This window comes from Arthrobacter sp. Alg241-R88, from assembly GCF_900537115.1.
In the GTDB taxonomy this organism is placed as follows: domain Bacteria; phylum Actinomycetota; class Actinomycetes; order Actinomycetales; family Micrococcaceae; genus Arthrobacter.
This window is the reverse complement of record NZ_UNRG01000004.1, coordinates 224,269-337,818: the sequence shown is the minus strand read 5'-3', so window position 1 is coordinate 337,818 and position 113,550 is coordinate 224,269. Positions and strand designations below refer to the sequence as shown.

Annotated in this window: 107 protein-coding genes and 1 pseudogene (2 of these 108 cut by a window edge); 41 read left to right on the top strand and 67 right to left on the bottom strand. The window is 65.3% G+C overall.

Annotation, left to right across the window (positions count from 1 at the left end; all coding sequences use genetic code 11):
• The 3 genes in view from G6R19_RS12260 to G6R19_RS12250 are tightly spaced (at most 6 nt apart) and all read right to left on the bottom strand, a layout consistent with a single transcriptional unit that may run on beyond the window.
• Positions 1-2,077, bottom strand: partial view of an efflux RND transporter permease subunit gene (locus G6R19_RS12260; RefSeq protein ID WP_163165269.1) — the 5' portion only. Its footprint begins 1,064 nt before the window's first position; 2,077 of the gene's 3,141 nt are visible here — the first part of the coding sequence; it begins with the start codon at positions 2,075-2,077; its stop codon lies beyond the left edge, outside the window.
• Between the two features lie 6 nt (positions 2,078-2,083).
• Positions 2,084-2,542: a hypothetical protein gene (locus G6R19_RS12255; RefSeq protein ID WP_163165267.1), complete on the bottom strand. Its 459-nt coding sequence runs from the start codon at positions 2,540-2,542 to the stop codon at positions 2,084-2,086.
• Complete coding sequence (locus G6R19_RS12250; protein WP_163165265.1) at positions 2,539-5,817, bottom strand: efflux RND transporter permease subunit; 3,279 nt, start codon at positions 5,815-5,817, stop codon at positions 2,539-2,541. The genes G6R19_RS12255 and G6R19_RS12250 overlap by 4 nt, the downstream gene beginning before the upstream one ends.
• A 243-nt stretch (positions 5,818-6,060) precedes the next feature.
• Here G6R19_RS12250 and G6R19_RS12245 point away from each other — a divergent pair, with 243 nt between their 5' ends.
• Complete coding sequence (locus G6R19_RS12245; RefSeq protein WP_163165263.1) at positions 6,061-6,732, top strand: response regulator transcription factor; 672 nt, start codon at positions 6,061-6,063, stop codon at positions 6,730-6,732.
• 75 nt (positions 6,733-6,807) lie between these two features.
• Positions 6,808-7,266 carry an Lrp/AsnC family transcriptional regulator gene (locus G6R19_RS12240; protein ID WP_163165261.1) on the top strand — a complete coding sequence of 153 codons (459 nt, stop codon included), beginning with the start codon at positions 6,808-6,810 and terminating at the stop codon, positions 7,264-7,266.
• A gap of 3 nt (positions 7,267-7,269) precedes the next feature.
• Here G6R19_RS12240 and G6R19_RS12235 read toward each other — a convergent pair whose 3' ends face one another.
• Positions 7,270-7,725 (bottom strand): Lrp/AsnC family transcriptional regulator, encoded by a 456-nt coding sequence (locus G6R19_RS12235; protein ID WP_163165259.1) that lies wholly within the window; start codon positions 7,723-7,725, stop codon positions 7,270-7,272.
• Between the two features lie 105 nt (positions 7,726-7,830).
• Between G6R19_RS12235 and G6R19_RS12230 the strand changes: the two genes are divergently transcribed.
• Complete coding sequence (locus G6R19_RS12230) at positions 7,831-8,484, top strand: LysE family translocator (RefSeq protein ID WP_163165257.1); 654 nt, start codon at positions 7,831-7,833, stop codon at positions 8,482-8,484.
• An 11-nt stretch (positions 8,485-8,495) separates the two neighbouring features.
• Here G6R19_RS12230 and G6R19_RS12225 read toward each other — a convergent pair whose 3' ends face one another.
• Positions 8,496-9,473, bottom strand: coding sequence for a hypothetical protein (locus G6R19_RS12225; protein ID WP_163165255.1), 978 nt, complete (start codon positions 9,471-9,473; stop codon positions 8,496-8,498).
• A 153-nt stretch (positions 9,474-9,626) separates the two neighbouring features.
• Here G6R19_RS12225 and G6R19_RS12220 point away from each other — a divergent pair, with 153 nt between their 5' ends.
• A complete protein-coding gene (locus tag G6R19_RS12220) occupies positions 9,627-9,833 on the top strand; it encodes a hypothetical protein (RefSeq protein ID WP_163165253.1) in 207 nt (68 codons plus the stop codon).
• A gap of 1 nt (position 9,834) precedes the next feature.
• Here G6R19_RS12220 and G6R19_RS12215 read toward each other — a convergent pair whose 3' ends face one another.
• From G6R19_RS12215 to G6R19_RS12190, 6 genes and pseudogenes are all read right to left on the bottom strand, one after another.
• Positions 9,835-10,209, bottom strand: coding sequence for a nuclear transport factor 2 family protein (locus G6R19_RS12215; RefSeq protein ID WP_163165251.1), 375 nt, complete (start codon positions 10,207-10,209; stop codon positions 9,835-9,837).
• A 41-nt stretch (positions 10,210-10,250) separates the two neighbouring features.
• Positions 10,251-10,751, bottom strand: coding sequence for a DUF456 domain-containing protein (locus G6R19_RS12210; protein WP_163165249.1), 501 nt, complete (start codon positions 10,749-10,751; stop codon positions 10,251-10,253).
• Between the two features lie 97 nt (positions 10,752-10,848).
• Positions 10,849-11,873 (bottom strand): annotated as a pseudogene (locus G6R19_RS12205) (IS30 family transposase).
• 489 nt (positions 11,874-12,362) lie between these two features.
• Positions 12,363-13,562: an NADP-dependent malic enzyme gene (locus G6R19_RS12200; protein ID WP_163165247.1), complete on the bottom strand. Its 1,200-nt coding sequence runs from the start codon at positions 13,560-13,562 to the stop codon at positions 12,363-12,365.
• 280 nt (positions 13,563-13,842) lie between these two features.
• Positions 13,843-14,451: a TetR/AcrR family transcriptional regulator gene (locus G6R19_RS12195; protein WP_163165245.1), complete on the bottom strand. Its 609-nt coding sequence runs from the start codon at positions 14,449-14,451 to the stop codon at positions 13,843-13,845.
• Between the two features lie 139 nt (positions 14,452-14,590).
• Positions 14,591-15,877: an MFS transporter gene (locus G6R19_RS12190; protein ID WP_163165243.1), complete on the bottom strand. Its 1,287-nt coding sequence runs from the start codon at positions 15,875-15,877 to the stop codon at positions 14,591-14,593.
• A 123-nt stretch (positions 15,878-16,000) separates the two neighbouring features.
• Here G6R19_RS12190 and rraA point away from each other — a divergent pair, with 123 nt between their 5' ends.
• The 3 genes from rraA (at position 16,001) to G6R19_RS12175 (ending at position 19,900) form a co-directional block, all read left to right on the top strand.
• Entirely contained in the window at positions 16,001-16,498 is a 498-nt protein-coding gene (gene rraA / locus G6R19_RS12185) for a ribonuclease E activity regulator RraA (RefSeq protein ID WP_163165241.1), read from the top strand.
• A gap of 97 nt (positions 16,499-16,595) precedes the next feature.
• Positions 16,596-18,248 carry an MDR family MFS transporter gene (locus G6R19_RS12180; protein WP_163165238.1) on the top strand — a complete coding sequence of 551 codons (1,653 nt, stop codon included), beginning with the start codon at positions 16,596-16,598 and terminating at the stop codon, positions 18,246-18,248.
• 212 nt (positions 18,249-18,460) lie between these two features.
• Positions 18,461-19,900, top strand: a complete 1,440-nt coding sequence (locus G6R19_RS12175) for a sugar porter family MFS transporter (protein WP_163165236.1) — start codon at positions 18,461-18,463, stop codon at positions 19,898-19,900.
• Between the two features lie 201 nt (positions 19,901-20,101).
• Here G6R19_RS12175 and G6R19_RS12170 read toward each other — a convergent pair whose 3' ends face one another.
• The 7 genes from G6R19_RS12170 to G6R19_RS12140 all read right to left on the bottom strand — a co-directional run bounded on the left by G6R19_RS12170 (position 20,102) and on the right by G6R19_RS12140 (position 28,179).
• Positions 20,102-20,860, bottom strand: coding sequence for an ATP-binding cassette domain-containing protein (locus G6R19_RS12170; protein WP_163165234.1), 759 nt, complete (start codon positions 20,858-20,860; stop codon positions 20,102-20,104).
• Positions 20,861-20,900: 40 nt separating this feature from the next.
• The gene (locus tag G6R19_RS12165) at positions 20,901-21,950 is read right to left on the bottom strand and encodes an iron chelate uptake ABC transporter family permease subunit (RefSeq protein ID WP_240341852.1); all 1,050 of its coding nucleotides are present in this window, start codon (positions 21,948-21,950) and stop codon (positions 20,901-20,903) included.
• A complete protein-coding gene (locus tag G6R19_RS12160) occupies positions 21,943-22,950 on the bottom strand; it encodes an ABC transporter permease (RefSeq protein ID WP_163165232.1) in 1,008 nt (335 codons plus the stop codon). Before G6R19_RS12160 ends, G6R19_RS12165 begins: the two co-directional genes overlap by 8 nt.
• Before the next feature lie 26 nt (positions 22,951-22,976).
• Positions 22,977-23,924: a siderophore ABC transporter substrate-binding protein gene (locus tag G6R19_RS12155; protein WP_163165230.1), complete on the bottom strand. Its 948-nt coding sequence runs from the start codon at positions 23,922-23,924 to the stop codon at positions 22,977-22,979.
• A 206-nt stretch (positions 23,925-24,130) separates the two neighbouring features.
• Complete coding sequence (locus G6R19_RS12150) at positions 24,131-25,294, bottom strand: mannitol-1-phosphate 5-dehydrogenase (RefSeq protein WP_163165228.1); 1,164 nt, start codon at positions 25,292-25,294, stop codon at positions 24,131-24,133.
• Complete coding sequence (locus G6R19_RS12145) at positions 25,294-27,366, bottom strand: PTS mannitol transporter subunit IICBA (RefSeq protein ID WP_163165226.1); 2,073 nt, start codon at positions 27,364-27,366, stop codon at positions 25,294-25,296. The genes G6R19_RS12150 and G6R19_RS12145 overlap by 1 nt, the downstream gene beginning before the upstream one ends.
• An 84-nt stretch (positions 27,367-27,450) precedes the next feature.
• Positions 27,451-28,179, bottom strand: a complete 729-nt coding sequence (locus G6R19_RS12140) for a TetR/AcrR family transcriptional regulator (RefSeq protein ID WP_163165224.1) — start codon at positions 28,177-28,179, stop codon at positions 27,451-27,453.
• Positions 28,180-28,340: 161 nt separating this feature from the next.
• Here G6R19_RS12140 and ptsP point away from each other — a divergent pair, with 161 nt between their 5' ends.
• Positions 28,341-30,026, top strand: a complete 1,686-nt coding sequence (gene ptsP, locus G6R19_RS12135; RefSeq protein ID WP_163165222.1) for a phosphoenolpyruvate--protein phosphotransferase — start codon at positions 28,341-28,343, stop codon at positions 30,024-30,026.
• A 34-nt stretch (positions 30,027-30,060) separates the two neighbouring features.
• Here the strand turns inward: ptsP and G6R19_RS12130 are convergent, their stop codons facing one another.
• On the bottom strand, positions 30,061-30,843 hold the full coding sequence (locus tag G6R19_RS12130; protein WP_163165220.1) for an alpha/beta hydrolase: 783 nt from the start codon (positions 30,841-30,843) through the stop codon (positions 30,061-30,063).
• 101 nt (positions 30,844-30,944) lie between these two features.
• On the opposite strand from G6R19_RS12130, the gene G6R19_RS12125 reads away from it, so the two are divergent.
• Positions 30,945-31,388, top strand: a complete 444-nt coding sequence (locus tag G6R19_RS12125) for a helix-turn-helix domain-containing protein (RefSeq protein WP_163165218.1) — start codon at positions 30,945-30,947, stop codon at positions 31,386-31,388.
• On the opposite strand, the gene G6R19_RS12120 is transcribed toward G6R19_RS12125, so the two are convergent.
• Positions 31,351-32,568: a PucR family transcriptional regulator gene (locus tag G6R19_RS12120; protein WP_163165216.1), complete on the bottom strand. Its 1,218-nt coding sequence runs from the start codon at positions 32,566-32,568 to the stop codon at positions 31,351-31,353. The two genes, G6R19_RS12125 and G6R19_RS12120, sit on opposite strands and share 38 nt — an antisense overlap.
• 231 nt (positions 32,569-32,799) lie before the next feature.
• Here G6R19_RS12120 and ald point away from each other — a divergent pair, with 231 nt between their 5' ends.
• Positions 32,800-33,918 (top strand): alanine dehydrogenase, encoded by a 1,119-nt coding sequence (ald, locus tag G6R19_RS12115; RefSeq protein ID WP_163165214.1) that lies wholly within the window; start codon positions 32,800-32,802, stop codon positions 33,916-33,918.
• 102 nt (positions 33,919-34,020) lie between these two features.
• Here ald and G6R19_RS12110 read toward each other — a convergent pair whose 3' ends face one another.
• The 8 genes from G6R19_RS12110 to G6R19_RS12080 all read right to left on the bottom strand — a co-directional run bounded on the left by G6R19_RS12110 (position 34,021) and on the right by G6R19_RS12080 (position 43,609).
• The gene (locus G6R19_RS12110; protein ID WP_163165212.1) at positions 34,021-35,091 is read right to left on the bottom strand and encodes a Gfo/Idh/MocA family oxidoreductase; all 1,071 of its coding nucleotides are present in this window, start codon (positions 35,089-35,091) and stop codon (positions 34,021-34,023) included.
• A 104-nt stretch (positions 35,092-35,195) separates the two neighbouring features.
• A complete protein-coding gene (locus G6R19_RS12105) occupies positions 35,196-35,996 on the bottom strand; it encodes an IS3 family transposase (RefSeq protein WP_240341851.1) in 801 nt (266 codons plus the stop codon).
• A gap of 50 nt (positions 35,997-36,046) precedes the next feature.
• Positions 36,047-36,370, bottom strand: coding sequence for a helix-turn-helix domain-containing protein (locus G6R19_RS20420; protein ID WP_163166662.1), 324 nt, complete (start codon positions 36,368-36,370; stop codon positions 36,047-36,049).
• A 293-nt stretch (positions 36,371-36,663) separates the two neighbouring features.
• Positions 36,664-38,385 carry an ABC transporter family substrate-binding protein gene (locus G6R19_RS12100; protein ID WP_163165210.1) on the bottom strand — a complete coding sequence of 574 codons (1,722 nt, stop codon included), beginning with the start codon at positions 38,383-38,385 and terminating at the stop codon, positions 36,664-36,666.
• 52 nt (positions 38,386-38,437) lie between these two features.
• Positions 38,438-40,675 (bottom strand): ABC transporter ATP-binding protein, encoded by a 2,238-nt coding sequence (locus G6R19_RS12095; protein WP_163165208.1) that lies wholly within the window; start codon positions 40,673-40,675, stop codon positions 38,438-38,440.
• Complete coding sequence (locus tag G6R19_RS12090) at positions 40,672-41,661, bottom strand: ABC transporter permease (RefSeq protein ID WP_163165206.1); 990 nt, start codon at positions 41,659-41,661, stop codon at positions 40,672-40,674. Before G6R19_RS12090 ends, G6R19_RS12095 begins: the two co-directional genes overlap by 4 nt.
• A 2-nt stretch (positions 41,662-41,663) precedes the next feature.
• Positions 41,664-42,647: an ABC transporter permease gene (locus G6R19_RS12085; RefSeq protein ID WP_163165204.1), complete on the bottom strand. Its 984-nt coding sequence runs from the start codon at positions 42,645-42,647 to the stop codon at positions 41,664-41,666.
• A gap of 353 nt (positions 42,648-43,000) precedes the next feature.
• Positions 43,001-43,609, bottom strand: coding sequence for a TetR/AcrR family transcriptional regulator (locus tag G6R19_RS12080; protein WP_163165202.1), 609 nt, complete (start codon positions 43,607-43,609; stop codon positions 43,001-43,003).
• 127 nt (positions 43,610-43,736) lie between these two features.
• Here G6R19_RS12080 and G6R19_RS12075 point away from each other — a divergent pair, with 127 nt between their 5' ends.
• The 6 genes from G6R19_RS12075 to G6R19_RS12050 all read left to right on the top strand — a co-directional run bounded on the left by G6R19_RS12075 (position 43,737) and on the right by G6R19_RS12050 (position 48,952).
• Positions 43,737-44,294, top strand: a complete 558-nt coding sequence (locus G6R19_RS12075) for an NADPH-dependent FMN reductase (RefSeq protein WP_163165200.1) — start codon at positions 43,737-43,739, stop codon at positions 44,292-44,294.
• Positions 44,295-44,437: 143 nt separating this feature from the next.
• Positions 44,438-45,682 carry a non-homologous end-joining DNA ligase gene (gene ligD, locus G6R19_RS12070; protein ID WP_163165198.1) on the top strand — a complete coding sequence of 415 codons (1,245 nt, stop codon included), beginning with the start codon at positions 44,438-44,440 and terminating at the stop codon, positions 45,680-45,682.
• A gap of 174 nt (positions 45,683-45,856) precedes the next feature.
• Entirely contained in the window at positions 45,857-46,609 is a 753-nt protein-coding gene (locus tag G6R19_RS20415; RefSeq protein WP_240341850.1) for a hypothetical protein, read from the top strand.
• Positions 46,610-46,688: 79 nt separating this feature from the next.
• A complete protein-coding gene (locus tag G6R19_RS12060; RefSeq protein ID WP_163165196.1) occupies positions 46,689-47,981 on the top strand; it encodes a PLP-dependent aminotransferase family protein in 1,293 nt (430 codons plus the stop codon).
• Between the two features lie 49 nt (positions 47,982-48,030).
• Positions 48,031-48,459: a universal stress protein gene (locus G6R19_RS12055; protein ID WP_163165194.1), complete on the top strand. Its 429-nt coding sequence runs from the start codon at positions 48,031-48,033 to the stop codon at positions 48,457-48,459.
• Positions 48,460-48,616: 157 nt separating this feature from the next.
• Complete coding sequence (locus G6R19_RS12050; protein ID WP_163165192.1) at positions 48,617-48,952, top strand: hypothetical protein; 336 nt, start codon at positions 48,617-48,619, stop codon at positions 48,950-48,952.
• Positions 48,953-48,960: 8 nt separating this feature from the next.
• Here the strand turns inward: G6R19_RS12050 and G6R19_RS12045 are convergent, their stop codons facing one another.
• From G6R19_RS12045 to G6R19_RS12015, 7 genes are all read right to left on the bottom strand, one after another.
• On the bottom strand, positions 48,961-49,578 hold the full coding sequence (locus G6R19_RS12045) for a phosphatase PAP2 family protein (protein WP_163165190.1): 618 nt from the start codon (positions 49,576-49,578) through the stop codon (positions 48,961-48,963).
• A gap of 12 nt (positions 49,579-49,590) precedes the next feature.
• Positions 49,591-51,102 (bottom strand): dihydrolipoamide acetyltransferase family protein, encoded by a 1,512-nt coding sequence (locus G6R19_RS12040; protein WP_163165187.1) that lies wholly within the window; start codon positions 51,100-51,102, stop codon positions 49,591-49,593.
• A gap of 67 nt (positions 51,103-51,169) precedes the next feature.
• Positions 51,170-52,150 carry an alpha-ketoacid dehydrogenase subunit beta gene (locus G6R19_RS12035; RefSeq protein ID WP_163165185.1) on the bottom strand — a complete coding sequence of 327 codons (981 nt, stop codon included), beginning with the start codon at positions 52,148-52,150 and terminating at the stop codon, positions 51,170-51,172.
• Positions 52,150-53,427, bottom strand: coding sequence for a pyruvate dehydrogenase (acetyl-transferring) E1 component subunit alpha (gene pdhA / locus G6R19_RS12030; protein WP_163165184.1), 1,278 nt, complete (start codon positions 53,425-53,427; stop codon positions 52,150-52,152). The genes G6R19_RS12035 and pdhA overlap by 1 nt, the downstream gene beginning before the upstream one ends.
• A gap of 148 nt (positions 53,428-53,575) precedes the next feature.
• Complete coding sequence (locus G6R19_RS12025; RefSeq protein WP_163165181.1) at positions 53,576-54,694, bottom strand: histidinol-phosphate transaminase; 1,119 nt, start codon at positions 54,692-54,694, stop codon at positions 53,576-53,578.
• Positions 54,695-54,844: 150 nt separating this feature from the next.
• On the bottom strand, positions 54,845-56,722 hold the full coding sequence (locus G6R19_RS12020; protein ID WP_163165179.1) for a pectinesterase family protein: 1,878 nt from the start codon (positions 56,720-56,722) through the stop codon (positions 54,845-54,847).
• Positions 56,722-58,092 (bottom strand): pectate lyase, encoded by a 1,371-nt coding sequence (locus G6R19_RS12015; RefSeq protein ID WP_163165177.1) that lies wholly within the window; start codon positions 58,090-58,092, stop codon positions 56,722-56,724. The genes G6R19_RS12020 and G6R19_RS12015 overlap by 1 nt, the downstream gene beginning before the upstream one ends.
• A 254-nt stretch (positions 58,093-58,346) precedes the next feature.
• Between G6R19_RS12015 and G6R19_RS12010 the strand changes: the two genes are divergently transcribed.
• The gene (locus G6R19_RS12010) at positions 58,347-58,769 is read left to right on the top strand and encodes a phage holin family protein (RefSeq protein ID WP_163165175.1); all 423 of its coding nucleotides are present in this window, start codon (positions 58,347-58,349) and stop codon (positions 58,767-58,769) included.
• Positions 58,770-58,828: 59 nt separating this feature from the next.
• Here G6R19_RS12010 and G6R19_RS12005 read toward each other — a convergent pair whose 3' ends face one another.
• Positions 58,829-60,175 carry a hypothetical protein gene (locus G6R19_RS12005; protein WP_240341849.1) on the bottom strand — a complete coding sequence of 449 codons (1,347 nt, stop codon included), beginning with the start codon at positions 60,173-60,175 and terminating at the stop codon, positions 58,829-58,831.
• Positions 60,172-60,474, bottom strand: a complete 303-nt coding sequence (locus G6R19_RS12000; RefSeq protein ID WP_163165173.1) for a hypothetical protein — start codon at positions 60,472-60,474, stop codon at positions 60,172-60,174. Before G6R19_RS12000 ends, G6R19_RS12005 begins: the two co-directional genes overlap by 4 nt.
• A 173-nt stretch (positions 60,475-60,647) precedes the next feature.
• On the opposite strand from G6R19_RS12000, the gene purB reads away from it, so the two are divergent.
• Together purB and G6R19_RS11990 are read left to right on the top strand one after the other, a co-directional pair.
• Entirely contained in the window at positions 60,648-62,090 is a 1,443-nt protein-coding gene (purB, locus tag G6R19_RS11995; protein WP_163165171.1) for an adenylosuccinate lyase, read from the top strand.
• A 104-nt stretch (positions 62,091-62,194) separates the two neighbouring features.
• The gene (locus tag G6R19_RS11990; protein WP_163165169.1) at positions 62,195-62,869 is read left to right on the top strand and encodes a histidine phosphatase family protein; all 675 of its coding nucleotides are present in this window, start codon (positions 62,195-62,197) and stop codon (positions 62,867-62,869) included.
• Here G6R19_RS11990 and G6R19_RS11985 read toward each other — a convergent pair.
• The 3 genes from G6R19_RS11985 to G6R19_RS11975 all read right to left on the bottom strand — a co-directional run bounded on the left by G6R19_RS11985 (position 62,866) and on the right by G6R19_RS11975 (position 64,704).
• A complete protein-coding gene (locus G6R19_RS11985) occupies positions 62,866-63,795 on the bottom strand; it encodes a serine/threonine-protein kinase (protein ID WP_163165167.1) in 930 nt (309 codons plus the stop codon). The two genes, G6R19_RS11990 and G6R19_RS11985, sit on opposite strands and share 4 nt — an antisense overlap.
• Positions 63,792-64,118, bottom strand: a complete 327-nt coding sequence (locus tag G6R19_RS11980; RefSeq protein ID WP_240341848.1) for a hypothetical protein — start codon at positions 64,116-64,118, stop codon at positions 63,792-63,794. The genes G6R19_RS11985 and G6R19_RS11980 overlap by 4 nt, the downstream gene beginning before the upstream one ends.
• Before the next feature lie 73 nt (positions 64,119-64,191).
• Positions 64,192-64,704, bottom strand: coding sequence for a MarR family transcriptional regulator (locus tag G6R19_RS11975; RefSeq protein WP_163165165.1), 513 nt, complete (start codon positions 64,702-64,704; stop codon positions 64,192-64,194).
• 144 nt (positions 64,705-64,848) lie between these two features.
• On the opposite strand from G6R19_RS11975, the gene G6R19_RS11970 reads away from it, so the two are divergent.
• The 5 genes from G6R19_RS11970 (at position 64,849) to G6R19_RS11950 (ending at position 70,118) form a co-directional block, all read left to right on the top strand.
• Positions 64,849-65,352, top strand: coding sequence for a GNAT family N-acetyltransferase (locus G6R19_RS11970; RefSeq protein ID WP_163165162.1), 504 nt, complete (start codon positions 64,849-64,851; stop codon positions 65,350-65,352).
• A 71-nt stretch (positions 65,353-65,423) separates the two neighbouring features.
• Entirely contained in the window at positions 65,424-65,858 is a 435-nt protein-coding gene (locus tag G6R19_RS11965) for a hotdog domain-containing protein (protein WP_163165160.1), read from the top strand.
• A gap of 250 nt (positions 65,859-66,108) precedes the next feature.
• A complete protein-coding gene (locus tag G6R19_RS11960) occupies positions 66,109-67,185 on the top strand; it encodes an extracellular solute-binding protein (RefSeq protein WP_163165158.1) in 1,077 nt (358 codons plus the stop codon).
• Between the two features lie 48 nt (positions 67,186-67,233).
• Positions 67,234-68,298 carry an ABC transporter ATP-binding protein gene (locus G6R19_RS11955; protein WP_163165156.1) on the top strand — a complete coding sequence of 355 codons (1,065 nt, stop codon included), beginning with the start codon at positions 67,234-67,236 and terminating at the stop codon, positions 68,296-68,298.
• The gene (locus tag G6R19_RS11950; RefSeq protein WP_163165155.1) at positions 68,298-70,118 is read left to right on the top strand and encodes an iron ABC transporter permease; all 1,821 of its coding nucleotides are present in this window, start codon (positions 68,298-68,300) and stop codon (positions 70,116-70,118) included. The genes G6R19_RS11955 and G6R19_RS11950 overlap by 1 nt, the downstream gene beginning before the upstream one ends.
• Here G6R19_RS11950 and G6R19_RS11945 read toward each other — a convergent pair whose 3' ends face one another.
• A complete protein-coding gene (locus tag G6R19_RS11945; RefSeq protein WP_163165153.1) occupies positions 70,119-71,174 on the bottom strand; it encodes an FAD-dependent monooxygenase in 1,056 nt (351 codons plus the stop codon).
• A gap of 53 nt (positions 71,175-71,227) precedes the next feature.
• Between G6R19_RS11945 and G6R19_RS11940 the strand changes: the two genes are divergently transcribed.
• On the top strand, positions 71,228-71,767 hold the full coding sequence (locus tag G6R19_RS11940; RefSeq protein WP_163165151.1) for a TetR family transcriptional regulator: 540 nt from the start codon (positions 71,228-71,230) through the stop codon (positions 71,765-71,767).
• A gap of 97 nt (positions 71,768-71,864) precedes the next feature.
• Here G6R19_RS11940 and G6R19_RS11935 read toward each other — a convergent pair whose 3' ends face one another.
• From G6R19_RS11935 to G6R19_RS11925, 3 genes are all read right to left on the bottom strand, one after another.
• Entirely contained in the window at positions 71,865-73,055 is a 1,191-nt protein-coding gene (locus G6R19_RS11935; RefSeq protein ID WP_163165321.1) for a 4-hydroxybenzoate 3-monooxygenase, read from the bottom strand.
• 120 nt (positions 73,056-73,175) lie between these two features.
• Positions 73,176-73,919 carry an IclR family transcriptional regulator gene (locus G6R19_RS11930; RefSeq protein WP_163165319.1) on the bottom strand — a complete coding sequence of 248 codons (744 nt, stop codon included), beginning with the start codon at positions 73,917-73,919 and terminating at the stop codon, positions 73,176-73,178.
• A gap of 72 nt (positions 73,920-73,991) precedes the next feature.
• Positions 73,992-75,059: an FUSC family protein gene (locus G6R19_RS11925; RefSeq protein WP_163165149.1), complete on the bottom strand. Its 1,068-nt coding sequence runs from the start codon at positions 75,057-75,059 to the stop codon at positions 73,992-73,994.
• Between the two features lie 157 nt (positions 75,060-75,216).
• On the opposite strand from G6R19_RS11925, the gene G6R19_RS11920 reads away from it, so the two are divergent.
• The gene (locus tag G6R19_RS11920) at positions 75,217-76,056 is read left to right on the top strand and encodes an ACT domain-containing protein (protein ID WP_163165147.1); all 840 of its coding nucleotides are present in this window, start codon (positions 75,217-75,219) and stop codon (positions 76,054-76,056) included.
• On the opposite strand, the gene G6R19_RS11915 is transcribed toward G6R19_RS11920, so the two are convergent.
• From G6R19_RS11915 to G6R19_RS11835, 17 genes are all read right to left on the bottom strand, one after another.
• The gene (locus G6R19_RS11915; RefSeq protein ID WP_163165145.1) at positions 76,057-76,974 is read right to left on the bottom strand and encodes a diacylglycerol kinase family protein; all 918 of its coding nucleotides are present in this window, start codon (positions 76,972-76,974) and stop codon (positions 76,057-76,059) included. It abuts the gene before it with no gap.
• An 82-nt stretch (positions 76,975-77,056) separates the two neighbouring features.
• Entirely contained in the window at positions 77,057-78,430 is a 1,374-nt protein-coding gene (locus G6R19_RS11910; RefSeq protein WP_163165143.1) for an NAD(P)(+) transhydrogenase (Re/Si-specific) subunit beta, read from the bottom strand.
• Positions 78,427-78,747 carry an NAD(P) transhydrogenase subunit alpha gene (locus G6R19_RS11905; RefSeq protein WP_163165141.1) on the bottom strand — a complete coding sequence of 107 codons (321 nt, stop codon included), beginning with the start codon at positions 78,745-78,747 and terminating at the stop codon, positions 78,427-78,429. The genes G6R19_RS11910 and G6R19_RS11905 overlap by 4 nt, the downstream gene beginning before the upstream one ends.
• On the bottom strand, positions 78,747-79,916 hold the full coding sequence (locus tag G6R19_RS11900) for a Re/Si-specific NAD(P)(+) transhydrogenase subunit alpha (RefSeq protein ID WP_163165139.1): 1,170 nt from the start codon (positions 79,914-79,916) through the stop codon (positions 78,747-78,749). The genes G6R19_RS11905 and G6R19_RS11900 overlap by 1 nt, the downstream gene beginning before the upstream one ends.
• A 167-nt stretch (positions 79,917-80,083) precedes the next feature.
• The gene (locus G6R19_RS11895; RefSeq protein ID WP_163165137.1) at positions 80,084-80,410 is read right to left on the bottom strand and encodes an MmcQ/YjbR family DNA-binding protein; all 327 of its coding nucleotides are present in this window, start codon (positions 80,408-80,410) and stop codon (positions 80,084-80,086) included.
• A 128-nt stretch (positions 80,411-80,538) separates the two neighbouring features.
• Positions 80,539-81,342 carry an IclR family transcriptional regulator C-terminal domain-containing protein gene (locus tag G6R19_RS11890; RefSeq protein WP_163165135.1) on the bottom strand — a complete coding sequence of 268 codons (804 nt, stop codon included), beginning with the start codon at positions 81,340-81,342 and terminating at the stop codon, positions 80,539-80,541.
• Positions 81,343-81,365: 23 nt separating this feature from the next.
• A complete protein-coding gene (locus tag G6R19_RS11885; RefSeq protein WP_163165133.1) occupies positions 81,366-82,040 on the bottom strand; it encodes a 3-oxoacid CoA-transferase subunit B in 675 nt (224 codons plus the stop codon).
• Between the two features lies 1 nt (position 82,041).
• Complete coding sequence (locus tag G6R19_RS11880) at positions 82,042-82,725, bottom strand: 3-oxoacid CoA-transferase subunit A (protein WP_163165131.1); 684 nt, start codon at positions 82,723-82,725, stop codon at positions 82,042-82,044.
• A gap of 3 nt (positions 82,726-82,728) precedes the next feature.
• Positions 82,729-83,958 (bottom strand): thiolase family protein, encoded by a 1,230-nt coding sequence (locus tag G6R19_RS11875; RefSeq protein WP_163165317.1) that lies wholly within the window; start codon positions 83,956-83,958, stop codon positions 82,729-82,731.
• 101 nt (positions 83,959-84,059) lie between these two features.
• Positions 84,060-84,563: a 4-carboxymuconolactone decarboxylase gene (pcaC, locus tag G6R19_RS11870; protein ID WP_163165129.1), complete on the bottom strand. Its 504-nt coding sequence runs from the start codon at positions 84,561-84,563 to the stop codon at positions 84,060-84,062.
• A complete protein-coding gene (locus G6R19_RS11865; protein ID WP_163165127.1) occupies positions 84,560-85,378 on the bottom strand; it encodes an alpha/beta fold hydrolase in 819 nt (272 codons plus the stop codon). The genes pcaC and G6R19_RS11865 overlap by 4 nt, the downstream gene beginning before the upstream one ends.
• Positions 85,371-86,852, bottom strand: a complete 1,482-nt coding sequence (locus G6R19_RS11860) for a lyase family protein (protein WP_163165124.1) — start codon at positions 86,850-86,852, stop codon at positions 85,371-85,373. Before G6R19_RS11860 ends, G6R19_RS11865 begins: the two co-directional genes overlap by 8 nt.
• Positions 86,849-87,421: a protocatechuate 3,4-dioxygenase subunit alpha gene (gene pcaG, locus G6R19_RS11855; RefSeq protein WP_163165122.1), complete on the bottom strand. Its 573-nt coding sequence runs from the start codon at positions 87,419-87,421 to the stop codon at positions 86,849-86,851. The genes G6R19_RS11860 and pcaG overlap by 4 nt, the downstream gene beginning before the upstream one ends.
• 3 nt (positions 87,422-87,424) lie before the next feature.
• Positions 87,425-88,297 carry a protocatechuate 3,4-dioxygenase subunit beta gene (gene pcaH / locus G6R19_RS11850; RefSeq protein ID WP_163165120.1) on the bottom strand — a complete coding sequence of 291 codons (873 nt, stop codon included), beginning with the start codon at positions 88,295-88,297 and terminating at the stop codon, positions 87,425-87,427.
• 41 nt (positions 88,298-88,338) lie between these two features.
• Complete coding sequence (locus G6R19_RS11845) at positions 88,339-90,234, bottom strand: sugar phosphate isomerase/epimerase and 4-hydroxyphenylpyruvate domain-containing protein (protein WP_163165119.1); 1,896 nt, start codon at positions 90,232-90,234, stop codon at positions 88,339-88,341.
• Positions 90,234-91,115 (bottom strand): shikimate dehydrogenase, encoded by an 882-nt coding sequence (locus tag G6R19_RS11840; RefSeq protein WP_163165117.1) that lies wholly within the window; start codon positions 91,113-91,115, stop codon positions 90,234-90,236. The genes G6R19_RS11845 and G6R19_RS11840 overlap by 1 nt, the downstream gene beginning before the upstream one ends.
• A 150-nt stretch (positions 91,116-91,265) precedes the next feature.
• The gene (locus G6R19_RS11835; RefSeq protein ID WP_163165115.1) at positions 91,266-92,090 is read right to left on the bottom strand and encodes an IclR family transcriptional regulator; all 825 of its coding nucleotides are present in this window, start codon (positions 92,088-92,090) and stop codon (positions 91,266-91,268) included.
• A gap of 231 nt (positions 92,091-92,321) precedes the next feature.
• Here G6R19_RS11835 and G6R19_RS11830 point away from each other — a divergent pair, with 231 nt between their 5' ends.
• The 6 genes from G6R19_RS11830 (at position 92,322) to G6R19_RS11805 (ending at position 100,464) form a co-directional block, all read left to right on the top strand.
• Entirely contained in the window at positions 92,322-93,641 is a 1,320-nt protein-coding gene (locus G6R19_RS11830) for an MFS transporter (RefSeq protein WP_163165113.1), read from the top strand.
• Positions 93,642-94,494: 853 nt separating this feature from the next.
• Positions 94,495-95,295 carry a hypothetical protein gene (locus tag G6R19_RS11825; protein WP_163165111.1) on the top strand — a complete coding sequence of 267 codons (801 nt, stop codon included), beginning with the start codon at positions 94,495-94,497 and terminating at the stop codon, positions 95,293-95,295.
• Positions 95,296-95,504: 209 nt separating this feature from the next.
• Entirely contained in the window at positions 95,505-97,061 is a 1,557-nt protein-coding gene (locus G6R19_RS11820) for an ABC transporter substrate-binding protein (RefSeq protein ID WP_163165109.1), read from the top strand.
• 22 nt (positions 97,062-97,083) lie between these two features.
• The gene (locus G6R19_RS11815; RefSeq protein WP_163165108.1) at positions 97,084-98,025 is read left to right on the top strand and encodes an ABC transporter permease; all 942 of its coding nucleotides are present in this window, start codon (positions 97,084-97,086) and stop codon (positions 98,023-98,025) included.
• Positions 98,018-98,848, top strand: coding sequence for an ABC transporter permease (locus G6R19_RS11810; RefSeq protein WP_163165106.1), 831 nt, complete (start codon positions 98,018-98,020; stop codon positions 98,846-98,848). The genes G6R19_RS11815 and G6R19_RS11810 overlap by 8 nt, the downstream gene beginning before the upstream one ends.
• Positions 98,849-98,853: 5 nt before the next feature.
• Complete coding sequence (locus G6R19_RS11805; RefSeq protein WP_240341847.1) at positions 98,854-100,464, top strand: ABC transporter ATP-binding protein; 1,611 nt, start codon at positions 98,854-98,856, stop codon at positions 100,462-100,464.
• A 5-nt stretch (positions 100,465-100,469) separates the two neighbouring features.
• On the opposite strand, the gene G6R19_RS11800 is transcribed toward G6R19_RS11805, so the two are convergent.
• Both G6R19_RS11800 and G6R19_RS11795 read right to left on the bottom strand, forming a co-directional pair.
• A complete protein-coding gene (locus tag G6R19_RS11800) occupies positions 100,470-101,546 on the bottom strand; it encodes an ATP-dependent DNA ligase (RefSeq protein WP_163165101.1) in 1,077 nt (358 codons plus the stop codon).
• A 65-nt stretch (positions 101,547-101,611) separates the two neighbouring features.
• A complete protein-coding gene (locus tag G6R19_RS11795; protein ID WP_163165099.1) occupies positions 101,612-102,535 on the bottom strand; it encodes an AEC family transporter in 924 nt (307 codons plus the stop codon).
• Positions 102,536-102,707: 172 nt separating this feature from the next.
• Between G6R19_RS11795 and G6R19_RS11790 the strand changes: the two genes are divergently transcribed.
• The gene (locus tag G6R19_RS11790; protein ID WP_163165097.1) at positions 102,708-103,748 is read left to right on the top strand and encodes a TIGR03885 family FMN-dependent LLM class oxidoreductase; all 1,041 of its coding nucleotides are present in this window, start codon (positions 102,708-102,710) and stop codon (positions 103,746-103,748) included.
• Positions 103,745-105,439, top strand: a complete 1,695-nt coding sequence (locus G6R19_RS11785) for an alpha-amylase family protein (protein WP_163165095.1) — start codon at positions 103,745-103,747, stop codon at positions 105,437-105,439. The genes G6R19_RS11790 and G6R19_RS11785 overlap by 4 nt, the downstream gene beginning before the upstream one ends.
• 66 nt (positions 105,440-105,505) lie before the next feature.
• On the opposite strand, the gene G6R19_RS11780 is transcribed toward G6R19_RS11785, so the two are convergent.
• The gene (locus tag G6R19_RS11780) at positions 105,506-105,901 is read right to left on the bottom strand and encodes a hypothetical protein (RefSeq protein WP_163165093.1); all 396 of its coding nucleotides are present in this window, start codon (positions 105,899-105,901) and stop codon (positions 105,506-105,508) included.
• 165 nt (positions 105,902-106,066) lie between these two features.
• Here G6R19_RS11780 and G6R19_RS11775 point away from each other — a divergent pair, with 165 nt between their 5' ends.
• Positions 106,067-106,303 carry a hypothetical protein gene (locus G6R19_RS11775; RefSeq protein WP_163165091.1) on the top strand — a complete coding sequence of 79 codons (237 nt, stop codon included), beginning with the start codon at positions 106,067-106,069 and terminating at the stop codon, positions 106,301-106,303.
• 108 nt (positions 106,304-106,411) lie between these two features.
• On the opposite strand, the gene G6R19_RS11770 is transcribed toward G6R19_RS11775, so the two are convergent.
• From G6R19_RS11770 to G6R19_RS11760, 3 genes are all read right to left on the bottom strand, one after another.
• On the bottom strand, positions 106,412-106,732 hold the full coding sequence (locus G6R19_RS11770) for a MoaD/ThiS family protein (protein ID WP_163165315.1): 321 nt from the start codon (positions 106,730-106,732) through the stop codon (positions 106,412-106,414).
• Between the two features lie 37 nt (positions 106,733-106,769).
• Positions 106,770-107,876, bottom strand: coding sequence for an exo-alpha-sialidase (locus G6R19_RS11765; protein ID WP_163165090.1), 1,107 nt, complete (start codon positions 107,874-107,876; stop codon positions 106,770-106,772).
• A gap of 62 nt (positions 107,877-107,938) precedes the next feature.
• Positions 107,939-108,139, bottom strand: a complete 201-nt coding sequence (locus G6R19_RS11760) for a hypothetical protein (RefSeq protein ID WP_163165088.1) — start codon at positions 108,137-108,139, stop codon at positions 107,939-107,941.
• A 285-nt stretch (positions 108,140-108,424) separates the two neighbouring features.
• Between G6R19_RS11760 and G6R19_RS11755 the strand changes: the two genes are divergently transcribed.
• The 6 genes from G6R19_RS11755 to G6R19_RS11730 all read left to right on the top strand — a co-directional run.
• On the top strand, positions 108,425-109,108 hold the full coding sequence (locus G6R19_RS11755) for a hypothetical protein (protein ID WP_240341846.1): 684 nt from the start codon (positions 108,425-108,427) through the stop codon (positions 109,106-109,108).
• 104 nt (positions 109,109-109,212) lie between these two features.
• The gene (locus G6R19_RS11750) at positions 109,213-109,956 is read left to right on the top strand and encodes a class F sortase (protein ID WP_163165086.1); all 744 of its coding nucleotides are present in this window, start codon (positions 109,213-109,215) and stop codon (positions 109,954-109,956) included.
• A gap of 56 nt (positions 109,957-110,012) precedes the next feature.
• A complete protein-coding gene (locus G6R19_RS11745) occupies positions 110,013-110,528 on the top strand; it encodes a universal stress protein (protein ID WP_163165084.1) in 516 nt (171 codons plus the stop codon).
• 283 nt (positions 110,529-110,811) lie between these two features.
• Positions 110,812-111,174 carry a metal-sensitive transcriptional regulator gene (locus tag G6R19_RS11740; protein WP_163165082.1) on the top strand — a complete coding sequence of 121 codons (363 nt, stop codon included), beginning with the start codon at positions 110,812-110,814 and terminating at the stop codon, positions 111,172-111,174.
• A gap of 67 nt (positions 111,175-111,241) precedes the next feature.
• Positions 111,242-111,481: a cation transporter gene (locus G6R19_RS11735; RefSeq protein WP_163165080.1), complete on the top strand. Its 240-nt coding sequence runs from the start codon at positions 111,242-111,244 to the stop codon at positions 111,479-111,481.
• Between the two features lie 22 nt (positions 111,482-111,503).
• Positions 111,504-113,550: the 5' portion of a heavy metal translocating P-type ATPase gene (locus G6R19_RS11730; RefSeq protein ID WP_163165078.1), read on the top strand. The gene runs 266 nt beyond the window's last position; only the first 2,047 of its 2,313 coding nucleotides appear in the window; its start codon is at positions 111,504-111,506; its stop codon lies off the right edge, out of view.

Genomic DNA, 113,550 nt, shown 5'->3' with positions numbered 1-113,550 from the left:
GCTCGCGCAAAGTTTCCAGGTCATCGCCGTATACCCGGACTACAACCGCGTCGCCTTCGCCGGTGAGGACCTCACGGATCCGCTCCTTCAAGTAAGTCTGCACGTCGCGGTGGATCCCTGGATATCCGTCCACTACTTCCTGCACGGCGGCCAGGGTTTTGTCGTAATCGGCCGAGGGATCCACGCTGATCCAGTTCTCACCGAAGTTCACCCCCACCACCTCATCTGCCGCCAGCGCCTGCCCTATGTGGGCGCCGCAATTCAGGACTCCCTCTACCGCCAGCAACTCCCTGCAGGCCCGTTCGCTGATGCGGACCTCCTCGGCCAGGGACGTGCCCGGTTGGGTCACCCAGTGCATGAGGAAGTCGCGCTCCTTGAACGAAGGCAACAGTGCCTGGCCCAGCAACGGGGCCACCAGGACGCCGGAGAGCGTCAGGGCGGTAAAAGCGAGGTAGCCGGGCCCCGGGCGCCGGATAACCCGGGACATGAGCTTGTGGTAGCCGCGCTTGAGGACCCGGACCAATGGCGGGTCCCGCGGATCCAGCGGAGCCTTGCGCAGGAAGATGAGCGCAAGGGCTGGAGTGACCGTGAGCGCCACCAGCATGGATGCGAACACCGCCAGCGTATAGGCGCTTGCCAGCGGACGGAAGAAAGCCCCGGTGAGTCCTTCAAGGAAGAAGATGGGTACCGCGGCCACCACAATGATGAGGGTGGCGTACACGATTGGCCCACGGACCTCCATGGAAGCCTCCAGCACAACGGATGCGGTGGACCGGCCGCTTCCGCTTTCCCGATGCTGCCTCAACCGTCGAATGATGTTTTCGATATCGATGATGGCGTCATCCACCACAACGCCCACGGCGATGACCAGGCCGGCCAGCACCATGGTGTTCACCGTGCTGCCGGTCAACATGATGACCACGCCTGCTGTGATGAGGGACAAGGGGATGGCAATCAGGCTGATGAGGGCCGTCCGCCACTGGAAAAGGAAGGCTCCCAGCACCATCATGACCAGCACGATGCCCAGCAGCAGAGCCAGGCTCAGGTTTTCCAGCGACTGCTCTATGAAGGTGGCCGGCCTGAAAATGGCGGTGTCGACGTCGATTCCCGACAGTGCCGGAGCCATCTGCTCCAGCGCCTCCTCCACTCCCCTTGTCACTTCGAGGGTGTTGCCCCACGGCAGCTTCTCCACGATGAGCATCAGGCCTTCACCGTCGTTGATGACGGCGTCACCGATCAGGGGGTTATGGTCCATCACGACGTCGGCCACGTCGCCCAGGCGCAGGGGGTTCCCGTCGCGTTCCTGGATAGTGATCTTGGCCAGATCCTCAGGGGTTTTGATTGGCAGGACGTGCGAAATGCCAACGCGCTGGTTGGGCGTTTCAACAACGCCGCCGGTGCCTACCATGTTGCCGGAGGAGTGCTTGAGCAGTCCGGCGTGCATGGCGTCATTGGTGGTTGACATCACCTGTTCCAGGGAAACCTTTTCGGCCAGCAGCCGGTCAGGCTTAACGCGCACCTGAAGGGTTTCCTTCCGTTCACCCCAGATGGCAACGTTGGCCACCCCCGGAACGGAGAGCAGGTGTGCCCGCAGCTTGTAGTGGGTCAACATGGACATTTCGATCAGGCTCAGCTCGTCCGAGGACAAGCCGATTTTCATGACCCGGCTCGTGGAGGACAAGGGCTGCAGCATCACCGGTGGCGTGGCCCAGCTGGGCAGCGTCGGCGTGACCGTTGCGACTCTTTCCGAAACCAGCTGCCGCGCCTTCAGCAGATCAGTACCGGGATCGAAAATCATCAGAACTGAGGACAGCTGGGAAACCGACTTTGACCTCAGCTCGTCCAGCCCCTCCAAGCCGTTGAGCGCGTCCTCAAGCGGAACCGTGACCAGCTCCTCCACTTCCGCGGCGGTCAGGCCCAGGGCGGCGGTCTGGATTTCCACCCGGGGCGGTGCGAACTCGGGAAACACGTCCACCGAAGCTGAACTGATCTGGACGGCACCAACCATCATGATGCCGACGGCGAGCGCTACCACCACCGAGCGGAACTTGAGACTGAAAGCAATAAGCTTGCGCATAGCTGGTCAGTGCGCCGTATCCAGTTCAGCACCCAGGAGTTCGGCTGCCCCTACCGTTACGATCCTGGTGCCAGGCTGGGGCCCGCTGGTCAACTTCACGGCGGGAGCCTCGATCCGTTCAACCGCCACGGGCGCCCGGACAAACACCAGCGGCTCAGGGTTGGTGTAGACCCAGGTGCCGCCAGTGGCGTCATAGATCAGGGCCGAGTAGGGAACCTGGAGTTTACCCTCGACGGTCTCCACCGCGCCTGTAGCCACCCCCAGCCGTTCTGCAGCTTTCTCCGTCAAGGTGATGCGGCTGACTTCCTGCCCGTCAACCTCCTCCAAGGTGGCCGCTTCCAGCCCGGTTGCGGCCGGCGCCGCCTCAGGCACTTCCCCGCATGCGGCCACGGGGCCACAGACCAGGCAAGCCATAACCATGGCACCAAGCAGGTGGCGCTTCCAAGGCACGTTTGCAGTCGTCATGATATTTCCGTTCTTACAGGGGGCCCCGCGGCGTCGGTGGGGCCTTGTGACTTCAGGGGATCCTCCGGGGCGCCAGTGCCAAACAGGATCAGGAGGGTTGGAAGGACAAACAGAACAAGCAGGGCATGTGTCACCAAGCCACCCCATACCACGACGGCCAAGGGCAGGATGGTTTCCCTGCCAACCACTCCCCCCAGTACCACCAAGGGGATCAGGAATGCAGCGCTGATAACCGCAGCAATCACAAGCGGGACCACGCGTTCCTGGGCCGCCTGCAAAATGGAGGAGCGCGAACCACCCTGTACGGGGGCTTCCTCCCGCGCCTCAACAGTTGCCGCGGTGTCGGCAGCGCCCGGCGATTGGGCGCGCCGGACCAGCAGGATGGAGTCACGCACAGCCATGGCCAACAGCGCCGCGAAGGCAAGGAGAGTCACCTGGGATCCGATCCCGCCTGTGATGAATGCGCCCAAGACACCGCCTGCCAGGGCGAGGGGCAGCGCAAGGAATACAACCAGTGCCACGCGCCAGCTTCCCAGCGCGGTCTGGAGGAGGACCAGGACACCGATCAGGGCTGCCCCGGCGACGGCCAGGACCAGTTGGATAGTGTCCTGCCGCTCGGAGTATTGGGACGGCACCTGTGCGTGATACTCCATGGGGAAATCAAGGTTGGCCAGCTTGGCGTTGACATCTGACGTGATGTCCCCGGTGGACCTGCCGTCCACTTGGGCTACCACGTCGATGTGGCGGGAGGTATCGATGTGGGTGATCACCGATTCGTTGGGCGCAATGCGGACATCCGCCAGCTCCCCGAGCCGAACATGGCCACCGCCAGGCTTGTCAATGAGCAACTCCTGAACGCTGGTGAGGCTCGAGTTGGTCGCCGGAGTTCCCTTCACCACCACTTGGAAGACCTTCTGCTGCTCGAAAAGGAAGCCGACGTCCACACCCTGCAGCAAGGTGGCTGCTGCACGCCGCACATCACCTGGTTTGATGCCGGCTTCCTGTGCCTTGTCCAGGTTAACCTCGATCTCGGCGATGGGCTGGAGCTGGGGAAGGGACAACTGCGGGTCAACCAGGCCTGGCGTGGTGGACATCATCTCCCTGACGTCTTCCGCCGTTTCCCGCAGGACCTGGGGATCTACCCCGAAGACCCTGACCGAGAACTCATGTTCTGACCGGCTGCGTTCGGCATCGAGCCGGTTCTGACCATATGTGACGACGCTGCCGCTGATCCCTGGGTAGCCTGCCGCAACTTCTTGCACAGCCTCGGCCACATTCAAGTAGTCGGCGTCCGCCTCCATGGTTACCCAAAGTTCCCCTGAATTTGCCCCGACTACCCGGTCGGAGGTGATGGCACGGCCCACGTGCCCGCCCACGCTGGCGACTCCGGGTACGTTCTTCAATTCCTTGCTGGCAAGTGCGGATATCCGGCTCATTTCGGTGTTCGACGTCCCTGCCATCCCGTCCCACTGCACCAGCAGGATCCGGTCCTGAAGTGCAGTTACCGAGGGTTGCCCGGCAGCCAGGAGCGGAACGCCCGCTACCGCAGCTACCGCGAGCAGAGCACCTGCCGCCAACACCCACCGGGATTTCGCGGCGCTCCGTTCGAATGCTGTCCGGATGCCTGTCCTGATTTTGCCCGGGAGCTGTAGAGAGCGCTCCTCGCCCCCCATGAAGGTGAGGGCCAACGCCGGGGTCAGGAGCCATGCAACCACCAGGGCGACCGCGAGCGCCAGCAGGAAGGACAGGACCAAGGGAACAAAAAGGGCCTGGTTCAACCCTGTCAGGAACAGCACGGGCAGCAGGACGAGCGCCATGGTAAGTCCGGCGAAGATGATTGCATTGCGCGTCTGCTGGAGGGCGGCAGTAATGAGTGCCATCCGTGGCTCCGCCTTCACCTCTGGCTCCGCCGGGCCGCCGTCCATGCTCCCGCCATCCGCGGCGTCAGTGGAAGTTGCAGCCGCAGCCCGCCGGCCGGTACCCGGGGCGGAAAGCTCCCGCCGCCGGCGTAGCCCGTTCAGGTCAGTCACGAGGTCGGTCACAACCACGACTAGAGCCAGAATCAGCCCGGCGAAGACCATGACGTTCAGCCCGATTCCGAGCACGAACAGCATGAGCAAAGCTGCCGCCGCGGATACTGTCAGGACAATCAGACCCACAAGGGCCATCCGCCAGGACTTGAAGAAGAGTCCCAGGAGGAGGGCCGCCAGCAACAGGCCGACGATGAAGCCCGTACTCAGGTTCTGCACCGCGGACTCAAGGAAAGTTGCAGGCCGGTAGACGCTTGTGTCCACGTTGATTCCCGAAAGGCCAGGCTTCAAGTCCTCCAAAGCCGCTTCGAGCGCTGCTGTGATTTCGGCCGTGTTGGCCTCAGGAAACTTCTCTATGACCAGCATGAGGGCGGGGTCCTCATCCACCACAGCGTCACCGATGAGCGGCTGGTGGTTTTCCCTGACTGTTGCCACATCACCCAGTACCAGCGGAGCGCCTGTCACGTTTTCGACGCTGACCTGCGCCAGGTCGCTTGGGGTGGTGATCGGCAGGACATGCTGGATCCCAATGCGCTGGTTATCCGTTTCCAGGAAGCCGCCCGTTCCCGGTGTTGAGGCCTCGAGGAACGTCAGTGGCGATACCCACACTGCATTGCCTGTTGTCCGAATGATCTGGTTGAGTGTTACCCCCCGCGCCTGAAGCGCTTGAGGGTCCACTTCCACCTGCATCTGCTGCTCACGCTGGCCCCAGATTGAAAGGTTGGCAACCCCGGGAACACCCATCAGGCGTGGCCTGATATTCCATCTGGCAAGGACGGACATGTCGATGAGCGGAACGTCTGACGACGATAGCCGGACCATCATGACCCTGCTGGTGGAGGACTTCGGCTGCATCAGAACGGGGGGTGAGGAAACCCGCGGCAGCGAGTGGGCCTGAACCAGGCGCTCGGCAACAAGTTGGCGCGCCCGTGGCAGGTCCGTCCCCGGCTCGAAGAGCAACTGGATGGAGGAAAGGCCCGGAACCGACTGCGACCGGATCTCATCCAGATACGCGACTCCATTAAGGAGGTCCACTTCCATCGGTGAAGTAATCAGTTGTTCGACTTCGAGGGCGGACAGTCCCAAGGCCTCGGTCTGGATCTCAACTTGGGCAGGCTCAAATTCGGGCAACGCGTCTACTGAGGACCTGGGAAAATACCAGAATCCCATCGCTATTATTCCCGCAGCCAATGCCAGGATCAGCAGCCGAAATTGGAAACTCCATCGTGCAAATAAACCGGTCATCGCTCATCCAAGCTGCAGGGTGGTGGCCTCATTGCCAGTGCTCTAAGCTTCCCCCTGCGCAGGATCGGCAGACAGTCCCCAGATTAGTTAGGCGGACCCCCAAAATAGGGGGTTTCCGCCCTCAGGAAGGGGGTCATTCACCTATACCCCGAGGCTGGAAACGGCGCATACTTTGGCATAACGGGAACCGGGTACTTAGTGCGCAACGGGGCGCGTATAAACCGGTGATTGGGGAAAATGGCAATGACGGCAGAAGCTCTTGACAGCGGCGTATCCCAAACGACTGTCCTCGTAATTGATGACCACACCTCATTTGCGGAATTGCTGACGTTGGCAGTTGACCGTGAACCGGACCTTCAGGGCCTGGGTTACGCCAGGAACGCATCGCTCGGCCTCCATATGTGCCGAACTCTTCAGCCGGACGTCGTGGTCATGGGTTGCGGCCAGCTGGACCACCGGGGCACCGCAATTGCTGCAGAAATCGTCGCTGCACTGCCGGGAATACGGGTGGTGATGCTGGCCAGCGAGCCCACCAGACAGGGCTTGGCGCAGGCGGCCGCTGCCGGTGCCTCCGCGTTCCTGGCCAGGGACACGCCCCTTACCAAGCTCCTTGCCACCGTCAGGCATTCCCATGCCGGGATAATCGAAGTCGATCCGCAGATCCTGGCTTCTTTCGGAGAACAGGCGCAGCCACCAGCCCCTGTGTCAGCCGTGCCTTTGTTGACTAGGCGGCAGATGGAAGTGCTGCGGCTGATGGCGGAGGGGAAGGACGTGCGATCGAACGCCAAGACCCTTGGTATATCCCAAAACACCTGCCGTGGTTATGTAAAGGCCATCCACTCCCGGCTGGGAGTCCATTCGCAGCTCGAAGCCGTAGTGATTGCCCGCCAGCTGGGCCTGGTGGCCTCCGGCTAATACAGTTGGGCCAGCTGACTTTGTCCGCTCCTGAACCGGGGTTACGGTGCTGAATCCTGAAGGGAAGGACGGGCTGTGCAGGAACTGGACGCCACCGACAAGCGCATCTTGCAGGGCCTGGACGAAGATCCGCGCGTCCCCATCATGGTCCTGGCACAGCGGCTTGGCCTGGCCCGCGGAACGGTGCAAAGCAGGCTCGAACGAATGACGGCATCGGGAGCCCTGCGCCCCAACAGCAGCAGGGTGCTTCCCGCCGCGCTGGGACGCGGAGTGGCCGCTGCCGTAAGCGCCGAACTGGACCAGAGCCACCTCAACGAGGCCATTGCCGCGCTGCGCGAAATTCCCGAGGTGCTCGAATGCCACGCGCCGGCCGGGGACACGGACCTGCTGATCCGCGTGGTCGCGACAAGCCCGGATGACCTCTACCGTGTCTCGGAGGAAATCAGGCTTTGCCCGGGCATTGTGCGAACCTCCACCAGCATGTTCCTCCGCGAAGTCATCCCCTACCGCACTACGGGCCTGCTCAACAACTGACGGCTAGACCGGCGGACCCGCGTTGGACTTCAGGTTCTTCGTGACCAGGGTGGAGGTGAGCCGTTCCACGCCCGGCAGGGACGTGAGTTCGGCGTCGTAAAAGCGCTGGTAGGCGGGCAGGTCCTCGGCGATAACCTTCAACAGGTAATCGGGCGAACCGAAAAGCCGCTGGGCCTCCACAATGTTCGGGTTGTCTGCGACTCGGTTTTCGAAGACCTCCATCGTGGAGCGGTCCACCTGCCGCAAGGTCACGAACACGATCGCCTCAAACCCCAGGCCCACGGCCGATGGATCGATGTCCGCCCGATAGCCCCGGATGACGCCCGACTGCTCCAGATCGCGCAGCCGCCGGTGGCAAGGGGCAACAGTTAGACCGACCTTGCCGGCAAGTGCGGTGGCTGTGATGCGGCCGTCCTCTTTGAGGTGGCGCAAAATATTACGGTCGATATGGTCGATCACGCAAAAATCTTACCGCTTTCGCCGCCTTACGCGCGAAAAGGGAAAGCACTTCCGCGGCAAAAGTATCTAAGGTTTCTCCTGACAGACCACCTGGCAGGAGAAACAATGAACGCGGAGCTGTTTATAGCCTTTGTGCTGGTGGCCGCGGCCCTGGCCTGTACGCCCGGCGTGGACTGGGCATATTCCATCGCTGCGGGCCTGAGGCAGCGCAGCTTTGTGCCCGCGATAGCAGGGCTGTGCAGCGGATACGTCCTGCACACAGCCTTACTGGTGGCGGGACTTGCTGCCCTGCTCACGGGAATGCCTGGCGTCCTTGCCTGGATCACGCTGGCCGGCGCGGGTTACCTGATGTGGCTGGGGGCGAGCACGCTTCGTTCCTGGCGCGCAGCCAGCTTTTCGGCAGGGGCCGGCAATGACGGCAGCACCCGGCTCCGCACGTTCCTGCAGGGCATGGGAACCAGCGGCATCAACCCTAAGGGCCTGCTCTTCTATGTGGCGCTCGTTCCCCAGTTCGTGAGCGCGGAGGCGTCCCTGCCTGTCCCGGTGCAGTCGGGCCTGCTGGGCCTGACGTTCGTGCTGCTCGCAGGGCTCGTGTACACCGCCGTCGCCCTGCTGTCCCGTACCCTGCTGCAGAGCAGGCCGGAAGCCGCCCGGATGGTAACGCTGGCCAGCGGGGTGATCATGGTGGCGCTTGGCGCCGTACTGCTCGGCGAACAGCTCCTGCCGATGTTTTCCGGAGCCCGGTTCGCAGGAAGCTAGCAAGAGCGAACCTACTCGTCGCTGAGCTTCTTCCAATCCTGTTCCCAGATCCGGCGCATCTCCTCGTCCTTGCGGATGGGAACCGGCGCTGCGATTTCCCGCTGCGGCACCGGATCCTCGTGCCGCCGTCCCCAGTCGCGCGGATTGAGTGACCTGCGGCTGGAATCAAGAAGCAGCAGTGCCCGGTCCGTGAGGGCGTCGTTCCGCAGGGTGAGGTGGGTCTTCCGCCGTCGGAGGACCTCTGCAAGGGCCTGGTTCGCCGCATCCAGCCGGCCCTCGCGCCGCAGGGCCCGGGCACGCACCAGCAACAGCGCGGCAGAGAGGTCATCCGCGTTGAGCAGCCCGTCGGTCCAGTCGATCACCGTCCGGCTCCGGCCCAGGGTCAGGGCGAGCGAGCAGCGCGCCAAGGCCATGGGGAGCGACGGCGGCAGCCCGGTCAGGGCGTCCAGCGCCGCCTCAGTGCGCCCCGTCTCCCGCAGGGCGTGCGCCAGTGCCAGGAACACCGACTCCTCGCTGAACAGGACAGGGATCTCCACGCGCTCGGCCAGCTCGATGCGGGTGACGATCCTGGTGAGGTAGGTGGAGGAATAGCGGTTGGCTTCGTCTTCATTCCTGGTGGTCAGCCCGCGCTGAAGGAGCTCGGAAGCGCGCAGGTAGCCGCCCTGCTTGTAGACCAGCAGCCCGGACATGAGGTAGCAAAGGCCGGCCCACCCGGGGTAGGCGCGCGCCAGCGTGATCAGCTGTTCGGGCTGGCGGCTCGTGAAGACTGCCTCGTGCACCGCCCTGGCCGGCTTGGGCAGCATCCGCTTCAGCCGCGGAACCTCCCCGTCCACAGAGAGCAGCGCCGGGTTGCGGCCGCCCAGCACGCCGGTGAGCAGGCCACCCACTCCCCCGGCAAGGTCATGGACGGGCGTGCGCAGCTGGGGCTGGCCGAAGGGCGTGAGGTCGCGCCTGTCCCAATAGATCGGTGCAGTATCCCCGGCGGTCATCTTTCCATGCTAACCGGGACTTCTGACAGCCGGGCGGCCCCTGGAGACGGCCGCGCCGGGACGGGACGACCCGCCGGCCCTTGCCCGGTCCCGATATTTCCGTAAGGGTGGAAACCACCCTTAGCAGTTTCCTCATCAGAAAAGGAGAATGCCGTGCAAATCGACAAGTCCCAGATCCTCGAGCTCCTCAGGAACCAGGGAGACAATGACAAGGCAGCCCAGGCCGAGTCCGAGCTGCCGGACCAGGTGGACACCGACCAGCACGCCGGACTCCTGTCCAAGCTGGGCATCAATCCCGCCGATCTGCTGGGGAAGCTTCCCGGCGGCCTCGGGGACAAACTGGGAGGACTGGGCCTCTAGCTCAGGGCCTTTCCATGAACCACTCAGTGAAGGCGGAAGCCCGGCCGGACTGGTCGAGGCGCAGGACCCAGAGGTTGTCATAGGTGGGGCGTTCGCCCGAATAGGTGGTGACCCCCTGGATAAAGGCAGTGTCGCCGTCCGTACCCAGCAGCTCCCAGCTGAAAGTCCAGTCGCCGGGTTCATCGCGGGCGGCGAGCCAGCCGTCCACGATTCCATCCTGCCCGTGCCACGCCTGGGGGTCATGGGGCCGCGTCTCATACCGTGCATCCTCGGTGAAGAGTGCACGGATGTCCTCGGTTTTATTGCTGGCCCATGCGGCCTGGTACTTTTCCATCCACGCGGACACCTGCTCGCGTGCTGAACTTCGCTCAGTCATGGTGCCGTTGTACGCCCTGGCGCATCCGGCCCGCAAGCGCTTTAGCTGTTGGCGGCGATCCACACGCCGACCACCCAGGTGCTCGCGGCCAGGCACGCCAGTCCGAACTCGACGAGCATGCCCAGCCCGGTTGCTTTAAGGGCGGCCCAGCTGGAGGTCGCCGCCGTACTGATGTTCCGGGTGCGGAGGAACTCGCTGAGCAGGAGGCCGGCAGCGAAACCGACGAAGAGTCCCACCACGGGAATGATGAACATTCCCACCACACCCGTAACCAGTGCGGCGGCGATGCTCCTGCTGGGTATGGCGTGTTCCTTGAGCTTCCTGCCCGTGAGGACGGCGCCCGCCGCCATACCGGCAACCACGAATACCATGGCGATGGCGAAGACCACCCAGCCCGCCGTGCCCGCTCCGCCCCAGATGGCCCATGCCAGCAGGCTTGCTCCGATCAGGATGCTGCCCGGAAGCACCGGGATAACCGTGCCTGCCACGCCTACAAGAATTGCCAGGCCGCACAGGACGGTCACCACGCTCTCGGAGTTCATGGACCCAGTCTATGGTTGGGCCCGCTGAGAGAACGACGGCGGTGCCTCCCCTGCGCGGGAGGGCGAATTCAGGGGGTCGTTGCAACACCGTTGGCGGTTAGTTCGTCAAGAGTAAATCACGCAGACGCTCGGCTGGGGTATCCCAGTCGAGCGTTTTACGTGGTCGGCCGTTGAGTTCTTGGGCGACGTGCTCGAGGTCTTCGGGGCCGTAGACGGACAGGTCGGTTCCTTTGGGAAAGTATTGGCGCAACAGTCCGTTGGTGTTTTCGTTTGAACCGCGTTGCCAAGGGCTGGCGGGGTCGCAGAAGTACACGTCCATGTCGGTGGCTATGGTGAAGGATTTGTGGGCGGCCATTTCTGAGCCCTGGTCCCAGGTCAGGGAGCCGCGCAGATGCTCTGGCAACGTGTTCATCGTGGTGATCAGCCCGTCACGGACAGTTTCTGCAGTGTGGTTCCCTTCAAGGTGCACGAGCATCACGTACCGGGTCTGGCGTTCGACGAGAGTCGCGATCGCTGACTGGTTGTAGGCTCCGGTGATGAGATCGCCTTCCCAATGCCCGGGCACGGCCCGGTCTTCCACTTCTGGCGGTCGCTCCGAGATGTTGACCATCGGATCTGAGAACCGGGATCGGCGCTGCTCACCGCTGTTGCGCGCCTTCCGGCGGGTCCGGCCAGTGCGCAGAGCGGTCTGGACCTCGCGTTTCAGCCCTCCACGGGCTTGGACGTAAAGGGCCTGATAGACCGTCTCGTGACTCACTCGCATCTCTCCGGATCATCGGGAAATTCCTTGATCAGGGTGTGGCTGATCTGTTCCGGAGACCAGCGTATGTCCAGTTTCCCTTTCACATACCTGCACAGCCGGCCCTCGGCTGCGAGCTTGCTGTCCTTTGGCCGTGGCCGGCGGGAGGCAGCTGCCCGATGCGCCGCGTACGGGTGGTACCCGCCATCGGGAATGCTGTTACGGGCGATCTCGCGGCTTACTGTCGAGGCCGGGCGGCCCAGGGCCTCGGCGATCTTCCGCCGGGACTTCCCGGCCTGGAGCAGGTCACGGATCGTTTCGCGTTCCTTGATCGAGAGGAAGCGTTCATCAATAGCCTGCTCCAACGCAGGCAACGGAACCATGCCCGTTCTGGTGGCTGGGGTTGTGGTGGTCACCCCATTGTTGTAATCCACCGCCCTGCCGTCGGGGTAAATTCTGCCGTTCTGAGTCCTACGGATACCCGTGTCCCATTCATCGGCAGTCGTACGGTGAATTCCCAAGGTACTGGCAGCATCCCGGCGGGAAACGCCGGACTGGCGAAGCCGGAAGAAGTCCTCCCGAGTAGGTCTCTCCGAACGCTTCCTAGCCAGGCCGGCTTTCCTAATCCACTGGTAGCAGGTGTTCCGGTTCAAACCCAGTTCTGCCGCGGCCTCTGTCGCGTTCCCCAATCGATCAAAAACACGGAAGAACTCTTCCTTCTGCTGAACAGTCGATCTTGCATACTTCCGAGGTATTGATGAAACAGCGCTTAAACGCGGCACGGCCGTTGCAACTCCCAAATCATTGGGTGTTGCAACGACCGCTAGAACTCAAGGAGGCACCGCCGTCGTAATTTGCGCAAGGAAAGGAGGCTACTCCGCTTCCACGGCGGCTGCGACAGCGGCTGTGACGGCCGGGGCCACCCGGGGGTCCAGCGGGCTGGGCACGATGTAGTCGGCCGCGAGGTCCTCCGCCGCGAGCTCCGCGATGGCATACGCAGCCGCAAGCTTCATGGCCGGGGTGATGCGGCGCGCCCCGGCGTCCAGGGCACCGCGGAAGATACCCGGAAAGGCCAGGACGTTGTTGATCTGGTTCGGGAAGTCACTCCGGCCGGTGGCAACCACAGCGGCGTACTTCACGGCGACCTCGGGCAGCACCTCGGGGTCCGGGTTGGAGAGGGCGAAAACGATGGCGTCCTGGTTCATCAGCGCCAGGTGTTCCTCGTCCAGCTTCGAGGAGGAGACACCAATAAAGACGTCCGCCCCGGCCAGGGCCTCGGCAGGGCCGCCTTTGAGGCCGCGGGGGTTGCTGCGGCCGGCGATGTCAGCCTTCTTGCTGGCCTGGTCCGCGGCCAGATCCGTCCGGGTGCTGTTGATGATGCCGCGGGAGTCCAGCAGGACCACGTCGGTGATGCCGGCTGCCAGCAGGATTTCGGCGACGGCGATGCCTGCCGCTCCTGCGCCGGAGACCACCACGCGCAGGGTTTCCAGCCCGCGGCCGGTCACCTTGGCGGCGTTGGTCAGCGCGGCGAGGGCAACGACGGCGGTGCCGTGCTGGTCATCGTGCATCACGGGGCAGTCCAGCGCCTCGATAAGCTTTTCCTCAAGCTCGAAGCAGCGGGGGGCGGAGATGTCCTCGAGGTTGACAGCGCCGAAGCTGGGGCGCAGGCGGACAAGGGTTTCCACGATTTCGTCCACATCCGTGGTGTTGAGCACCAGCGGGATCGAGTCCAGGTCGCCGAAGGTCTTGAAGAGTGCGGACTTGCCCTCCATCACGGGCAGGGAGGCACTGGCGCCGATGTTGCCCAGGCCAAGGACCGCAGTGCCGTCGCTCACGACGACCACCAGGCGCTCGGCCCACGTGAGGGTGCGGGCGAGTTCGGGCTTGGCGTGGATGGCGCGGCTGACCTCGGCCACACCGGGGGTGTAGGCGATGGACAGGTCACGCTTGTTGGACAGCGGCACGGTGCTGGCGATGGAGAGCTTGCCGCCCTGGTGGGCTTCGAAGATCTCGGCTTCGCTCAGCGCGGTGGCTGCGGAATTGTCAGTGGCTGCAATTGCGTCAATGGACACGTCGTTGTCTCCTGGTGCTCGCCGTGGGCACACGGCACGTGGGGCCCAGGCCCAAATAGGCCTAAGGCGGAGTGGTGCGGCGGAAAACCCAAGGGTGGCGGGTCTGGAAGGAGCGTCGGGGATGCGCCCTGCTGCTCCGTTTCGACCATGGTAGGCAGCGGCGGAAGGGGCTTGTGCGCGATTTGACTGCCGGAACTCGTGCCAAAACGGTTCTGCAACTACTCTTGTGACCCACGTCACGGCAATAAGGCCGATTTAACGGCTGATTGGTCTAGACCGATTACGCACTTTGATGGAGTGTGTAGGTGCCTTCGGCGGCCGGGGCAAGCCGTGCGGAGGCCTTCTTTAGGTCCTCCTCGGCCTCGAAAAGCGAAAGGCGGCGGTTCCGGACGGACTGGACCAGACCAGTGACCGTCAGCAGGAGCACCCTGGCCGCCGTGGCGTCGCCGCAGGCATTGGCCACGGCCTTTTCACTCAGCGCGTCGATTTCGCGCAGGAGGGCTGTGGTGTCCCTGTCCGGAAGGTAGACGCCTCGGCTCAAGCATTGCTCAACGGCGGGCTGCATAACGCGCATGTGGAAGATCTCCATCACCAGTCCACCCAGCGCCCGGCCCCGGAACCGCGCCGCAGTGGTCCGCCCGGCAACCTGCAGCTCCCCGAGCTGGTGGCGGTAGAGCGCGAGCATCAGGTGGGTGCTGGTGGGGAAGTACCGGTACAGCGTGCCCAGGGGTACATCGGCCTTCGCCGCCACCTCAGGCAGTTCCACGGCGTCCAGGCCCTTGCGGGCAAAGCCGCCGGCAGCCTCGAGGATGCGCGAATAGCGCAGGCGCTGGCGTGGAGCTGAGGGCATGGCAGCCATGGGCGGATGGTCTGGAAAGGTCTCAGGCATCAGTATTCCGGGGTTGTGTTTGACGGTGCAGCAGCCAGGAGCGTCCCCATCCCGGACCGCCTGCAATCCGGTTCAACTATACGGCACGGTACTGTGCCGTAATTAGTCAGCCTGCCTTAGCTTCCGGGGTTTCAGCCGGTTAGCGGACGCCCTTGATCTTGACGACAAACACCGCACCCAGGAGGCCCATGACAGCCGCAGTGATGAACAGCGTGAAGTACCCCCCAAAGTACGTCACCGCGAGGAACGCGAGGCCGGTCGCGAACACCTGCGGCAGCGAGGCGGCCACGTTAATGACCCCCATATCCTTGCCACGGTCGGCGGCCTGCGGCAGCACCTGCGTCAGCAGCGCAAAGTCAACGGCCTGGTAGGCGCCGAACCCCACGCCGAGGATGGCGGCGCCAACCAGTGCGCCGGTCCATACTGGGAAAAACGCCATAGTGAGGCCCGCGAGGGCAATGAGGACTGAGGATCCGATCACAAACGGCTTCCGCCGGCCCAGCCGGTCGCTCCACGGCCCTGCGATCACCGCAGTAACCATCACCAGCGCCGCATAAATGCCGGTCAGGATCAGGACTCCCAGCGCGGGGTTCTCAAGCTTGAGGACGTCCCCGAGGAAAAAGATCAGGTACACAATGGTCAGCTGGTTGCAGACGTTCACCAGGAAGCGGGTGAGCCAGGCCCAGGCGAAGTCCGGGTGGCGGGCCGGGCTGATCCAGAAGCCGCGGAGGAAGCTGCGCCACGAGAAAGGCGGGCGGAGCGCCCTCGGCAGCGGCGGGTCATTCCGGTGGAACAGGTACGGCAGCACGGAGAACATCAGGGCGGCAGCACACAGGGCGTACCCCACCATGTAGTTTCCCGACACCACCGCCCCGAAGACTGAGCCCAGGAGGATGCCCGCTGTTTGGCCCAGGGCCGCAAGTCCCCCCACTCCGCCGCGCTGCAGCACCGGCACCCGGTCCGGGATGGCGGCGGTGATGGCCGCATAGGCCGCGTTGGCGCCCAGCTGGACCAGGCACCAGAACAGGACCATCAGGGCAACAGCCGTGGCCCCGGACAACGCCAGCAATGCTGCCGTGGCCAGGACGGCACCGCCCAGTACCCAGGGGGCACGCCGGCCGAAACCCGAGACCGTCCGGTCAGAGAGCGCACCGAACAGTGGATTGGCCACCAGGGATACGGCGGCACCGCACCCAAGTACGAGGGAGGCGATGGCTTCCTTGTTTGTTTCGTCGATGCCAATGGCCTGCTCGGCGATAAAGATGTTGATGGGCCCGAAGAACGCGGCGTTGATGCCAACGTTGACCAGTACCAGCCCCGTGACCCACCGCGCGGTGACCTTCACCGTCGGCTCGGCGAGCGCCGCCGTCGTACCCTGCGCCCCGGCTCCCTGATCCAGCGGTGCGGGAGTATCTGACAGGCTCATGACGTGCTCCCCGGGGACGGCTGATAGGCGACGGGATCAGACTATCGTGGGCGGTACCACTCCGCCGTGTCCGATGGCGGAATACCATTCTGCAACGTCAGCCCAAGCATCAAGGAGAACCACATGAGCGCAGCGTCCACTCCGGCGGAAAGCACCGCCGTCGACACCGCGGACCTCTACGACGAGCGCGGCGAGGAACTGGCCTCGATATCACTGCAGTTCCAGTCACTGGGCGGCCGTTCACACTTCAGCGGACAGGCGCGCACCATCCGCTGCTTCCAGGACAACGCGCTGGTGAAGTCCACCCTGGCCACCCCGGGCAACGGCAACGTGCTGGTGGTGGACGGCGGCGGTTCGCTGGGCACAGCTCTGATGGGGGACATGATTGCCGAAAGCGCCGTGGCAAACGGCTGGGCCGGCGTCGTCATCAACGGAGCAATCCGTGACCGTGAAGCGATCGCCAGGCTGGACCTCGGTGTGAAGGCCCTGGGCAGCAACCCACGGAAGAGTGCCAAGGCCGGTGCCGGCGAGGTGGACGTGGACCTGGTGATCGACGGCGTGACCATCCGGACCGGGACCAAGATCTGGTGCGACCCGGACGGCATCCTCGTGGAACGCTAGCCCCGTCAGCAGAAAGTTCTGGCCCCGGGGAATAGACCTGCGCGTAACATAGTTACTGAAAGCAACTATCCGCCTGATTCCTTCCCCTGGAGCACCCATGCCCAAACCCGCTGCCGCGCGCGCCGCAGGAGACACCCTGACCCCGCGCCAAATCGTCACCGTGATGGTGGGCCTGATGCTGGGCATGTTCCTGGCATCACTGGACCAGACGATTGTGTCCACCTCCATTTACACCATCGCGAATGACCTGGACGGGCTCTCGCTCCAGGCCTGGGCCACCACCGCCTACCTCATTACGTCCACGGTGAGCACCCCGCTGTACGGCAAGCTCAGCGACATCTTCGGCCGCCGCCCGCTGTACCTGACCGCGATTGTGATCTTCCTGGCGGGGTCCCTGTACGCAGGCTCGGTCCATTCCATGACCGAACTGGCCCTTGCCCGCGGCGTTCAGGGCCTGGGGGCGGGCGGCTTGCTGGCCCTCGCCCTGACCATCATCGGCGACATCGTCTCATTGAAGGACCGCGCCAAGTACCAGGGCTACTTCATGTCCGTGTTCGGCGTCTCCTCGGTGCTTGGCCCCGTAGTGGGCGGCGCCTTCGCCGGTTCCGCCAACATCCTGGGGTTCGAGGGCTGGCGCTGGGTGTTCTTTATCAACCTGCCCATCGGCCTCGCCGCACTGGCAGTGGTGTTCCTGTTCCTGCACCTGCCGGCCAAGCACGTGAAGCAGAAGATCGACTACTGGGGCGCAGCGGCTATCACCCTGGCGATCGTGCCGCTGTTGCTGGTGGCGGAGCAGGGGCGCAGCTGGGGCTGGGCGTCCCTGAACTCCTTCCTCTGCTACGGCCTGGGCGTGGTGGGCGTTGTCTGGTTCCTGCTCGCCGAGAAGCGTGCCGGCGACTACGCACTGATCCCGCTGCGGCTCTTCCGGAACGCGACCTTTGGCCTGTCATCGCTGCTGAACTTCATCATCGGCATCGGCATGTTCGGGGCCATCGCCATGCTCCCGATGTACCTGCAGTTGGTCAAGGGCCTCACCCCCACCGAGGCCGGCCTGATGATGATCACCTTCACCGTTGGCATCCTCACCGGCTCCATCACGGCCGGCCGCACCATCTCGGCGTCCGGCACCTACAGGATCTTCCCCATCATGGGCACGGCCATCCTCACGGTCGCCGCCCTGGTGATGGGATTGTCCCTGGGCGTGGACACCGGCCTGTGGGTCCCTGGGGTGATCGCGGTCTTCTTCGGCATGGGCCTGGGTTTCTGCATGCAGCCGCTCACCCTTGCCATGCAGGTGTCCGTGCCGCGCCGCGACATGGGCGTGGGCACCTCCTCCGCCGCGTTCTTCCGCTCCATGGGCGGCGCAGTGGGCACCGCCGTCTTCATCTCCATGCTGTTCAGCCTGGCCGCTACCCGGATCGCGGACACCATGAAGTCCGCGATGGGAAGTGCGGAGTACCAGGCAGTCCTTCAGGATCCTGCGGTGGCCGGAGACCCCGCCAACGCCAAGCTGTACGAGTTCTTCCGGGACGGCGCCTCCAACGAATCCCTCAACGACACCAGCTGGCTTCACACCGCCAACAGCACGCTGACCCGCCCCATCACCGAGGGCTTCGCCTATGCCATCGACGCCGTGATGCTCACGGCAGCCGTGCTCACCGGCATCGCATTCCTGATCAGCTTCGCGCTGCCCAACAAGAAACTCACGGACCCCAAGGCGGTTCCGCAGGAGCCCGCCGCGGTTCACTAACCTGCCCTCCCCCACCATGTGACGACGACGGCGGGCGCCTCCCGCCGTCGTCGTCCTCTGTTTCGGGGCAAGCAGGCTCCTGGCACCCCTCGACTGGAACAGTCCGCGGTGGCGTGGAACACTGTTTAGCGCGTGTGCGCCGGCCAGGTGGCCGGTTCCGCAGCCGACGACGTCCGCACCGCATCCACCCGAACCCGAACCAAGGGAGAACCATGCCCACTGCCCAGGAGCAGACAACAGCCAAGATACCGCGGCGGGTGATCTGGCTGGCGCTCGCAGGTGCGGTGGGCGGATTCCTGTTCGGCTTCGACTCGTCCGTGGTAAATGGCGCGGTGGATGCCATGAAGGACGAGTTTGCCCTGTCCGAGGCTGTCACAGGCTTCGCCGTGGCCATCGCCCTGCTGGGCTGTGCTGCCGGCGCGTACCTGGCCGGAAAAGTCGCCGACCGGTACGGACGCATCCCCGCTATGAAACTGGGCGCACTGCTCTTCCTGGTCAGCGCCCTCGGCACCGGCTTCGCCTTCAGTGTCTGGGACCTGATTTTCTGGCGCCTGGTGGGCGGGCTGGGCATCGGCCTTGCCTCGGTCATCGCCCCTGCGTACATTTCCGAGATTTCGCCGCGCAAGGTCCGCGGCCGCCTGGCGTCGTTGCAGCAGCTCGCCATCACCACAGGCATCTTCGCGGCGCTGCTCTCGGACGCGCTCTTCGCCACCAGCGCCGGCGGCGCCGACCAGGCCTTCTGGCTGGGGATCGAGGCCTGGCGCTGGATGTTCCTGGCCGCCGCCCTGCCGGCAGTGGTCTACGGCTGGGTGGCCTACACCCTCCCGGAGTCGCCGCGGTTCCTGGTGTTCCTGGGCAAGGAAGACGAAGCACGCGAAGTCTTTGACTCGATCGCACCGGCCGAGGACACCGACCGGCACATCCGCGAAATTCGTGAAGCGATCGAAGAGGACAAGCTGGCGGGCCAGAAAGGCTCGCTCCGCGGCAAGACCTTCGGCCTGCAGGCGGTTGTCTGGGTGGGCATCATCCTGTCCGTCCTGCAGCAGTTCGTGGGCATCAACGTGATCTTCTACTACTCCACCACGCTGTGGAAGGCGGTGGGCTTCCAGGAAAAAGATTCACTCATGATCTCCGTAGCCACCTCCGTCACCAACATCCTGGTAACCCTCGTGGCCATCGCACTGGTGGACCGCATCGGCCGCCGGCCCATCCTGCTGGCGGGCTCGGTGGGTATGGCCGTGTCCCTGGCTGCCATGGCCCTGGCGTTCGCCTCCGCGGTTGGATCCGGCACCGAGATTTCTTTGCCCGGAGCCTGGGGTGCGGTGGCCCTCGTGGCGGCCAACGTGTTTGTGGTCAGCTTCGGCGCGTCCTGGGGCCCGCTGGTGTGGGTGCTCTTGGGCGAGATCTTCCCGTCCCGGATCCGTGCCCGCGCCCTTGGCCTTGCCGCCGCTGCGCAGTGGGTGGCGAACTTTGCCATCACGCTCAGCTTCCCGGTCATGGCCGCCGGTTCGCTCCCGCTGACGTACGCCATGTACGCACTGTTCGCTGCGGCGTCGTTCTTCTTTGTGATGTTCAAGGTGCCGGAGACCAACGGGATGTCCCTGGAGCAGGCGGAGACGCTGTTTGTGGCGAAGGGCTCCGCCAAGGGCTAGACGCTCTCTCACCTAACGGGCGTTTTTACGGAACGCTCCTTCACCTTTGGCAGCCCAACGGCCGACCCTCCCCCACATTCCCATGTGCGGGAGGGTCTTGGCTTTTCGTGCAGAACATGAACGAGCGTCGCCGGAAAACCCACATCAAGTGAAGGAGCGTCGCCGGAAAGGACGCATCAAGTGGGAGAGCGTTGGGAAACGTCAGGCGAAGTACACGCCGATCCGGTTGCCGTCGATGTCCTCGATGCGGATGTCGATGTCGTACACGTCGCGGAGCATGGCTTGCTGCATGATCTGGCGGGGGCTGCCCTGATGGACCAACCGCCCGTCCTTCATGGCCAGGATGGTGTCTGAGTAGCAGGACGCGAAGTTGATGTCATGGACCACCAGGACGATTGTTTTCCCGAACTCGTCAGCCAGCCTGCGCAGGAGCCGCATCATCTCCACCGAGTGCTTCATGTCCAGGTTGTTCAACGGCTCATCGAGGAGCAGGTACCGGGTGTCCTGCGCAAGCACCATGGCGATGAACGCGCGCTGGCGCTGGCCGCCCGAGAGCTCGTCCACGAACTTGTCCGCCATCGGCGTCAGGTCCAGGTGCACAATGGCTTCCTCCACCTTGGCGAGGTCCTCCACAGTGGGCCGGCCGCCGGAGTGGGGGAAGCGGCCAAAAGCCACAAGGTCCCGGACGGTGAGCCGCATGGTCAGGTGGTTTTCCTGCCGCAGGATGGCCATGGTCCGCGCCAGCTCCCGGCTGTCCGTGGCGGCGATATCCAGGCCGGCAACGGACACGGCGCCTGCCTCGAGCGGCTGCAGCCGGCTGATCAGCGAGAGCAGGGTGGACTTTCCCGCCCCGTTAGGGCCGATGATCGAGGTGATGCCACCCTCGGGGATCACGCAGCTGACGTCGTCGAGGACCGCCTGCCCGCCGTAGCTCTTGGAGACGTTCCGGACCTCGATCATGGCAGCGTACCTGCGGTTGTGGCACCAGGACGGGGGCAGGTCATTTCAGCGAGCCTTTCAGGAGGAGGTAGAGGAACAGGATGCCGCCGGCGAATTCGATGACCACGCTCAGGGCGGTGCCGAAGCCGAACACCTTTTCCAGGAGCAACTGCCCGCCCACCAGGGCCACGGCGCCGATCAGCACCACAATGGGCAGCAGCCAGGCGTGGCTGAAGCCGCGGCACAGCTGATAACCCAGGCTCACCACCAGCAGCCCGAAGAACGTCACGGGCCCCACCAACGCTGTGGACACCGCCACCAGCAGCGAGCACCCCAGCAGGACGCGCATCACCATTTTCCGGTGGTCGACACCCACGTTGATGGCCACGTCGCGCCCCAGCGCCAGCACGTCCAGCGTGTGGCGCGCCCGCCAGACAACCGCACAGACAACCGCAACGATGACCGCGGAGACACCCAGCAGCGCGGGCTCCACGTTGTTGAAACTGGCGAAGAACAGGTCCTGGAGGATGATGAATTCGCTCGGCTCCATCAGCCGCTGCAGCAGGGAGGACAGGCCGCGGAACAAACTGCCCAGGATGACGCCCACCAGCAGGAGCAGATGGAGGGAGCGGGTGGCGCCGGTGAACATCCAGCGGTACAGCAGCGCACTGAACGCCACCATCAGCAGCACTTCGACGCCGAACTGCAGCGTGGGCGGGGCGGCCACCACCGCGGCGGCCCCGAGCGTAAACGCCATCGCCGTCTGCACCAGGATGTACAGCGAATCGAAGCCCATAATTGACGGCGTCAGGATCCGGTTGGCCGTGACGGTCTGGAACAGGAGGGTGGACACCCCTACGGCAACGGCCACCAGCAGCATCGCGGCCACTTTGATGGCCCGGCGCGGCAGGATGTATCCGATGTTGCCTTTGAGTTCGAAGAACAGGAAAAGGCAGACGACGGCGGCCGCGGCCGCGAGCAGGACCCCCAGCACCAGGCGGGGAGAGGCATTACGGATGGCGGCTTTGAGTTTGGGCGCTGCCCCCGCGGCCCGCCCCTTCACAATGCCAGGCTTTTGGGCGGGTGGCAGCAGCGTTGTGCTCTCACGCATTGCGCTTCCTCAGGATCAGGGCGAGGAAGAGAATGGCGCCCAGCACGGACATCACCATTCCCACGGGGACCTCGTAGGGGTAGCGGATGGTCCGGCCGATGATGTCGCACACCAGCACGAAGGCGGCGCCGAACAGGGCGGTCCACGGCACGGCCCGGCGCAGGTTGTCGCCGAAGACGAGGGACACGATGTTGGGCACCACGAGCCCCAGGAAGGGGACAGCGCCCACGGTGGTGACCACCACCGCCGAGATCAGCGAGACGATGACCAGTCCCAACCGCATGGTCCGGCCGTAGTTCAGCCCCAGGTTGGTGGTGAAGTCCTGGCCCATTCCCGCCACGGTGAAACGGTCGGCGGCGAGGAGGCCCAGCAGCATCAGGACAGCGACGATCCAGAGCAGCTCGTACCGGCCACGGAGGACCCCCGAGAAGTCGCCGATCATCCAGTTGCTGAGGGTCTGCAGCAGGTCGTAGCGGTAGGCGAAGAACGTGGTGACGGCAGCAATCACCCCGCCCAGCATGATTCCCACCAGCGGGATGAGCAGGGTATTGCGGGCCGGGAGCCGCCGCAGGATGGCCAAAAAGAGCGCGGTTCCCAGCATGGCGAAGGCGCTGGCCACCAGCATCTTGGCCAGTACCGGGGCCTGCGGGGCAAAGACGGTAACCACCAGGATCCCGAGCGTGGCGGATTCAACCGTTCCCACCGTTGAGGGCTCCACGAAGCGGTTCCTGGCCATGAGCTGCATGATCAGGCCGGCGACAGCCACCGCCATGCCGGCGAGCACCACGGCCAGGGTCCGTGGCACACGCGAAATCCAGAAGACCTCCACCGTGGCCGGTTCGCCCGACAGGAGGGCCGGAAGTGCGACGTCGCTGACGCCCACAAACATGCTGGCGGCCGCGAGGGCAAGGACGGCAACTGCGGCCGCAGCCAGGCCTGCACTGCGGCGGGCCTGGCTGCGGGTTGCCGGCGCAAGCGGGCGCACGGCGGTGGCGGTCATGGAGCTCGGTTCTCAGTTGGGTGGCGTTAGGCCACGGACTCGGCGACGGCGTCCACCATTGCCTTGATGTTGTTCAGGCCGTAACCCACGACGTACCAGCCGGCGGGGTCCAGGTTGACGACCTTGTTGTTCTTGGCGGCGTTTGTGGACTGGACGAGTTCGTTGTCCAGGATGGGGTTGGCGGCGGAAGCTTCGTTGCCTACCGCCGTGTCGCGGTTGATGACGTAGAGGATGTCCGGGTTGGCCTGCTTGATGTATTCGAAGGAGATTGCCTCGCCGTGGCTGCCGTCAACCTTGACGTCTGCTGCCGTGGGGACGCCCAGGACGTCATGGATGATGCCGAAGCGCGAGCCGGCGCCGTAGGCGGTCAACTCTCCGCCGGAGGTCAGGACGATCAGGCCCTTGCCGGCGTCGGCGGCCTTGGCCTTCGTGTCGGAGATGGTGGCGTCCACTGCGGCGAGCTTTTCTTCCACGTCCGCCGCCTTGTCGAAGATGGTTCCCAGCTTTTCGGTCTGCGCCTTGAAGCTTTCCATCGGCTGGGCAGCATCGATGGACAGGTCGATCGTGGGAGCGATCTTGCTCAGTTCCTCATAAGCTCCCGCAGTGCGGCCGGAGATGATGATGAGGTCGGGTTCGCCGGCGCTGACGGCCTCGAAGTCCGGTTCCTTCAGGGACCCGATCTTGCTGTACTTCGCGTCGGCGTACTTGCTGAGTGTCTCCGGGTAGGCGGCTTCCGGCACGCCCGCGGGCTCGACGCCGAGGGCATCCAGCGTGTCCAGGACGCCGAGGTCGAACGTGAAAACCTTCTCCGGATTCACGGGGACGTTGGCGGTGCTGCCTTGTGCGTGCTCCACGGTGATGGTGGTTGCTTCGTCAGCGGGAGTCGCCGTCGCGCTTCCTCCGCAAGCGGTGACGGTCAGAAGCGCCGCTCCCGCCGCAAGTGCCCCCAGGTAGCTTGACAGCCTCTTCTTCACGTTTTTCTCCGCTCGGGTAATACGTCACAACTTCGTTGCCTAATGATCCAGAGCCTATAAGTAAGGGAAGGCTAACTTCAAAGCGGGAACGGCAGTTTGAGTCATAAGTGGGAGAGATCACACAGAACGACGCCGGCACTCAGGTGAGTGCCGGCGTCGTGATTGCAGGAGGGTTGCCGAAAAACCCGCAGGATGTGAGAGAGCGTCTAGGCGGGGGTTTGGGCGAGCTCCGCCTGGCGTTCCTCCACCAGGGTGGAGACTGCATTGAACAACGGATGGGCGGGCTCCAGGCCTGTGATCCTCGCTGTGGCATCAGCCGGGCTGGCCGAGGAAAGAATCCCGGCAAGCTCTGTTGCCTCCGTATCGGCGGGATCGTTGAAGCGGAGGGCAGCGGCGATGGCGCCAAGGAGCGCCTCCGGCACCACACCCCGTTCGGCCAGTTCCGCTGCCGGTCCGATAAACCGCTCGTGCCGGCTCAGCTTTCGCAGCGGGGCACGCCCCACCCGGTGCACTGTGTCAGGCAGGTACGGGTTGGAGAACCGGACCAGGATCTTCTGGACGTAGGCTTCCTGCTCATCGTTGCTGAAACCGTGCTTGGAAACCAGGAGCTGCTTGGTCTCCTCCAGCACCGCCCGGACATCCTCGGCAACGTCCTGGTCTGCCATGGCGTCGGAAATTTTCTCCAGGCCCGCCTCGAACCCGAAGTAGGCGGCCGACGCGTGGCCGGTGTTCACCGTAAACAGCTTCCGCTCGATGTAAGGCGAGAGATCGTCCACAAAGGTGGCGCCCGGAATCGCGGGGGCGGCACCGGCAAAAGCGGTACGGTCGATGACCCATTCGTAGAACGTCTCCACCGTGACATCCAGTCCCTGGCCGGCTTCCTGGTTAGGGACGATGCGGTCGACTGCGGTGTTCGCGAACACCGCTTTGCCGTCGAGCGCCCCGGCGGCGGCCCCCGGCTGTGAGGCCACTTCCTTGGCCAGGATGTCCGTGGCGTTGATGGCATTCTCACAGGCCATGACCTGCAGCGGAGCCAGTTCTGCCCCCCGTACAACGATGCCCCTGGCAATTACCGGCGCCACGAACTTCAGGATGTGCGGGCCCACCGCGGTGGTGACGATGTCCGCCGTCGCAATTTCTGCAACGAGCTCGGCCTCCTGCGTGGTGGAATTCAACGCCCGGAAGTTGCTCACCGTCCGCACCGCAGGGTTCTCCCCCACTTCATGCACGGCATAGCTCTCGGCCTTGGCGAGTTCGGCGATGAGGTCCTCCGCTACGTCGGCGAACACCACCTCATAGCCTGCGTTGTGCAGGAGCAGGCCCACAAAGCCGCGCCCGATGTTTCCGGCCCCGAAATGTACCGCCTTCACTATGCGTTGACCTTTCCGAAAAGCTCCAGGACCTCGTCCTCTGACGTGGCGGCCTCCAGCCGGGCCACCTGTTCCTTGTTGGTGAAGACCTTCGCGATGGAGGACAGGATGTGCAGGTGTTCGTTGTTGATGCCGGCAACGCCCACCACGAACTTGACCTGCTTGCCGTTCCAGTCGATGCCCTCCGGGTAACGGATGACGGACACCGCGGACTTCCGGATGTGGTCCTTGGCCGCGTTGGTGCCGTGCGGGATGGCCAGGAAGCTGCCCATATAGGTGGACACCGACTGCTCCCGCTCGTGCATGGCCCTGACGTAGTCCTCATCCACCGCGCCGCGGGCCAGCAGGAGCCGGCCGGCTTCGTCGATGGCGGCATCACGGGTGGTGGCTGTTCCGCGGAGCACTACGCTCTCGCGGGCCAGGATTTCGGACGTTCCGGTCCCTGCGGGTTCGGCTTCGGACGTTCCGACGGCTCCCCCAGCTGCAGTTCCAGCCGCTATTCCGGTCGCTGGTCCGGATGCGGACGCTCCGCCCGGTGTTCCCGCGCCGGCGTCCGGGCCTTCCGTTGCAGCGGAACCGTCGGTGTTGCTCTCCCTGACCAGCTCCACGATTTCGTCGTAGCGCGGGCTGCTCATGAAGTTGTCAACGGAATAGTGCACGGCGCTGGAGGTGGCCGGCTTGGCGCGTTCGGTCAGGTCCTGGTGGGTGACCACAACGTCGTAGTCGTCGTTGAGGTTGGCGATGGAGGCGTTGGTGACCTTCACGTCCGGGAACCCGGCCGCCTTGATCTTGTTCCGCAGCACCGAGGCGCCCATGGCACTGGAGCCCATGCCGGCGTCGCACGCGAACACGATGTTCCGGACAGGTCCGGCCAGAACAGCAACCCCGCCGCCACCGGCAGCGGAACCTGCGCCGGTCAGGGTGGAGGACACGGAGCTCTTCTTGCCTTTCATCTGCTCCATGCGGGACGTGGCCGCGCTGAGGTCGCCCTCATCACTGTGCTTGGTGGTCTTCATGATGACCGAGGCCACCAGGAAGGACGCCGCGGTGGCCAGGAGGACCGCCAGGATGACGCCCACGTAGCTGTCGCGGGAGGTCTGGGCGAGAACGGCGATGATGGAACCCGGGGCGGCCGGAGCCACCAGGCCTGCACCGGTGATGGCCAAGGTGGCGATGCCCGTCATGCCGCCGGCAATGGCAGCCAGGATCAGCAGCGGACGCATCAGCACGTACGGGAAGTAGATCTCGTGGATGCCACCCAGGAAGTGGATGATGGCGGCACCGGGAGCGGAGGCCTTGGCGGCACCGCGGCCGAAGAACATGTAGGCCAACAGGATGCCGAAGCCGGGGCCGGGGTTGGCTTCAAGCAGGAACAGGATGGACTTGCCCTGCTCCAGCGATTGCTGAACGCCCAGCGGGGTGAGCACGCCGTGGTTGATGGCGTTGTTGAGGAAGAGCACCTTGGCCGGTTCGATGAAGATGCTGGTCAGGGGCAGCAGGCCGTTGTTGACCAGGAACTGCACCACGTTGCCCGCGCCGGTGCTGAACGCCGAAACCAGCGGCGAGATGCCATAGAAGCCCAGCATGGCCAGCAGTCCGCCCCAGATTCCGGCGGAGAAGTTGTTGACCAGCATCTCGAAGCCGGGGCGGATCTTACCGTCCCAGATCGAGTCGATTTTCTTCATGGTCCAGCCGCCCAGCGGGCCCATGATCATTGCACCGATGAACATGGGGATGCCGGCACCCACAATCACACCCATGGTGCCGATGGCGCCCACCACGCCGCCGCGGACGTCGTAGACCATCTTGCCGCCGGTGTAGCCGATCAGCAGCGGCAGCAGGTAGGTGATCATTGGTCCCACCAGGCCGGTGTTCGGCACCCCGTTTGTCTCGCCGAAGCCGCCCAGCTGGGGAACAGGCAGCCAGCCCTTCTCAATGAAGAGGGCTGTGATGATGCCCCAGGCGATGAAGGCGCCAATGTTGGGCATGATCATCCCGGACAGGAACGTCCCGAATTTCTGGACGCCAACCCGCATGCTGGTGCGGGGTTTTGCAACTGTCTCTGTTGCCATGTGCTTTCCTAACCGTCATTCCCGCTGCTCCGCAGGATGGTCCGATACTTACGACGACGTACTGATGGAACTGTTTGGCGCTTTTCAGCCGGCCGGGCTGGTGGAGATGCGGTGAAGCCATTCGAGGAAGAGTTTGAGTTCCGAGCTGGAGAGCTGGTCTGAGTGCGAGGCCTGAAGTGCGGCGTTCAGGGCGATCGCTGCCACCACCACCGATGATTTCCCGGTGTCACCCGGGGCCGCGCCGCTGGCCGGCTCGGCGGACACCGCGAAAATCATGGCGTCCCGGGTCATGGTGGACAATTCGAGGTTCCGGTCGGAGGCGGGCTCCGCAATCAGCATCAACGTCACACCCACGTTCGCGGCCAGGATGGACCTGGCCGCCTCCCGGGGCTGGACGTTCAGCTGGCCTGCCACCGCTGCCTTGTTCAGCATCTCCTCCATCAGCGCCTCGGCATCGGCAACGATGGCGGGGCGGCTTTCCGGGCGGATGTTGCCGAACATCACCAGGTACAGCTCCGGCTGGTTGAGCCCGAACTGCACGTGGTTGTCCCACATTCTCCGGATATCCTCAAGCGGCTGTCCGGAGGGGGCGAAATCCCTTTCGCCCGCAACATACTCTTCAAACCCTGCGGCGACGACGGCGTCGAACAGCCCTTCCTTGTCACCGAAGTGGTGGTACAGCGTGGGAGCCGTCACCCCTGCCCGCTGGGTGATCTGGCGGGTGGAAACCGGTGCTCCCGCAGAGTTTGCCAGCAGCTCGGCGGCTGCGCGCAGCAGCCGCATCTTGGGGGGAAGCTGGCCATCCAAACTCATAACCGCTACCCTAGCACCTATAGCAATGCTATATGAACTGAATCACATACAATTTTTTCAGGCACGTTTCCCGCCTCCGGACGTAGCAGTCCTCCGGCGGACCGGCATGGCGCCGGACAATACCGGCGAGCCTGGCAACCGGCAGAGAATGAGGACCTTCAGTGCAGAACTTCCCAGGAGTAGGCGTCAGCCCAGGCCGCGTTATCGGCACCGTCCGGCAGATGCCCAAACCCATCAGCGAGCCTCCGGCCGGCGAGCAGCTGGCAGCAGGCACCACCGCCGAGGAAGCCACAGCAGCGCTGAAGGCGGCCTCGCAGGCCGTGCACGATGAGCTCAAAGCGCGCGCCGCCCATGCCACCGGGGACGGCAAGGCAGTCCTGGAAGCCACGGCACTGATGGCCAAGGACACCATGTTGATCAAGGGCGCCGCCAAGCTCGTTGCCCGCGGAACATCGGCCGAACGCGCCATCTGGGAGTCCGGCTCCTCCGTTTCCGAAATGCTGCACAACCTGGGCGGCTACATGGCCGAGCGCGCCACCGACGTCCTCGACGTGCGCGCGCGGATCGTCGCCGAGCTGCGGGGCGTGCCCGCGCCCGGAATCCCGGGTTCAAACACCCCGTTCGTCCTGGTGGCCGAGGACCTGGCCCCGGCGGACACCGCCACATTGGACCCGAACAAGGTCCTGGCCCTGGTGACCTCAGGCGGCGGGCCCCAGTCCCACACTGCGATCATCGCCCGTTCCCTCGGCCTGCCCGCCGTCGTCGCGGCAGTAGGGGTGGACGAACTCCCGGACGGCACGGAAGTGTACTTGGACGGCGCCGCCGGCGCTGTCACCTCCGAGCCGGACGAAGCCTTGCGCTCAGCCGCAGAGGCGTGGGCGGCCACGGCTTCCCTGCTGGCCGAGTTCAGCGGCACGGGCGCGACGGCGGACGGCCACTTGGTCCCGCTGCTCGCCAACGTGGGCGGCGGCAAGGACGCGGAGGCGGCAGCCAAGCTCGGCGCCCAAGGCGTGGGGCTGTTCCGCACCGAGTTCTGCTTCCTGGAACGCGACACCGAACCCAGCGTTGAAGAGCAGGCCCTTGCCTACAAGAAGGTCTTTGATGCCTTCCCGGGCAAGAAAGTGGTCCTGCGGACGCTCGATGCCGGCGCCGACAAGCCGCTCCCCTTCCTCACCGACTCCACCGAACCCAACCCCGCCCTCGGCGTCCGCGGCTACCGCACCGACTTCACCACCCCCGGCGTCCTGGACCGCCAACTGGAAGCCATCGCGCTGGCGGAAAAGCAGTCCGAAGCGGACGTGTGGGTCATGGCCCCGATGATCTCGACGGCGGAAGAGGCTGCCCGTTTTGCCTCCATGTGCGCTGATGCCGGCATCAAGACCCCCGGCGTCATGGTGGAGGTTCCTTCCGCTGCCCTTACGGCGGAAGCCATCCTCCGCGAAGTGGGCTTCGCGAGCCTTGGCACCAACGACCTCACCCAGTACGCCATGGCCGCGGACCGCCAGCTCGGCCCGCTCGCCAACCTCAATACCCCTTGGCAGCCGGCCGTCCTGCGCCTGGTGGGGCTGACGGTGGAGGGATCACGCGCCGAGGGCAACAACAAACCCGTGGGCGTCTGCGGCGAGGCAGCCGCGGACCCGGCGCTCGCCGTCGTCCTTACCGGCCTCGGCGTGAGCACGCTGTCCATGACGGCCCGCTCCCTCGCCGCTGTCGCAGCCGTGCTGAAGACGGTGACCTTCGAGGAAGCGCAGCAGCTCGCCAAGCTTGCCCTGTCCGCCCCCAGCGCGACTGAGGCGCGGGCGTGGGTGCGCGAAAAGCTGCCCGTCCTGGAGGAACTGGGGCTCTGACCCGGCTGGCCCCCGCCCTGCCGGCGGGGGCCTGCTAGGCCGTAACGCCGAACCCGTTCACGGCCCGGACCCAGCCACTGATGGCCTGGGCCGCTATCTCGGGGGCAGTGTGCTGAAAGACGTGGCCTTGGCCCAGAATCTCGGCCATTGTTCCCTGCTGGGCCACCTCGGCGAGGTGCACACACCAGGGCCGGCGGGCAATTGGGTCGCGGGTGCCGCGGAGCACCAGCACGGGCTGGCTGACAGCGGCCAGCCGTTCCTCCAACGGGTATTCCATCATTACTGGCAGTTCTGTCAGGTACCAGCGCGGGCCGGCCCGGAGGTAGTCGCTGAACACGATGGCGTTGGAGGTCAGGGACTCGCTGAACATGGCGTCGCGCGTGAGTGCCACCGCCTGCCTGGCCGTCGACTTCCTGCTGGTTTCCACCACCGGACCCATCAGCACGGCACCGGCCACCCGTTCGGGTTCCTGCAGGGCCAGTTCGACTGCGAACTGGGTGCCCATCGAGTGGCCCACCGGCACGTAATTGTGGACCCCGGACTCCGTCAGGACGTCCCCTACGAAGGCAGCGAACTCTTCAACCTGCAGTTGGCGCCCGGGGTTTGACGACTTCCCAAAGCCGGGCAGGTCGAAGGAGTAGACGTCCGCTGCTTTTGCCAGTTCCTCGTGAAGCCGGGCCAGATAGCGGTGGGAGACACCGATGCCGTGCAGCAGCACATACGTGGGCCGCGCTCCCAACTCTGCCGGCTGGACGGAGGCATAGAGCCTTCCCTGTAAACCGCCGGATTCAACGTCCCGGCCACCAGTTAATGCCATCAGCCGAGCATACCGCCGGAGCCCGAAAGGCACCGGCAGGCCGGGTCGCACGGTGGACCGGTCACATCGGCAGGCCGGTGATCCACCGGTAGGCTGGGGCCATGGCACTGATTGCTCCCAGGATGGCCGGCGCCCTTCCGCCCGAAGACGCCGTAAAGCTGCAGCAGGCCCTGGCCGGCAGCGACGACATCACCGTTTTCGTGGACGGCACTGTCCACCGCCTGCCGCCCCTGGCGAGGGACGCCGTCGTTGACCTCCTGCAGCGGTTCAGCCGCGGCGAGGCTGTGACCGTCAGCAGCGTGGAGGAAATGCTGACCACGTCAAAGGCTGCAGAACTGGCGGGAATCTCGCACACCTACCTGCGCAACATGACGGACCGCGGCGAGATTCCTGTGGAATACCGGGGCAGCCACCGGCGGATTCCCCTTGCGGCGATCATGGCGTGGCTGGAGGGGCAGAAGAAGGACCGGCAGAAAAAGGCGGCCGCGGACCAGGCTGACGGGGACGTCAGATCCGGGGGCGAAGGGCCCAGCGCCGCATCTTGAGGGCAGCGTGGAGTTCCAGGCGGGGCATACCTTTCAGCGGGTCCACCCCCAGCAGTTGCCGGATCCGGCCCAGCCTGTTGTAGATGCTGCTGCGGTGCAGGTGGAGTTTGGCGGCAACGTCCTGGACGGAACCGTCGTTGTCGTACAGCAGTTCCAGGACCGGGATCAGTTCGCCGTTGCGGTCGTGGTCCTCAAGCATGCGGAAGTAGACGGACCCGGAGTCAGCCCATGCCCCCGCACCGCCCCCGGCAGAGGCCAGCAGCTGATAGACGCCGGTGGACCGGCAGTCCACGAGTTCCCCGAGCTGGGCGTCCACTGCGGCGGCCTGTGCGGCGAGCTTGGATTGCCGGTAGGCCTCGGCGAGCTCCCGCGGCCGGGCAAACCCTTCGCTGATCCCTAAGATGATGCGGTGAACCGGCCGTCCGGAGCGCTTTGCCAGCTCCAGCTGGTAGTGGACCAGGACCTGGGCGTGGTTTGCGCGGCCCGATGACTCGCGGAACAGCACCACGGAGTGGGTCTCCGTCCCGGCGCTGAAAAGGGCGGCATCAACACCCACCGTTGCCTGGAGCGCTGCCGAACGGTGGATCAGGGTTGAGGCGATGGGATCCGGCCCACCCGCCCACCCGTCGGCGTCGAGCACTGTAACCATCTGCCACGGCCCGCGGCCCTGAACCTCTTTCCAGCCGGCCACCGCCGCCACCGCATTTGCTTCCCCCGCACAAGCTGAAAGGAATTCCCGCTCCCGCCCGCGCCGGAATTCGGACTCGGCGGTGTTCGAATCGAGCAGCAGACCGGAGAGCATCTCGAGCTCATTGGTGACCGTCGGCAGTTGCGTGAGGATCGACGTCGGATTCTCCTCCACGGAGTCCTGCTGCACCCAGAGGTAACCCACCCGGAAGCCGCGGACCATCAGCGGGACACAGACGCGGCCGAGCATCCCAAGGTGCGGGTTTGCGGGAACCGCGACGGGGCGGACGGCCGTGGCAATACCATGGGACAGCTGCCATGCGCTGACATCGGCCGGTACCTTCTTGCTGAGCAGGAAGTTCACGCGGACCCGGTCGGCGTGGGACTGGTTGGAGCTGTAAGCCAGCAGCACGCCGTCCAGGTCTTCCAGGGACAAGCCACGGCCCAGTTTCTGCGCCACCTGCTCAACCAGTTGCTCCACGCCCTGCTGCATGGCCCAACACTACTGCCTTTGCGCTGGCCGGGACGAACGGACACGAGGCGACACCTGACGCCCTAGGGCTGGACAAATGTCGATCCGCTTGCGCTTGGATCCCCGGAATGACGCGGTTTTTACTTCACCACCCGTCGCTTCCCATGTCAGCTGGCTCACAATCGGATTTATCGTGGAAACACACAATCTTCCGCACTTTCCGGCTTACCAGCCGAGAACCTGGAGCCCACGATGATCATCGGTGTCCCCAAAGAAATCAAGAACAACGAATTCCGGGTGGCCATCACCGCCGCCGGTGTCCACGAGTTCCGCACCCACGGCCACACCGTGCTGGTGGAACGCGGCGCAGGCTTGGGCTCGGGCATCACGGACGAGGAATACGCCATCGCCGGCGCCGAGATCGTCAACGACGCCGACGACGTCTGGGCACGTGCCGACATGGTGATGAAGGTCAAGGAACCCATCAAGGCCGAGTACCACCGCTTCCGCAAGGGCCTGATCCTCTTCACCTACCTCCACCTCGCCGCCGAGCCGGAACTTACCCGCGAGCTCATCAACTCCGGCGTCACCGCCATCGCCTACGAGACCGTCCAGGAAGGCCGCACCCTCCCGCTGCTGGCCCCCATGTCCGAGGTAGCAGGCCGGCTCTCCGTCCAGGTGGGCGCCGCTTCGCTGATGGCCCCCGCCGGCGGCAAGGGCGTTCTGCTGGGCGGCGTGCCCGGCGTCCGGCCCGCAAAGGTAGTTGTCCTGGGCGCCGGCGTGGCCGGAACCAACGCGGCAGCCATGGCACTGGGCCTGGGCGCCGACGTCACCATCATGGACATCAACATCAACCGCCTGCGCGAGCTGGACGCCCAGTACCAGGGCCGGCTGAAAACGGTGGCATCGAACTCCTACGAGATCGAAAAGTCCGTCGTGGACGCCGACCTGGTAATCGGCTCCGTCCTCATCCCCGGTGCCAAGGCCCCCAAGCTGGTAACCAACGAACTGGTTGCCCGCATGAAGCCCGGTTCAGTCTTGGTGGATATCGCCGTGGACCAGGGCGGCTGCTTCGAGGACACCCGTCCCACCACGCATCAGGAACCCACGTACAAGGTTCACAACACCATCTTCTACTGCGTGGCCAACATGCCCGGCGCCGTGCCCAACACCTCCACCTACGCCTTGACCAACGTGACACTGCGGTACGCCGTGTCCCTGGCCAACCTCGGCGTCAAGGCCGCCTTCGACCGCGACCCCGCCCTCGCCGCAGGCCTCAACATCGCGGCTGGCCACGTTGCACACCACTCCGTATCCGAAGCGCACCACCTGCCCCTCGTAGCGGACTGGCACGAACTGGTTTCTGCGTAGGTCTAACTCGTCCCGCTGCGCTGAACGACACACATCCTCGGCGTGCTGCTCCTTCGTCGCTCTGACGCACGCTGCCGGATGTCTGTCGTTCAGCGCTCGTAGTTAACTTCTCGCCGAAGCCAGTTCGCGTGCCTTTTCTATTAATTTGAGGACCTCGACGGCGTCTGCCGGGTCTACTGGGAGCGGCAGCTTTGAGGCCGTTCCGCCGTCGAGGATTTTGTCCGCCAGGAGCCGGTAGAACTCGGGGTAGGCGCCCCGCTCGGTGGGGAGGGCATCCAGGTGGCCGTCGCGGCCCAGGAGCCCTGCCCACTCCGGTGCCTCCTCGCCGTACTCCGCGTCCAGGGGGCTGCCGCCGGCAACGATGTACGGCTCCTGCGGATCCACGCCGTTCTTGGTGAAGCCGCCAACGGAACCCAACACCCGGAACCGCGGGCCCTGCTGCGCGCAGAGCATGTTCATTGTGAGGTGGCTCAGCACTCCGGAGGTGTGCCGCAGCACCAGGAAGACGTCGTCGTCCGCCCGCTCGTCCACGCGCCGCGCCCTCAGCTCGGCGTGGACCACCATCGCGGGACCAAACAGCAGGAGCGCCTGGTCGATCAGGTGGCTGCCGAGGTCGAACAGGACGCCGCCCCCGTCCGAGGCGGTGGCATGCGCCTTCCACGCCTTGGCGATGGCGGGAGACCACCGTTCGAACCGCGACTCAAACCTAGTCACCTTCCCCACGGCGTCCGCCGCCAGGAGTTTCCGGAGCGTCAGGAAGTCCCCGTCCCACCGCCTGTTCTGGAACACCGTCAACACCCGGCCCCGTTGTTGGGCGAGGGCAACAAGCTCCTGTCCTTCATCGCTGGTCACCGCAAATGGCTTATCCACCACCACATCCAGGCCGGCTTCCAGCGCTGCCTTGGCGAGCGGGTAATGCGTGGCCGGCGGGGTGCCCAGGACCACGAGGTCAAGGTCAGCAGCGCGCGCCAGGACAGCATCGCCGTCGTGCACTGTCCTCACGCCGGGGTAGCGGGCAGTGGCCGCCTTCTGCCGCTCCACGTTGGACGTGGCGATGACGTCCAGCGAGTAGCGCGCGTCCGTCCCGATCAAGGGCGCGTGGAAGACGCTGCCGGACAGGCCGTAGCCGACGACGGCCGTGCGGATAGTGCGTGGAGCGGCGGAGTCAGTCATAGGGCTACGGTACTCCGGCACGCTCTCTCACTTAATGCCCCTTAAAGGCCAACGCTCTCTCACTTTGAACTGGTCCCCGATAGTTGGACTGGCTAAATGGGATTCTAGGCTGCAAGGGTCTGGGCCCGGTATTGCGCCGGGCTCAGGCCCTTGAGCTTTGTGGAGATTCTTTTGTTGTTGTACCAGTGGATGTATTCCTCTATTGCAGGTGCCAGTGCGTCGGTGTTGAGGAAGCGGACGTGGTGGAAAAGTTCTTCCTTCAGGTGGCCGAAGAAGTTCTCCATCACGGCGTTGTCGTAGCAATTGCCCTTGCGGGACATGGATTGGACCGCGCCGGCGTTCTCGATGAGGGTGCGCCAAGAGGCGTGACGGTATTGGAAACCTTGGTCCGAGTGCACCAGCGGCTGCTGACCCGGCTTCAGAGAAGTCAGGGCCTCACGCAGTGAATCGTTGGTGAGCGCGAGGTTCGGGGACAAGCCCAGCGAGTAAGAAATGATCTGCCGGTCAAAGAGGTCCATGACCGGTGAGAGGTAAAGCTTCCGGTCACCGACGTGAAACTCCGTCACATCGGTTACCCACTTCTGGTTCGGTGCATCAGCCTCGAATTCCCGATTCAGCACGTTGGGCGCTACCGCGCCCTGGTCGCCCTGGTAGGAGTTGTAGCGCTTCCTGCGCCGGACCTTGCAGGCCAACCCGAGTGCCTGCATCAGCTGCAACACGGTCTTCTTCGCGACCGTCCACCCTTGCTTGAGTAGCTCCGTATGGACCCGCCGATGCCCGTACCGGCCATGGTTCATTTCGAAGATCTCCGTGACCGCCGCTTTGAGCTTCTCTTTCGGATCGGGCCTATAGAGCCGGAGCTGGTGATAGAAGAACGTGGATCTCGCCAGCCCGGCGACGTCCAACAGGACGCCAAGCGGATAGTCAGCCTTGAGGGCAACGACGGCCTGAACCTTTACCGTCGTCCCTGTTCCCTCAAGGCCCGCAGTTTTCCCAGGTACGCCACCTGGGCGCGCAGCCGCTCGTTCTCCCGCCGCAACCGCTCAAGCTCGGGCAGCTCCGCAGGTGGCAGGGCATCAGGTTTCCGGGGTCTGCCTTTGGGCTTTGGCCGCAACCCGTCCTCACCCTCCAGACGATACGCCCTGACCCACTTTTGCAGCAGCTCACGGGAGGCCAAACCGGCCTCCACCGCCAGCTCCGGGCCGGGCTCGCCCGCGAGGAATCGCTGCACCAAGGCCAGCTTGAACTCGAACGAGTACGACTTCGCCGGCCTGCTCACCAGCACTCCTTGCCCATGAATCCTCCACCGCCCATACAGTGCCCTGACCGGCACCCAAGGCGCATCCAGCAAACGAGCCGCCGCCCGATACCCGATACCCCTCTCAAACAACGCTACAGCCGCCTCACGCTGCGCCTCAGATAATGAACTACTTGCACGCATAAAACTGCTCCCCGGAAGTCGGAACTGAATTTCTCAGTCCAACTTCCGGGGAGCAGTTCACTTCCTCAAAGAAAGTGAGAGAGCGTTGCCGGAAAATCCGCATTAAGTGAGAGAGCGTCCCGGGGGTGGGGCTACTTCTTTTCCCAGCCGAGGGTGGTCCAGTCCGGAACCTGGGACAGGCTCTGGAACAGGGACGGGCCGTAGTTGGCCAGGCCGGTGCGGACGAAGGAGATCTGCGGGCCGTTGAAGACTACGCCCATGGAGTAGTACTTGGCCATGTGCTCCTTTTCAACTTCCATCGCCGCCTTGTTGCGCTCGGCGTTGTCCTCGATGGACGCGAGATCGGCGATCTTCTTGTCCAGTTCGGCATCGCCCAGCTGGTTTTCGTTGGTCTTGGAGTCGTAGTACTGCTTGACGGCGGACGTGGCGTCCGGACCGACCGTGTAGCCGGAGATGCTCAGGTCGAATTCACGCGAGCCCAGGACCTTGCCGAAGTCGGCCGAGGCCCGCTGGTCGATACCAACATCCATGCCGCCGGCCTGGAGCTGCTTCTGCAGGGTCTGCGCGACGGCCAGCGTCGTTGGGTCGTCACCGAAGTTGCTGATCTTGAACGCGGCGGGCTTGCCGTCCTTCTCCATGATGCCGTTGGCGTTGGCAGTGTAGCCGGCATCGGTGAGCACCTTCTTGGCGGCGTCCGGACCGGTTTCCTTCACGGGATAGTTGTCCTGGTAGTACTCGGAGAATGGCAGCAGCATCATGGAGCCGGAGCTGGGCTCTTCCCAGTTCAGTCCGTTGAACCGCACCTTGCGGAGGGCCTCACGGTCCACTGCCGCGAAGATCGCCTTGCGGACAGCAACATCGGTGATGCGCTGGGCGTTGAGATTCAAGCCGCCGGCGAACAGGCGCTGGCCGCGCCGGACCTCTGAGTCCTTAGTACCGTCCAGCTGCTTGTACAAGGAGACGGTGTTGGCGGACATCGCGTCGATCTCGCCGTTCTTGAAGGCAGCGATCTGGGCGCTGGTCTCAAGCTGGCGGAACACTACGCTTTCCAGGACCGGCTTGTTGCCCCACCACTTATCGTTGGGCACCAGGGTTACCGTCTTGGCTGCGGTATCGTACTGGTCCAGCTTGAACGGGCCTGCCATCCACTCCGGATGCAGTTCCCCGTTGAAGCCTTCGTTGAAGATCTGCGGAGTGTTCACAGCGGGGTGGATCAGGCCGAAGAACAGGTCCTCCAGCGGGTACACCGGCTGGCTGGTCTTGACAATGATTTCCTTGTCGCTGCTGCCGGCCTCGACGGATTCAACAAACTCGTACGCTCCCGAGGAGACGATGTCGTAGCCGGCATCGGGGCTCTTCAGGATGTTCCAGGTGTTCTGGAAGGCCTTAACGTCGATGGGGGTGCCGTCGTTGTAGGTGGCCTTCTCGTTGACCTTGATGGTGATGGTCTGTTTGCCATCCTTGACTTCGTTTGTGACCTCCTCGCAGAAGTCCTTATTGGGCGACGCCTTGCCCTCGAAGTCAAGCTTCCAGCAACCGCCAATGCCGCCACTGTTTACCGCGACAGGGTTCATGGGAATCTGCAGCGCCGAGTTGTCTGCGCTGTTGCCGTTGTTCGAGAAGCCGTTGAAGTCCGGGCCGATGTTGCCCAGCGGAAGGGTGACCTTGCCGCCCTGTTCAAGATCTGCGGCGGGCTTTTCGTTAACGCTGATGAGCTTGGACAGGTCGCTGCCTGCTTCCTGCCCCTTTGCCGTTTCCGGCCCGGTGGCCCCGCCACCGCCGCTGCCGCAGGCAGTCAGCGCCAGAGCAGCAGCAATGGCCGCCGCTCCGCCGATCTTGTTCAGTTTCCTCATGGTGTTCCCTTCGTTGTTGCAGGTGGTGATGCTGGTGATGGGTCGAAAAAACTTACGGTGCATGGTGGTCCGATGATTCGTGGACTACCAGCATGTCCTCGTCCAGTTCCCCGTCCGGGAAGAAGCAGGCGAAGCGCTGGTCCAGGGCCGGCAGTGGCTGGGCGGCCAGGGCCTGGGCCGCTGCCGAGGGTGCCACCGGTTCCAGCGGGGGCTCCAGGGTAAGGCACTTTTCCTGCTTCGCAGGGGGCAGCGCCGCGAAGACGGGGCACCTGGTGGCAAAGTTGCAGCCCTTGGGGGCGTCCAGCGGGGAGGGCAGGTCGCCCCGCAGGATGATCCGCTCCCTGGTCTTCTCCACCTGCGGGTCCGGCACCGGGATGGCCGAGAGCAGGGCCCGGGTGTAGGGGTGGCGGGGGTTGTCGAACACCCGGTCCACTTCACCGATCTCCACAATCTTGCCCAGGTACATAACAGCCACGCGGTTGGAGATGTGCCGGACCACCGAAAGGTCATGGGCCACCAGCAGGTAGCTGAGGCCCAGCTCGGCACGGAGCTTGTCCAGGAGGTTGATCACGCCGGCCTGGACGGAAACATCAAGGGCGGAGACAGGTTCGTCCAGGACCACCAGCTTCGGATTCACGGCCAGGGCACGGGCAATGCCGACGCGCTGGCGCTGTCCGCCGGAAAACTGGTTGGGGAAGCGGTTGACGTGGTCCGGCTGCAGGCCCACCAGCTTCATCAGTTCCATGATGCGTGTCCTGATGGCCTGCTTGTCCATGCCGGCGTTCTGAAGCGGCTCGGCGAGGACTTCGTAGACCGTGAACCGCGGATCCAGCGCCCCGGTGGGGTCCTGGAACACCATCTGCATCTCGCGCCGCATGGCACTCTTGGTCCGGGCATCGGCAGCCTGCTTATTGCTGATGCCGCCAATCGTCACCTCGCCGTCCTGGTCCTTGTGGAACTCCATGATCTCCAGCAGGGTGGTGGTCTTTCCGGAACCGGACTCGCCCACGATCGAGAAGCACTCACCTTCGCGGATGTCGAAGCTGACACCGTCCACGGCCTTGACCGTGCCGATCCGGCGCTTCAGCAGCGCACCCTTGGTCAGGGGGAAGTGCTTGCGCACGTCCTTGAGCTGCAGGACCGTGGAGCGTTCCGCACGCGGAATGGCATCAAAGCGGGACACCGCCACCGGCGGGGCCGAGAAGACGTCGTGGACGTCGACGTCGCTGCCCAGGGACCCGGACTTGATGCAGGCGGCGCGGTGAAGGGCACTTCCGGGTACCGCCGCCAACACCGGCTCACCGTCCAGGCAGGCGTCGGTGGCCAGTGGGCAGCGGGGTGCGAAAGAGCAGCCGGTGGGTGTGTGGATCAGGTTGGGCGGCATGCCCTCAATGGGCACCAGGGACGACTTCTCCGCCACGTCGACCCGCGGCACGGCACCGAGCAATCCCATGGTGTAGGGCATCCGCGGGTTGTAGTAGATGTCATCCACCGCGCCCGTCTCCACGGGCTTGCCGGCATACATCACCATGATGTCGTCGGCCATCCCGGCCACCACGCCCAGGTCGTGCGTGATCATCACGACGGCGGCGCCCGTCTCCTCCTGGGCGGTATGCAGCACCTCCAGCACTTGCGCCTGGATGGTGACGTCCAGGGCCGTCGTCGGCTCGTCAGCGATGAGGACGCGCGGGTTGTTCGCGATCGCGATGGCAATCATCACCCGCTGGCGCATGCCGCCGGAGAACTCGTGCGGGAAGGCCTTCAGCCTGTCCTTGGGGCTCGGAATGCCCACCATGGCCAGGAGTTCGACGGCGCGGGCTTCTTTTGCCTGCCTGCTCATCGTGGGGTTATGGATGGTGAGCGCTTCCACAATCTGGGTGCCTACGGTGTACACCGGTGTCAGGGAAGACAGCGGGTCCTGGAAGACCATCGCCAGTTCGTTGCCGCGGTACTCGCACATGGCTTTATCGCTGAGGCCCAGCAATTCCTTGCCTTTGAGCCGGACGGACCCGGATATTTCCGCCGTGCTGGGGAGGAGCCCCATGATGGCCAGGGACGTAACCGATTTGCCGGAGCCCGATTCACCCACGATGCCCAGCGTCTTTCCAGGCAGGAGATCGAAATCAACGCCCCGGACTGCGTGGACGACGCCGTTCTCTGTGTTGAAACGGACGTTCAGGTCGCGGACAGAGAGGACTGCGTCCGTTGGCGCGTGAAGGCCGGCGACGTGCAGCCGCTCCACTGTTGACTGTGGCTGTTCGGCGTGGCCGGCGGCAATTTCGCTGCTCATGAGGACTTCCCCTTAACACGGGTTTTCAGGGCGCTGCGTTTTTTGGCGCTGCCGCTTGAGCTGGAGCTCGGATCGAAGGCGTCCCGCAGTCCGTCGTTCATCATGGCCAGAGAGCCTGTCAGCAGGAACATCACGGTCAACGGCACCCAGAACATCCAGGGAAAGGTCTGTACCTGCGATGTGGCAGCGCCGATGAGGACCCCCAGGCTGACGTCCGGAACTTTGATGCCGATGCCGATGAATGAGAAGGCCACCTCCGCAAGGATGGCGCCGGTGACGCCGCGGGTAATGTCGAGGACCAGCAGGGACCCGATGTTGGGAACCAGGTGCCGCCAGACGATCCGGCGCGGCGGGACACCCATGTACTGGGCGGCTTTGACGTAGTCCCGCTGCATCAGGGACATGGACAGCGACCGGATCAGCCGGGCTGTGCCCATCCAACTGAAGACCAGCAGCACGATGATCAGCAGCAGCCAGGAGGGCAGGTCCCGCTTCAGCCCTTCCCCTCCCCCGCTGGTGGCGACCGCTACCACCAGCAGTGCAGGCATCATGATGAGCGCTTCAAGGACGAAGAGCATCACCTTGTCCACCTTGCCGCCGAAGTAGGCCATGGTGCACCCATAGACGGCGGCAATGAGGACGGAGACAAGCCCCACGATCAAGCCGATCAGGATGGAGATCCTGGTGCCTTCGACCGTCATGGCGTAGAGGTCAATGCCTGCCTGGGATGTTCCGAGGTAGTGCTCGGCGGAGGGAGGCATACCGATGTTGAAGGGATCGATGGTCTCTTTGTCCCACGGGGTGAAGTAGCCACCGACAAAGGAGAAAACGGTCAGGGCCAGGAAAATGGCAAGGCCTGTTACGGCCGTCTTGTTGCGCATAAAACGGCGGAAGATGATGGTGTTCTTGCCGATGATGACATCGGCGTTTTCCAGGTGCGCGTCCTGTGCGATTGCGGCCGGGTCAACGGCGTTGAGGTTGGTCATGGCTACTGCACCCGCACTCTAGGGTCAACGAGGGTGGTGGCGAAGTCCGCCAGGATGGCCCCCAGGGCGAAAATAACGGAACCATAGGCCAGCGTGGCCGTGGCGGCGTTGACGTCCTGGAGCGAGATGGCGTCGATGCTCCAGGAGCCCACACCGGGCCAGGCGAAGATCTTCTCCGCGAAGAAGCCGCCGGCAAAGATGGCCGGGATGGTGAAGGCGATGCTTTGGGCCACGGGAATGAACGAGACCCGCAAAGCGTGCCGGGAGATCGCCTGGTTCCGGGTCAGCCCCTTGGCCCGGGCGGTCCGGACAAAGTCGGCGTTCACGTTGTCCAGGAGGTATTGGCGCTGCGCAATCTGGTACGAACCCCACCCCACCAGCGTGATGGCGACGGTCGGAACCGCGTAGTGCGCCAGCATGTCCACGAACTGCGCCCAACCCGGCTCAATTCCGGGCGTGGAAATGCCCGTGACAAAGAAGATGCGCTCCCCCACGGTTTCATTGATGTTGATGGCGCCCAGCTGCACCAGGAAGTACGCAATGGGGGCAGGCACGATGTAGGCGAGGTAGCTGTAGGACGTGATGGCGCGGTCCTGGAACTTGTACTGGCGTGCTGCCGAATAGACCCCGAGTGCCACGCCGATGACGAGCGTCAGGATGATGGAGGCCAGGAAGAGCCGGGTGGAGATCCATACCCGGTCCCCGAACTCGGCGTTGATGTACGCACCGTTGGGGCTGCGGCCCCAGTCCCAGCGGGTAACGATGGCAGTCAGCCATTCCACGTAGCGCTCCCACGGGCTCAGGTCCGGGTCCAGGCCCTTGAGGCGCATCGAGTTTGCCACCTGCTCCGGGGTGGGACGGGGTATCCGTTCCTGCTCCAGCAGCGCGGGCTTGAGGGAGCTGACCGCCAGGAAGTATCCCGCCGACGTGGTCAGGAAGATCATAAAAACGTACGTGATGCCGCGCTTGGCGAGGTACCTGAGCATGGCGCTAGTTCAGCTTCGCCGCCGGCAGCTGGACGGTAAAAACCCGCGGTGTCAGCAGGCGGGCCAGGCTGTTGGGCAAATCAACAATCACGTGCTGGATCCTTCCGTTATCCCCGGATCAGCGGGGGTTGTGCCGCCTCATCGGGTCCTCTGCCAGCGGTAGCTGGGCTCCCGCAGCCTTTGCAGGCCTAGCCCTGGTGGACTATGTCGCGGGTCACATTCCAGAGGAAACTATCACAAGCCGCTCCCCAAAAAGGGCTGGTTGTGGGCAAACCCACCTGCCCGTATCAGATCGTTATGAATAATTCTGTAAATTTGGTGTGACACGGCGCAGGAACAATGAGGGGCTAAGTCTAGGAAGCGGTGACAACCCGTGTGACAAGCTCCCGCCACGAGTTATTGAGCCGGTCACTGCTCACTCCATGCACGCGAACCAGATTTAGGAGCCGGTCCGGTGCCAGGGTGGCGCCCAGCGAGCGTGCCATCAGCCAAGGGTCGGCCGCGAACCCCTCCTCCCTGAGCAGCACCTCGATATGGCGGTACCACAGGGCAGCAGCGGGAACTTCAAAGCGGCCCCGGGAGGAGTTCTCCGCCGCGAGCGCCAGGTCACCAAACTCCATCACGTAGGCAATCCGCTCCACGCCGAAAGCAATCAGGCGTTCCAGTCCGGGCGCGCCGGGGCCCAGGGGTGGAGGTCCGAACATAAAGCGGGCCTGGAAGGCGGCCTCGGACTCGCTCAGGAGGGTGAGCATGAGCCCGGCACGGCTGCCAAAGCGGCGGAATACGGTGCCTTTGCCCACCCCTGCGTGCTCGGCGAGCCGGTCCATGGTCAGTGCTTCTGCCCCGCACTCGCCGATGAGGTCCCGGGCAGCGTCGAGCAGGCGCTCCCGATTCCGCGCGGCATCGCTGCGTTCCACCGCCTCGCCCGGCGATAGTCGCGGACGCAATGGGATGAAGCTCACATTCCATATTCTAGACCTCGGGAATAAGAACCGGACCGCAGTCCGTTTAGATGGGTGAAGGCAGTAAGAGCCTCAGCTATTACCCGGCCGGCGGCCCCCTCCCGCCGCCCCTACCCCAGGAGTTCCCATGACCAAGAGCACCGTACTCACCCTCGTCGGCAGCCTCCGCGCCGAATCCACCAACCAGAAGTTGGCTGAAGCAATCCAGCTGAACGCGCCGGAGCAGGTGGACGTCGTCATCCACGAAAACCTTGGCAACATCCCCTTCTACAACGAAGACATTGACGTCGAAGGCCAGGTTCCTGCCGCTGCTGCCGCCCTGCGCGCCGCAGCCAACGACGCCGACACGCTCCTCCTGGTCACCCCGGAGCACAACGGCACTGTACCCGCAGCACTGAAGAACGCCATCGACTGGCTGTCCCGCCCCTTCGGTGCCGGAGCCCTCGCCGGTAAGCCCACCGCCGTCGTCGGCACTGCCTTCGGCCAGTACGGTGGCGTCTGGGCCCAGGACGAGGCCCGCAAGGCAGCAGGAATCGCCGGCGCCCAGATCCTCGAGGACGTTAAGCTCGCAGTGCCGGGTTCAATGGTGCGCTTCGCCGAAGTCCACCCGAAGGACGATGCAGAGGTTGTGGAGCAGATTAAGGGCGTTTTTGATGCCCTCGCAGCTTCCCAGCCTGCAGCATAACCAGCCTTCCGCGGTGCCCGGTGCATAATGCGCCGGGCACAGCTGTTTAAGCTGCGCCGCTGCGTTCACCCCGCCGGTGCGTCCGGCACACTGCGTCCCGCCGAACTCTGGCTGGGAAATCCAATCGTTGCTAGCGTGACGGAATGACGCCCTCGAAGACCCCGGCCGAGATCCTCGACATCGACGGCGCTGAGGTCCGCATCTCAAGCCCGGACAAAATGGTGTTCCCCGGGCCCGGGGTCACGAAGCTGGACCTGGTGGGGTACTACCTTGCGGTGGCGAATGGCGCGCTCCGCGGCGCCGGCGGGCGGCCCATGGTGCTCAAGCGTTTCCCGAAGGGCATTGACGCTGAGCCGTTCTTCCAGAAGCGCGTGCCCGAGAACCGCCCTGACTTCATCGACACGGCCACCCTGCACTACGCGTCCGGCACGTCGGCCGAGGAGGCTGTAATCCGGGATGCCGCAGGACTGGCGTGGGTGGTGAATCTTGGCTGCCTGGACCTCAACCCGCATCCCGTAAGGGCGGAGGACCTCGAGCATCCCGATGAGCTTCGGGTTGACCTCGATCCCATGCCGGGCGTGGACTGGCCACAAATCGTGGATGTCGCCTATGTGGCACGGGAGGTACTCGGGGACATGGGACTGGTGGGCTGGCCGAAGACAAGCGGCTCCCGCGGACTTCACATCCTGGTGCGCATCGCGCCGGAATGGTCCTACCGTGACGTGCGGCTCGCCGCGGAGACCCTTGCGCGCGAAGTCGAAAACCGGGCCCCCGGGCTCGCCACCGCCCGGTGGTGGAAGGAGGAGCGCGGCGAGAGCGTGTTCGTGGACTTCAACCAGAACGCCAAGGACCGCACGGTGGCATCTGCATATTCCGTCCGGCCCCTCCCCGACGCCCGGGTCTCAACGCCGCTGTCCTGGGATGAGGTGCGCTCCGCCCGTCCCGACCAGTTCACGGTCCTCACAGTGCCCGGCCGCTTCAAGGACGTGGGTGACCCCCATGCAGGGATCGACAAGGCCGCAGGAAAACTGGACAGGCTCCTGGCCCTCGCAGCGGAGTTGGGGCCTGCGGAGAAAGCGCCGCGCAGCGGTGACGGCTCCGGCCGCCGGCAGTCGGTGATGCCGCTCATCGAAGTGGCCCGCACCAAAACCAAGCCTGAGGCCCTCGCGGCGCTCGACGAATGGAAGTCCCGGCATCCGGACCTCGTCCCGGCCCTGCACCCTGCAGATGTGCTGGTGGACGGAATGCGCGGATCGAGTTCGCTCTGGTACCGGGTAAGGGTGAACCTGCAGCACGTTCCCGAGCCGGAGCGGCCGCCGCAGGAGGAACTCATCGCCGACTACGACCCCTGGGCGGGCAGGGAATGGCCGGGGCGCCCGGGATCCTGAACGGAGCCTGCCCAGCCCCCTCCGGCCTCCCGTGCCGTGATCAACTCTTATCCCAACCGGTACCTCGTGGACATTCTTTGGCAGACGGGCCAGCCGTAACGTTAATCCACGGACGTACCGGGACGGGATTGCGGTGCAGGGATGGCAAGAGGGCCGATTGCTGGAAAGCGGATAATGGGTGCGCGCGCCCTGGTAGCAGCATCCGCACTGGCGCTTCCGCTGTGGGCCGCCGCCTGCGTCAGTCCGCCCCCTCAACAAACACCGCCGCCTTCCCCGGAACCCCTGCTCGGAGCCGGCGTCACCCCCAGCCCTGCACCCGCTCCCCCTGCGCCGGCTCCCCAGCCGCAGTCTCCGCCTCCTGAAGGCACAATCGGGGTGACGCCGGGAGTGGTCCCGCCCGGCCCGGCCAGGACCACCCCCCGGGGCACGCCCGCGGCTTCGCAAACGCCGGAAGTATCACCGTCCGAGGACCCCGTTCCATCCGAGCCGGTTCCCTCGGGCAGTCCGGCCGCCCTGCAGACGGTGACCGCCTACTATGTGCTCCTGGACGACGGCGGCAGCAACGGCGTGCGGTTCGGTTGCAATGACAGCCTGGTGGGCGTAGCCCATACCAGTTCCGCCGGAGAGGACCCGCTCCCCGCCGCCGTGCGCGCGCTGCTGGAGACGCCGGCTGATGCAGCCCCGTCACGGCCGTCTCCGGAGGTGTACAACGCGCTCCAGGGCTCGGATCTGACGTTCCTTTCGGGAAGCTTCGATGGCACCACCGTCACGGTGTACCTCGCCGGGACGCTCAGCATGGGAGGTGTTTGCGACCTCCCGCGGGTGGAAGCCCAGCTGACACAGACGGCGGTCTCGGCAGTTGGAGCTATCCGGGCGGAGATCCATATCAACGGGCGCACCTTGGCCGAGGCGTTGCGGCAGCACTAACAGGCGGGTGGCCGCTCCGGTACATCTTTACTCAACGAGTGTTGCCTATCCAGCAACACTCGGCTGTATCCTGATTCATGTGAGCCACGAGACACTCGACGCCGCAGCACAGACGCTGCCTGCCGAAGCCATTGATGCCATCGAGCGGGCGGCAACGTCCGCCCACCGCCATGAGGAACTCTTCTCAGAGCGCGCCGCCAATATCCGCCAGTCCGCCGTCAGGGACGTCTTCGATATCTCCCTGCGCCCCGGGCTGGTTTCCCTCGCGGGTGGAAGTCCCTACCTGCAGTCCCTCCCCCTTGACCGGCTGGCCGCCACTGCCGCAACCATCATCGCCGAGGACGGGCTGGCGGCCCTCCAGTACGGCAGCGGCCAGGGCACCGAAGAGCTGCGAACCCAGATTTGCGAAGTGATGGCCGCTGAGGGCATCCTCGACGCACTCCCCCGGAACGTGGTGATCACAGCAGGTTCGCAGTCCGCCCAGGACGTTGCCACCAAGGTCTTCTGCAACCCCGGAGATGTGGTGCTGGTGGAAGACCCAACCTACGTGGGCGCGCTGAATACCTTTGAGGCGTACCAGGTCCAGGTGGAAACGGTGGAGATGGACGGGGAGGGCCTCGTTCCGGACCTTCTTGAGGCCAAGATCGCAGCTCTCCAGCTCGCCGGAAAGAGCGTCAAATTCCTGTACACCATCCCAAACTTCAACAATCCCTCCGGAATTACCCTCGCCCGGGAGCGGCGGCAGAAGATCGTGGACATATGCCGCAATGCGAATATTCTGGTCCTCGAGGACAACCCCTACGGACTCCTGCGCTTCGACGGAGAACCGCTGCCGCCCCTTCGCGCCGACAACCCTGCGGACGTGATCTATATGGGCTCGTTCTCCAAGATCTTCGCTCCCGGACTCCGCATCGGTTGGGCCCTGGTGCCCGAACACCTGCAGCGCCGGTACTACCTTGCGGCCGAAGCTGTAACCCTTTGTCCGCCCGCCCTCAACCAGATGCTGGTGTCCGCCTACCTGCGCGACTACAACTGGCGGGGCCAGATCGAAACGTACCGTGGCCTGTACGCGGAGCGTTGCCGGGCAATGCTCGCTGCCCTGGAGGCGCACATGCCCGCCGGTACCAGCTGGACCAGCCCGGAGGGCGGATTCTTCGTCTGGGTGACCCTGCCGGAAGGAGTGGATACCTACCCGCTGCTGCACAAGGCGATCGACGCCGGAGTGGTGTTTATCCCCGGCGCCGCCTTCACGCCGTCGGACGAGCCGTCCAACAAGCTGCGCCTCGCCTTCAGTGCGGTGCCGCCGGAGGCCATCACGGAAGGCGTGCGGCGGCTGGCGCCGGTACTGCGGGAAGCCATCGCCGGACTGTAGCCTTGGGCTCACTGACTTACGCCGCATTAACCAAGCAAAGGAGCAACACATGAGCGGAATCATCGTTGTAGGGGTTGACGGCAGCGGTACAGCCAAAAAGGCGGCGGAGTCCGCCCGGGACCTCGCCGTGGCACTGGGCGCCTCGCTTCACGTCGTCTCAGCCTTCGACAGCGACCGCACGGAGGTCTTCGGCAGCGGCAGCGACCAGTGGATCGTCTCCGACGCCGACGCCGCTGAGCACGTGGCCCGCACCGTGGCGGAATCCCTGGGCCGGGACATCAAGGTGACCTATTCGGCTGCCCGTGGCCGCCCGGCCGACGCCCTGATCAAGGAGGCGCTGCGGATGGAAGCCCGCATTATTGTGGTCGGAAACCGCAGGATGCAGGGCATTGGGCGCGTGCTCGGGAGCGTGGCGAACAGCGTTGCCCACAATGCACCGTGCGACGTTTACATTGCCAACACGTACGACGCCGACTAATCGTTACCCCGGACACTCCCCGTGGTGGCAAAGGTCGCTACGGGGAGTGTCTGTTCTCACGCCAGTTACACCACTGAGGCCTCGAACGCAACGATAAAATTGGATAAGCCCCCAATGGAGTGGCCACCCAGCATCCACGATTATCCAAGGGGCACCATTGATCACTCTCCAGCGCCGCCAGCTCGTAGGCCACGACATCCTCCTGGCCCGACACGGAAACCACATCTGCTCCATGCGCGTCGACCGCAGCAACGGCAGGGTGGTGGCACTGCTGGACGATGGGACCGTGGACAGCGCGCCGAACCTAATCGCCCCGGGGCTGGAGCTTCCCGCCACAGTGGGCAGCGTGATGCGCGAGGACTGGAAGATTCTGACGGTCTGCGGGGCCGTGGCTGCGGGAATGGGCGCGCTGATGGTGACAGCAGCGGTTGCCCTTGGAACAATGGCGGACCCCACCGCGGTTGAAATGCTCTCGGCCTACGCCATCTACTGAGGCAGTCCCTACGGCACCATCCAGCCTTGCAGTGCCCACCAGATTCCGGCCATCACCGCCCCGCCGAAGAATGAACCGGCAACCACCTGCGCCAGCGTGTGGGCGCGCAGCACCACCCTCGACCAGCCCACAGCGGGGATCAGCAGCAGCAGCGGAAGCCACGGGGCTCCGAGCATCAGCACGGCAATCACTGCAGAAGACGAAATTGCGGCAGCATGCCCGCTGATCTTCCAGAATGGGCTCACGCCCGCCAGCACAACCACCCCGGCCACCACGGCCAGGACCATGGCCACGACGCTCTCAGGAGCTCCTGCCGCGTACAGCACCAGAAGCCCGGCAACAATCGACGCCAGCGCCATCAGCAGTACGGGCGCCCGCTGTTGGCGGTCGCTCACGTGGTGGTCGGTGACCTTGCCCAGCCTCACCAGGACCAGCAGCAGGACCAGCGGGATCACGCAGACGAACAGCGCCGCCAGGGCGCCGTAGGCCATCGTTCCGGGGAAGCCGGCCTGCGTCAGGGGGCTGATCAACAACTGCACACTCACCACCGCTGGCGGCTGCAACAGCTCCGTGATCCATCTGGCTGCCCGGTTTTTGGCACGGATACGACCGGCGTTAATGACCACTGCTGTCAGTTCCTAGTCCAGCAGCAGCGCTGGCTCCTCCAGGATGGCGGCGACGTCGGCCATGAACCGGGCGGACAGGTCGCCGTCCACCACCCGGTGATCGAACGACCCGCCAAGGGTGGTGATCCAGCGGGGAATCACTTCGCCGTCCAGGACCCAGGGCTTCTGCTTGATGGTTCCGAACGCAACGATCGCCACCTCGCCGGGGTTGATGATCGGCGTGCCCGTGTCGATGCCCAAAGCCCCAATGTTCGTAATGGTCAGCGTCCCGCCCTGCATTTCCGCGGGCTGGGTCTTGCCGGCCCTGGCGGTGGTGGCCAGGTTGTTCAGGGCCAGCGCCAGTTCCTTCAAGGATAGGTCCTGCGCGTTTTTGATGTTCGGCACCATCAAGCCGCGCGGGGTTGCCGCTGCGATTCCCAGGTTCATGTAGTGCTTAACCTGGATCTCGGCGCTGCCTTCGCCGTTGTCCACCCAGGTGGCGTTGACGCTGGGGTTCCGAGCAGCCGCCCAGATCACGGCCTTGGCGAGGATGAGCAGCGGCGATACCCGGATGCCCTCAAAGTCACGCGAGGCCTTGAGCCTCTTGACGAACTCCATGGTGCGGCTGGCATCCACGTCCACAAAAATGCTGACGTGTGGTGCCGAGAACGCCGAGTCCACCATCGCCTTCGCCGTGGCCTTGCGGACGCCCTTGACGGGGATCCGCTCCACCCGCTGGTCCTGCGGCTTTCCGGCTTTGCCCCAGAAGCCGTCAGCCTTGTCCAGCTCGGCGTCCCGCTGGGCCTGGTAGCTGACAAGGTCCTCGCGTGTCACCTCGCCGCGCGAACCGGTGGCCACCACGTCTGCCAGGTCGATGCCAAGGTCACGGGCAATCTTCCGGACCGGGGGCTTGGCCAGGACCTTGTTCACCAGGCCCGTGATGGTGCCGCCAAAGGTAGGACGGTTGTCGACGACGTCTCCGGCGCTTTGGCCCGGAGCCTCCTTCACAGCACCTGCTGTGCCCACCGGCGGTTCGGCGGTCACGGCGGCCGGCGTAAGCGGCTGGACGGGCTCCACTTCCGGGGCGTTAACCGTGATGGCGCCTGCTGCGCCACCGGTGGTTGAGCTGGCCGAACTCCGGGGACGGCGCTTGACAGCGTCAGCCTTGGGGCCGGAACCCACCAGCGGACCGCCTGCCAAGGCACTTTCAGAGGTGCCGCCGTCGGACGCCGGAAGCGTTCCGTAGAGCGGCTGCACGGGCGTCTCGGGAGCCCGGACGTCAGCCGGCGTGGGATCACCGGCCACCTCGCTGCTGACGCTGATGATGGCCGTGCCGACGTCGATGGTGACCCCTTCGGGGACCAGCAGTTCGCTGACGGTGCCGGCGAACGGCGAGGGCAGCTCCACAATCGACTTGGCCGTCTCGATCTCACACAGAACGTCGTTGATGGCGACGGCGTCGCCGGGCTTGACCTTCCAGGAGACGATTTCCGCCTCGGTGAGGCCCTCGCCGACGTCAGGCAGGTTGAACTTGTTGAGAGTCATGGTGTCCTCGGTTCGGGAAGCCCGGCTGCTGTTGGGAAACGGAAGCGGGCGGAAAGGATGCGGCGGCTCAGTAGGAGAGGGCGCGGTCCAGCGCCTCGAGGATGCGGTCGATGTCCGGAAGGTAGTCTTCCTCCACCTTGGCAACCGGATAGGGCATGTGGAAGCCTCCTACGCGGATCACCGGCGCCTCCAGGGAATGGAACGCCCGCTCACTGATCCGGGCAGCGATTTCGCCGCCGATTCCACCGAAGGTGGGTGCCTCGTGGGCCACAATGAGCCGTCCGGTCTTTTTCACCGAGGCTGTGACGGTATCGAAGTCCAGGGGCGAGATGGAGCGCAGGTCGATGACCTCAACGCTGCGTCCGTCCTCCTCTGCGGCGTTCGCCGCGGCCAGCGCCACGGGCACCAGCGGTCCGTAGGCCACGATGGTGGCGTCCGTCCCGGCCCGGAGCACGTGGGCCTTGAAGGGGTCCTCCGCCAGGCCGGGTGCCTCGACGTCGACCTCTCCCTTGAGCCAGTAACGGCGTTTGGGCTCGAAGATGATCACGGGGTCCTGGCAGTCGACCGCCTGCTGGATCATCCAGTAGGCGTCGTGCGGGTTGGACGGGGTGATAATCCGCAGGCCAGCCGTGTGGGCGAAAAGCGCTTCGGGAGATTCCGAGTGGTGCTCCACAGAGCCAATGCCTCCGCCGTACGGGATGCGGATGACCACGGGAACGGTGAGGTTGCCGTTGCTGCGCGCGTGCATCTTGGCCAGCTGGGTGGTGATCTGGTTGAAACCCGGGAAAACGAATCCGTCGAACTGGATTTCACAAACCGGGGTGTAGCCGCGCAATGCGAGGCCGATGGCCGTGCCGATGATGCCGGATTCGGCCAGCGGGGTGTCCACTACGCGGTCCGGGCCGAACTCGCCGATCAGGCCGTCCGTCACACGGTACACACCGCCCAGGGCGCCGATGTCTTCTCCCATCAGCAGCGACTTGGGGTTGTCAGTGAGTGCGGTGCGAAGGCCCTCATTGATGGCCTTGGCGATGGTCATGGTGGTCATCAGTGGCCTGCCTCTTGGGATGCCTGGGCTGTTACTGCCTGCCGGGCGGGTTCTTCTTCAGTTGCAAAACCCGCTGAGTACTCCTCGAACCAGGCCAGTTCCTCTGCCACCAGCGGGTGGGCCTCCACGTAAGTATTGGCGAAGGCGGACCGGATATCCGGGGTTTCCAGGTCATGGGTGGTGCGCCGGACGTAGGCTGCGAGCTCGTCCCCGTCGGCTTTCACCTTGGCGAAGAACGCCTCGTCGGCCAGGCCTTCGGCGCGCAGGTACTTCTCCAGGCGCTTCAGCGGATCCTTGGCCCGCCAGGCGTCCTCCTCCTCCGACTCGCGGTACTTGGTGGGGTCGTCCGCCGTCGTGTGAGCACCAACCCTGTACGTGAAGGCCTCGATCAGGACCGGGCCCTTGCCCTGGCGTGCGTGCTCCAGTGCCCACTCGGTGACGGCATGGACGGCGATGACGTCATTGCCGTCCACCCTGATGCCAGGGAAGCCGTACCCCTTGGCCCGGTTGGACAGAGGCACGCGTGTTTGCACGTTGGTGGGGACGGAGATGGCCCAGTGGTTGTTCTGGCAGAAGAAAACAACCGGCGCGTTGTAGGAGGAGGCGAACACCATGGACTCGTGGACGTCACCCTCCGAGCTGGCGCCGTCGCCGAAGTAGGCGATCACCGCGGCGTCCGGGGCGGCAGCCCCGTTGTCTTGGCCGTCGGAGCGGACTACCGCGGCACTGGAGGCTGCAAGCTTCTGGTCCCGCTGAATGCCCATGGCATAGCCCACCGCGTGGAGCGTCTGGGCCGCCAGGACCAGGGTGTAGAGGTGGAAGTTGGTGTCCTTCGGGTTCCATCCGCCGTTGGAGACGCCGCGGAACTGGCGCAGCAGCTCGGCCAGGTCCACATTGCGGGTCCAGGCCACGCCATGCTCCCGGTACGTAGGGAAGATGTAGTCCTGCGGCTGGCTGGCCCGGCCAGAACCGATCTGGGCGGCTTCCTGGCCGGTCAACGGAACCCAGAGCGCCAACTGGCCCTGGCGCTGCAAGGCTGTTGCTTCGACGTCGAACCGGCGGATTGCGGCCATGTCCGCGTAGAGCCCGCGGAGCTTCTCCGCGGTGAGCTTTTCTGCGTAGCCGGTGAAGACCGGATCAAAACCCAGTTTCCCGTCGGGGCCGAGGAGCTGGACCATCTGCGCCGGAGGCTCTCCCATCACGGCTTCGGCATCAGCCTCACGCTGATCGTCTACAGCTGTTCCGTCGAACTCGGTGGCAGGCAGATGTGTGCCCATACCGTCTCCTTGCTTGCCGCATCCGGATGCAATGCAATGTCGCTGGGATATATGCCTCAAGAGGAATAGATTCCTCCGGCGGCATATATATGGCTTACTGATCCTAACTTTATCTTCAGTAAGTAATCGCGGGGCTACTTGTTAAGTGCTAGGAAGCGCGCGGGGCCTTTGTATAGTTCGCACACAGAGCGAGAAAACGCGTATTGGCCTCTTCCTCCCCGACGCTGACGCGAACGCCTTCGCCGGCAAAGGCCCTTACGGACAAAGCCTGCGTGGAAGCCAGTTCGGCGAACCCGGCGCTGTCAGCGCCAAGATCCAGCCAGACGAAGTTGCCCTGGGCATCTGGAACACTCCAGCCGAGGCTCCGCAGGCCTGCCGTGACGCGCTCCCGTTCGTCCACCAGTCTTTGTACCCTCTCCACAACTTGCGGGTAATTTTGCAGCGAAACAATTGCGGCAGTTTCTGCAATCTGCGACACGGCGAACGGTGTGGCTGCAACCCTAAGGTGTTGGGTCAGCACGGGATTGGAAATACTGTAGCCCACCCGGAGGCCGGCAAGCCCGTGTGCCTTCGAGAAGGTCCGGAGCACAATAACGTTGGGGTACTTGCGGTACAGCGCAATCCCATCCACGGCATCAGCCGCCCGCACGAACTCCTGGTAGGCCTCGTCAACTACCACCACAACGTCAGACGGGACGGACCGGATAAACGCTTCTGTTTCGGCCGCAGCCAGGGCAGGACCGGTGGGATTGTTGGGGGTGCACAGGAGGATCACCTTGGTGCGGGCCGTGACTGCCGCCGCCATGGCCTTGAGGTCGTGGCGGCCGCCGGCAGCAAGCGGAACCGGGACGCCTTCCGCGCCGGAGAGGCCAACACTGATGGGGTAGGCCTCGAAGGAGCGCCAGGCGTAGATGACTTCATCGGGCTTGCCGTCTTCGTTCCGCCCGGCGAACGCGGCCAGGAGTTGGTTCAGGGCGCCCAGGCTGCCGGCGCCAGTGACGATGTCTTCGGCGGGAACATCGAGGAACGCGGCGAGTTCTGTGCGAAGCCTGCTGCTCAGCGGATCAGGGTAGCGGTTGAAGTCCGCCTGCCGTGCAATCGCCTCAATGACCGCCGGGATCGGGGGCAAGGGGTTTTCGTTTGAAGACAGCTTGTAACTGGTCAGTCCGTCCACGGCGACGGGGGGTTTGCCAGCGGCGTAGCGGGGCAGCTTTGCCACCACAGGGCGCGGCTGGATGCCCCCGGCGAGGGTATCTGGTGAAGTCATGCAAACCAGCCTACTTCTCCAGCCGCGGGACGGAAGGCGGCATCCGGGCAGGGTCGCACCCGCTGCCTTAGTGGGACGGGCAGCCGGATGGGCGCCAAGCGCGGCCCCGTCCGGCCACCTGCTCCTTCTCCGCTCCCTGTTCGGTGGACCCTACACCCGTGAAGTGCTGTCGGACCGGCTGCCCGCCAGCTGGGGAGCCCAACCGTCGGTTCCCCGGAGATACGCCTCCAGCGTGAACTCTTGTGCCAGCCCCGGATCAAGTTGCGGCCTCTCCGGGGTGATGCGGGACCCCGGGCCGTTGTTGTTGAACTCATGGAAGCGGGCTTCCCGCCACGAGAATCCGCTCATGTCCGTCCAAGGTGCGCCGGAAATATGCGCGCCCAGCCAGGAATCCCGGACGAGCACCTGCGCGATGGCGTCCACGTCCCCGCTCGGATGCCAGGGGCGGCCCAAATGGACTGAACCGGCAGCAGCGTCCGACACAAAGCGGCAGCCGGTAAACAGATACCCGTGCTTGATCCCGATATTCAGGCTGCCTGCCGAAACGTAGCCGTTGTTGCTGTCGGACCCACGGTCAAGGGAGCGGATTTCACTTGCGGAGAAGACTGCAGTGCCTCGACCGAAGATAAAATCCACGTCGCCTTCGATGTAGCAGCCGCTAAAGAAGAAGCGCGACTGTACCCCGCGGGAGGGGGAATCAACCAGCAGGGTGTCCTGGTTGCCCAGGCACCTGACGTTGTTAAGGACGGCACGGTCTCCGGTCAGGAAGAGCGCCACCGCCTGGCGGTTCTTTATGTCCTGGTTGGCGGCCTCGTCAAAGTCATTGCTGAAGGTGATGTTTGAAGCCATAAAGTCCGGCCCGTCAATCCGAACGCTTGCGCTTCCGCCCGTCCCGTAGGCTCCGGTGCCATCCGGTTTAGGAGTGCCGGAGGCGTTGTTGTAAACCAGGACCACGTCTTCCGCTTTCTCCCCCAACCCGAGGAACGAGATTCTTGGCTTGTTGGCCGGCACCCTGATGGCCTCCCGGTAGACGCCCGGCTGGATCCGGATGAGGGTCCGGCGGGTGCTGCCTGTGGGCACCGCGTCCACGGCTGCCTGGACTGACGGGAACGCCTGGCCCCTGCCTACCTCCAGGACCGTGGGCTTGTCCACGGGGCGTTCGCTGGGCCAGTAGATGCCAGTGAGAGCATCCAGCCCGGGGTCGAGGTGCTGGAAGTACCCGGGCGGCAGGGTTTGTTGTGCCCGAAGTTCGGACGCAACCAGCCGGGCGACGGCCAGGGCGCCTTCCGCCTGGAAATGCGTATTGTCGGTCACGCCTTGCGGATACTGCGGATACTGGCCCGGCGAGGCATAGAGGAAGTGGGACTTGGTTCCCTCGGCCCCGAGCTTCTGCCACAGGTCCTTCGAGGAGGCGGTGAGGTCCACCAGCGGCGTCCCGGTGGCCGCCGCAAGTTCGCGTACGGCCTGCGGGTACGCGCCGTGCGAGTCCTGCGCCATGCCAAGGGCGCTGAAGCGGCGGCGTTCCACCGGCGTCACCAGTACGGCCTTCGCGCCACGGCCGGCGGCACGGTCGATGTACTTCTGCAGGTACTCCTTGAAGGTGGTCTGCGGATCGGTTCCCCTGGCCGGGTCCTCCACCTTCTCGTCGTTGTGCCCGAAGGAGATGAGCAGATAGTCGCCCGGCTGGAGCAAGGCCACCACCTCGTCCAGCAGGCCGGCGTCGGCGAAACTCTTGGACGAAGCTCCGGACCAGGCGTAGTCGAAGACGTCAACCTGTGGCCCCAACAGCAGCGGGAGGGCCTGCCCCCAGCCCGCCCGGGGTCGCTCGGAGTGCTGGTAGGCGGAGGACGTGGAATCGCCCACTACGAAGATCACGGGCTTGGTTCTTGCCTGCGGCGGGACGGCCACGGCACGGACTGCGGCTTCTGAGCGGGCAACCCCCGGCCCGGCAAGCCCCGCGGCCGCAGTGACGACTCCGGCGGCCACTGCGGCAAGCAGTGAGCGGCGCGTGGGTTGGAAGCGCCGCATCAGCGGGCATCCCCCGCCGTGAAGACAGGCCCGACGGCGTCCGCCAGGAGTGCGGGAACGGCCTGGGCGGCGTTGACGTGCGTCCGCAGTACCGGCGTCCAGGTGTCATCGGCGCTCAACTGCCTGTCCGCAGGCGCAGCTTCGTTATAGGCGGCGCGGAGGTCGATGATTTTGCCGTTGACTGCGTTTCCGCTGGTGGTGATGACCTTCCCCTTGAAGTAGGAGATCAGGGACTGCACGGGGATGTCCGCGGGGAGCGTGAAGGCATTGGCCTCGGCGTGCAGGTGGGATTCAACACCTGCACCGAAGGTGTAGCCATACGGGATATCCGAATCCGGAGTCGTCTTGAAGTGGTTGTTGTAGACGTCCACCTGGCCAAACCGGACCCGGGGTGCCCGCTGGCCTACGTTCTCGAAAACGTTGTGGTGGATGGTCACCCGCAGCTTGCCGGCGTCTCCCCGGGTGGTCGAATCCGTCGAGCCGATGAGCAGCAGCTTGTCGTGCTCGGAGAACCGGTTGTAGGACATCGTGACGAGGTCGGAACCGTTGGTGACGTCCACCGCTCCGTCGTGGACCTGGTACGGCAGGCCGAAGTAGCTGGGCTGGGCGCTGTCCAGGTTCGGGGCATCCGTGAAGTGCGAGTGGTCCACCCACACGTGCTTCGAGCCGTTGATGATCTGGAGCAGGTCATACTCGCTGTTCCAGTTGCCGGTGGCACCGTCCGTAGGGTCCCACGAGGGGAAGCAGTCGGCGGCATCCCGCACTGTGAGGTTCCGGAAGATGACGTTTTCGGCGCCACTGATCCTCAGGGCCGCTCCGGTGATGCTGCTGTCCGGGCCGGCTCCCACGATCGTTGTGTTGCTGGGGATGTCCCAGCGGATGGCGGCCGCCTGCTTGGATGCGGCCAGTCGCCGCGCGTTCTCCTGCGCGCCCTCCGGCTTTTTCGCGGTTCCGTAGCGGGCCGGGTCGAAATCATGGAGGTACTGGGCCAGCGAGTAGCCGGTACCGCTGGCGTAGTCTTCACAGCTGATCGGTGCGCCGTCCGCGCCGGCGTTCGCAGCAATGTCCCCGTGGACCCGGATGATTTTGGGTTCTGTGCCGGTGGCGAGGGCCGCGAGGAGTTGTCCTTTGTTGGAAACGTCGTAGATCCGGTCTTCCCCAGCGGTCGAGCCGCCAGTGGTTCCGGCCCCCGAGGCTGCCCAGCCATCGTTCTGGGGAAGTACTTGGCGTTCAAGGGGTTGGCGTGCGGTCTGGGCTGTTGGATCCGCCTGCGGGGATGGAGATGCTAATGAATGGGCAGGGGCTGCGAGCAGGGATACGGCGATGGCCGCGGCGACCGATACGGGCGCGAAGGGCATCTTCTTGCGCATGATCTCTCTTCCTCCATTGGAATGAACCACGCTTCGGCGCCGGCCTCGAACCGCCAGCGCGTCAGAAAGCGATTTCTCAACTATCCGGAAAACGCTTTCTTCTTGTCAAGGGTCAGTTGATATTTGACACACGCTTTCGAAGGGCGTCACGCGCGCGCCCGCTTTCACTCGGCCGGGGCCTGACCCACTGAACGGGCCGAAGCTGTGGTGCTACCCCCGCAGGGGCCTTCAGCGCGGTGTGCAACCATTGGGTCATGCGACTGATTGCCCGGGTACTGATCAACGCCCTCGCCCTCTGGGTGGCCAGCTGGATCCTGCCTGGGCTGGAGATTTCCAGTTCTGCAGCCACGGACGCAGTGGCAAAAACCGGCGTGACGCAGGGGACGGACACCGCTGGGATAGTCCTCGCCTACTTGTTCATCGGCGCCATCTTCGGTTTGGTGAACGCCTTGGTACGCCCGCTGGTGAGCCTCCTCGCGCTGCCCATCACCATCCTGACCCTCGGCCTGTTCACTATCGTCATCAACGCGGCGATGCTCTACCTGACCTCCTGGATCAGCAGCTACACGCCGGTGCACTTCACCATCGACTCCTTTTTCTGGACTGCTGTTTTCGCGGCGATCATCATCACGCTGATCTCACTGGTGGCCGGCCGGATTGCTGGAACCCGAAGGTAGCTGAATTCCCGGGGCGCGCTGTGCGCACTGCAGGTGAACTTTGTCGCTTCCCGGCCTGGCTAGCGTCCGCCATAGCCACGCTCCTGCCTGCGGGTGTCTGCCGCATGGAGATTTGGCGTGGGAGCCTTGATCCGGGCCAGGGAAAAGCGGGTAGCGGTGGCTGCCCCGCCGGCTCCCAGCACCGCCCCCAGCGCGGCAGTGGACCCGGCCAGCGAGGGATCGTTGCTCGCCGAAACTAGCCGCGCGGCGTCCTGGTAGCCGCTCAGCTGGTGGCCTGGACCGATGCCCACGTTCTCCCCCGTCTGCACGTACAGGTTATCCGTCATCGTGGCCGTGACCTGGTTTCTGGCGTCCGGGTTGGGTGCGCCGTCGGTGCCCGGCACCCAGTCGGTCCGGTGTTCAAGATGGAGTGTGCTCACGTCCGGATTCGGCGTGATTCCGGCGACGGGCGACCCTGCCGTGAGAACGTACTTGAGGTCGTAGTCCGCCAGGAATTCCTCGCTTGCCGCCAGGTTCATGGCGTGAATCCCTCCTTGGCTGTATCCAACGCCCACCACAGTTGCTCCCCTTTGGGCTCCAGCCGCCGTCAGCGCCTCCATAACTGCCGTCCTGACATTCTTGGAATTGCTGCCTACCCCTTCGGCTATTCCGCTCAGGCCAAATGGATTCCCGCTCGCAACTCCACCATCCAGTTGGGTCCCCGGGATCACCACCACGTAAACCTTCTGCCCGCCGTGATCGATCTCTATGACCTCGATGAAGCCCGCCCCACGCTGATCGATCAGCTGTACGCGTTCAAGCAGCCCTGCAGGAGAAGGATCGAGGTCAATGGAAATGCTCTCCTCCCGTTTGACCTCCACCAACCGGGACCGCATGCTTGGCAGCGCACCCTCCACCAGCGCCTTCAGCAGAGGAGTGGCCGATACCGCCCCTGCAGTCATGTTTTCGAGGGCGCTTCTGTTGAGGAAGCCAGTCCTCCAAAAGTCTGCGTGCCTTTCCCACTCAGCCTCAAGGTTTGGAATGCCAATACTGCGGGCAGCGGCCGCCACGGTCTCCGCCATTTCGTACTCCCTTTTGCAGGCGCGGACCTGGCTGCTGATGTGCTGCAATTCGGTCCGCACTGCCTGAAGGCTCCGCTCGGACTCACCAACCGCGCTTAGGGCCATGGTCCCGGACCACCGGGGCAGGTTCTGGAAGGGAACGAGGTCCTCCCAGATCCGGCGGACCTCAACCTCCAGTTCGGAAAGCCTGGCGGCGAGGTCCTCCACCCTTTCGGCGCCTCCGGCCAGTTCCTCCAACTGGAAACTGATGCCGCCGACACCGCCACGGATGGCAAGGGGCCCGTCGTCGGGAGGACCGTACAGCCTTATGGAGCCGCTCCCGGACGGCGTATCTTCGGCCATCATGGCCCGCCCGGATAAGTGCAATCAGCGGTGAAGGTTTCGCGGGCATGCCGCTCCACGGCAGCCTTTGCTTCAACGAGCGCCTCAAGCGCGCGCCGGATGGCAGCACACTGCAGTGATACCGCTTCGCGGTAGGCACGGCCGGCCGGCGACTCCCATTCCAGCAACTGAATATCCCTGAAGCCTGCCAGGACGTCCTCTCCGCGACTCACGCAATAAGCCACGCGGCCAGCCAACTGCTCCACCTGGGAAGCGCGCACCATGTCTTGCTGCAGGTTGGCGCCTGCCGGCTCACTACTCATTGCCCTTCCCTTTCCCGGACTGTCCAGCACCCCGGACGCCCGCCCCTGGAACTACTGAAGTGAACGCTACGGAGGGATAACCACCCGGCCCAACCACCGCCGTCGTCTATGTGGACAAGTAATCCCGCGGGAACGGCTCAAGCTGGCGGAGGAGTTCATGAAAGAATCAGCACATGCCTGAAACTGCCGCCACAGCCGACACCCGTACGCCCTCAGGACGCCTGGCCCTCGCCGCGTCCCCGGAAAGAATCGCGCTCGGCCCGCTGGATGGCCGTTACCAGTCCGCCGTCGCCCCGCTCGTGGATTACCTGTCCGAGGCAGCCCTCAACCGGGACCGCGTGGCCGTGGAAGTTGAATGGCTCATCCACCTGACCAGCAACAACGTGCTTCCCGGCGCAGGTCCCCTGACCCCCTCGCAGCAGGACCAACTCCGCGCCATCGTCACCGAATTCGACGCCGGATCGGTGGCCGAGCTGGCTGATATCGAAGCCGTGACAGTCCACGATGTAAAGGCCGTGGAGTACTACATCGGTCGGCGCCTCCCGGCCATCGGCGTCGAAAACCTCACAGCCATGGTGCACTTCGGCTGCACCTCCGAGGACATCAACAACCTCTCCTACGCGCTGGGCGTCAAGGGTGCCGTGGAGGACGTGTGGCTTCCGGCAGCGCGCGCCCTGGTGGCCCAGATCAGTAAGATGGCCCAGGACAACCGCGCCGTCCCCATGCTGTCCCGCACCCACGGACAGCCCGCCACCCCCACCACGCTGGGCAAGGAACTGGCCGTCATCGCGCACCGCCTCACGCGCCAGCTCGATCGCATCGCCAAAACCGAATACCTGGGCAAGATCAACGGCGCCACCGGCACCTACGCTGCCCATGTTGCCTCGGTTCCCGGTGCGGACTGGCAGCAGGTGTCCAAATCCTTTGTGGAGGCCCTGGGACTGACCTGGAATCCGCTGACCACCCAGATCGAAAGCCACGACTGGCAGGCTGAACTCTACGCCGACGTCGCCCGCTTCAACCGCATCCTGCACAACGTCTGCACGGATATCTGGAGCTACATCTCCATCGGCTACTTCGCGCAGATCCCCGTGGCCGGTGCCACAGGGTCCTCCACCATGCCGCACAAGGTGAACCCCATCCGCTTCGAAAACGCCGAGGCCAACCTGGAAATCTCCTCTGGGCTGCTGGACGTCCTGGGATCCACGCTCGTCACCTCCCGCTGGCAGCGTGACCTCACCGACTCCTCCAGCCAGCGCAACATCGGTGTGGCATTCGGCCACTCACTCCTGGCCATCTCCAACGTGGCCAAGGGCCTGGAACGCCTCGACGTTGCCGAGGACGTGCTGGCCGGAGACCTGGACACCAACTGGGAAGTCCTGGGCGAAGCGATCCAGATGGTCATGCGGGCAGAGGCGATCGCCGGCGTTGAAGGCATGGAGAACCCCTACGAGCGGCTCAAGGATCTCACCCGCGGACAGCGTGTTGACGCCGCCCGCATGCAGGAATTCGTCCAAGGCCTGGGCCTCTCCCCCGAAGCCGAAGCGCGGCTCCTCGCGCTGACCCCCGGGAAGTACACCGGCATCGCGGACCAACTGGTGGACCACCTGAAGTAAAAGTACGACGGCGGCGCCGGGCCTGCGAGGGCCCGGCGCCTTCCTTCATTCCTGCCCCTTTGTGGCCGGGACAGAGGCATGCTCCAAGGTGCGAAACTGGAGGAATGAAGCTGCTCCTGATCCGCCACGGACAAACTCCGGGCAACGTGCTTGGCCAACTGGACACTGCCCACCCAGGTCCCGGGCTTACTGAACTGGGTGAGCGGCAGGCGGAAGCCCTGGCCCGTTCGTTGGCGAACGAGCCGATCGAGGCCCTCTACGCCTCCACCTTGGTTCGAACCCAGATCACCGCGGCACCGTTGGGCCGGCTGCACAGCCTGGACGTCGAAGTCATGGATGGCCTCCACGAAATCGAGGCCGGGTCACTGGAAAAGCTGACCGACCACGAGTCCCACAAAAGGTACATGGGCACGGTGTTTTCCTGGGCCGCCGGGGATCTTGACCAGCGGATGCCGGCCGGGCCTGACGGCCACGACTTCTTCGAACGGTTTGATACAGCCATCGCCCGGGTTCTGGAACGTGCATCCGGGGGTCAGGCCACGGCAGCAGTTGTAAGCCACGGCGCGGCTATCCGCACCTGGGCCGGACGGCGGGCCGAGGACGCAGACCACGAGTTCGCCGCCAAACATGCTTTGGCCAACACCGGGATTGTGGCGCTCGAGGGGGATCCGGACAGCGGGTGGAGGCTGATCCACTGGGACGGCAGCCCGGTGGGCGGCCTGGCACTTGCCGATCCCACAGCTGAAGACCCTACCGGACGCAATGTGGAAGGGCCCTAGACCAGCTGCCTGATCCGGCGGGCCGGGAACACGGCCATTTTTCGGCACTTACTGGTGCCCTCAACAGCGAGTGGCAGGGGCACAAGCCGTCCAGCCATAACGGCAGCCTCAGCCGCCGTCGGCCGTGCATCGCTGTCCATCGCCGTTAGGGCCCCCAAAAAGCTGCACCATCCGGGACCGAGGGAATCCGGGATGACCGGGCTGCGAAGGGTCCTCGCCACCAGGGACTCTATGGCCGTGCCGGGAAAGGCTTTGGACCCCGTGAGAAGCTCCAACAGGACCAGGCCCATGGCGTAGACGTCCCACGAGGGCCGGGCCGACCCGCCCGCTGCCTGCTCCGGACTCATATAATGCACGGTTCCTGACGAGATGCCCGGCTCCGGAGCCGAGCCGGTGGCAGCCACGATGCCGAAGTCGATGATGCGTACTGGACTCCTCCGCAAGCCGCTGAGCATCAGGTTGGCGGGCTTGATATCGCGGTGGACCAGTCCCTGCCCATGCAGATGGGCAAGAGCTCCAAAGAGACCGCATGCCCAACCGGCAACATCATCACCGCTGGGGCGGCGGGTGCGGGCTACCTCTGCGAGGCTTGCGCCAAGGGCGAGTTCTTCAACCAGGAATGGGCGGCCGCCGAGCTGCGTCCCGGCGGGCATCACGCCCTGGGCGATGAACCTGATGACGGAGGGGTGTTTCAGTGCGGCCAGGATTTCTGCTTCATTGCGGATCCTCCCGAAGTGCTTCTCGGAGCCGCCAACGGCGACCTTGACGGCGACATCGGGACCGCCCGCAAGGTCGGCAGCGCGGAAAACCTCAGCCAGTGAGCCCCGGCCCAAGCGTTCCTTGAGGTGGTAACGGTCCGCCACCAGGGACGTCCCGGACAGAAGGGGCGCGCTCTTCTGCAGTGGCGCTGCTGCGGCGGAACTCATGCGGAGAGCGCCGCGGTATGGGCTGCTCCCGGATCACCGAACTGCTCCCGGGAAGCGTAGGGGGAACGGATCCAGGCGTCGAGCTGAAAGCCGCACCCGCAGCGCCAGACAGGCGGAAGCTGGACGGGACCGCCGTCGTCCGGCTTGAAGGTGTAGCCGACGGCGACCGGCCCCACAGCAGGCGTCACCAGTTCCATGGTTGTTCCGCAGTGCAAGGGAGCTCCCTGCCACGCGCTGTTCACCTGCCCTGCAGGGTCCAGCGACGGCCTGTTGCTGCAGGCACTCAGGGCACCAAGGTCAGTAAAAGTTGCCAACGCACTCACGACTCCAGCCGAAGTAATTTCAGGATTGATCGTAAGCATACATATTACTAGTCGATCTAGCTAGTCCGGCTAGTTACTTCTGCGCGCGCCCTTCATCAACGTCCTGCAAGGCGTTAGTCATTCGTTGGAGGAAGTCAATGACAACATGCGCCTCGTCGGCGCTCAAACCTTCAGCAACCGCCATCATGCGGCGGTGCATCGCACCAAGGGTCACGCGGACTTCCTTGTCCGACTCTACGGTTGGAACCACCACCACGGACCGCCGGTCCGTAGGGTGGGCTTCCCGCCGCACGTGTCCGCTCCGCACAAGCCTGTCTATCAGCGTGGTAGTGGACGCGCTGGTGATTCCCAGGAACTGGCTTAGATCCTTTGGTGCCGTCGCCTCGCCTGCAGCCTGGACGCGCAGGAGGTAGCGCAGGGCGAGGATGTCAGTTTCACCCATCCCCATGGAGTCACGGGTAGAACGCCGGACGGTCGTCTCAGCGGCCCGATAATCCCGCAGGGACTTCAGCACGGCGGCGCCGTAATCCAGCTGGCCGTCAGGGCCGTACCAATAGCCAGAGCCTTCATTACCGGTGGAACGCATGCAAACATTCTAGATCAGCTGGTATCTAGACAGGCAAGCGAGTGTGGCCGTGGGGTTATTCGAGTGCTTACCGAGGAGAAACACCAGCGTAACCAGAGCCTCCTAGCCTTGATTTGCATATCCCTTCGGCGAATCGAGGAAGACATGCAGACCAACCCGCGCCTGAACATCCGGCAGGTCACCTGGTCCAACCCGGTGGGCGCGGACCTGCGCCGCGCCCAACAAGCCGAACTCGATGCCCGTTTTGGTACCCCTGACCACGAACCCGGCACCCCGCCGTCGGGCGCTGACTGCGCGGTGTTCCTGGTGGCCTATGACAAGGGATCCGGCCAGCCCGTGGGGTGCGGCGGTTTACGGCTCCTCGATGACAGGACAGCAGAAATAAAGCGTTTGTACGTTCTCCCCTACACCCGTGGATCAGGAGTGGCGAGCTCCATTCTGGCGGCGCTTGAAGCCGAGGCCTTCAAGCAGGGAATCACCCGCATCAAAGCGGAAGCCGGTTCCGCCCAGCCTGATGGACGGAACTTTTACGAGAACTCCGGCTTCGAGCCGGTACCCAACTTTGGCGCCTACATTGGCATTGCGCACTCCTACTGCTATGCCAAGAGCATCCATGCCCGCAGTGCTGCTCATACTGCCATGGCGTAGCAGGAGAAGGAGGCCCGACCGGGCATCCGTCACACTCGGTGCCGCCCGCACGGCTCGGCTAACCTCGGGCTATGGAATCAGCAGACATCACCTTCCGCACCCGAAAGTGGGTCCGGCCCGAGGACCTCAACGCCAACGGCACCCTTTTCGGCGGAAGCCTGCTGAAGTGGATCGATGAGGAAGCGGCCATCTACGCCATCCTCCAGCTCGGTAACGGGCGCGCCGTCACCAAGTACATCTCGGAAATTAACTTCGTCAGCTCCGCAGTGCAGGGCGACCTGATTGAGATGGGGCTGACGGCCACACGGTTCGGCCGAACCTCCCTGACGATGCGCGCTGAAGTCCGGAACATGATCACCCGCCAGAGCATCCTCACCATCGAAGAGATCGTCTTCGTGAACCTCAACGCCTCCGGCAAACCAGAGCCCCACGGCTACACCGAAATAACCTATGACAGGGACCGGATCCCCACCCATCACCTCACGGACACCCTCCAGCAGGACTGACGCATAAGCAGGACTGGGCACAGCAGGACTGCCGTCCCACATACCCTGCCCTTCTGGACAACCGGCAGCGGCGGGCAGGCAAACGTTAATCCCAGGTTTGCCCGACCGGCACTGGGCGTTTCCTTCGCTGGACCACGGTGGACAGCCGGGCGGTTTATCGAATCGATAGCAATAACGCCCGACTTTCGCCATGCCCGGCTATAGGCTTGCCGGACATGCTCCGATTCCAGTCCAGAAATGAGTCCTGATCGTGCGTAAATTGCAGACTTTGGTTGCCGCCGCCGTCGCCGTCACTCTCCTCGCCGGATGCGGCGGGGGCACAGCAACACCTGCGGCCTCAGGTGATGCCTCCTCGGCCCCGGCGGGCGGTTCAGGGGAGACCCTGGTTGTCTATACGAACTCCAACGGTGAAGGCCGCGGCGAGTGGCTGACCACAAAAGCAGCGGAGGCAGGTTTCAAGATCGAGATTGTCGGTGCCGGCGGCGCAGACGCCACCAACAAGCTTATTGCCGAGAAGAACAACCCCATCGCTGACGTTGCGTTCGGGTTGAACAACATGTACTTCTCCCAGATCACAGCCGAAGGCGCCCTTGAACCCTACGAGCCCGCCTGGGCCGGCGAGGTGGACAAGGAACTGGGCGACGGCGAGACCTACTGGCCGTTGGTCAAGCAGGCCATCCTCCTGGGCTACAACTCCGACAAGTTTGCCAAGGACGCTGCCCCGCAGGACTGGACGGACCTCTGGACGAAGGACGAGTTCAAGGCCCGCTATGAGCGTGTCACCGGCCTGGGCACTGCCACTGCGCAACTGGTTTTCGCCGGAATCCTGAGCCGCTACCGGGATGACTCAGGCGACCTGGGCATTTCTGATGAAGGCTGGAAGCAGGTGGAGCAGTACTTCCAGAACGGGAGCCCCGCGGTTGCCAAGACCGACCTCTTTGCCCGCATCGCATCGGGCGAAGTGGACATGGGCCAGATGCCGTCGTCGATCATCGCCGAGCGTGAAAAGTCGTTCAAGGTGAACGTTGAAACGGTGATCCCGTCCGTCGGTGTTCCGCTTGCCGTGGAGCAGGTGGCGCTTGTGAAGGGGACCAAGAAAAAGGAACAGGCCCAGAAGTTCATCGACTGGTTCGGCAGCGCCCAAGTCCAGGGCGAGTTTGCGCAGCAGTTCAATTCCATGCCGGTGAACAAGTCTGCGGAAGCGAAGGCCAACGCCGAGGTGGTGGACTTTTTCGCGGACCTCAAGCAGCAGGATATCGACTGGGAGTTCGTGCAGGAGAACATGGGTGCCTGGGTGGAGAAGATCGAGCTCGAGTACATGACGTAGCCCGCGGTTTCCGGTCCCTCCCACCCGCTTTACCAGACAGGTTTTGCCATGATCCGCTTGGACAACATCACAGTATCCTTTGGTGACTTCACCGCTATTCCGCATCTGGACCTGCACGTCCGGCCTGGCGAGTTCTTCACCTTGCTGGGGCCTTCAGGCTGCGGCAAAACGACGGCGTTGCGCACCCTGGCAGGTTTCATCCAGCCCTCGGCGGGGACAGTCCAGGTGGATGGCAAGGACGTGACCCGGCTTCCCAGCGACAAAAGGCAGGTGGGCATGGTCTTCCAAAACTATGCCCTGTTCCCCAGCATGAGTGTGTGGGAGAACATTGCCTTCGGGTTGCGGGTGCGGAAGGAGAAACCAGCGGACAGTGACCGCCTGGTCCGGGACATTGCCGGACGGGTGGAGCTCAGCGATGAGCAGTTGTCCAAGAACGTGGCTGAACTTTCCGGCGGCCAGCAGCAGCGGGTGGCGGTGGCGCGGGCACTCGTGCTGCGGCCCAAGATCTTGCTGCTGGATGAACCTTTGTCCAACCTTGACGCCAAGCTCCGGCATCAGTTGCGGCAGCAACTGAAGGACCTGCAAAGCGAGTTCGGGATTACTACTGTCTACGTCACGCATGACCAGGACGAGGCATTGGCGATGAGCGACCGCGTGGCAGTCTTCAACAAAGGCGTAGTGGAGCAGGTGGGAACCCCGCAGGAGATTTATGATCACTCCGCCACCGAGTTCGTGTGCAACTTCATCGGGGACAGCTCCGCCCTCACGCCTGACTTCGTGGCGGAACTGAACCGGCTGTCAGGTGCGGGGCTCAGCACGGACGCGAAGTCCTATCTCCGGGTGGAGAAAGCGTCGCTGAACCCGGCGGCGGACGGGAGTGCCGCCGTCGGACTTCCCGGAACGGTGACGTCCCGCACGTACCACGGCCTTCACAGCCGCTACGTGGTGCGGAGCCATGGCGCGGACATCCGCCTGCTGGCGAAGGAAGACGGCGGCGCCCACCCTGAGCCGGGCACGGAGACCACCATCTACCTTCAGCCCGCCCACGTGCTGCAATACCATCCCGGGACCGGCGCCGTACTCAAGCAGGAAGACCAGGCGGTATCCCTGTGATGGGCGGGACACCGGTCCGCAGCATGGCCCGCTCCCCCTTCGTCCTGGTGGTCGGGGCTGTCCTCACGTGGTTCATCGCTGCGTTCCTGGTGTGGCCCAACGTCAACGTCCTGATCGCCACCTTCTTCCCGGACGGCGATTTTTCGGGACGCGCTGCGGAAAAACTCTTCTCTTCCCAACGTGCCATGAAAGCCCTGGGAAACAGCTTCCTGCTCGCCGTCGCCCTGTCCATCACCGTGAACCTGGTGGGCATATTTATTGTCCTGGTGACGCACTACTTCCGCATCCGGGGATCAAGGATCCTCTTCCTCGGCTACGCCTCCACCTTCATCTACGGCGGCATCGTGCTGGCCGCCGGCTACAAGTTCATCTACGGGGACAAAGGAATCGTCACGTCCCTGCTCGTGAAGGTTTTCCCGGCCATGGACCCGGGGTGGTTTTCCGGGTTCTTCGCCGTCCTGGTAGTGATGACTTTTGCCACCACCACCAACCACATGCTCTTCGTGGCCAACGCGCTGAAGGGCATCGATTACCAGACCATTGAGGCAGCGAGGAACCTCGGCGCTTCAACCTGGACCATCCTGCGGCGGGTTGTGCTGCCCATGCTCAAGCCAACGCTGTTCGCCGTCACCATCCTCTCCTTCCTCACCGGCCTGGGTGCGCTGAGCGCTCCGCAGGTGCTGGGCGGCCGGGATTTCCAAACGATCACGCCGATGATCCTGACGTTTACGAACAGTCCCACCTCACGCGACCTGGCGGCACTGCTTGCAGTCATCCTGGGCGTGGCCACCATCCTGATGCTCGCGGTGATGTCCCGCCTCGAAAAAGGCGGCACGTATTTTTCGGTGTCAAAGGTTTCATCCGCCCTGGAGAAGCAGTCCATCACCAACCCGGTGGCCAACGCGGCGGTCCACGCCGTGGCGTACCTGCTCTTTGCCGTGTACACCCTGCCGGTGGTGCTGATCGTTGTGTATTCGTTCGCCGACGGCGCCGCCATCCAGACCGGCCAGCTCACGCCGGGAAACCTGACGCTGGACAACTATGTCCGGGTCCTGACCCAGCAGTCCGGGCTGCGTCCGTTCGTCGTCAGTGTGGTGTATAGCGCGCTGGCCGCCCTGATCGCCGTCGGCGGCCTGCTCTTCGTTGCCCGGCTGCTGCAGAAGTACAGGAACTGGGTGTCGGCTGTCTTCGAATACCTGCTGCACATCCCCTGGGTCCTGCCGTCGGCCCTTCTGGCCCTGGGCCTGATCATCAGTTACGACCATCCGAATCCGCTGGTGGGCGGGGCCGTACTCACTGGAACCACTGTGATTCTGCTGATCGCTTTTGTCACCGTAAAGATCCCGTTCACGCTTCGCATGCTCAAGGCGTCCTTCGCCTCGGTTAATTCGTCGCTTGAGGAAGCGGCAGCCATCATGGGCGCCAAAACCCTCTACGTGTTCCGGCGGATCCTCCTGCCGCTGGTGCTGCCCGCAGCCGCCGCCATCACGGCCCTGAACTTCAACAGCCTGCTGGACGACTACGACACAGCCATCTTCCTTGCCCACCCGCTGGTCCAGCCCCTCGGCCTGGTCATCAAGGCCAACACGGACGGGGCCGAGGGCGTGGAAGGCGTGGCCAATACCTTCGTCTACACCGTACTCCTGATGGTCATCACCGGCGTGACGATGTATCTCGTCTACGGCCGGTCCCGCCTGCGCGGGTCAACAAAGAAGCGGCTGCCGGGCATCCCGCCTGCTGCACCCGTTGCCGGGCCCACCCTCTCCGGCGCCCCTGTGCCCGGTGAAGACGCCACCCAACCGGCAGCTGCCGTTCGCTGATCAGCCGCCGGAACTGCTGCCGGCGGCGCTACGCTGGTTCCGCCGTCGGGCAAGACTTAGCAGGCCGTCACGCAGCGGTTGGGCACCATCCGCCAGGGCGACGCGCACCAGCGCCGAGGACGCCAGGCTCAAGGCGCCGGTCCGCAGCACGCGCCGCCGGTCGTAGGCCAGGAGTGCCTCATCCATTGGCAGTGTATTGAGGAGATCAGCCAGGGTCACCGCGTCCACCAACGACTCACAGGCGCCACGGCCCAGGCTGGGGGCCATGGCGTGCGCGGCATCGCCGATGAGCACAAACCTGCCGCGAACGAAGGACTTGAGGCGGGGAGCCGTCCAGATCCGCTGCACCAGGATGCCGTCAGGCGTAGCGGCAGCGAGCACCTGGCGTATGGCCGGCGCATGCCCGGCGTAGCGCTTCCGGGCCTGCTCCAAGGCTGACGCAGCGTCAATTCCATAGGGGCCAAGCGCGGAACGATAGCTGGCGTACCAGAACAATCCATCCTGGGCAGCGGCGAGGCCGAACAAGTCCCCGCGGCCCCAGTACTCGCCCACCGCGTCCGGGTTGACCCGGGAAGGGAGAGTCCCGCGCAGGGCAAGGTATGGCGTCAGTTTGGCAGCGCTGCGGGCACCCCACACCTCCCGGCGCACCATGCTGTGCACGCCGTCCGCCCCTACCACCAGGCCGTCGTGGGCCGGAAGCGCCCGGACATTGCCCGTCACCCGGCGCACCGTCCCGGGTACGGCCGCATCAAGCAGCCGCAGCAGCTCAACCCGGGAAATCGCGAACATATCCCCGCCCTTGACAGTGACCCAGGGCTCGCCGGCGGCGTTGCGGACCGACCCGCTGCCGATCACGGGACTGACGGCCCGCGCCTCCTCGAGCACCCCAATCCGGGCGAGCGCACGCTGGGCGTTCGGCCACATTCCCAGCGCGTTGCCAACGGTGGGCTGGCCGGGCCGCTTCTCGTGCACGGTCACGTCGAAACGGCCCGGGTCCAGGCAGGAGGCCAGTGCCAGGCCGGCAATGCCGCCGCCAACAATCGAGATTGTTTGCATGGGGGCGATTCTACTACTTTTGTAGTAGATGGGAAGGGCCATACACTGGGCCCATGCCTCACCGCCGCAGAGAATTGATGGATGCCGCCCTGAAGGTCGTGGCGGATAAGGGGATGAAGGGCCTCACCCACCGGGCGGTTGATGCAGCGGCCAAACTGCCGCAAGGCACCACTTCCAACTACTACCGGAACCGCGCGGCCCTGGTCGAAGCGGTGCTGGACCGTCTGCTGGAGCTGGACGCCACGCTCCTCCAGGACCAGGGACCGGCCGGCCCGCCGCAGACCGTTGAGGAGCTGGCAGCCCAACTTGCCGCCCTGGTGCTGGCCCTGGCCGGAGAGCATGCCGGCCTCACCCGCGCCCGGTTGGCCCTCTCGCTGGACCAGCCCGAGTCAGTAACAGCCGGCCACTTTCGGCTGGTGGGCGGCCTCGAACAGGCCCTCGCCGGGTTGGGCATGGCTGATGCGCCCGCCCGCGCCCGGGACGTGGCGGACTACGGCGACGGCGTCCTGCTCCACCTGCTCACGGTCAGGCGGGACGAGCAGCCTGACGCAGCAGCCATTGCCGCGGCAGTCCGGCGGCTGCTGGCACCCTAAGTCGTCCTTCGCCACCTCGTATCCCCCGGAGTTTTTGTCCAGATATGCAGGGCAAATAGCACTTTTGGTCGGCATATCTGGACAAAAACTCTGCTTGTCAGGCCTGGCCGGGCCAGCCGGTGTATGCCTCGGCAAGGTAGGCCATGCCGTGGCGGGAGGAGACGACCGAATGCAGTTCGCCGAGCTGGCGGGCGCGGGAGAAGTCATCGGCATCGGCAGGGGTGTGCAGCATGGTGGTCATCCAGTAGGAGAACTGCTGGGCCTTCCACACCCGCTCGAGGGCGCGGTCGCTGTAGGACTCCAGCAAGCGGCCGGAGCCGGAGTTGTAATGGCTGTCGAGTCCTTCGAAGAGGACTTTCACGTCATGGATCGCCAGGTTCAGGCCCTTGGCGCCGGTGGGCGGCACGGTGTGGGCGGCGTCCCCGGCCAGGAACAGGTTGCCGTGGCGCATGGGGGTGTGGACGAAGCTGCGGAACGGCAGGACCATCTTTTCGATGACCGGCCCCTCGTTGAGCTCGAAGCCGTTGCCGTTGACCCGGCTGCGGAACTCGGCCCAGATCCTGTCGTCGTCCCACTTGGCAACGTTTTCCTTGGGGTCGCACTGGAAGTACATCCGCTGGACCGTCTCGGTGCGCTGGCTGATCAGGGCGAACCCGTTGGCAGAGTTGGCGTAGATCAGCTCGTCGGAACTGCGGGGGGCTTCGGCCAGGATGCCGAACCAGGCGAAGGGGTATTCGTGGAAGTACCACTTGCGGTGCGCTTCCGGGATCTGGAACCGGCAGTGGCTGCGGGAGCCGTCAGCACCCACCACGAAGTCCGCCTGGATCTCGTACTCCACACCGTCGGCGTCGGTGAACCGGACCTTCGGCTTGCCCTCAAGGTCGTGGACGGAAGTGTCCGTGACGCTGTAGCGGACGTCGCCGCCGTCGGCCTTCCGGCGGGCGGCGAGGTCCAGGAACACGTCCGTCTGCGGGTACAGCCACACGGACTCCCCCACCAATTCCTTAAAGTCGACGCGGTGGCTCTCGCCGTTGAAGCGCAGTTCGATGCCGTCGTGCCGGTCGCCGTCACGCAGCACCCGGTCCGAGACCCCGCTGTCCACCAGCATGTTGACGGTGCCGTGCTCCAGGATGCCGGCGCGGACCGTCTCGGAGATCTCCTTATGGCTGCGGACCTCGATCACCGTGGACTCGATACCGGCGTTCGCCAGCAGGTGGGAGAGCATCAGCCCGGCGGGTCCGGCTCCCATAATGGCCACCTGGGTAGTGATGATTTTTCGTGCTGCCATGGCGCTGTCTCGCTTCATTGCGGGCTCCGCGGAGGCGGTGCCGGGTTTCCTGGTCTGGCACCCAGTGTGCGCCACGGGGAGTGACTGCCGGCACATCGATTCCGTTGAATGGTAGAGGTATCAGGAATCGGCCAGGCGGCGGGCGATGCCGCGGGCGGCGGTTTGCAGCGCCGGCACCAGCGCCTGCAGGCGCATCTCGCGGAGGGGCACCACGACGCCGAGCGACGCCACGGCGCGCTGCCGGCGGTTAAGCACGGGGACAGCGATCCCCCAAGTGTCCGGGTCCACCACGCCCTTCAGCTGGGCGAATCCCTGGTGCGCCGTTTCGGCCAGCAGCCCGCGGACATCGTCCGGGCCGACCTTCCCGTCAGGGTCGGCGAACTGGTCCAGGTACTGCTGTTGGAGGGCCTTGTCCTGGTGGGCCACCAACGCCAGCCCGGCAGAAGAAATGTGGACCGGCATCCTGCCTGCCACCTGGGCCCGGTTGGCCACCGAGCCCCGCCGGGACAGCCGCTCCACGAAGAGCGCCTCCCAGCCGTCCAGCACCGCGAGGTTCACGTTCTGATTGAGGACCTGCTGGATGTCCTCCATAAAAGGCATCGCCGCCTGCCGGAGCGCCAGCGTGGGAGAGGTCCTGTTGACCAGCTCCCACAGCCGAAGTCCGGGCCGCACCGAGCCGCCGGGTCCAGCTTCGAGGAGGCCGTGGCCGGCGAGCTGGCGGACCAGCCGGTGGGTGGTGGTCAGCGGAAGGCCTGCCCGCTCTGCAAGTTCCGAGAGCTGAAGGGCGTGGACATCCTGGGGGAAGGCGGCGATCAGGCGGACGATCCTGTCCACTACCGAATCACCTGACGCGGAATTGGCCACCACACCCCCGCTTCCGTTCAATGGGACCTTCCCAGCTTACCGCCGTGGCACCCGCCTGGGCCGGCGCACCCGCTAAACTTCCGCCGTCGTCCGTTCACGGACGCGGCGCCAAACCTCCGGGGCCAGCACCACGGCAATGCCGACGGCGGCCCCAATCACCGTTTCGATGATGCGGTCCCGGAGCAGGATGGCAGGAGGGGACGGAACCACCAGGAGGGTGGAAATCAGGGCGAGGGGTGTGACGAAAAGCTGGGCCAGCAGGTATTGGCGAATGATGAACATTTCCGCACCGAACTGGCACAGCGCCATGACCAGCACCGTCTGCCAGGGTTCCAGGTCCAGCAGCACAATCCCGGCCAGGATCACCAGGCCCAGGACGGTGCCGATGATGCGCTGGACGCCACGGCGGATGCGGTGGCGGGTGGTGTGTCCCACCAGCGGGACAACGGCCGCCACCATGGCCCAGTAGTTGTGCCCGAAGCCCAGCAGCTCGCCGGCCCAAGTGGCCAAGGTCCCGGCAAGCCCGGCGGCGATGAGGTAGCCCAGGCCCTCCAGCCAGGCGGCCCGCTTTTCGTTGGGCGTGCGGCGGACGGGCCTTGGCCGGATCCAGGGGGTCCGGTGGCTGGGGAGGATCCTGGAGGAGAAGCCCACCAGCAGGCAGAACACCGTGGTGAGGACTGCCACCAGCATGGCCTGCCACAGCGGAGGCTGGTTCGGGATGGAAGCGATCGCCGCGAACGCGAAGATGTGGAACAGCGAGCCTGCGGGACGCATCCGCCACCAGGAAATGATCAATGAGCAGGCGCCTGCCACCAGGGTGGTGGCGGGAACCAGGAGCCAGGCCGTGCCGCTGCCGTCCAGTTCAAAGGCCCCCGCTGCCCTCGCCGCCAGGGTAGCCAGGAGGATGACTGCGAGCATCAGCAGTCCGGCCCGCAGTTGGAGCGCGAACCGGGTTCCGTGGGGTTCGCCGCGGCCGTAAATTCCGGTAAAGGCGCCGAAGGACGCGAAGATTGCCAGGTCCAGCCGGCCCAGCAGCACCAGCGTGAAGAGCGGAACGAAGACGCCCACGGCGCACCTCACTGCGGGGTGGTGGTCCTTGTTGCCGGGACCAATGCTGAACATTTCAGCGAGCATCTTCACGAAAGGAACGCCTTCCTGCGGGTGGACTTCTGACGGGCGGCCGCGCTGACGTTCCTGCTAAATCCTACGTCGCGGCCCGCCAAAGCCGGCCGGCGCGTTCCCATGAATGGAACCGCCGGGCAACACCACTGAAACAGCTCCCCCTGATGCTTGAGGCATGAAGCCTCCCATACCGAACACACCCGCGGCTGAATTGAGCTGCGAGGTCTGCGGCATGATGCCCGAACCTCCCAAAGCGCGGCTGACCCTGGCCAACGTGGCCGTGATGCTGCCCATTGAACTCCTGGTGCACGCCCTGGTGGTCGAAACCCACCTGCCCTATGTGGCCAAGGTCCTGGTGCTCACCCTGACCGCCACGGTCCTGGTGATCTGGGTGGCCGAGCCGTCGGCTGCCCGGATCCTCCGCGGCTGGCTGCACGCGCCGGCCCTGCGCCACCGACGGAAACTGGGGGCGGCACCTGCGCTGTGGCGCGCCCGCACCGTCCTGCGGGATGAACCGGGTTCCCTGCAGAAGGTCACCCAGGCGCTGGCCCGCAGCGGAATCAACATCCTGAGCATCCACGTGCATCCGGCGGCGGACGGGGTGCTGGACGAGTTTGTCCTCTCAGCCCCGGGGCACCTCGGCGAGCGCGGTCTCCTGGACGCGCTGCACGACGGCGGCGGCACCCGCTCGCACGTCTGGCCCACCACCGCGTTGGCCATGGCGGACGGACAGACCAGGGCCCTAAGCCTTGCGGCCCGGATCGCGGACGCACCGGACGAACTTCCGTTGGCGGTGGCGGAGCTGCTCGGGGCGCGGATCCTCACGCCGGCGGCGGCCGCCCTGGAAAGGGACGACGCCGGCACCCGGCTCAAGATCCCCACCGCCTGGCACGGCCCCGTCATCTTCACCCGGCCCGGGGAACCGTTCACGCCGGCGGAATCAGCGCGGGCCCACCGGCTCGCAGAGCTGGCCGAAATCCTGTCGCATCAGCGGGCGGCCGGCACACCCCGCTAGTTACATCCGGATGGTCAGTGCGCCCGGGTCCAGGGACATCAGGACGTGCCTGCCCTGGCCCTCGTGGTCGCCGTCCAGCTGGTAGTCGTCATTGTGCTCCAGGGTAATTTCCACGGTTTTGCCCTGGAAGTACTCCACGGCGGTGTCCTTGCCCCGGCCCTTGCCGATCATTCCGGCCACCACCGAGAGCCAGCCCAGCCGGCCATGGTGGGGAGCAAGCACCGCCACGTCGAGCAACCCGTCATCCATCTTGGCTTCCGGAAAAATTTCCAGGCCGCCCTGCACCTTGCCGCAGTTGCCCACCATGACGCTGCGGACCCCGCGGCGCACGGCCTGCTGGCCGTCGATCACGATGGTCGCCTTAACGGGTTTGCCCGGCAAGTTGCGGATGCCTGCATCCACGTAAGCCAGCCAGCCCACCTTGTGCTTCAGCTCCTCGTCGGTGTCGGCCATGATGGTGGCGTCGTACCCCACGCCGGCCATCACCAGGAAGAGCTGCTCCTTCTCGGGGTCGCTCCGGCGGGCACGGACGACGTCGATCTTCCGCTCGGTGCCGGCGAACGCGCCGGCCATGGCGCCGTCGTAATCCGTGATATCCATGCCGAGGTTACGGGCCAGCAGGTTGCCGGTGCCCAAGGGAAGCAGGCCCATGGGGATATCTCCCCCGGAGAGTACTTCGGCCACGCAGCGGACCGTCCCGTCGCCGCCGCCGGCGATGACGATGTCGGCCCCCTGCGCGAGGGCTTCCTTCGCCTGGCCGACGCCGGGGTCCTCCTTGGTGGTTTCGAACCAGAGCGTTTCGCCCCAACCGTTTTCGGCGCTGTGCTTGGCTGCCAGTTCGCGCACATCGATGTCCACCGTCTTGGCCGGATTGATGATGATGGCTGCGCGTTGAGGGGCAGTGGAGTTGGCAGTCATGGCGTCCTTCGGTGGCGAATGGAAAGGCTACTTCTCACAGAAGACTAGCCTGCCTGCCAAGAGCAGGTCATCAGCCTGGCGGCTACAGCGTTTTTACTGCTCCAAGAACCTGGGCGAGGGAGTCCTTGGCGTCCCCGAAGAGCAGGGAGGTCTGGGGTTCGTACAGCAGGTCGTTCTCGATCCCGGCGAATCCCGGCCGCATGGACCGTTTCAGGAACACCACCTGCCGGGCATCGGCAACTTCCAGGATGGGCATGCCGTAAATGGGCGACCCCGAGGATGTCTTGGCCGCGGGGTTGACCACATCATTGGCACCTACCACCAGCGCAACATCCGCGGTCTTGAACTGCGGGTTGATCTCGCCCATCTCCTTGAGCGATTCGTAGGGCACGTTGGCTTCGGCCAGCAGTACATTCATGTGCCCGGGCATCCGGCCGGCCACGGGATGGATGGCAAAATCCACCTCGATGCCCCGGGCCTCCAGCGCCTGGGCCAACTCTGCCGCCGTGTGCTGGCCCTGCGCCACGGCCAGGCCGTAGCCGGGAACGATGATCACGCGCTGCGCGTAGCCCAGGAGCACCGCCACGTCCTCAGCGCTGGAAGAGCGCACCGGACGCTCGCTCACGGCCGTGGATCCCGCCGTCGAACCTCCCCGGAAGGCGCCGAACAGGATGCCGGCAACGCTGCGGCCCATCGCCGCTGCCATGGCGCGGGTCAGGATGGTGCCCGAGGCGCCCACCAGCGTGCCCGCCACCACCAGCAGCACATTGCCCAGCACCACACCCGACGCCGCCACGGCCAGACCGGTGAAGGCGTTCAGCAGCGAGATCACGATGGGGACGTCCGCGCCGCCCACGGGCAGCACCAGGAGGACCCCGGCGGCAAGCCCCAGGACCAGGAGCAGCACCGCGAGCGCGGCAGAACCGGTGAGGATGACGGCGGCGCCGGCCGCCACCGCCGCGAGCAGCACCACTCCCATCACGGCCGGAAGCCCCTTGAACACCACGGGCCGTGTGGTCATCAGTTCCTGCAGCTTCGCGAAGGTGACCCCGGACCCGGCAAAGGAAACGGCACCTACCAGCAGGGTGAAGACAATTGCGAGGCGGACCCAGGGATCGTCCGTATGGCTGAGTTCCAGGAGCGCCACCAGCGCCGCAGCACCGCCGCCCACGCCGTTGAAGAGTGCCACCAGCTGCGGCATCTGCGTCATTTTGACCCGTCGGGCCACAGGCGCAGCCACCGCTGATCCGGCCACTATCGCGGCCAGGATCCACGGGATGTTCTCGAGCCGCGAGGACAGGAAGACGGTGACGACGGCGATCAGGGCACCGAGTGCGCCGATGAGGTTTCCCCGGCGGGCGGTGCGGGGTGAGCTGAGGCCGCGCAGCGCCAGGATGAAAAAGACGGCGGCGGCAAGGTACAGGAGCGATGTCCACACGGGGTCGAGGAGGCTCACCTGCCTTCCACCTTCCCGGCGCCCTCTTTAGGCGCCACTTGTTTGCGCGCATGGAACATGTGCAGCATCCGGTCGGTCACCACAAAACCTCCCACGAGGTTCGCGGTGGCCAGGACGACGGCGAGGAGGGCCACTGCGAGCAGCCACGGGTCGGCCGCCTGGCCGGCAACAATAATGGCACCGACCAGGATGATCCCGTGGATGGCGTTCGCGCCGGACATCAGCGGCGTGTGCAGGGTGCTGGAAACCTTGGAAACCACCTCAAAGCCGACAAACACCGCCAGGACCGTGATGGTCAGCAGGCTCATCCCGTCCATCAGAGAACTCCTTCCCGCCAGCTGCCGGCCCTGGCCGCCAGCAGTTCCGCGGTGGGCTGGTGCCGGACCGAACCGTCGTGTGTCAGGCAGGATCCTGCAAGCACCTCGTCGTCGAAGTCGGGCGCCAAGGCACCGTCCCGGATCATCAGGGCCAACAGGTTGGCGACGTTTTTGGCGTACAAGCGGGAGGCGTCGGACGCCATCGCGGAGGGGGCGTCCTTCAGGCCCACCAGGGTGACGTAGCCAGAGCCGTTGGCCGTGGGAACGGGAATGTCCTGCCCTGGCACCACCGCTTCCACGTTGCCGCCGGACTCAGCGGCGAGGTCGATGACGACGGACCCGGCCCGCATGCCCTGCACCATCTCAGTGGTGACCAGGAGGGGGGCGCGCCTGCCGGGGACGGCCGCCGTCGTGATCAGGACGTCGGCCTGGGCAACGTGCGGGGCGAGCAGCTGCCGCTGCCGGGTCCCGGCGTCGGAACTGAGCTGGCGGGCGTAGCCTCCGGCTGCCTCGGCGGTTTCAAGGTCCAGCCGGATGAAGGTGCCGCCCATGGACGCCACCTCGTCCGCGGAGGCGGGCCGGATGTCGTTGGCGAAGACCCGGGCACCCAGCCGTTTCGCAGTGCCGATGGCCTGCAGCCCGGCCACCCCCGCTCCGAGCACCAGGACGCGGGCGGGCGGGACGGTGCCGGCGGCGGTCATGTACAGCGGGAAAAACCGGGGCAGCCGGATGGCGGCTTCCAGGACGCAGCGGTAGCCGGCCACCAGGGCCTGGGAGCTGAGGGCGTCCATGGACTGGGCCCGGGAGATGCGGGGCACGAGCTCGAGGGCGAAGGATGTGACGCCGGCGTCCGCGAGTGCCTGGACGGTGGGCAATTCCGACGACGGCGATGCCAGTCCCACGGTCACGGCTCCCCTTTTCAGGGACCCCGCCGTGTGCGGATCAAGTGGCCGGACGTGGGTGAGGACATCCAGCTGGGCTTCATCGAGCAGCGGGACGATGTGGGCTCCGGCCTGGCGGTAGTCCGCGTCCGGGTGGCCGGCGGCTGCACCGGCATCCGCCTCAAGAAGTATTTCCACGCCCAGGGCCGCCAGTTGCTTCACCGTCTCCGGTGTGGCGGCCACCCGCCGTTCACCCTCGCGGCGTTCCCGCGGTATGCCCAGTTTCACCCGACTCCCCTCGCTGCACGGGTGCGGCAACGCCGCCCTGCCGGGCCGTGTCCGTCTGGATCAGAGAGCTTCGCGGAGCGGCGTTGCTGCACGTAGTTGGCTAGAGTCTATGGCCCGCACCGCTGCGGCGGGAGTAGGGCGGCTGGCTTGGGTGGCAAACAGTTACCTTAATGGTTCCCCGGCTGCTGCTTGGGCTCCCCTCCCGCGAGCCGGTAGGAGTCCTGCAGCAGTTCTTCCAGCAGCTTGTCGTCGATCCGGTCCAGCCGTACCAGCACCAGCTGGGGAGAGCGCTCGTGATGGGGTGTCCAGAAGTAGGTTTCCGGTTCGGTTCCCGCCAGGGCCTCGCGCTCCTCCGTTTTGACCGTGAGGACGCCGGGCTCCCAGATCCGGGCCATAAGGGTCTTGGCGAACCACGCCGGCTGCCCCCAACTCGGCCGCTCGGTGACGCCGGGCAGTGCCAGGGCAGCTTTTCGGACGTCATCCTCGGTGGCCATGTGCCACAGTCTGCCTGCGCGGCGGCCGTCGGACAAGACCCGCCGTGACCAAAGAGTTTTTGTCCAGATATGCCGACTTCAGCGCCTCTGAAGCCTGCATATGTGGACAAAAACTCCATCAAAGGCGCTTAGCCGCGGGCGCTGAGGTCTGCGGAGACGAGTTTCGCCGTCGCTACGATTTCCTGCGCCACTGACGCCAGGTAGGCGTCCGGGTCCGGCTGCGCCGCCACGGACTGCGCCTGGAGTGACACATTCACCGCAGCCACCACCTTGGTTCCGTCGTAAACCGGTGCAGCTACCGACATCAGGCCCAACTCCAGTTCCTGGTCCAGGAGGCACCAGCCCTGGGCGCGGACAGTCTCAAGGACGGCCAGCAGCTCCTTGGTGGTGCCCAGGGCACGCGGGGTCAACGGTTTGATGTCCGCGGCCGCCAGGTACGCCTTCAGGTCTGCGGGCGGCAGCCCGGCGAGGAGCACCCTGCCCATGGAGGTGGCATAGGCCGGGAAACGCGTGCCCACTGTGATTCCGACGTTCATGATCCGGCGGGTGGTGACCCGCGCGATGTAGGCGATGTCCGTGCCATCCAGTACCGCGGCGGACGTGGACTCCCCCAGCTTCAGGGAGAGCTCCTCGAGGTGCGGCTGCGCCAGCTGCGGCAATGACAAGCCGGACAGGTACGCGTACCCCAGCTGAAGGACCTTGGCCGTGAGCGCGAACGTCTTGCCGTCGGTCCGCACATAGCCCAGTTCCACCAGGGTGTGCAGGAAGCGCCGCGCCGTAGCGCGGGTCAGGCCGGTCCGGGCTGCCACCTCGGTCAGGGTCATGACGGGATGGTCGGTATCGAACGCGCGAATGACGGCGAGCCCGCGGGCCAGCGACTGGACGTACTGGTCACTGGCCTGCGGGGCACCCGCTACTGCTGCGTCGGTCATGGTTACCAATCCTAGGGGCCACCTCAGGAAGCCGTGGCGGCCTTCAACGGGACGGGCACCAGCTCCTGCAGCTCCTCCAAAGTGCAGCCGAAGGTTTCGCGGACAGTAACGCCGTCGGGTCCGGTCAGGAAAACGGCCTTGTCCGTGTACACGCGGGTGACGCAGCCGACGCCGGTGAGCGGGTAGGTGCAGGCTTCCACGATCTTGGAGGCACCTTCGCGGGTGAGCAGGGTCATCATCACGAAGACGTCCTTGGCGCCGGTGGCGAGGTCCATGGCACCGCCGACGGCGGGAATGGCACCTGGTGCCCCGGTGTGCCAGTTCGCGAGGTCACCGGTGGCGGAAACCTGGAAGGCTCCCAGCACGCAGATGTCCAAGTGCCCGCCGCGCATGATGGCAAAGGAGTCGGCGTGGTGGAAGTACGCCGCCCCGGGGAGCTCGGTGACGGGGATCTTGCCGGCGTTGATGAGGTCGCCGTCGATCTCGTCGCCCTTGGCTTCGGGGCCCATCCCGAGCATTCCGTTCTCGGTGTGGAGCGTGATGTTCTGCTCTTCGGTGAGGTAGTTGGAGACCAGGGTGGGTTGGCCGATGCCAAGGTTCACAAAGGATCCGGGGGCGATGTCGCGGGCCACCAGGCGGGCGAGATCGTCCCGGCCCAGGGGTGTGGCGGAGGTTTGGATGGACGTTGCGGTGCTCATTTCAGGCCACCTTCTCTGCGGTGCTGCCGGCTACGCGGACAATGGTGTTGACGTAAATTCCGGGGGTGACGATGTTCTCCGGGTCCAGGGCACCGGTGGGGACGACCTCGGAGACCTGGACGATGGTGTGCTTCGCGGCGGCCGCCATGATGGGCCCGAAGTTGCGGGCGGTCTTGCGGTAGACGAGGTTGCCCTTGCCGTCCGCTTTGAGTGCCTTGATCAGTGCGACGTCGGCGTGGATGGGGGTTTCGAACACCTGGCCGCGGCCGTCGATGATCCGGGTTTCCTTGCCCTCGGCCAGCATGGTGCCGTACCCGGTGGGGGTGAAGAACCCGCCGATCCCGGCCCCGGCTGCCCGGATCCGCTCGGCCAGGTTGCCCTGCGGCACGAGTTCGAGTTCGATCTCGCCGGCCTTGTACTTGGCGTCGAAGTGCCAGGAGTCGGACTGCCGCGGGAAGGAGCAGATCATTTTCCGCACCCGGCCTTCCTTGATCAGCAGGGCCAGGCCCTGGTCACCCTGGCCGGCATTGTTGTTCACCACCGTCAGGTCCGTGGCGCCGCAGTCCATCAGGGCGTCAATCAGTTCGAAGGGCTGCCCGGCGTTGCCGAACCCGCCGATCATCACGGTGGAACCGTCCTTGATCCTAGCCACGGCCTCCTGGACCGAATCTACGAAGTTCAACATGGCTTAGGCCTTTCCTGTGTTGGTGCCGGTGGCGGTCATGTTCTCAAGGACCACGGCCAGTCCCTGCCCGACGCCGATGCAGATCGCCGCGACGCCCCAGCGCTCCCCGGAGGCCTGCAGCGACCGGGCGAGGGTGCCCAGAATGCGGGTTCCGGAGGCACCGAGCGGGTGGCCCATCGCGATGGCCCCGCCGTGCCGGTTCACGATGGCGGGGTCGATGCCCCAGGCGTTGATGCATGCCAGGGACTGCGCGGCAAAGGCTTCGTTAAGTTCGACGGCGCCCACCTGGTCCCAGCCAATGCCAGCCTTCGCCAGGGCCTTGTTCGCCGCCTCCACCGGGGCGAACCCGAAGTACTGCGGATCGTTGCCGTACGCGCCACGCCCTGCGATCCGGGCCAGCGGCTCCAGCCCCAGCAGCCCGGCGGCACTTTCGCTGCCGATCCAGGCCGCGGAGGCGCCGTCGGACAACGGGGACGCATTCCCGGCCGTGACCGTGCCGCCCACTTCGGCGCCCTCGGGTTCCTTGCGGAACACCGTCTTCAGGGCAGCCAGCTTCTCAGCCGTGGAACCGGGGCGGATCCCCTCGTCCCGCACCAGGTCCGTCCCCGGCACCGGGGCCACCAGATTGTCGTAGAAGCCCTCATCCCACGCGGCGGCGGAGAGGTTGTGCGAGTCCGCGGCGAACTGGTCCTGCTGCTCCCGGGTGACACCGTACTTCTCACGCAGACGCTCGGTGGCCTCACCCAGCGAGATGGTCCATTCCTTCGGCATAGCCTTGTTCACCAGCCGCCAGCCCAGGGTGGTCGACGCCAGGGTCATGTCACCGGCAGGGTAGGGCTTCTCCGTCTTCGGCAGCACCCACGGCGCCCGGGACATCGACTCGGCCCCGCCCACCAGCACCAGGTCCGCGTCACCGGCGTTGATCTGGCGTGAGGCGATGATCGCCGCATCCAACGACGAGCCGCACAGCCGGTTGACCGTGGTGCCGGGAATCGACACCGGAAGCCCGGCCAGCAGCGTGCCCATCCGGGCAATGTTCCGGTTTTCCTCGCCGGCGCCGTTGGCGTTGCCGAACACCACCTCATCGATCCGCTCCGGATCCAGCCCGGGCGCGCGCTTCACGGATTCTCTGATCACATGCGAGGCCAGGTCATCCGGGCGCACGGCGGCAAGGCCGGAGCCGAACTTCCCGAACGGGGTGCGCACGGCGTCGTACACAAAAGCCTGATTCATCATTCCTCGAATTCTGTCTGGTGATCCCAACTAAGTAGCGCTAAGTGTCGTTTTGGGGGCTCAAAACGACACTTCGCGCTACCTAGTTGGGTGGGACGGGGCTAGTCGGTGGGGGTCGTGTCCGGGGCAGCGCTGTCAGGGGCAGCGCTGTCAGGGGCGGTGCTGTCAGGGGCGGTGCTGTCCATGTCATGGAACACCTGCTGCGCTGTTTTGAAGGCGGTGTTGGCGGAGGGGACTCCGCAGTAAATGGCGGCCTGCAGCAGGATTTCCCTGATCTCGTCCCTGCTGAGGCCGTTCGTGAGGGCCGCGCGGATGTGCATGGCCAGCTCTTCCCAGTGCCCGTGCGCCACCATCGCGGTAATGGTGACGGCGGAGCGCATCTGCCGGGTCAGGCCCGGGCGCGTCCAGATTCCACCCCACGCGATCCGCGTGATCATGTCCTGGAAGTCTTCCGTGAAGCCGTCCTTGTTGGCGTTGGCCCGGTCCACGTGCGCGTCGCCCAGGACTTCGCGGCGGACCTTCATGCCGCCGTCGTAAATCTCCTGGCTGGTGGCATCGGGCTGGACCACGCCGTGCCGCTCACCGCCGGGCTGAAGGCCGGTCATGCGTTTGCTCCCCGTGACTCAGCCCAGGAGAGCAGGCCGCGCATCAGCTCGGCGACGTGCGCCGGCGCCTCGGCGGGAGCAAGGTGGGCCACGCCCTCGAGCGTGACGGCGGTGGCGGTGCCGCCGCCGGCGGTGATGCCCGCTGCCACTTCCTCGGCGAACGACGGCGGGGCCACACCGTCCAGGGCCCCTGCGATGACCTGGGTGGGGACGCGGATGGAGCCGAGTTCCCCGCGCACGTCGAAGGCCGCCAGCGCTTCGCAGCAGAACGCGTAGCTGAAGCGGTCGGCATCGCGCAGGGCGTGGAGGAGCCTGCTGCTCAGCTCGGGCTCGCGGTCCATAAAGCCGGGGGCGAACCAGCGCTGGGCCGAGCCCTGGATCATCACCGGGGTGCCTTGGCTGCGGACGGTTTCGGCACGCTCCAGCCATCCTTCCGGCGTGCCCAGTTTGGCGCCGCTGCACTGCACGGACAGGCTCTTGAGCCGTTCGCCGTGTTTGATGCCCAGCTGCAGGCCGGTGGCTCCGCCGAGGGAGACGCCGGCGTAGTGGAAGGACTCGCCGGGGGCGATGGAGTCGATCAGGTCCACCACGGCATCAGCCAACGCCGCGACGTCGAACGCCTCGGTGGCCGCCGGTGAGACCCCGTGGCCGGGCAGGTCCCAGGCCACGACGTCGAAGTCGTTGCCCAGCAAGGAGGCAGTCCTGTTCCACAGGATGGTGGAGGTGCCCAGGGACGGGCCCACCACCAGCAGGGGGTGCTCGCCCAGGACCCGCTGGGGCGACAGCAGGGCGGCTTTCAAGGCAGGTTTAGCCACGGTGGGCTCCGTTCGCGTCGGTTTCTGCAGATGCTGGAGGGGAAAATTCCGGGTAGGCGGCCAGGATGCGCCGGACGATTTCAGCGGCCTCGCCCAGGTAGCTGGCCGGGTTGAGGAGTTCCTCGAGCCGGAGATCGGGAAGCGCCCCGGGCGGGACGGCTTCACGGAGCAGCTTGCGGTACGTGGCGGCCTGGTCCGCGGGTGGTGCCTGCAGGGTCTGGTCCACTATGGCCTGCAGTTGCTGCTTGCCGTTGCGGCCGTCCTTGTCCTCCAGCAGGGGTGCCACAGCGGCGGCCACGCCTTCGGCCAGGAGCAGTGGACCGGCGAGGTCCAGGTTGCGGCGCATGGCGTCCGGGAAAACCTGCAGCCCCCCGGCGAGCTCCCTAGCGTGCCCTGCGGCGCCAAGTGCCAGGGCCAACAGCTGCCGGAGTGCGGGCCACTCGCTGTGCCAGGCACCGTCCGGGCGCTCGTCGTTGAAGTTCGCGGCGGCCAGGTGCAGTTGGGCCACCAGCTGGGGTGCCTGGAGCGCGGCGCTGCGTACCAGCACGGACAGCACCGGATTCTGCTTCTGCGGCATGGCCGAGGAAACGCCGCGGCCCGCCGCGCGCGGTTCGGCCAGCTCGCCGACCTCGGGCCGGCTCAGGAACAGGACATCCGCGGCGATCTTCCCGAACGCATCCAGCACGGCTGCCAGGGCATGCCCCAATGACGTGATGGCCAAGCGGTTGGTGTGCCAGGGAACGGGCGCGGGGGCGAGGCCCAGCTGGGCGGCCAGGGCGTCGGCAAGGCTGAAGGGTGTTGCCGGCGCACCGGAGGTGAGGACGGTTCCCGCCGCCAGGGTACCGGCGGCACCACCGAACTGGACCGGAAGCGCCAGCCCTTCCAACAGCCGTCCCGCGGCAGCGATGCCGTGGAACCACTGCGCCGCCCGGAGCCCGAACGTGAACGGCAGGGAATGCTGGGTCAGGCTCCTGCCCACGCACAGCGTGTCCGCGTGGCGCTCCGCCACGGTGGCGAGCGCCGCCGTCGTGCCTTTCAGGTCAGCCAGCAGCGCCTCGATGGTGTTCCGGGCAACCAGCATCAGCGCCGTATCCAGCACGTCCTGGCTGGTCAGCGAGGTGTGGACGGCCTTCCCGGCCCCGATGCCCTGCGTGTCCAGCACCGCCACGTGCTTGCGGAGGTCGGCCAGCAGCGGGATCACGGGGTTGCCGCCGCCCTGTGCGCGGCGGGCGATATCGGCGGGGTTGTAGCGGCTGGCCTCCGCAGCAGAGGCGACGACGGCGGCGGAACCGGCGGGCGCCAGGCCCGCCTTCTCCAGCACGGCAGCCCAGCCGGACTCGACGGCGAGGATCGCCGCGAGCACTGCCCGGTCCCCCGTCAGCGCCACCACCAAAGGCGACGCCGAGACGGGGCTGAGCAGGCCGACGTCGCCATCGGCACCGCTTCCGAAGTTGCCCGGGACTGCTTCAGTCACTGGAAGTCCAGGAAGACTGTCTCGCCCTCACCCTGAAGGCGGATGTCAAAGGTGAGTCCGCCGTCGGGATCCCGCCGGGCAATCAGCGTCTTGCGGCGCTCCGGTTCCAGCGAGCTGAGCAACGGGTCGTTGGCCAGCGCTTCCTCGTCCTCCGGGAGGTAAATGCGGGTGAAGAGCCGGTTGGTGAGGCCGCGGGCGAAGACCGCCACGGAAATAAAGGGCGCCGCCGCTGGTTTTCCGGGGACCTGCTTGGTGGGGCCGGGGTTGACCGTGGTGAACGTGTACACGCCGGAGTAGCCTACGGAGCCGCGGCCCCAGCCGGTGAAGGTGTAACCGTCACGGACCAGGGACCCGGTCTTCTGGACGATGTTGCCCTCGGCGTCGGGCTGCCAGATTTCCAGGATCGCATCCGGAACGGTCTCGCCTGCGCCGTCGTACACGGTGCCCTGGAGCCGGATGGAGCCGGGCGAGCCGGGGGCCAGGAGTTCGTTGTCCTTCTCGAAGGGCAGCGCGTAGCCGTAGAACGGGCCAACGGTCTGGCCGGGGGTGGGTACCAGTCTGGTGCTCATCTTCTACTCTCCATCACCTTCTGCGCCCAGCGCCTCGTTTTCGGTCCAGGTCCGTTTGGGACCGGTCAGGACGATGTCCCAGTTGTAGCCCAGCGCCCACTCCGGCTCGGTGAGGTTGTGGTCGTAGTTGGCCACCAGCCGGTCGCGGGCGTCCTGGTCCACGATGGTCTGGTAAATCGGATCCAGCGGGAAGAGCTGGTCGCCGGGGAAGTACATCTGGGTGATGATCCGCTGGGTGAACTCGGTGCCGAACAGCGAAAAGTGGATGTGGGCCGGCCGCCAGGCGTTGAGGTGGTTCTTCCACGGGTAGGCGCCGGGCTTGATGGTGGTGAAACGGTAGGAGCCGTCGGGGCCGGTGATGCAGCGGCCGATGCCCGTGAAGTTGGGGTCGATCGGTGCGGGGTGCTGGTCGCGCTTGTGGATGTAGCGGCCGGAGGCGTTGGCCTGCCAGATCTCCACCAGCTGGCCTGCCACCGGGCGGCCGTTGCCGTCCAGCACCTTGCCCGCCACGATGATCCGCTCGCCCTGCGGCTCGCCGTTGTGCTGGATGGTCAGGTCCGATTCCAGGGCGTGCACGTCCTGGTGGCCGAACGCCGGGGAGTAGAGCTCGATGGTCTCCGGGTCCGCGTGGTGCAGGCTCTTGGTGGGGTGCCGCAGGATGCTGCTGCGGTACGGCGGGTAGTCCAGCCGCGGCTGGGTCTCGGCCGGAGCGCCGTCCTTGAGGGCACGCGCGTAGGCGTCGGCCAGGCCATTGATCTCTGCACTGAGGTCAGCCTGGGTCTCGACGGCGCGGTGTAGGGGCAGGTGCGCTGCGTGGGGTTCGGCGGCCGGTACGAGCTCGTCGGCTTCAAGCTGGGCGTTGATGTCCTGCGGCACGGCTGGCTCCTTTCGTTGGTGGTTTCTGGCGTGGATGTGGTTTAGGGGCGATGGAGCGAGTCGTATTGGACGGCGTGGCGCACGGGAGCGTTCGGCGCCCCGTAGCCGTCGTAAGCGCCGCGGCGTTCCACCATCTCGAAGAACACACTGCCCACCGTGGCCGTGTAGAAATGGAGGAATTCCCCGTCGGCGTCCCGGTCATACAGGAGGTTCAGCTCCTGGAGGGTGGCCAGGAAACCCGGGTCAAGGTCGAAGCGGGCGTCCAGGTCCTCGTAGTAGTTGGCCGGAATCTGCAGGAACTCCAGGCCGCGGTCCCGGGCGGACCGGGCAGCGGACACGAGGTCATCCACGGCGAATGCGATGTGTTCCTGGTACGTTTTGTGCGCCTGCTGCGCCGGGGCCTGCTGGTTGGGCGCCAGGTTCAGGACCAGCCGCACGGCGCCGTCGGAGGTTTGCATGACCTGCGAGCGCACCAGCCCGCTGGGGCTGGGCACCTCCGCGAAGGGCTGCGGCTCGAGGGCGAGTGCGCTGGTGTAGAAGAGGACAGCTTCGTCGAAGTGCTGCCAGGGCTGGGCCAGGTTCACGTGGTCAATGACCGCGTTTCCTGCCTGCCGCGGGTGTTCCAGCCCTTCGCCGGACTCGCCCTCCTGCCCAAATTCGGCAGTCCATGCGGCGGTACCGTCAGGGCTGCCCTGGCACAGGAAGATCTCCGTCGAGTCCGGCGCGGAGATGCCTTGGAAGACCTCCTCGTCGGCCTGGACCTTGCGGGCCACCACCGGCGCCTTGAGCTGCTGGGCCCGGGCGGAGGCAATCACCGGCGAATCGACGTCGAACCCCAGGGCGGCGATAGAGGGTTCCGAGTGTGACGCCGCCTGTTCATTGATGATCACCCGGGCCTGGCCCATGGTCCACAACTGGACGTTTTTGGTGCGGTGCCGGCCTTCGAAGGCGAAGCCCAGCTGGCCCAGGAGTTTCTCCAGCCGGGCGGTGTCATCGGCTTTCACTTCTGCAAAGTTGAACCCGGCCGGTTCGCTCACCTTGGGCAGCGTGGCCAGTTCCATGGGATAACGACGGCTGGAGGCGGCGTTGCGGGCGCCTTCGGGTTCCGCTGGATTGCCCGCAAGCCACTTGGCGCTCTGTTCCTCCAGCCAAATAAGTGAGCGCATGGCGTCCACGGCGGTGCGTTCGACGTCGGACTGGCGGAAGACGTCGTTGAAGACCTCAAGGGACACCGGCCCGGTGTAGCCGGCACGGACCACATGGCCCATGAATTTGGCGAGCTCGAACTGGCCCTCACCGGGGAACACGCGGTAGTGGCGGCTCCAGGAGAGCACATCCATGGAGAGTTTGGGGGCGTCGGCAACCTGGACGAAGAAGATCTTCTCCGGGTTGAGCTTCTCGATGGGCGCGGTGTCCCAGTCCCTGGACAGGATGTGGAACGAGTCCAGGCAAGTGCCGAAGTTGGGGTGGTCCACCATCTCCACCAGGCGGTACGCATGCTCGTAGTCATTGACGTACTTGCCCCAGGCCAGGGCCTCGTAAGCGACCTTGACGCCGTGGTCCCCGGCCAGTTCCGCGAGCTCGGCGAGCTGCGAGGCGCGGAGACCGTCATCGTCGATGGTGGCGGTGGCAACGTTGGAGCAGACCAGGATGGTGTCCATGCCCAGCCGGGACATCAGCTTGAACTTAGCCTCCGCCCGGCGGAGGTTCGCCTTCAGCAGGTCAGGCGTCACGCCGTCGAAGTCCCGGAACGGCTGGTAAAGGTCCAGTCCCAGGCCAAGGTCGGCGGCCATGGTGTTCACGTCCTCGGGGCCCAGGGGTGAGGTGACCAGGTCCTGCTCAAAGATCTCGATGCCGTCGAAGCCGGCAATGGCGCAGGCCTGCATCTTTTCCTTCAGGGTGCCGGAAAGGCAGACAGTGGCGATTCCGGTGCGCATCAGGCAGCCACCTCCTCGGCTGCCACGAGTTCCAGGAAGTGCGACCGCATGCGGTCCGGGTCTGGTTCGAGGCCGGTGAAGATCCGGAAGGCGTCAGCTGCCTGGCCCACCGCCATGCGGCCGCCATCAAGGACTTCGCAGCCCTTGGCACGGGCACTGCGGACGAGTTCGGTGTCAATGGGGCGATAGACGATATCCGCCACCCAGTGCCGAGATTCCAGCAGGCCAAGATCCAGCGGGACGCCGGGGTGGGCGGCCATGCCCACCGGGGTGCAGTGCACCAGGCCGTCGGCCAGCGGCATGAGCTGCGGCAGCTCCGCCGTCGTACGCGCCGTGACGGTGCTGTCCGGGAAGAAGCCGGCCAGCTCCTCCGCCCGGGCTGCGCCGCGGGCAGCGTCCATGTCCACGAGGTCCAGGTGGCGGACCCCGGCGCTCAGCAGGGCATAGGCGACGGCGGAGCCCGCCCCGCCAGCCCCGAGCTGCACCACGCGGTCCAAGCGGGCACCGGGAAGACCGGAAGCGAGGGCGGCGGCGAAACCCGAGAAATCTGTGTTGTGGCCGACGAACCGGCCATCCTGGATCACCACGGTGTTGACGGCACCAAGCCGCAAAGCGTCCGGGGACACCTCATCCAGGTGCTGCAGGACCAGCTGCTTGCAGGGATGGGTGATGTTCAGGCCATTGAAGCCGAGGCTGCGCGCGCTCTGCAGCAGCTGCCCCACGGATTCGCCCGGCAAGCCCAGTTCCAGCAAGTCGATGGGGCGGTAAAGGTAGCGCAGACCCTGCACATCACCTTCGCGTTCGTGCATGGGAGGGGTGAGTGACGGCATCACGCCATCGCCGACCAGTCCCACCAGGTAGGACTCAGTTCGATTACTCATCCGTGCAGCTCCTTTGATACGGCACCGGGCAGCTTCCTCGCGGAGAGCGTGCTGCCGGGTGATGGAAATTACGGTACATCATTTGTTCTCTTTCCGCACTACTGTTCGCCCTGCGAACTACTGAAGCACTGAGTGCCTCAGGTAGGGCCGCTACCGCTGCGGCAGCCTGGCCGCAAGTTCTGCGGCCGCTTCCTGCAGCAGGGGAACGTGTGCCTCCAGGTCCTCAAGACTCAGGCGGAAGACGGGAACCGCGGTGGCCAGGGAGGCGAACGCGTAGCCCTGGTCATTGAAGAGCGGGACAGCCACGGCACGCATCCCGGTCTCGTTCTCTTCATCCATCACCGCGAACCCTCGGCGCCGGATCAGCTCAACTTCGGCACGGAAGGCGTCCCTGTCGGTGATGGACTTCGGCGTGAGCGGCTCGAGCGGCAATTCCGCCAGGAGCTTTTCGCGCTCGGAGTCTTCGGCGAACGCCACCAACGCCTTGCCCACGGCGGTGGTGGAAAGGGAGCCGAGGTGCCCGGGGTCGCTGGTCACGCGGAACATCTGCGGCCCATCCACCTTGTTCACGGTGAGGTGGTGATGCCCGTCGCGGACGCTGAGGATAGTGGCCTCCCCCGTTTGCTCGGTCACGCGGCGAAGGACCGGCATTGCCGTCCCCGCGAAGCCGTGGTGGTTGGAGACCCGTTGGCCCAGCTGGAAAATCCGCAAGCCCAGATGGTACCGGCGGCCCTCGGCCTCGTAGTCCACAAAGCCGTCCCTGGTGAGGGAGCCCAGGAGGCGGTAGGTGGTGCTGAAGGGCAGCTGGGCCCGCCGGGAGATCTCTGCCGCACTGGCGCCGCGCGGCTCATCACCAAGCAGGACCAGGAGGCCCAGGGCCTTGCCCACCATGTCAGTGCGGTCGGACCGCCCGGCCTTCAGGGAGCTTTCGTCAGCGGCAACATCATTGGGCGCTGTGTCTTGGTTCACACTCATACCTCGATGTTGCCACAATGTGAGAGCTATTGCCAGCGAATGATTATTTTCTTGACAAGTGACTGCCCTCACAGCCACTATTGCTGTATCGCACAAGTAGCTCCCACAATGTGGCTACTGTCCGGGTTTTCCCGCACCTCCAGCCGTGCCGCGCCAGGCCACCACCCCCGGCAGCGCCGGCTGCGAGCCCCTGATCCATCCGCGACAAAGTCGTCACATCAAAGGAACTCCATGAGCCAGATACTTCCGTCCGCCGAGCCAGGCATCGCTGCCCAGGCCGGGACGCCGAAGAAGGCAGCCCTCGCCAGCTTCCTGGGCAGCGCCGTCGAATACTACGACTTCTTCATCTTCGGTTCCGCCGCCGCCCTGATCTTCCCCACGGTCTTCTTCCCGGATGCTGACGCCAACGCGGCCATCATGTCCTTCGCCACCTTCGGCTTCGCCTACGTGGCCCGCCCCGTGGGCGCCGTTATCCTGGGCCACTTCGGCGACCGGGTTGGCCGCCGGAAGGTCCTGATGTTCACCCTCCTCCTGATGGGTGCCTCCACCTTCCTGATCGGCTGCCTCCCGGACTTCAACACCGTTGGCTGGTGGGCGCCAGCCCTGCTGGTGCTGGCCCGGCTCTGCCAGGGCCTTTCGGCCGCGGGCGAGCAGGCCGGCGCATCCTCAATGACGCTTGAACACGCCCCGGACAACCGCCGCTCCTTCTTCACCTCCTGGACCCTCACCGGCACCCAGGGCGGCCAGATCCTCGCCGCCCTCGTCTTTATTCCGGTGCTCGCACTTCCGGACGAGATCAAGTACGGCATCGGCTGGCGGATCCCCTTCTGGCTGAGCGCCGTGGTGGTTGTGGTGGCGTTCTTTATCCGCCGCACACTGCACGAGCCGCCGGCCTTCGAGGAAGCCCAGAAGACCGCACAGATCTCCAAACTCCCCGTCGCCGACCTGCTCAAGGGCCACTGGCGCGACGTCCTCCGGGTCATCTGCTGCGCCTTCATCGCCGCCGTCTCCACCGTCTTCGGCACCCTCGCCATCAGCTACGCCAAAACCGTGGCAGGCGTGGACGGCACCACCACCCTGTGGCTCGTGGTGGGCGCAAACCTTGTGGCACTGGGCACCCAGCCGCTGTTCGGCATGCTGGCGGACAAGATCGGCCGCAAGCCAGTCTTCATCTACGGCGCCGTTGCCAGCGCCGCCCTGACGCCCGTCTTCCTGCTCAGCCTGGAATCAGGCAGCGTGCCGCTGATGTTCCTGGCCGCCATCGGCTTCTTCTCCTGCGGCTACGCAGCCTCCAACGCCGTCTGGCCGTCCTTCTACGCCGAGATGTTCAGCACCAAGGTCCGTTTCTCGGGCCTGGCCATCGGCACGCAGCTGGGCTTCCTGATGGCAGGTTTCGCACCCGCGATCGTTGCAGCGATGGGCGGCATCAAGGCCGGCGGCTGGGTACAGATCAGCATCTTCACCGCCGTCATCTGCACAGTGGCAGCCATCTCCGCGCTGACCGCCAAGGAAACGTTCAAGGTTCCCACCAAGCAGCTCGGCCTGAAGTAATTCCCGGGAGCGCCGTTGGCTCCTCGCCGGGTGCACGGTGAAAGCCAAATATCCCTCCTAAACTGCTCCCCGGCACTCGGACTCCGATATTGAGTTCCGAACCGGGGAGCAGTTTTTTGCTCTGCGTATAACGTTCGGATGAATATGCGTGGACGGCCCCTTTGTTCTCATGAGACTATTTAGCGTTCTGTAGACGCTGGGGGGAGTCCCCCTAATTGGGGGCTTTGTGAAGCACAATAAAAACTTGTCATTTCGACCTGCGCACAAGGCGTCCTATCGGGTCTGGCTTCGGAGCCTTCTGGCTGCATTCGCATGCGCGTTATTTGTCGTCATGCCAAGCGCCCGCAGCGCTGTGGCCGCCTCTGCACCTCCAACTACAACGCCGCTTCAGTACTCAACAACAGCCATTGAACAGGCTTACAAGGAGAATAGCGCTGTCCTCGGTGAACCCGCCGGGATCACCGAATGCCGCACGGACAGTTATCCCTGCTGGCGAACGTTTACTACTGGCGGAATCTATGTTCTTGGCGCCGCCCGGCAGCCGATTATTGTTTCCGGGGCCATTTACCTGAAGTGGAATACTCTCGGCGGACTTTTCAGGGACACCGTCGGGTCGCCTGTTGCGGGAATGGATTGTGATGCTGCCCTGAACTGCCAGCAGCGGTTTCACAATGGAACCATTTACGCCCAGAGCACGGGCCCTGCGATCGTGGTCCCCGGGAAGGATTCGATCTACTCCCACGCGAACGAGCTTGGCTGGCCGTTGGCGGACCCCACGTGCTCCTCAGCTTCCATCTGCAGCCAGACGTTCGAGCGCGGATTGTCCTACACGCGCGGAAATGAACATCGTGCCGTGACATATGGCGATATTTATACCTACTACAAAGACAAAGCCTCAGCGCTGGGCGGACCGTTCGGCGTCCCCGAATGTTCCGACCGCGGATGCACCCAGGCCTTCGACCGCGGCAGAGTGTTCTCGTCTCCCCGGCTCGGGACGTTCACCATGACGGGGGCGATAAAAGATTTCTACCTTACCTATCCGGGGCCCGAACTTGGGTGGCCCACGTCTGAGGAACAATGCGGCCTGGCCGGCGGCGGTTGCCGGCAGCAGCTTGAAGCGGGCCGGGCATACTGGGCCCCTGTGGTGGGCCCCTCGATGATCAGCGGTGGCATACTCAGTGCCTGGTCCTCATCAGGGGCGGAAAGCGGCGCCCTTGGATACCCGCTCTTCAAAGAGATCTGCTACGCAGGCACCTGCTATCAGCGGTTCCACAGCGGCGCCTACCTGGTGTGGAGTCCTGGTGCAGGCACCCACCTCACAGCTGGCGCAATCGGGGCAAAATTCGAACGCTATTCCACCTACCTGGGCGGGCCCACCACATCACGCGAGATGTGTGGGCTGCGATCCGGTGGCTGCCTGCAGCAGTTCACCTACGGCAAGATGTACTGGGCTCCGGGAGTCGGCGCCTGGCCCATCCGCGGAGGCATGGAAACCAGGTGGAGGTCGGCCGGAGCAGAAAATGGTTCGCTGGGATATCCCACAAGCCCTGAGTATTGCAGTCTCGACGGCACCGGGTGCGTCCAGTACTTTCAGGGAGGCCAGCTGACCTGGGGCCGCGGTATCGGCGTTGGAGGAGGTTACGCGCCGGCGTAACAGGTGTTGTTCCCGTGCGCTGACAAAACTGGACAGCACGCGGGCAGGAAATCACGACGGCGGGTACCCGGCGGAGGCCCGCAGCTTGTCTCCCCGGCGCTGAGCAGCAAAGTCATCAATTCACGCATTTGCGGAAGGGAAGGCTACCCTAAGTCGTCCCCTTTTTTATTTCTGCCCTTTCCCGAGGCAGCCCTGCAAGGCGGTTTCCTGTGCGTACGTTCCTCCGGCCCCGCGTCCTTTTGGCCGCGGCCGCTGCCCTCACCCTGACCGGCTGCGGCTTCAGCGGCACCCAGACCCAGTCCACCCAGCCGAGCGCTGCGGCTGATACCAGCCAGCGGATTGTTGTGGACAACTTCCGGGCACCGGTAGCCAACTGGGCCGTCGAGTCCGACGCCGCCTACATCCTGTCACTGTCCGGCTGCCTGGAAACCCTGACCACCTACAACCAGGCCGAAGGCAAGGTGCTGCCTTCGCTGGCCACCGAGTGGAAGCAAACCTCACCTTTGGACTGGGACTTCAGCATCCGCCAGGGCGTCAAGTTCCAGGACGGCACCGATCTCACCGCCGAGTCCGTGGTGTCAGCGCTCAACCACGTCCTGGATGCAAAGGTCCCGGCCCGCGCCTTCAACCGCACCATGATCAGCAGCGTCACCGCGGTGGACGCCCAGACCGTCAGGGTCAGCACGCCCGCCGAGAACCCGCTGGTGCCGTACCGGCTGGCGAGCGTCAACACCGGAATCCTGGCACCCGCCGCCTACAAGGCCGAGGGCCTGGACCCGTTCGGCCACTGCACCGGTCCCTTCACTCCCGTCTCTGAGAAGGCAAAGCAGTCCCTCACCCTGGACCGCAACGAAAACTACTGGGGCGGCGACGTGCAGCTCGCGGGCGCCGAGATCCGCTTCATCACCAACGGCGCCACCCGCGCCGCTCAGGTGCAGACCGGCGAAGCTGACATCTCGCTCTCCATCCCCGTCGCGAGCCTCGCGGCGCTGAAGGCGGACGACGGCGTCTCCGTGCTAGGTGCCGATTCCCCCCGCACTGCCACGCTGTACATGAACAACGGCCGCGCACCGCTGGACAACGTCGACGTCCGCAAGGCGGTCCGGGAGGCCCTCGACCTCGACGCCCTCGCTGCCAGCGTCTACGAAGGTGCCGCCCTCCCTGCCACCGGGCCTTTCGCTCCCTCCGAGCCCTGGGCAGGCGAAAAGCAGGACAAGCAGCAGCAGAACCTTGAGGAAGCCCGGAAGCTGCTTGCCAGTGCCGGCTACAGCGCCGACCGCCCCCTGGAAATCATCGCCATCGTGGAGCGGGCCGAATTCGCCGACGTTGCCGCCGTCGTCCAGGAAAACCTGAAGAACATCGGCATCCCCGTCTCCATCCAGTCCAAGGAATACGCGTCCGCCGAGCCTGACGTCCTGGCCGGCAACTACGACATGCTGCTGAGCCAGCGGAACCGGCTGATCGACATCGCCGACCCGATCGGGTTCCTCACCGCCGACTACACCTGCAAGGGCACCTACAACCTGAGCCACTTCTGTGACCCCGAGTACGACCGGATCATCGCCGAAGCCGCCACAACAGTTGACACGAACGAGCGCTACAAGCTGTACGCCAAGGCCGGGCAGATCCTCCAGGACAAGGCGGTCAACGCGTGGCTCGTGAATGAACAGGCCACCGACGCGATCCGCACCAACGTCCTGTCTTACGTCCAGGACCCGCTGTCCCGCTACGTCCTGACGGCCAAGACGGGCAAGGCCGCGTCCTAAGCCAACCCGAAACCCGCCGCACATGCTGCAGTTCATTACGAAACGGACGGCCACCCTGGTGGCCGCCGTTGTGGTGTCCTCTTTTGCGGTGTTCCTCATCCCGTACTTCACACCGGGTGATCCGGTGCGGAAGATCATCCGGTCGCGGGTGGCGGGTGACGCCGTCGACGAGTCCGCGGTGCAGGGCCTCAGCGAGAGCCTTGGCCTGAACGATCCCCTGGCGGTCCAGTACTTCCGTTGGCTCGGCGACTTCTTCAGCGGTGACATGGGACTGTCCTTTGTCAGCCGCACGCCGGTGGCGGAGCAGGTGCTCCCGGCCCTCTCGGTCACGCTCAGCCTGGTCACCATGGCGCTGGTCCTGGCCGCAGCCATATCGCTCCCCCTCGGGATCATTGCCGGACTCCGGCCCGGAAGCACCGCGGACAAGGCCATCACCGCCGTCACCCAGGCGCTTATTGCCATGCCGGAATACTGGGTTGCCCCCGTGCTGGTGCTGGTCTTCGCCCTGAAACTGTCCGTCCTGCCCACTGCTGGATGGAACGACCTCTCGTCCGCCGTGCTGCCCGCGCTGACACTGGCCCTGCGTCCCATCAGCTTCTTTACCTCAGCGGTACGGGCCGGCATCATCGATGCGGCGGCCGCCGAGCACGTGCCCGCCGCCCGCGCCAGGGGCCTAAGCCAGGGCCAGGCGGTACTCCGCCACGTGGTGCCGAACGGGCTGGTGCCGCTCTCCACCCTGTTCGCCGTATGGTTCGCCGGCCTGCTGGGCGGGTCGGTCATTGTGGAGGTCATTTTCGCCGTGCCCGGCATGGGCCGGCTGCTCTTCGACGCCGTCGTCAACAGCGACATCCCGCTTGCCCAGGGCGGTGTGGTGGTAGTGGTGGCCCTCGCCGTCGGCGTAACCACGCTGGCGGACTTTGTGCACCGCTTCCTCAGCCGCACGGTGGGAGCCTCCCTTGCGTAAATGGTTCAACGTCACCACGCTGGCCGCGACAGTACTTGCCCTGATTGTGCTGGCGGTCCTGCTCTCCCCGTGGATCTCGCCCTACCCGCCGGCGGAGCAGAACCTTGCCGAACGCCTGGCTCCAGCTTCAGCGGGGCATTGGCTGGGAACGGACAACCTCGGGCGGGACACCCTGAGCCGGATCCTCGAAGGGGGCAGGTTCTCCATGTCCGTGGCCGCGCTGGCCACGCTGCTGACCTGCCTTCTGGGCGTGGGCATCGGCATCCTAAGCGCGCGCCGGCGGGGATGGGTGGATGAATTCCTGACCCGCACCAACGATGTCCTGCTTGCATTGCCCGAGATGGTGGTGGCGCTGTTCATTGTGGCGGCGCTGGGCACGGGCTTCGGGCCGCTGCTGCTCGCGCTCGTGGTCACCGGGTGGACGCCCTTCGCGCGGCTCGCCCGCACACTGGCCTACGACGTCTCGGCCCGGGGCTTCGTGGACGCTGCCCGCGTGGTGGGCTGCACGCCGTCGTTCATTATTTTCCGGCACGTCCTGCCGCACCTCGCCGCCCCGATCCTGGGCCAGGCGACGCTGCGGTTCGGGCACCTGCTCATCAGCGTGGGCGCCCTCTCCTACCTGGGCCTGGGCGTCCAGCCGCCGCAGTCGGACTGGGGCTCCATGCTGGCGGCGGCCCAACCGTTCGCGGACCGCGCTCCGCTGGGGATCCTCGCCCCGGGCCTGGTCATTTTCACGGTTGCCCTCTGCGTGACCCTGATCGGCCAGCGGGCAGCCCACATGGCCGCGGCGCCGCTGCTCATGCCGCAGATGGCGGAAAAATGAGCCCCGTGAACACACACCTGGTTCTGGACGGCCTGCAGGTGAGCCACAGGACCCCCGACGCCGGGACTTCCGGCAAGCCCCTGCTTTCCAATGTCTCCCTGTCCGTGGAGCCCGGTCAGTTTGTGGCCCTGGTGGGCAGTTCCGGCTCCGGCAAGACGCTGACGGCGATGTCCTGCCTGCAGCTGCTGCCGCCCGGACTGGCCATCAGCAGTGGTTCCGTCCGGCTTGGGGACCTGGACCTGACCCGCGCCTCCGAGCACCAGCTCAACTCAATGCGCGGCGGACGGCTGGGGATGCTGTTCCAGCAGCCCAAGCGGATGTTCAACCCGAACCGGACCATTGAGCAGCACCTCAAGGAACCGCTGCGCCTGCATGCCGGCCTGCGTGGCTCGAAGGCGCGCAGCAAGGCGCTGGAGCTGCTCGAGGAGGTGGGCTTCGCGGATCCAGGGAAGGGGATCCGGGCCTATCCGCACCAGCTCTCCGGCGGCATGGCACAGCGGGCCATGACGGCCCTGGCCCTGGCCGGGCAGCCCGGGATGCTGCTGGCGGACGAGCCGACGTCGGCGCTGGACAAGGTGCTGGAGCGCCAGATCCTGCAGCTGCTGGACAGGGAGCGCCGGGAACGAGGCCTGGGCATTCTCTACATCACCCACAACATCGCGTCCGTTGCCGCGTTCGCAGACCGGGTGCTTGTGATGAACTCGGGCAGCATTGTGGAGGCGGGTCCCGTTGGTGAGCTGCTCACCCGGCCCAAGACCGACTACACCCGCGAGCTGCTGGCGGCGGCGCGCCTGGCGCCGGAGTCCCGCCGTCGTCCGCCTTCCCGGGAGCGCGACATCCTGGTGCTGGACGGCGTTGGCAAGCATTTCGGATCACGGCGGAAGCTGGGCCACGCCGCGCTGCAGGACGTTTCACTGACCCTTAAGCGCGGGGAGATCCTGGGTGTATTGGGCCAGTCGGGGTCCGGCAAGAGCACCCTGGCCAAGGCCATCGTGGGGCTGGAAGCGGCGAGCACGGGCACAATCTCCCGGCAGCTGGACGCTGCGGGACCGCGTGAGGCCACCGCCGTGCAGCTCGTATTCCAGGAACCCCATAGCGCTTTTGACCCGCGGATGACACTGCGCACCAGCCTCCAAGCGCCGCTGCGCCCACGCCTTGATCTTTCACCCGAACAGCGTGACGAGCGGATTGCGGCGGTGATGGCCGAGGTGGAGCTGGATGCGGCCTTGCTGGACAAGCGGCCGGGCCAGTGCTCAGGCGGCCAGCTCCAGCGCGCCACGATCGCGCGGGCCCTGCTGCTGGAACCCCAGGTCCTGATCTGCGACGAAGCCACCTCGGCGCTGGATGCCCTCACCCAGCGCACCATCCTGAACCTGCTGCTGCGCCTGCAGCGCGAACGCAACCTGTCACTCATCGTCATTTCGCACGACATGGATGTGGTCCGCTACATGTGCGACCGCGTTGCGGTCCTGCTGGAGGGGCGCGCCGTGGAGGTGGCGGAAACCAAGGACTTCTTCGCGGCACCGCGGCACCCGCACAGCCAGGCGCTGGTTGAGGCCTCGATTCCGTGCCGCGCGGACGGCTTGTGGAGCGTACTGGACGTGGCGAAGCCGTAGTCGCGTTAGGGGCGGCCGGTCTCCAGCACCGATGCCAGATCGAAGTTGACGGGTTCCTCAAGCTGCGCGTAGGTGCATGACTCCGGGTCCCGGTCCGGCCGCCAGCGGTTGAACTGCGCCGTGTGGCGGAACCGGTCGCCCTCCATGTGGTCGTACCGGACCTCCACCACCAGTTCCGGGCGCAGCGGCACGAAGGAGAGGTCCTTGCCGGCGCTCCAGCGGCTGCCTTCGGCGTTGCGCGGGGTCCTCTCCCCTTCCTCCTGCTTGCCCCAGGCCCACGGATGGCCCTCAAAGTCGGTGACCAGCGGCTGAAGCTGTTCGTACAGCTCCTGCCGGCGCTTCATGGGGAAGGCGCCGATTACCCCGACGCTGGCCAGGCCGCCGTCGTCCTTGTACAAACCGAGCAGCAGCGAGCCGATGGCGTCAGGTCCGCTCTTGTGCAGCCGGTAGCCTGCCACCACGCAGTCGGCGGTGCGCTCGTGCTTGGTCTTGAACATCACCCGCTTGTCCGGCTGGTACCGGCCCTCCAGCGGCTTGGCCACAATGCCGTCCAAACCGGCCCCCTCGAACTGCCGGAACCACTGTTCGGCCGTGTCCTTGTCCGTGGTGGCGGCTGTGAGGTGGACGGGGGCTTGGGTCGCAGCGAGGGCCTTCTCCAGCGCCGCCCGCCGCTCAGTGAAGGGCCGGTCCGTATAGTCGTCGTCGCCCAGGGCCAGCAGGTCGAACGCCACAAACGAGGCAGGTGTCTGGGCAGCGAGCAGCTTAACCCGGCTCGCGGCGGGATGGATGCGCTGCTGCAGGGCATCGAAATCCAGCCGGTCCCCCGAGGCGCCCACCAGGATAATTTCCCCGTCAATCACACAGCGCGGCGGCAGGTTTTCCTTCAGCGCCGCCACGAGCTCCGGGAAGTAGCGGGTCATCGGCTTTTCGTTGCGGCTGCCGATCTCCAGGTCGTCGCCGTCGCGGAAGATGATGGACCGGAAGCCGTCCCACTTTGGCTCATAGCTGAGGTCACCTTCCGGGATGCCGCTGACGGCCTTGGCGAGCATGGGCGGGACGGGCGGCATCACGGGAAGTTCCATGTGCCCATTCTTGCCCGGAGGCAGCCGCTCGCGGAACCCCACACGCCCCACGGGGAAGTCCGGGCTTACCCGGCCAGCAACCAGACGATCAGGATCAGCGCCGGGGCCGCTGCCGCCGTCGAGAGGAGAATCGTTTCGCGTGCCACCGCCACTCCGCGCCCGTATTTGCCGGCAAACAGGAACACGTTCTGCGCCGAGGGAAGCGCCGCCATCAGCACCACGCCCAGGAGCATGTGCTGGTCCAGGTTGAACAGGAAGCGTCCGACGACGAACGCCAGGGCCGGCATCACCGCGGACTTCAGCGCCGTGGCAGTAAGGATTTCCGCCGTGTGCCCGCCGCTTTGCAGCATCCGTGCACCGTGCAGCGACATGCCGAAGGCCAGCAGCACCACCGGAACCGCCGCGCCGCCCAGGAGTGTCAGCGGCGCCATCACCGGATCAGGAAGTTCCACGTTGAACGCGGCCAGCACCACGCCCAGGAGGGAGGCGATGATCATGGGGTTCCGGAACGGCTGCGTAAGCAGCAGGCGGGGCGAAAACCGGCCGGCCTCGGAGAGATCCAGCACGGTAAGGACCAGCGGGGCGAACAGAAGCAGCTGGACCAGCAGGACAGGGGCCACGGGGGTTGCATCACCCAGGGCGTACAGCGTGATGGGAATGCCGATGTTGTTGGCGTTGACGTACGAACTGGCCATCGCACCGATCGTGGTCTCAGCGAGGGGCCGCCGGAACCACAGCCGGCTGGCCAGTACATACAACAGGGCTGTGGCAACCGCGGTCATAAGCGCCAGCGGAACATACGCGGAAAAGACCACGGAGAGATCCGATTCCAGGACCACCGTGAACAGCAGGACGGGGTTGGTAATGAAAAAGGCTGTACGGGTCAGCGCGGAAACCGTTGGCTCCCCGCCCAGCCCGCACCGTGCCGCGATGTACCCCACTGCAATCACGACGCCGATCACCGCCAGCCCGATCAGCACACCGCCCACGAGTGGTACTTCCTTCCAGTTCCGCCGCCTGCGCAGGAGTTCCGGGAAGCGCAGTACTACAAGTTACAAACTTATCTGACAAGTGGCTTGCTGCCGGCATGCCAAGACCGGCCCGGCGACGCAGGCCAGAAAAACCTCGACACGGCACCACGCCGGACGGTAGAGGTTAACGATGGTTACTGTCGGCTTTCACGCCTCCCACGAACAGATCAGTCCCGGCCAGCTGCTCAAGGACGTCCAGCACGCGGAACGCGCCGGCTTCGACGCGGCGATGTGCTCGGACCACATTGAGCCGTGGTCCGCACGCCAGGGCCATTCCGGGTTCGCCTGGTCCTGGCTGGGTGCCGCGCTGGCAACCACCAATCTCCGATTTGGCGTGGTGACGGCGCCGGGCCAGCGGTACCACCCCGCCATCATCGCGCACGCTTCGGCCACCCTTGCCAGCATGTTCCCGGACCGCTTCTGGTTCGCTCCGGGCAGCGGCGAGAACATGAACGAGCACATTACGGGCGACGGGTGGCCGGCCAAGGACATCCGCCAGCGCCGGCTGGAGGAATGCGTTGAGGTGATCCGGCGGCTGCACCGCGGCGAGGAGGTCAGCCACCGTGGCCTGGTCACCGTGGAGCAGGCGCGGATCTGGGACGTTCCGGACAGTCCACCGCCGCTCATTGCTCCCGCGGTGAGCGTGGACACCGCGCGCCGGGCGGCCTCCTGGGCGGATGGCCTGGTCACCGTGAACCAGCCGCCGGGCAAGCTGAGGGAGATGCTGGCTGCGTACCGGGACAACGGCGGGCGGGGCAAGGCTGCCCTGCAGGTCCATTTGTCCTGGGCCGGAAACGAGGACGAAGCAGTTGCCGTTGCCCTCGACCAGTGGCGGACCAACACCTACGGTCCGCCCATCCCCTGGGACCTCCCCACGGCCGGACACTTCGACCTCGTGGGCGAACACGTGACAGAGGACCAGGTTCGCACTACAGTCAACATTTCAGCCAGCCTGGAACAGCACGTGGACTGGCTCGCCGGGTACGCGGACCTGGGCTTCGACGAGCTCTACCTGCACTACGTGGGGCAGGAGCAGGGTCCCTTCATCGACGCGTTCGCCGCGGAGGTCCTCCCGCAGCTGCGCACTCCCGGCAGCACCACGGCCGGTCCCCCCGCTGAGCCGCAGCTTGTCACCTCCGCTGCCGAACCGGCGTCGGGCGCCCCGGCATGAGGATCGCCGAAACCTCGGACCTCTGGTGGAAAAACGCCGTCATCTATTGCCTGGACGTTGAGACGTTCTTTGACGACGACGGCGACGGAACGGGCGACTTCGCCGGCCTCACCCAGCGCGTGGACTACCTGGCCGCGCTGGGCGTGACCTGCATTTGGCTCATGCCGTTCTACCCCTCGCCGGACCGGGACGACGGCTACGACGTGACGGACTTCTTCACCGTGGACCCCCGGCTGGGCACGATGGGTGACCTGGTGGAGTTCATCCGGGCGGCCAAGGACCGCGGCATGCGGGTCATTGCGGACTTCGTGGTCAACCACACCTCGGACCAGCACCCGTGGTTCGTTGAGGCCCGGAAATCCACGGACAACCCGTACCGGGACTTCTACGTGTGGCGGAGCGACACTCCCCCGGACACGTCCTCGGAGGTGGTGTTTCCCGGCGAGGAAACCTCGCTGTGGACCCAGGATGACGCCACCGGGGAGTGGTACCTGCATATGTTCGCCAAGCACCAGCCGGACCTGAATGTCACCAACCCCGGGGTGCGGAATGAAATCGCCAAGGCGATGGGCCTGTGGCTGGAACTCGGGCTGGACGGTTTCCGCCTGGACGCGGTGCCCTTCTTCCTGGAAACCCGCGGCCAGCCCAAGGACGAGGCCGCCAACCTCGATCCGCACGGCTACCTTACGGCGTTACGGAGCTTCGTCAGCCGCCGGAACGGCAGCGCGGTGCTGTTGGGCGAGGTGAACCTGCCATACAAGGAACAGCTGGAGTACTTCGGCGGCCCGGACGGCAACGAACTGAACATGCAGTTCGACTTTATGACCATGCAGCACCTCTACCTGTCCCTGGCCCGGCAGGATGCACGGCCACTGGCGGAGACGCTCAAGAGCCGTCCGGCGCTCCATCCCGACAACCAGTGGGCCATGTTCGTGCGCAACCACGACGAGCTCACCCTGGACAAGCTCAGCGACGGTGAGCGCGGTGAGGTTTTTGCCGCCTTCGGGCCGGAGAAGAACATGCAGATCTACGGGCGGGGCCTGCGCCGCCGGCTTCCCCCGATGCTGGGCGGTGATCCGGAACGCCTCCGGTTGGTCTACTCGCTGATGTTCTCCCTCCCCGGCACACCGGTGCTGTTCTACGGCGAGGAAATCGGCATGGGCGAGGACCTCCGGCAAAAAAGCCGCGCCGCGGTGCGCACCCCCATGCAGTGGAGCGACGCGAAGAATGGGGGATTTTCCAGCGCGAAGGCAGCGGACCTCGTAGTACCGCTGGTCCGCGGTGAGTACGGCCCGGACAATATCAATGCCGCGGCCGCCAAACGCGACCCCAACTCGCTGTTCAACTTCATGGCGACCCTGATCGGGCGCTACCGGGAATCCCCGGAGCTGGGGTGGGGCAAGTTCGGCATCATCGACCAGCCGGAGCCGGCGGTCTTCGCGCACACGTGCAGCTCGGACGGCGGCACCCTGGTCCTCCTGCACAACCTCGGCGAGGAGCCGGTGAAGGTCGCCGGGAAGGTTGGCGCGGAGGACGGGCCACGGCAAACGTTCAAGGACGCGATCCTGCTGGACCTGTTCGACGGCGACAATGCGGCTTTGGAGCCCGACGGCGGCTTCACCGTTGGGCTGGGACGTTACGGTTACCGGTGGTTCCGGGTGCACGGAAAAGGGGACCGGCTGGCACCTTGAGTGCCTGGTACAAACGGGCGGCCGCTCGGCTGCCGGGCAACAGTTAGGACGGCAGTTTGGACACCGTCAGCGGGTGGAAGCCGCCTGCAACAGGCGTTCGGCTTCCGCCAGGATCCGCTCTTTTACCGGAGGGGACACCGTTACCGTCCGCCGGCCGTCCTGCTCCTGGTCGCGTATCCCGACGGCCAGGGCGCTCATCAGCTCCGCGTCCTCGGCGGTGGCAAGGTCGCTGCCGATGAGCTGGACCAGCACCTTCAAGCCGGCCAGGCGGCGCTGCGGGTCGGCGTCATTCAGTGCGGAGTCAATGGCCCATTGCGCCCGCTTCCACCACTGGTCCCTCCTGTCCGCGCGTGACCGTTGCCGGTAGGTCAGGTAAGCCACCAGGACCACCCCGAACGTTGCCAGCGGCGCAATCGCCGCCGCACCCAGCAGGGCTGCCCAGATCCCGTCGACGATCTCCATGGCACCACCCTAAGGTCCGGTCGTTGCAGACCGCGGTCGGGAAACAGTTCCGGCTTCAAGAACTAACCGGCGCCTAACCGCGAGGAAACCAGCGCGCAACATTGGCCGAGCACACTTGGTAGTGCAGGCAAGAGCCGGCACCAGCTCCAGTCAGGAGGCCCCGCCATGTTGAAGAAAGCAGCAGCCAATGTAACCAGAGTCCGCGCCCTGGACCAGCTCCACCGCGGTGATGAAATTGAAGCCCGGCTCTCGGTGGGCCCTTCCTACGATGACGTAGTGATCCGCCGCGGCAGTGTGCAGGAAACAGCGCCCGGCATCGGCGTGGTATGGATTCTGGACCGGATCACCGGCCTGCGGAAAGCCGTCAATACGGACGAATGCAGCGTGTGGCGGATCGCTTGACACATGCTCCTGTTCACGTGTGCCTTCCCCGACAATTAGCGCCGCGAGGGCGGGTGTAGTCAGTAAGGACTGCCCGCCACCGCCAAGCACCACGCCCGTAGAGGCGCGTCAGCCTCCGGCCACTGACTGGATAACCAGCACCTCCTGGCCGGGTGACACTTCGGTCTCCAGTCCCTGCAGCCGCCGAACTTCATCGCCGTCCACATAGATATTCACGAAGCGCCGCAACGCTCCCGTCTCGTCCCGGAGCCGCCGGGCCAGCACGGCGAAGTCCGTGGTAACGGCATCCAGCAGCTCAGCAACCGTCACGGGCCCATCGGCGGGCGCAGTCAGGATGGACTGCCCGCCGGCCAGGGGCTGAAGAATGCTGGGAAGAACCACGGTGATACTGGGCGCTGCGGCCTGCCCTCTGTCACCAGCCGTCGCCATCGTGCCCTGGGGCGGCGCGCTGCCCGGCAAAGTGCTGTCAGGCACCGGCAACCACTGCCGCCCGCACGCACAGCACATCCGGCAGATGGGCTGCCACTTCGGTAAACGTCTCCCCCTCGTCCGCACTGGCGTAAACGGTGCCCCCGCGGGTGCCGAAGTAAACGCCGGCCGGTTCCGCGGTGTCCACGGAGGCGGCGTCCCGCAGGACACTGTTGTACTCGCCGGTTGGCAGTCCGTTGCTGAGCCTCTTCCAGGAGCCGCCGGCGTCGTCCGTGCGGTGGACTGCCAGCTCGCCGTTGGGCGGGATACGTTCGCCGTCGGCCTTCAGCGGGACAACCCAGGCGGTACCTTCCCGGCGGGGGTGGGTCAGCATCACGAATCCGAAGTCGGCGGGCAGGCCCTCAGCGATGGAGTTCCAGGTCTCCGCGTTGTCGTCCGTGCGGTAGACGCCGTGATGGTTTTGGGCATAGAGGCGGCCGTCGACGGCGGCGTCCGCGGCTATCTTGTGCACGCACTGGCCAAATTCCGGGTTGGGGTCAGGCATGAAGTAGGCCGAGATGCCCCGGTTCCGCGCCTCCCAGGAGGCGCCGCCGTCGAGCGAGCGGTAGACGCCGCCGGTGCTCATGGCGACGTGCACGGTTTCGCGGGCGGGGTGGACCACGATCGAGTGGGCGGCGGCGCCGCCGTAGCCGGCGCCCCATTCGGTGCGGTGGGGGTGGTCCCACAGGCCGCGGTTAAGCTCGAAGTGTTCGCCGCCGTCAGTGGATTTCCAGACCGAGATGGGTTCCGCCCCTGCCCAAACGACGCCCGGGCGGGACTCGGCGTCCGGATAGATCTGCCAGATCCGCTCCAGTGCGGCGCCGGTGTCCTCCGGGAACTTGATGGCGCCCTGTTCAGGCTCGGACCACGTAGCGCCAAGGTCATCCGAGTGGGCCACGGTTGGCCCCCAATGCTCGTTCCGGACACCGACCATGATCCGTGTGCGGCCGTTCCGGGTGTCGATCCCAATGCTGGGGATCTCGCTCATCAGGAAATGCGGGCCAGTGAAGGACCATTCGCGCCTGTCCTGGCTGGTTGCGATCCACAGGCCCTTTTTAGTGCCGATCGCTAAGACAAAACTCTTTGCGGTTGTCATGCCCACCATGCAACCACCGCCCCGGGCAGCCCGCAACGGTTTTCTTCTGTATCGCCGAAAGCCTGGTTTCGCTAGTCCACGAACTCCGACTGGGTTTCGATGAAGTCCCAGTCGGCCGCCGTCAAGGCTGCCGCGGGGTTGTCCGGATGGGGTCCGCCTGCCTCCGCAATGCCTTGCAGCACCGGAAGCGGAAGCTCCTCGGCCCGAAGGTTCTCCCGCAGCCATTCCTTGCTTGCAAGGTCCAGGTCAAGCCACCACATGAAAATTTCCATGCCCTCCACGCCCTTTCGTCGCCTGCTTCAACGGTAGGCGCGGTCAACGCCCGCTACAAGGTATTGCGGCTGCACCGAGTGGTGCTTCTATCTTTTCGGGTACCGGCAAGTAACCGGGCCGCCGGGAGCCCCTGAAAGACGAGTACTCCCTACTCGCGACCGGCAACAGTGGCCCGCCCTAGCCTGAAAACTCAAGCAAGCTGACCGTGCTGCTGGGGCATTCGGCGCATTCGCTGATCCTCCTCGCCATGGTCCGTTTCACATCGACAACTGGGGAGAATCATCATGAAACGAGCCATCACAACGTTGGGGGTGCTGGGCCTGGCGGCATTTGCCGTCGCGGCTCCGGCGGTAGCGGACCGTGGATCCGACGACGACGACAAGATTGTCATCTGCCACGCAGGATCGGGCTCCAACTCCGGGCACTTCACCGAGAACATGGTTGCCCTCCCGGGGCTGAACGGCCATGCCGACCACAGCGCAGACATCATCCCGCCCCATGACGGCATGGAAGAGGGGCAGAACTGGGCCGCTGGCAGCGCCACCCACGCCAATGGGTGCAAGGTCCCGACGGTCGTGGTCCCACCCGTGGAGAACCCGCCTGCCGGCAACCCTCCGGTAGAGAACCCGGCTGGTGTTAACCAGCCCGTCGTCGAGCCGCAGGTTGTAACACCGGTGGTTGAGCAGTCTCCTGTTGTCCCACCGGCGGCCGTCGCGCCTCCCGCAGCGACCGTCGTCGTGCCCCAACAGCCGGCGGCAGCCCAGCCGAGGGCTGCTGCTCCGCAGCAGGCGGCCGCGGTGCCCGCTGCCACCACAAGCCTGGGAACCAACCAGGGGTACAACGCCCAGACCGCCGTCGGCGGCTCTGACGGCGCACCCTCCTGGCTGGCCGGCCTGGGTGCACTGTTTGCAGCGGGAGCGGCAGTAATGGTCCGGCGCAAGTCCCACACCGCGCACCTGGCCGACTGACGCCGGCCAGGCAGCAACCGCGGCCCACCTGACGAGGAAGGCGTTCCGCCAGTGCCCGGCGGGGCGCCTTCCTTCCTACCCCGGCACCAGCGGTGAGGAGCAGCATGTCAAAGGAACGCAGCCGGCACGCGGACCGGAAAGCGCGCGGGTGGAGGCGTTGGAACCGCGGCGACCTGGCCATTCTCCTGTGCGGTGTCCTGGCCTTTGTGCTCATCACGTTCGGCGCCCCCCTGTTCCAGCAGGCGCAACTCCCTGCCGGGAGAAGCGGGACGGTGACCGAATCAACCCCCGCCGTCATCAACTCCGCAGAACCGGCGCCGATGGCGGTCACGGGCCCACCGGAAGGGCGGAGGTCAACCCCCGCCGATTCCCCCGCACAGCAAGCTGCGGCTCCTGCCCTTCCCGCAGCGGCGGAACCAGTGCGGATCCGCTACGCCTCGGCCGCTTTCGATGTGGCCGTGCATGCGCTGGAGCTGGACGACTCCGCACATGCCAGCCAAACAATCGTTCCGCCTGCCACCAAGGACGGTTACTGGCTGACCGCATTCGGCACCCCGGGACACGGCTCGGCCAACACCACGTACGTGATCGGCCATAGCTGGGAGGGCGCGGAGGCACCCTTCAACCATCTGAGCTCAGCGGCAACCGTGGGCGATCGATTCGAGGTGGACACCACAACCGGCACGATTGCCTACGAAGTGGCCAGTGTGACGACGTACCTGAAGTCCAACCTGAAGGACAGTCCCATCTGGGACATCATGCCCAACCGGCTGGTCCTGATCAGCTGCTTTACCGAAGATCCCTGGGGCAAAAACGTGGTGGTCACGGCTTCGCCCGTCACCGGCTGACGTTCACTGGCGGAATGGTGCTGTTCAAGAGGGTCCAAGGAGGCCGAGAATAAACTATGTCAGAACATCTGCGCGGTACTTCTCCGCTGCTGGTGGGCGTGGCCCCCGGGCAGCATCCGGAGGTCCTGCAAACCGCCGCCGGCCTCGCTGCGAAACTGGGGACCCGCTTGCTTTGTGCCTACGTTGACGAGGCCAGCTACCTGGTGGAATGGGACCCGGCCCGGTCCGCCCACCGGCTTTCGCTCCACCCGGACGCTGATGCTGAGAACATCGGCGGCGTGACGATGGAGCTTAAGGCTGCGATCGAAGCTGCGGTGGCCCGAGTGCCGCCTGGCACGGCGGCTGCGGAATGGACCCTTGAGACCCTCACGGGCGATCCTGCCCGTGCCCTAGCCCAACTTGCCGCGGAAACCAACGCGCCGATGATCATTGTGGGAACCTCTGAGCGGGGACTCTCCCACCGCCTGGCGGAGGCACTCAGTGGGTCGGTAGGTGCCTGGCTCACGCACCATCAGAGCAGGCCTGTACTCATCGTCCCGTACCGCAGGGCTGCCCACGAGGACCGGCCTTGAGCTGCGAAAAGACCCTCGCAGATGCGCAGAAATTACGGCAGGGAAAGTAAAGCGAAAGTAGTTATTCCGGGTGCTGGCGTCATGGACTACCAGCCAGTAAGCTGATTCAAGCAGGCCGGTTCCACAGACGTGGAAGCCAGGTTTGCCCAAAAGCTGCTCCGGAGTGCGTATCCCCCAATAACGCACTCCGGAGCTTTTTGTTGCCCAAAAACCATGGCACGGCGGTAGCAATACCCCCTAGGGGTACTTGCCTTGATACCCCGGCGGGGTATACCGTGGAAGTATGAGCGCAACCGATGAAGCAGTCACAGAGCCTACCGCGGACCAGGTGACCCCAGACCAGGTGGCGCCGGGGCACGGCTATACCGGGAACAAGGATGCCTACCTCCGCCGGCTCAAACGTATCGAGGGCCAAGTGCGGGGAATCGCGCGCATGGTGGATGAGGACAAGTACTGCATCGACATCCTCACCCAGGTCTCCGCCGTCACCAAGGCGCTGCACGCGGTCAGTCTGGGGCTCGTCGAGGAGCACATCGGCCACTGCGTGGTTGGTGCGGCCTCTGAACCGAACCCCGAGCTGCGCGCAGAAGCCATCGATGCCAAGGTCAAGGAAGCCGCCGACGCCATCGGCCGGCTCCTGCGGTAGCAGCCCACCTTCCCCGGATGCCGCCGGGCGCCATCATCAACCCCTTCCCCACAACAAGGAGCAGCACATGAGCACCATTTCTCCCACCACAACAACCGTCAGCGTCTCGGGAATGACCTGCGGGCACTGCGTCTCGGCCGTGAGCGAGGAACTTGAAGCCCTCGCGGGCGTAGAGGCGGTGGACGTCGAGCTCAACGCCGGCGGGATTTCCACCGTCACCATCACCTCCACCACTGAACTGTCACCTTCGGAAATCGGCGAAGCCGTAGCGGAGGCCGGTTACCTGGTCGTAGCAAACGAAGCCTAGATCCACCAACCCGGGGAGCCGCATGAGTAACCAGGAACTTCTCCACCAGCCCGAAACCAGGGTGGTGGAACTCGACATCGAGGGCATGACCTGCGCCTCCTGCGTCAACCGGGTGGAAAAGAAGCTCGGCAAGCTCGACGGGGTACAGGCCCTGGTCAACCTGCCCCTGGAATCCGCCCACGTGACAGTGCCGGCAGGAATCACCGATGAGCAACTGGTAGAAACCGTCAACGGGGCCGGGTACAAAGCAAAGGTCCACCAGGGTGCTCCAGTGGTGGAGGACGAACCCGTCGCCGGCGGGATCGGGTTGACCGATGATGGTGCAACTGGTGCCGCGTCCCTGCTTCGCCCGCGCCTGATCCTCGCCGCCGCCTTTACGGTGCCGGTGTTCCTGATTTCCATGGTCCCTGTGCTCCAGTTCCCGCAGTGGGGTTGGGTGGCGGCGGTACTTGCCCTGCCGGTGGTCACATGGTCGGCGTGGCCGTTTCACCGGGCAGCGGCCATCAACGCCCGCCACTTCGCCTCAACCATGGACACACTGGTATCGATCGGCGTTGCCGCGGCATACCTTTTCTCAGCCTGGCAGCTGTTCTCGGATCCCCTGATGGCCCAGCACCCTGGAATGGAAGGTATGGAGCAGGGCGGCCTTTACTTCGAGGTCGCGGCCGTGGTCACCACGTTCCTTCTTCTTGGGCGCTACCTGGAAGCCAACGCCAAGCAGAAGGCGGGAGACGCCCTGCATGCCCTCCTCAGCCTCGGCGCAAAGGACGCCACCGTTCTGCGCGATGGCACCGAACACCGGGTCCCTGCCGACCGGCTCCAGGTAGGCGATGTCCTGATAGTCCGGCCCGGCGAGAAGATCGCCACCGACGGCGTGGTGATCGAAGGGACGTCGGCCGTGGACGCCTCACTGGTCACGGGCGAATCAGTACCAGTTGAGGTTGGCCCGGACAGCCGCGTCACCGGCGCAACCATCAATACCTCCGGCCGCCTGCTGGTCAGGGCCACGCGGGTGGGTTCGGAGACCACGCTCGCGCAGATGGCGCGGCTTGTGTCCCAGGCGCAGACGGGCAAGGCTCCCATTGCCCGCCTCGCGGACCGGATCAGCGCTGTGTTTGTTCCGGTGGTCCTGGCAATTGCCGCCCTCACCTTTGTGCTCTGGCTGCTCTTCGCAGGGGCGGAAGGCGGAGGGCTGCGTTCGGCCTTTATCGCCGCCGTCGCGGTCCTGGTGATCGCCTGCCCGTGCGCGCTGGGGCTGGCCACGCCGGTCGGCCTGCTTACGGGGACCGGCAGGGGCGCGCAGTTGGGAATCCTGATCAAGGGCCCGCAGGTCCTGGAGGACACGCGCACCGTAGACACCATTCTTTTGGACAAGACCGGCACCGTCACCACCGGAATGCTGGCAGTGGACTCCACGCTCGCCTTCGGCGGGTTCGAAGAGCATGAAGTACTGCGGCTGGCCGGCGCTGTGGAAGCGGCGTCCGAGCACCCCATTGCCCGGGCCATTGCCGCAGCGGCAGTTGCCCAGGAAACGCAGAAAGCCGTACAAACAGCGCCCGACGGCGCGCGGTTGCCATCCGTGCACAACTTCCGTTCCGCTCCTGGCGGCGGTGTCACGGGAGCCGTCGAGGGCCGGCTGGTGACCGCCGGGCGCACCGGCTGGCTGCAGGAAAACGGCATTGCCATAACGCCGGAACACCTGAAGCTGTTTGCAGAGGCGGAAGCTGCCGGCGCCACCGCCATCTGGCTCGCCGTGGACGGTACTGCGGCGGGCATCATCAACCTCCGGGACACCATCAAGGACGGCTCTGCGGCCGCCGTCGGACGGATGAAATCCCTGGGCCTGCGGCCCATTCTGTTGACCGGTGACAACGCTGCCGTAGCTGCCCAGGTGGCCGCCGCCGTCGGCATCGATCCCGCAGACGTCTACGCAGGGGTGCTGCCCGAGGGCAAGGTGGAGGTGGTGCGCGCGCTGCAGGCGAGCGGCGCCACCGTGGCCATGGCCGGGGACGGCGTCAACGATGCTGCTGCGCTTGCCCAGGCTGACCTTGGCATCGCCATGGGATCCG

Bases quoted from the DNA above. Each gene is read 5' to 3' on its own strand.
- G6R19_RS12255 (WP_163165267.1), bottom strand. From the start codon at position 2,542: ATGACGACTGCAAACGTGCCTTGGAAGCGCCACCTGCTTGGTGCCATG.
- G6R19_RS12250 (WP_163165265.1), bottom strand. From the start codon at position 5,817: ATGACCGGTTTATTTGCACGATGGAGTTTCCAATTTCGGCTGCTGATC.
- G6R19_RS12245 (WP_163165263.1), top strand. From the start codon at position 6,061: ATGACGGCAGAAGCTCTTGACAGCGGCGTATCCCAAACGACTGTCCTC.
- G6R19_RS12230 (WP_163165257.1), top strand. From the start codon at position 7,831: ATGAACGCGGAGCTGTTTATAGCCTTTGTGCTGGTGGCCGCGGCCCTG.
- G6R19_RS12225 (WP_163165255.1), bottom strand. From the start codon at position 9,473: ATGACCGCCGGGGATACTGCACCGATCTATTGGGACAGGCGCGACCTC.
- G6R19_RS12215 (WP_163165251.1), bottom strand. From the start codon at position 10,209: ATGACTGAGCGAAGTTCAGCACGCGAGCAGGTGTCCGCGTGGATGGAA.
- G6R19_RS12210 (WP_163165249.1), bottom strand. From the start codon at position 10,751: ATGAACTCCGAGAGCGTGGTGACCGTCCTGTGCGGCCTGGCAATTCTT.
- G6R19_RS12195 (WP_163165245.1), bottom strand. From the start codon at position 14,451: ATGCCTGAGACCTTTCCAGACCATCCGCCCATGGCTGCCATGCCCTCA.
- G6R19_RS12190 (WP_163165243.1), bottom strand. From the start codon at position 15,877: ATGAGCCTGTCAGATACTCCCGCACCGCTGGATCAGGGAGCCGGGGCG.
- rraA (WP_163165241.1), top strand. From the start codon at position 16,001: ATGAGCGCAGCGTCCACTCCGGCGGAAAGCACCGCCGTCGACACCGCG.
- G6R19_RS12180 (WP_163165238.1), top strand. From the start codon at position 16,596: ATGCCCAAACCCGCTGCCGCGCGCGCCGCAGGAGACACCCTGACCCCG.
- G6R19_RS12175 (WP_163165236.1), top strand. From the start codon at position 18,461: ATGCCCACTGCCCAGGAGCAGACAACAGCCAAGATACCGCGGCGGGTG.
- G6R19_RS12170 (WP_163165234.1), bottom strand. From the start codon at position 20,860: ATGATCGAGGTCCGGAACGTCTCCAAGAGCTACGGCGGGCAGGCGGTC.
- G6R19_RS12165 (WP_240341852.1), bottom strand. From the start codon at position 21,950: ATGCGTGAGAGCACAACGCTGCTGCCACCCGCCCAAAAGCCTGGCATT.
- G6R19_RS12160 (WP_163165232.1), bottom strand. From the start codon at position 22,950: ATGACCGCCACCGCCGTGCGCCCGCTTGCGCCGGCAACCCGCAGCCAG.
- G6R19_RS12145 (WP_163165226.1), bottom strand. From the start codon at position 27,366: ATGGCAACAGAGACAGTTGCAAAACCCCGCACCAGCATGCGGGTTGGC.
- G6R19_RS12140 (WP_163165224.1), bottom strand. From the start codon at position 28,179: ATGAGTTTGGATGGCCAGCTTCCCCCCAAGATGCGGCTGCTGCGCGCA.
- G6R19_RS12130 (WP_163165220.1), bottom strand. From the start codon at position 30,843: ATGGCATTAACTGGTGGCCGGGACGTTGAATCCGGCGGTTTACAGGGA.
- G6R19_RS12125 (WP_163165218.1), top strand. From the start codon at position 30,945: ATGGCACTGATTGCTCCCAGGATGGCCGGCGCCCTTCCGCCCGAAGAC.
- G6R19_RS12120 (WP_163165216.1), bottom strand. From the start codon at position 32,568: ATGCAGCAGGGCGTGGAGCAACTGGTTGAGCAGGTGGCGCAGAAACTG.
- ald (WP_163165214.1), top strand. From the start codon at position 32,800: ATGATCATCGGTGTCCCCAAAGAAATCAAGAACAACGAATTCCGGGTG.
- G6R19_RS12110 (WP_163165212.1), bottom strand. From the start codon at position 35,091: ATGACTGACTCCGCCGCTCCACGCACTATCCGCACGGCCGTCGTCGGC.
- G6R19_RS12100 (WP_163165210.1), bottom strand. From the start codon at position 38,385: ATGAGGAAACTGAACAAGATCGGCGGAGCGGCGGCCATTGCTGCTGCT.
- G6R19_RS12095 (WP_163165208.1), bottom strand. From the start codon at position 40,675: ATGAGCAGCGAAATTGCCGCCGGCCACGCCGAACAGCCACAGTCAACA.
- G6R19_RS12090 (WP_163165206.1), bottom strand. From the start codon at position 41,661: ATGACCAACCTCAACGCCGTTGACCCGGCCGCAATCGCACAGGACGCG.
- G6R19_RS12085 (WP_163165204.1), bottom strand. From the start codon at position 42,647: ATGCTCAGGTACCTCGCCAAGCGCGGCATCACGTACGTTTTTATGATC.
- G6R19_RS12075 (WP_163165200.1), top strand. From the start codon at position 43,737: ATGACCAAGAGCACCGTACTCACCCTCGTCGGCAGCCTCCGCGCCGAA.
- ligD (WP_163165198.1), top strand. From the start codon at position 44,438: ATGACGCCCTCGAAGACCCCGGCCGAGATCCTCGACATCGACGGCGCT.
- G6R19_RS20415 (WP_240341850.1), top strand. From the start codon at position 45,857: ATGGGTGCGCGCGCCCTGGTAGCAGCATCCGCACTGGCGCTTCCGCTG.
- G6R19_RS12055 (WP_163165194.1), top strand. From the start codon at position 48,031: ATGAGCGGAATCATCGTTGTAGGGGTTGACGGCAGCGGTACAGCCAAA.
- G6R19_RS12040 (WP_163165187.1), bottom strand. From the start codon at position 51,102: ATGACTCTCAACAAGTTCAACCTGCCTGACGTCGGCGAGGGCCTCACC.
- G6R19_RS12035 (WP_163165185.1), bottom strand. From the start codon at position 52,150: ATGACCACCATGACCATCGCCAAGGCCATCAATGAGGGCCTTCGCACC.
- pdhA (WP_163165184.1), bottom strand. From the start codon at position 53,427: ATGGGCACACATCTGCCTGCCACCGAGTTCGACGGAACAGCTGTAGAC.
- G6R19_RS12025 (WP_163165181.1), bottom strand. From the start codon at position 54,694: ATGACTTCACCAGATACCCTCGCCGGGGGCATCCAGCCGCGCCCTGTG.
- G6R19_RS12020 (WP_163165179.1), bottom strand. From the start codon at position 56,722: ATGCGGCGCTTCCAACCCACGCGCCGCTCACTGCTTGCCGCAGTGGCC.
- G6R19_RS12015 (WP_163165177.1), bottom strand. From the start codon at position 58,092: ATGCGCAAGAAGATGCCCTTCGCGCCCGTATCGGTCGCCGCGGCCATC.
- G6R19_RS12010 (WP_163165175.1), top strand. From the start codon at position 58,347: ATGCGACTGATTGCCCGGGTACTGATCAACGCCCTCGCCCTCTGGGTG.
- G6R19_RS12005 (WP_240341849.1), bottom strand. From the start codon at position 60,175: ATGATGGCCGAAGATACGCCGTCCGGGAGCGGCTCCATAAGGCTGTAC.
- G6R19_RS12000 (WP_163165173.1), bottom strand. From the start codon at position 60,474: ATGAGTAGTGAGCCGGCAGGCGCCAACCTGCAGCAAGACATGGTGCGC.
- purB (WP_163165171.1), top strand. From the start codon at position 60,648: ATGCCTGAAACTGCCGCCACAGCCGACACCCGTACGCCCTCAGGACGC.
- G6R19_RS11990 (WP_163165169.1), top strand. From the start codon at position 62,195: ATGAAGCTGCTCCTGATCCGCCACGGACAAACTCCGGGCAACGTGCTT.
- G6R19_RS11985 (WP_163165167.1), bottom strand. From the start codon at position 63,795: ATGAGTTCCGCCGCAGCAGCGCCACTGCAGAAGAGCGCGCCCCTTCTG.
- G6R19_RS11975 (WP_163165165.1), bottom strand. From the start codon at position 64,704: ATGCGTTCCACCGGTAATGAAGGCTCTGGCTATTGGTACGGCCCTGAC.
- G6R19_RS11970 (WP_163165162.1), top strand. From the start codon at position 64,849: ATGCAGACCAACCCGCGCCTGAACATCCGGCAGGTCACCTGGTCCAAC.
- G6R19_RS11965 (WP_163165160.1), top strand. From the start codon at position 65,424: ATGGAATCAGCAGACATCACCTTCCGCACCCGAAAGTGGGTCCGGCCC.
- G6R19_RS11955 (WP_163165156.1), top strand. From the start codon at position 67,234: ATGATCCGCTTGGACAACATCACAGTATCCTTTGGTGACTTCACCGCT.
- G6R19_RS11950 (WP_163165155.1), top strand. From the start codon at position 68,298: ATGGGCGGGACACCGGTCCGCAGCATGGCCCGCTCCCCCTTCGTCCTG.
- G6R19_RS11945 (WP_163165153.1), bottom strand. From the start codon at position 71,174: ATGCAAACAATCTCGATTGTTGGCGGCGGCATTGCCGGCCTGGCACTG.
- G6R19_RS11940 (WP_163165151.1), top strand. From the start codon at position 71,228: ATGCCTCACCGCCGCAGAGAATTGATGGATGCCGCCCTGAAGGTCGTG.
- G6R19_RS11935 (WP_163165321.1), bottom strand. From the start codon at position 73,055: ATGGCAGCACGAAAAATCATCACTACCCAGGTGGCCATTATGGGAGCC.
- G6R19_RS11920 (WP_163165147.1), top strand. From the start codon at position 75,217: ATGAAGCCTCCCATACCGAACACACCCGCGGCTGAATTGAGCTGCGAG.
- G6R19_RS11915 (WP_163165145.1), bottom strand. From the start codon at position 76,974: ATGACTGCCAACTCCACTGCCCCTCAACGCGCAGCCATCATCATCAAT.
- G6R19_RS11905 (WP_163165141.1), bottom strand. From the start codon at position 78,747: ATGGACGGGATGAGCCTGCTGACCATCACGGTCCTGGCGGTGTTTGTC.
- G6R19_RS11895 (WP_163165137.1), bottom strand. From the start codon at position 80,410: ATGGCCACCGAGGATGACGTCCGAAAAGCTGCCCTGGCACTGCCCGGC.
- G6R19_RS11890 (WP_163165135.1), bottom strand. From the start codon at position 81,342: ATGACCGACGCAGCAGTAGCGGGTGCCCCGCAGGCCAGTGACCAGTAC.
- G6R19_RS11885 (WP_163165133.1), bottom strand. From the start codon at position 82,040: ATGAGCACCGCAACGTCCATCCAAACCTCCGCCACACCCCTGGGCCGG.
- G6R19_RS11880 (WP_163165131.1), bottom strand. From the start codon at position 82,725: ATGTTGAACTTCGTAGATTCGGTCCAGGAGGCCGTGGCTAGGATCAAG.
- G6R19_RS11875 (WP_163165317.1), bottom strand. From the start codon at position 83,958: ATGAATCAGGCTTTTGTGTACGACGCCGTGCGCACCCCGTTCGGGAAG.
- pcaC (WP_163165129.1), bottom strand. From the start codon at position 84,563: ATGACCGGCCTTCAGCCCGGCGGTGAGCGGCACGGCGTGGTCCAGCCC.
- pcaG (WP_163165122.1), bottom strand. From the start codon at position 87,421: ATGAGCACCAGACTGGTACCCACCCCCGGCCAGACCGTTGGCCCGTTC.
- G6R19_RS11845 (WP_163165119.1), bottom strand. From the start codon at position 90,234: ATGCGCACCGGAATCGCCACTGTCTGCCTTTCCGGCACCCTGAAGGAA.
- G6R19_RS11840 (WP_163165117.1), bottom strand. From the start codon at position 91,115: ATGAGTAATCGAACTGAGTCCTACCTGGTGGGACTGGTCGGCGATGGC.
- G6R19_RS11835 (WP_163165115.1), bottom strand. From the start codon at position 92,090: ATGAGTGTGAACCAAGACACAGCGCCCAATGATGTTGCCGCTGACGAA.
- G6R19_RS11830 (WP_163165113.1), top strand. From the start codon at position 92,322: ATGAGCCAGATACTTCCGTCCGCCGAGCCAGGCATCGCTGCCCAGGCC.
- G6R19_RS11815 (WP_163165108.1), top strand. From the start codon at position 97,084: ATGCTGCAGTTCATTACGAAACGGACGGCCACCCTGGTGGCCGCCGTT.
- G6R19_RS11800 (WP_163165101.1), bottom strand. From the start codon at position 101,546: ATGGAACTTCCCGTGATGCCGCCCGTCCCGCCCATGCTCGCCAAGGCC.
- G6R19_RS11790 (WP_163165097.1), top strand. From the start codon at position 102,708: ATGGTTACTGTCGGCTTTCACGCCTCCCACGAACAGATCAGTCCCGGC.
- G6R19_RS11785 (WP_163165095.1), top strand. From the start codon at position 103,745: ATGAGGATCGCCGAAACCTCGGACCTCTGGTGGAAAAACGCCGTCATC.
- G6R19_RS11780 (WP_163165093.1), bottom strand. From the start codon at position 105,901: ATGGAGATCGTCGACGGGATCTGGGCAGCCCTGCTGGGTGCGGCGGCG.
- G6R19_RS11775 (WP_163165091.1), top strand. From the start codon at position 106,067: ATGTTGAAGAAAGCAGCAGCCAATGTAACCAGAGTCCGCGCCCTGGAC.
- G6R19_RS11770 (WP_163165315.1), bottom strand. From the start codon at position 106,732: ATGGCGACGGCTGGTGACAGAGGGCAGGCCGCAGCGCCCAGTATCACC.
- G6R19_RS11765 (WP_163165090.1), bottom strand. From the start codon at position 107,876: ATGGTGGGCATGACAACCGCAAAGAGTTTTGTCTTAGCGATCGGCACT.
- G6R19_RS11760 (WP_163165088.1), bottom strand. From the start codon at position 108,139: ATGGAAATTTTCATGTGGTGGCTTGACCTGGACCTTGCAAGCAAGGAA.
- G6R19_RS11755 (WP_240341846.1), top strand. From the start codon at position 108,425: ATGAAACGAGCCATCACAACGTTGGGGGTGCTGGGCCTGGCGGCATTT.
- G6R19_RS11750 (WP_163165086.1), top strand. From the start codon at position 109,213: ATGTCAAAGGAACGCAGCCGGCACGCGGACCGGAAAGCGCGCGGGTGG.
- G6R19_RS11745 (WP_163165084.1), top strand. From the start codon at position 110,013: ATGTCAGAACATCTGCGCGGTACTTCTCCGCTGCTGGTGGGCGTGGCC.
- G6R19_RS11740 (WP_163165082.1), top strand. From the start codon at position 110,812: ATGAGCGCAACCGATGAAGCAGTCACAGAGCCTACCGCGGACCAGGTG.
- G6R19_RS11735 (WP_163165080.1), top strand. From the start codon at position 111,242: ATGAGCACCATTTCTCCCACCACAACAACCGTCAGCGTCTCGGGAATG.